This is a genomic window from Sphingomonas sp. (assembly GCF_041661885.1).
Lineage (GTDB): Bacteria > Pseudomonadota > Alphaproteobacteria > Sphingomonadales > Sphingomonadaceae > Sphingomonas.
Genome location: NZ_JBAZTL010000007.1, coordinates 55,713 through 170,156, shown reverse-complemented (window position 1 = coordinate 170,156; position 114,444 = coordinate 55,713). Strand labels below are relative to the sequence as shown.

Sequence of the window (114,444 nt, the reverse complement as noted above, 5' to 3'; positions counted from 1 at the left end):
TCGGGCTATAGCGACCGCCAAATCGAGGAAAACCGCTTCCAGGTCAGCTTCTCGGGCAATAGCTACACCTCGCGCGACACGGTCGAGAAATATCTGCTGTACCGCGCCGCCGAGCTGACGGTGCAGCGGGGCTATGACTATTTCATCTTCGCCGATCGTGATGTCGATCATCGCTCGCGCGTCTATTCGACGCCCAGCTTCAGTGGCGGTTATGGCTTTGGGGGCTATGGCTTCGGTGGCTATTGGGGCCCGAGCTGGCGCTATCGCGGTCGCGGCTTCGGCTGGCGCACCTGGGACCCGTTCTTCGGCGATCCCTTCTTCGACCGTGGCGTGGATATCGATACGATCGACAAATATGAGGCCAATGCCGAAATCATCGTCGGCAAGGGCCCCAAGCCCAAGGATAACATCAAGGCGTTCGACGCCCGCGAAGTGATCCACAATCTCGGGCCGAGCATCGTCACCCCCAAATAAGCACCCATGAAAAAGGCCCCCTTCCGATTACGGAAGGGGGCCTTTTTTTGTGCCTGCAATCAGCGCCGTGCGGCGGTCAGATCACACCGCGCCGTGGCAATGCTTGTACTTGCGCCCCGAACCGCATGGGCACGGTGCGTTGCGGCTGACCTTGCCCACCCATTCCGAAGGGTCTTGCCCAAAATCGCTGCCATCGGGCAGCGGGATCGAGAGCGGGGCCAGGCGCGTGGTGATATGCCCGCCGGTGCCGCCATCCTGGTCCATCGTGTCGTCCTCGCCCGTGAACGGGTCGAAATGCGAGGTGATGAAGTCGGGCAGCGTCGGCAGTTGCGGCGCCTCCTGGACCTGGAAATGCGCAAAGGCAAGCGTGCGGGTCACATCCTCGCGAATGTTGGCCAGCATCCGTTCGAACAGCGAAAATGCCTCCTGCTTATATTCGTTAATCGGCGTTTTCTGCGCATAGGCGCGCAAGTGGACAACCTGCCGCAACGCATCGAGCGTCGACAGATGTTCCTTCCAGTGATGGTCGAGATTTTGCAGCAGGATCGACTTCTCGACCCGCACCCAGGTTTCCGGATCGAGCGAGGCGGCCTTCTCGGCGATCATCTCGTCCGCCATCGCCTGTACGCGGCTCTCGATAATTTCCGGGTCGATCGCTTCCTCTTCCAGCCATGCCTCGATCTGCGGCTCGATGTTGAGCGTTTCGGCCAGCGCGGCCTTCATGCCGACGATATCCCATTGCTCGGGATAGGTGCCCGGGGGGCAGGCCCCGCCGACGATGGTGTTGACCGTTTCGGCGCGCATGTCAGCGACTACATCGCCCACCGTCTCGGCATCCATAATGTCGGCGCGCTGCTCGTAAATGACCTTGCGCTGGTCGTTCATCACGTCGTCATATTCGACGACCTGCTTGCGGATGTCGTAGTTGCGCGCTTCGACCTTCTTCTGCGCGGTCTCAATCGCCTTGGACAGCCACTTGCTGCCGATCGCCTCGCCATCGCCGATGTTGGAGCGCATCATTCGCGCGAACAGCGTGTCGGGTCCGAAAATGCGCAACAGATCGTCATCAAGGCTCAGATAGAAGCGGCTGAGCCCCGGATCGCCCTGGCGGCCCGAGCGGCCACGCAACTGGTTGTCGATGCGGCGGCTCTCATGCCGCTCGGTGCCGAGCACGAACAGCCCGCCCGCCGCCAGCACATTGGCCTTTTCATTCTCGATTTCGGCCTTGATCCGCTCGATCGCGGCATCGCGCTCGGGGCCTTCCTCGAGATCGGTCAGCTCGTCATTGACGCGAAATTCGAGATTGCCGCCAAGCTGAATATCGGTGCCGCGCCCGGCCATGTTGGTCGCGATGGTGACGGCGCTCTTGCGGCCCGCCTGCGCGACGATGTGCGCTTCCTGTTCGTGGAAGCGCGCGTTGAGCACCTTGTGCGCAACCCCTTCCTTGACCAGAAAATCGCTCAGCAGTTCCGACTTTTCGATCGAGACCGTGCCAACCAGTACCGGCTGGCCGAGATCGGCGTGATGCTTGATCTTCTTGGCGATCGCCGCGAACTTGTCGGCGGTGTCCTTGTAGAATTCGTCTTCCTCGTCGATCCGCTTGACCGGAACGTTGGTCGGGATCGTCACCACGTTCATCTTGTAGATGTCGTAAAATTCCGCCGCCTCGGTCGCCGCCGTGCCGGTCATGCCGGCGAGCTTTGGATACATGCGGAAATAATTCTGGAAGGTGATCGAGGCCATCGTCTGGTTCTCGGGCTCGATCTCGACGCCTTCCTTGGCCTCGACTGCCTGGTGCAGCCCGTCCGACCAGCGTCGGCCATCCATCATACGACCGGTAAATTCGTCGATGATGACGACCTTGCCATCCTTGACGATATAATCGGTGTCGGCCTTGAACATCACGTTCGCGCGCAACGCCTGGTTGAGATGGTGGACCACCTGGGTGTTTTCGAAATCGTAGAGGTTCGCGCCCTCCAGCAGCCCGGCGGCTTCGAGCATCCGCTCGACCTTTTCGGTGCCGTCCTCGGTCAGGATGATCGACTTCTGCTTCTCATCCTTCTCATAATCCTCGGTCGCCAATTGCCTCACAACCAGATCCACCGAGCGATACAGGTCGGACTTGTCGTCGGTTGGGCCGGAAATGATCAGCGGCGTGCGCGCTTCGTCGATCAGCACCGAATCGACCTCGTCGACGATCGCCATTGCGAATGGGCGCTGCACCATCGATTCGCGATCGTACTTCATGTTGTCGCGCAGATAATCGAAGCCGAACTCGTTATTGGTGCCGTAGGTGATGTCGGCGGCATAGGCTTCGCGGCGCTGTTCGTCGGAAAGGTTGGGTACGATCACGCCCACCGTCAGCCCCAGGAAATTATAGACCTGCGACATCCAGCCGGCGTCGCGCGCGGCGAGATAGTCGTTGACGGTGATGACATGCACGCCCTTTCCGGGCAGCGCGTTGAGATAGGTGGCGAGCGTCGCGACCAGCGTTTTGCCCTCACCCGTGCGCATCTCGGCGATTTCGCCGCGGTGAAGCACGATGCCGCCGATCATCTGCACATCGTAATGCCGTTGTCCGAGCGCGCGCTTGGCCGCTTCACGCACCGTGGCGAAGGCCTCGGGAAGCAGAGTGTCGAGCTTTTCACCCGCCGCCAGGCGTTCGCGGAACCGCGCGGTTTGGCCCGCCAAATCTTCGTCCGACATGGCCGAAATGGTGGGTTCGAAGCCGTTGATTTTGGCAACGATCGTGCCAAGCGATTTGACGTACCGGTCGTTGGACGACCCGAAAAGGGATTTGGCAATGCCGCCGAGCATGGAGAATTCCTGATAAGAAACGCATCCGCCGCAGAGCAAGCGGCGATGCTGAAGGTCGATGGAAAAACCGGTTCCGCACGCAAGCGGACCGCATCAGGACGCTATTCGCGACGGCGCCCTGCATAGAGCGGGCTGGCAGGCATCAGCGCGAAGGCAGCCAGATCCGGCGCGCGACACAGCGCCTTGAGCGCGGCTACCACATTGGCCGGCCGCAATATGCTGGAGCGAACCGGAGCGACTCGCGTCGCAGCCTGAACCACCGCCGCCGCCTGATGCAGTTGCGCCCCGGGCGCACGCGTACCGGTCGCCCCGGTCAGGGCGCCAAGCAGGGCGGAGAGGATCAGCAGCAGTTCCAAGGTCGCACGTCACCCGTCGGTGGAACCGAGGCGCTTAAGGCCAATTCCGCCGCGCGTCCAGCACCGCGCGGCAAAAGCCGAACGGTTGCAATATAGCGACGAGGCCCCATTTTATTGTGCAACGCAGCATAAACTGCGGTACACTCCCTCATGAAAGAAACCGCGTCCCGCAAGTCGGGCCGGATAGAGACGTCGTATGCCTGGTTTATCCGAAACGCTGTCCCGGCTTGCCGCTGCGCGCGCCAACGCCACCCAGATGCCGATTCCGGACTCGGACAGGCTGGCAGATATCGCGAATTTCGGCAGCGATCCCGGCAATTTGCGCGCGCGCCATTATATTCCGGCCGGGTTCAAGGCCGGGGCACCGCTGGTCGTGGTTTTGCACGGCTGTACGCAGAATGCGGCGGGATACGATCACGGCTCGGGCTGGTCCACGCTTGCAGACCGGCATGGCTTCGCGCTGCTTTACCCCGAACAGCGCCCGGCCAATAACCCCAACCGTTGTTTCAACTGGTTCGCCGCCGACGATATTGCGCGCGACCAGGGCGAGACGCTGTCGATCCGCCAGATGATCGCGCACATGATTGCCGATTATCACATCGATCCGACGCGCGTGTTCGTGAACGGGCTGTCGGCGGGCGGCGCAATGACAATGGTCATGCTCGCCACTTATCCCGAGCTGTTTGCCGGTGGCGCGGTGATCGCCGGGCTCCCTTATGGCACGGCCACATCGGTTGGCGCCGCCTTGCAACGGATGCGCGGCAGCGGCTTGCCGGAACAGGCAGCTCTCGCCCAATTGGCGCGGGACGCCGCGCCGACGCCGCTGCGATGGCCGCGTTTGTCGGTGTGGCACGGCACGACCGATCAGACCGTAGCCCCCGACAATATGGAGGCGATCGTCGCGCAATGGGCGGCGGTGCAGGGTATTTCCCTCGACGATGCGCAGCACGATCATGTGAACGGGCAGGAACGGCGTCGCTGGATCGGCCCGCGCGGTGCCGTACAGATCGAGGCTTATAGCATTGCCGGGCTTGGCCACGGCACGCCAATCGATCCGGTCGGCGAAGGTGCCTGCGGTGCGGCGATGCCCTTCATGTTGCCAGCCGGGATTTGCTCGACCCGCCACATCGCGGCTTCCTGGGGCATTGCCGATGGCGTGGGTCGCAACGTCGAGCCGCGCCGCGCACCGCCGCCGCCGCGCGTTGCCGCCCGCCCGACTGCCCATGTCAGCGTCGCGAAAACGATCAGCGATGCGCTGCGCGCCGCTGGGCTGATGCGTTGATTCTGCGGCTTGTCTCCCCCGTGCTGCCGGGTATGACGGCGGCATGACCCGTTCCCCGCTCGCCCGCCCCTTCCCCAATTTACCGGCAATTGCCGGGGTCACCCCGCATGTCGCCCGCGCGCAGTATAAGACGTGGGATCGCTGCGACCTGACCTTCATCACGCTCGATCCGGGTACAGTGGTCGCGGGTGTGCTGACGCAAAGCAAATGCCCCTCGCCCGAGGTCGAATGGTGCCGCGCCGCGCTTCCGCTCGGCCAGGCACGTGCGGTGGTGATCAATGCTGGCAACGCCAACGCCTTTACCGGCCAGCGCGGGCGCGCGGCGGTAGAAGCGATCGCCGCGCGCGCCGCCGGGCATCTGGGGTGCCAGCCCTCCGACATTTTTGTGGCCTCGACCGGGGTGATCGGCGTGCCGTTGCCGATCGACAAGGCCGAGGCCGGGCTCGACGCCGCCTTCGCCGCCACGCCCTGCACCTGGCAGGACGCCGCCAACACCATCGGCACCACCGACACCTTCGCCAAGGGCGCGATGACCACGGCGGTGGTCGATGGCCGCACCGTCACGCTCGTCGGCATCATCAAGGGATCGGGCATGATCGCGCCCGACATGGCGACGATGCTCGGCTTCCTGTTCACCGATGCCGCCGTCTCCCCCGCCTTCCTGCAACGCGCGCTCAGCGACGCCAACCGCGCCAGCTTCTCGTGCATCACCGTCGACAGCGACACCTCGACCAGCGACAGCGTGCTCGCCTTTGCGACTGGCAAAGCCGGCAACGCGCCGCTGACCAGCGATGAAGACGCCGGGGCCGACGCCTTCCGCGCCGCGCTCGCCGACCTCTGCCTGCAGCTCGCGCATCTGGTGGTGCGTGACGGCGAAGGCGCGTCCAAGTTCATCGAGATCGCCGTCACCGGTGCCGGGAGCGACGCCAGCGCACACACCGTCGCGCTCAGCATCGCCAACTCGCCCCTGGTCAAAACCGCCATCGCGGGCGAGGACGCCAATTGGGGCCGCGTGGTAATGGCGGTCGGCAAGGCCGGCGAACCCGCCGAGCGCGACTTGCTCAGCATCCGCTTCGGCGACACCCAGGTCGCCACCGGCGGCCTCGCCGTCACCGGCTATGACGAAGCCCCGGTCGCCGCGCACCTCAAGGGCCAGGACATTGAGATCGGCGTCGATCTCGGCCTCGGCGACGGCAAGGCCACGGTGTGGACCTGCGACCTCACCCACGGCTATATCTCGATCAACGCCGATTACCGGAGCTGACCACCCCATGCTCACCATCTGGGGTCGCCTCAATTCGCACAATGTGAAGAAGGTCGCGTGGTTCGCGGAGGAACTGGCGCTCCCTTATGTCCGCCACGATGTCGGCGGCCAGTTCGGCATGGGCGACGCCTATCTCGCGCTCAACCCGAATGCGCTGGTCCCCACGATCGAAGACGACGGCTTCGTCCTGTGGGAATCGAACGCAATCCTGCGCTATCTGGCGGCGCGCCATGGCGGCAAACGCTGGTGGCCCGAAGATCCGGTGCAGCGCGCGCAGGCCGATCGCTGGATGGACTGGCAATTCGAATATGGCGACGCGCAGCGCGGGGCCTTTCTCCACCTCATCCGCCGCCCGCTGGCGGAACGCGACCCCGCCGTGATCGCGGCGTCAGCGGCAGCCTGTGCCGCAAAGATGCAGATCCTCGACCACGCACTGGCGCAGACGCCATGGCTGTCGGGTACGGACTTTGGCATAGGCGATATCCCGATGGGCACCTACGCCCATAGCTGGTTCATTCTCGATATCGCGCGCCCATCGGTGCCGCATGTCGAGGCATGGTATGCCCGGCTGACCGAACGCCCGGGCTATGCCGCGCAGGTGATGATCCCGCTGACCTGATCCCGCGCGCGGGAGCGCTGTAGGTCTCGGAAAATCACAGTCCCGCGCCGCCGCAGGCCAACCCACCCCCAACCCCTCCCTTTCAGGGAGGGGAGACGCGGCCATTCCCTTCTACCTCCCCTCCCTGAAAGGGAGGGGCTGGGGGTAGGTCGCTCTCCGTATCGTGAAACAGCACGGCAACGCGGACCAAAAAGTCCCTCTCCCCTCGGGAGAGGGAGGGAGCGGCAAAGCCGCGGAAGGGTGAGGGCGAACCGACGGATAATGCCCATTACCCACACCCTTCCCTCTCCCGCTGGGAAAGAGAATCCGGTCGTGAATGCATCTACGCAAAGCCCCTCTAGCGGCCGAACCGAGGCCTCTGTAAATCAGCCAAAACCAGACATTTTAGGGCTCCTCACCTGTGCCATCGGAATACGAGATCTATTTGGTTCGACACGGTGAAACCGAGTGGAACGTCGCTGGCCGCTTCCAAGGCCATCTCGATTCTCGCCTGACCGAAAGGGGGCTAGCGCAGGCAGAGGGATACGGCAGGCAACTTGCCACACTCGAGGCCAAGATCGACGTGTTGGTGGCCAGCCCGTTGGGCCGCGTCCGCGAAACGACCTCCATTATTAGATCTTTTGGGAGATTTCCTGAAACAGAGTGGGAGCCTCGAATTGCCGAGGTTTCGGTCGGCTCCTGGGATGGGCTCACACACGTCGACATAGATGCTCAGTGGCCAAGCCGGTTGGACGGAACAACTCCCTTCGACTGGTTCTTCCGATCACCTGACGGCGAGAGTTACGATTCCGCGCTGGCACGCGTGACTGAATGGATGGATAGCTTGGACGGTAACGTACTTGCAGTTTCCCATGGACTGATAGGACGCCTTATTCGAGGCGTGTATCTCAATCTGAGCAGGGAGGAGACTCTCGCCTTACCCGTTCCGCAAGACGTAATATGGCGATTAGCCAAAGGGCGAGTAGAGCCGATCTACGTTCGCTGAACGCGCGCCCCCATGCCGCGCAGAAGATGAGCCCGCTCACCCCCGCGCGGCACAACCCGGCAATCTCAGCCCAGCGCACCCTCCAGCCAAGCCTTCAACCGCCCCTTGGGCTCGGCGCCAACCTTGGTTGCGGCGGGCACGCCGTCCTTGAACAGGATCATCGTCGGAATGCCGCGCACGCCATATTTGCCCGGCGCATCGGGGTTTTCGTCGATGTTGAGCTTGGCGATGGTAACCTGCTCGCCCAGTTCTTCCGAAATTTCCTCGAGGCTCGGCCCGATCATCTTGCACGGGCCGCACCATTCTGCCCAGAAATCGACCAGCACAGGGCCGGAGGCATTGGTGACGTCGGCGGCCCAGCTTGCGTCGGTGATTTTCTTGGTAGCCATTCTATTTCTCCTGATGTTGCAGCGAAGGTAGGATGTCGCGCCCGTCCACTCAAGCCGGTGCGTGCTAGCTTTGCTCCGCGCCGGCAAAGCCCGGCTTGTGCGCATCCAGCAGCGATGGCGGCAACCGGTGCAGCACCGGGGCGCTGGTGTAGAGCAACGCCGCCTCGATCAGCCGTCCGGGGAAGATCACCGCCAGTGCCGCGACATAGGCCGCCATCTGGCGCAGGTGATAAGGCGGAATGGCGTCGGGCGTGGCGGGCACGCTGCGCCCGGTCTTGAAATCGACCACGCGCACCAGATCAGGCGAGACCAGCAGCCGGTCGACCGTACCCGACACCACAAAGCCATCGGGCAGCACCGCTGCGATGGGTGCCTCCGCCAGCGCCTCCGGCCCGAACAGATCGGCAAAACCGGGATCATTCAGCACCGCCAGCACCGGTGCGGCAATCTCCGCGCACGTGGCCGGGTCGGCCACCGCCCCGGCGGTTGCCAGCCAGCGCGCGGCTGCCTCTGCCCGCGCCTCGGGCGCGACTGTCGGCAAGCGTTCGAACAGCGCGTGGATCAGCCGCCCGCGCTCCGCCGCCGCGCGCATCGCCGGGGTCGGCGGCGCGTCGGCGACCGCATCATCGCCGAGCGACGATGGCGCGAGCGGGCGCGGCGGGCGCGCTTCGACCGGGGCCGCGCGGCGCGCCCAGTCGGGCACGGGTTCGGCGGCCACCGCCGCCCGTGCCGCGCGGCGGTCTGGCGCGACCGGCTTTTGCGGCACGCGCCCGGCGAAGCTGCGCTCCTCGTGCTCCGGCACGTCCAGCGTGGCCATCGCGCGCGCGGCGGCGGCATACCAGCTTTGCGCGGGAGCCTCGCCCTGCGCGCGTGGGCCAACCGACCCGGCGATCACCAGCCGCTCCTCGGCGCGCGTCGCCGCGACGTAAAACAGCCGCCAATGCTCTTCCAGGTCGCGCGCGGCGGTTTCCTCGACCAGCGCGGCCAGCGGTCCCGTCGCCTCGCCCTTGCGCGGGCGGATCACCGGCAGTTCCGCCGCCATCTCGCCCGCGCGCCATTTGAGTGTCGAACGTGGCGCGCGCGTCGGATCGACGGCGGCATCGGCGAGGATCACCAGCGGTGCCTGCAAGCCCTTCGCACCGTGCGCGGTCATCACTCGCACCGCATCGAGCGGGGCGGAGGGATCGCGCTTGATCTCCACTTCGCCCCGATCGAACCAGTCGAGGAAGCGCTGCAAGGATGGCGTTCCGAGCGCTTCGAAATCGAGCGCTGCGCTCAGCAATTCCTCGATCGGGTCGCGCGCCTCCTGCCCCAGCCGCCGCACGAGGTTGCGCCGCCCGCCGAGCGGCCCCGACAGCAACTCTTCCAGAAATTGATAGGGCGTGGCGATGTCGGCGCGGTCGAGCATCGCGAACAGCGGCGCGATCTCCGCGCGCGGTTCGGCGCGGGCAATGTGCCGCCACAGGCTGACCGCGCGCTTGGGCGCGGCGTGCATCAGCCGCTCCTGGCTCCAGCCGATCAGCGGCGACACCAGCAGCGACGCCAGCGACAAATCGTCATCGGGCTGCAGCACGAAGCGGATCGCGGCGAGCAGATCCTGCACCGACAGCGGTGCATTCAGCCGCAAGCGATCGACCCCCGCCACCGGAACGCCTTCGGCATAGAGCCGCGCGACGATCAGCGAGGCCAGCTCGCCGCGCCGCTTGACCAGGATCATAATGTCCTCGGGCCGCAGCCTGCGCCCCTTGCTCTCGAGCATCAGCGTGCCGATCCAGCCCTTGATCGTCCGCGCGATCCGGCGAGCGAGTTCGCGGGTGGAATCGGAAATCCAGCTTTCCTCATCCTCCTCGCTGCCGCCCGCCACCACCAGCGGCCACAAAGTCACGGTGCCGGGCCCCGGTACTTCGCTGGCATGGATTTCGCGGTCGGCGATCACGCCAAGCCCCGGCTCGGGCAAAGCCTCGATCGCGGCGTCGACAAATTCGAGCACCGGGCGTGTCGAGCGGAACGATTGTGTCAGCGACAGCCGGTGCCACGGGCGCGCCCGCATCGTGCCGGTTTGGCGACGTTGTTCCTCATCCGCCGCCCACGCCTCGCGCGCGAGCGTGCCGAAGCGGTGTTCGGCGGCGGCGAAAAATTTGGGGTCGGTGCCCTGGAAGCCGAAGATCGCCTGCTTGAAATCGCCGACGGTGAACAACGTGCGGACGCGCTCGCCATGCGATCCTTCGCCCACGAAAAACTCCTCCACCAGCGCGCGGATGATCGCCCATTGGTCGGGGTTGGTGTCCTGCGCCTCGTCGATCAGCACATGTTCGGTCGCCTGATCGAGCTTGTAGCGCACCCATTCACCCATGCCCGGCTGGCCGAGCAACGCGATCGTCGCGCGGATGAGATCGTCGAAATCGACCGCGCCCAGCCGCCGCTTCGCCTGATCGTACGCTGCGGCATACTCCCGCCCGACCGCCAGCGCCGCCGCGAGCAAATCGGCATAGGCCGCGCGCTCGCGCAGGCCCAACAGATGCGCGCACGCCTCCCCCACCTCGATCGCCAGATCGGCATAATCGGGGTCGGTAGCGAGCAGCTTGGCCGAATATTTGCGCGGCTCGCGCTTGGCGGTGAAGGGTACACCGATCAGGTCCCCCAGCATCCGCGCGCGCATCTCGGGCGTCGCTTCGATCCAGCATTCGGCGATATCGGCATGGTTGCCGCCCGTCGCCGTGCCCCACGCCCGGTTCGCCGCCGCCAGCCGCGCGACCGCATCCACGTCGAACGCACTGTCGCCGCAAGCATAGGCGATCTCCGCCTCGATCTCGCCCACCGGCAGATCGAGCGCGCGGCGGATGAACGGGCCGACGCCCGCGCCCATCGGCAGTTCCGCCATCGCGGCGGGTGCCCGCGCGCACGCCAGCAGGAAGCGCTCGGCCTCGCCCTCGCCCAAGCGCAGGCTCAGCGCGCCAACAGTAGTGACGGTGGCATCGCGCCCTTCGGCCTCCGCCGTGACCAGCATTTCGGCCAGCGCATCGCGCGCCATTACCGCTTCTTCGCGCGCCTCGATCGGGCGGAAGCCCGGCACCAGCCCAGCCTCGACCGGGCAGGCGGCGAGCAGGCTCTGACAGAAGCCGTGGATCGTTTGAATGCGGATGCCGCCCCCCGGCGCATCGAGCACCTTGGCGAACAGCGTGCGCGCACGGGCGCGGAGTTGCGGCGAAGGGTCCTCGCCGAGCGCCACCAGATCGGCCACCAGATCGGGCTCGGGCATCCGCACCCACGCCGCCAGCCGCTCGCCGATCCGCCCCGCCATTTCCGCCGCGCCTGCCTTGGTAAAGGTCAGGCACAAGATCGCGCCGGGATCGACGCCACGCAGCAGCAAGCGATAGACGCGCGCGGTCAGCACCTGTGTCTTGCCCGTCCCGGCGGAGGCGGACAGCCAGACATGCCCGCCCGGATCGCTGGCGCGCGCCTGCGCGTCCTTCAGAACCGGGAGCGGTCGGCGGGTGTGGGATTCGGTCATGCGTTTCCTCCCCTCCCTGGAAGGGAGGGGATCGAGGGGTGGGTTGCTCGCAGGAGGAGCGTCGCGCCAGCCACGGGCCTACCCACCCCCAGCCCAGCGCCGGGTCGGTCAGGCTCCCAGCCTGACCTGAACAGCGCGGGGCGCTGTTCACCCGGCGCTCTTACAGGGAGGGGAGCAACAGGAGATGCCTCACTCACGGCCATACCATTCGTCCCGGCGCATCAACTGGTCATATTCGGCATAAGGCGCATAGTCCGGGTGCAGCTTCGCCTCGAACGCGCGCGCGCCGGTTAACCAGTCGGCCACGGCATCGCTGAAATGCCGCGCGGCGAGCGTAGTGAAATCTTCGGGCACGACCTTGTCGCCCTTGCCCTCGGCATCCACGGGCGAGGTGACATAGCCGAACGCATCGCCCTTTTTCGACAGCGACCAATATTCGAAGCCGCGCGCCTTGCCCGCAATCCCGGCATAGCCGCCGCGCTCGGCGATCAGCCCGAGCAACCCCAATTGCAGGCTGAACCCCTCACGCACCGCCGCCGGTGAGGGCGGCTTGCCGGTCTTGTAGTCGATCACCGCCAGCGCCCCATCGGGCAACCTATCGATCCGGTCGAATTTCCCCGTCAGCGTCACCCCCGCAATCGCGATCTCGCCCGATTGCTCGACCGCCAGCACGGTGCGCCCCGCGTCGATGTTCCTGCCCATCTGCGCGACGATCCAGTCGATCGCCTCCATCAGGCGTGGTCGCCACAGCGCGCGCTGCATCGGATGCACGCCGTCGAACCTCGCGCGCGCGCGGTCGTGCAGTTTGTCGAGCGCACAGGCATCTTCGCGCGCCCAGCGTTCGAGGATGTCATGCACCGCCGTGCCGCGCCACGCTGCGCTGGGATCGGCATCGACCGGGTCGAGCTGCGTTAGGCCAAGGATGCGCTTGGCGTAGAACGCATAAGGATCGGCCTTCAGGCGATCGACATCGGTCACGGCAATCGCCTTGGGGCGGCGTTCGGCGGGCGGCTCGGGCATCGGCTTGGCAGCGGGCAGATGCTCGCCCGGATCGTCGAGCGCGCGCGCCCAGCCTTCCAGCGCGGTCGCCCGCTCGAAACGGTCGCCCGCCAGCGCCTGCAAGCGCAGCCAGAAGCGCGAGGCGATCGCCGGTTGCGTACCGCCGCGTCGCGCCCGCGTCATCAGCGCAGCGGGCGCGCCGAGCGCCTGCGCCAGATCATGCGCCGCCATGCCGACACCACGGTCGAGCCCTGGTAACCCCAATTCGATGCGGATGCGCGGTGCCAGCCACGGGTCGGGAGCGGGCAAGCCGGGCCAGGTTCCTTCATTCAGCCCGCCCAGGATCATGACGTCAGCCGTCTGCAAACGCGCCTCGATCAGGCCGTAAATGGCCAGGCGCGGATGCCCGCCCTGCGGCGGCCGCACCGCGACTTCGTCCATCAACGTCTTGAGCAACGGGCCAAGGCTGGCCGGGTCAATCACCGCCGGACCATGCGCGGCATGGTCCTCGGCCTCACGCAGCAGCTCTGCCGCCGCGCGCCCGGCGGGGCCCGCCCACAAGGCATCGCCACACAAGGCCTGCGCTGCCTCGCGCAAGGCGCCCAGCAATTCGGCAATCGGTCGTGCGCCGCCATCGAACACGCGTTCGATCGGTTCGAGCAGCGCCCGCGCCTCGGGCCACCACGCCGCCGCCTCACCGCGCCGCGCGGTGCGCAGATGCAGGTCGATCCCCGCCAGACCCGCCGCCGGACGGGGCCCGCGCAACACACGATCCAGCGCCCGCACGCCATCGAGCCAGTCGCGCCGCGCATCACCAAAGCGCACCAGCGGATGCTTGAGCAAGGTCAACAACGCGAGCGGCGCAAAGCGCTGCGTCGCCGCCTCGGCCAGCGCGGTCAACAGCGTCCCCGACGGCAGGATCGACAGCGGACGCCCCGCCGAATCGTCGATCGCGATCCCCCAGCGCGCGCAATGCGCCGCCACCCGCCGGGCCAGGCTACGATCGGGCGTGATTAGCGCGCCAGTGCGCCCTGGCGTTTCCGCCACCTCGCGCAAGGCAAGCGCAATCGCTTGTGCCTCCTCCCCCGGCGTCGCCAGTTCAGCCGCCGCAATACCGCCCAGTCGGCGCTGCTCAGGGCCGAGCGTGGTCCATTTCGCGGTAAACTCCGCCGAAGCCAGCGCATTGGCGACCGCCTTGCCGCGCGCGACCGTGGCGTCATGGTCGCTGCCGTCGCGCCATTGCCGCACTTCGCCGCGGTTGACGCTCATCCGTTCGAGCAACAGCTTCAGATGGAATTGCGGGTGCGTCTCGATCGAGCGGCGCGTGAGCCCGGTCACTGGATCGGGCGCGTGCGGCCCGAGCGGCTGCCATTCGATCTCGTCCATCGCGGTCGCGAGATCGGCCAGCACCACCATCCCGCGCGGGCTGTCCGCTACGCAGCGCAGCAGCCGCGCGACGGCGGGGGCACTATCGGTGATGCCGGCTGCGCAGACGAAACCGGCGGGCGGAGTGCGATCCCAGCGCTCCGCCAGCCGCTGCAACAACACCCCGCGCCGTTCGGCGGCGTCGATCCGCCCGATCCGCTGCAATTCGGCGGGCCAGCGGTCGAGCACCACCGCGAACAGATCGAGCGCGCGTTGCCAATGCGCCGACATCGCCTCGCTCAGCTCAATCTCGCGCAACCGGCGCGGGGCGATTTCCTCGACCAGCAATTGATCGAGCGTGCGCGCCAATTCACCCGCCAGCCGCACCGCCTCCGCCGCGTCGATCGCTTGGCCCGCGCGCGCGCGTTCCTCGGACACCAGCCGCGCGAGCATCATCCGCCGCTGCAGCGGCGCGACCGCAGGCGGGACCGGCACCGGATCATCCGCCGGGTCGAGCGCCGCGCCCACCGCTTCGTCGAGCGCGGGATCGCCGAGCGCGACCATCCGCGGCAACAACAGGCCACCTGCGCTCGCGCGTACAAAGGCATCGGTCAGCGCGCGTTTGGCGCGATTGTTGGGCAGCAGCACCAGCCCGCGCGCAAGCCCGAGATCATCGCCGCCAAATTGCCGGATCAACCCGGCGGCCAAGGCATCAGAAAAGGCGCGATGCGCCGGAATGGTGAAGAGCGTGGGGCCCTTCGCCTCAACCATCGGCCAGCATCGCCTCCGTCAGCGGGATTGCCGCCGGCGTACCGACATCGAACCACAACCCCTGATGGACCAGGCCATAAGCCCGGCCCGCCGCGATCGCGCGTTGCCAGAACACCATCGTCGAGAACGGCCCCTCTGGCCAATCCGCGATCACGCGCGGTGACAGGATTTGCACGCCGGTATAGACGAACGGCGCAAGCCGCCCGGGTAACCGCCGCCCGAGAATACGGCCATCGGCGGCAAGCCGGAAGTCCCCCAACCCGCGATGATGATTGGCCCGCGCCAGCGGCACCATTAGCAGCAGCGCATCCATCGTCGCCTCGTCCCAGCGCGCCGCCAGCATCTTGATGGCATCGGACGGGCCATCGACCCACAGATTGTCACTGTTGACGACCAGGAAGGGCGCGTCGCCAATCAAATCGCGCGCCTGCACCAGGCCGCCGCCGGTTTCCATCAATTGGCCACGCTCGTCGGACACGGCGATATCGATCCCGGTAACCCGGTTTTGCAGATGCGCCTCCAGCGCGTCGGCAAGATAATGGACGTTGACCACCGCGCGTTCGACCCCGCTCGCGCGGAGCCGGTCGAAAACGTGATCGATCAGCGGTTTGCCCGCCACTTCGACCAGCGGCTTCGGTCGTGTCGCGGTCAGCGGACGCATTCGCTTGCCGAGCCCCGCCGCCATCACCATCGCGGTCTTGGGCACCATGCCGCCCGGCTCGGGCCGGATATTGAGGGTGCGCTTCGGCGTCATCATGCTGCCAATACCATTGGATCGCCGCGCAATTCGGCGGGGATCGTCGCGTCGAACCACGCCTTGACCGGGGCAAGTTCCGGATACGCCAGATCCCGGTTCAGATATCGCCATACGCGCGGGCACAAGGCGGCATACCGCGTCTTGCCGTCGCGCTGCCACAGCCGCGTGAAGATACCGATGATCTTGGCGTTCCGTTGCGTACCCAGCACATGATAGGCGACATCAAACGCATCGCCCGCGCCGGTCGCCGCCTTGTAGCGCGCGAGCATGGCCGTCTCCACGCGCTCGTCCACGTCGCGCCGTGCATCCTGCAGCAGCGATACGAGATCATAAGCGGGATGGCCCGCAAGCGCATCCTGGAAATCCAGCAACCCCAACGTATCGTCGCCGATCAACATCAGGTTTTCCGCGTGATAGTCCCGCAAAACCGTAACCACCGGCCCGGTAAACGCATGGTCGAACACCGCATTCCATGCGGCATCATAAGCGGCTTGATCGGCCTCAATCCCAAGCGCGGGGCAATACCATTCGGTCAGCAAATCCGCCTCGCGATGCAGCACCGCGCGATCATAAGAGGGGACCACCGCCGGCTCTTCCCGATGCAGGCGAACGAGCACATCAATCGCCGCTTCATAAAGCGCAAGCTCGCGCGACGCATCGTTATCGACGGTTTCGCGCATCCGAATGTCGCCGAAATCCTCGATCAGCACCAGGCCAAGGTCGAGGTCAATCCCGTGGATCGCCGGTGCCGCAAAACCGCGTTCGCCCAGCCAGCGCGCGATCTCGATAAACGGTCGCGGGTCCTCATGCGGCGGCGGCGCGTCCATCAGGATCGCACTACGCCCATCCTTCACCGCGCGGAAATAGCGCCGGAACGAGGCATCGCCCGCAACCGGCAAAATTGCCGCATCGGCCCACCCGTTTGCGGCCAGGAACGCGGCGGCCGCCGCCGGGGGTATCATATCTGCTGCCATCGATCCTTCCAGCCAGCGGGCACGTCGGCTGTCAAGCGGCGGGTGCCATCGGGCAGCATCTCCAATGTGAGCGCAAGCGCCTCCGGCCACCAGCCGGGCGCGCGTTCCGGCCATTCGACGAGCAGCACCGAATCGCCCGCGGCCTCGTCCAGCCCCAGTTCGCCAATCTCGTCAGGGCTCTCGATCCGGTACAAATCGACATGCTGCACGGGCAGGCGCACCTCAGGCGGGGCATAAGGCTGCACGATCGCAAAGCTGGGGCTCGGGGCTTCACCCTCCAGCCCCAACGCAGCGAGCAGCCCGCGCGCGATGCTGGTCTTGCCCGCCCCAAGCGGACCCGACAAGGTCACCACATCGCCCGGGACGACCAAATCGGCCAGGCGCACGCCAAAGCCCTCACTCGCTTCGGGATTCGAAAGAATCATCTCAACATCCCGTCAGCCGCACACCGAGCGTGCGCGAAACCGTGCAATGCTGCCCGGTCGGAGAATGGGCATAGGCCCCTGGTACATACGCATATCGCCCCCGCACCGACATCACCTGCGCGGCAGCGATACGGTGATGAGCGTCCCCTGCCCCGGCTCCGATACCAGATTGATCGTGCCGTCATGCGCCTCGACGAATTGCTTAGCGAGCGGCAAGCCCAGCCCCAGTGCGCGCTCGCCGTCGCGCGTAATACCGGGTTGCGCGAATCGATCGAAGGCGCGCGCCACCGCCTGCGCGCTCATCCCCGCACCATTGTCGGAAACCACGATCCGCACGGTCGCGTCGGTGCCATCGGTGTGGAGCAGGATCCGCCCTCCGGCGGGCGTGCCCGCTACGGCGTGGCGCAACAGATGTTCGATTACTTGCTGCAGGCGCTTCCCATCGCCCGTCGTCACTCCGGTGGATGGCTGGATTTCGACCGCGAAATCGAGCTTCCGTTTCAGCGCCAGTGGAGCAACCGCATCTGCCGCCGCCCGCGCCACCGGTGCCAGATCGATCTTGCGCATTTCCAGTTCGGGAGCCTTGCCCTCCGCCTGGGTCAGGTCAAGCACTTCATCGACCAGCATCCCGAGTCGTTCGACCGATTGCAGGATCGCCTCGACATACCCCGTGGCCGACGCACTCAGTTTCCCCGCATAGCCTTCGTTGAGCATCTCGGCGAAACCGCTGATCGACGTCAGCGGCGTGCGCAATTCATAGCTCATCGTCGCCACGAACGAGGTCTTGATCCGGTCCGCCACTTCGAGCGCTTCGTTACGGTCGCGCAGCGCGCGTTCGATCCGCCGACTGTCGGAAATGTCGAGCATCGTGAACAGGCCATTGCCATCGGGCAGGGGCACCGCCGCAAATTCGAAATGCCGCCCATCGGCAAAGGCCACCCGCCCGCCGCGCTGTTGCCGCTCGACCGTTGCCGCGCGGACAAGATCGGCGATCAGTGAGGCGCGCGCAGGGTTGGAAAGCTGGCGTGACGCGGCTTCGGCGAGCACATCGACACGCGGATGCGTGGCCAGAAATTCCTCTTCAAACCCCCATACCAGGCGGAACTTGTTGTTCCACAATTGCAATCTGCCATCGGCGGCAAATACGCCGAGTGCCTCATACAGATTTTCGAAGGTCGCGGTGCGCACGCGCAGCAGGGTGTCGCGCGCGCTCGCCAACTGCACCTGTTCGGTGCGATCTTCGAAGATCAGCAGCAGGCCGCCATCGGGCAGCGGCTGCGCGACAACGCGCAGATGGACGCCGCCCGGTAAATGCCACTCTTCCTCATGCCCGCCCCCCGCCGCCAGGAACCAGTCACGGCGCTCTGCTTTCCAGCCGGGAAAATCGCGAACTTCGGGGAGACGTTGGGTCTCGCGCATCCGTTCCAGTACGCGGTCAAATTCCGGGCGGTCGGCGAGCCACTCCGCCTTCATCGCAAACAGTCGCCGGAACGGTTGATTGCAAAACACCAGCGATCGGTCGGCGGCAAATTGCACCACGCCCGCCGAAAGACGGTCGAGCATCCCGCGTTGCGCGTCATCGAATCGTTTCAACCGTGCGCGTGCTTGCTCCAGATCCTCGATGTCGATCGCGAAACCCGCGACCCCACCAGTCGACAGCGGCGCATCATAGACGCGCAGCATTCGCCGCTCGCCGCGGATGGTCGCCGGCATCGCTTGCGATTGCACGGTGCGCGTGTCGCGCGCCTGCACCGCATTGGCGAGCGGCCCGCCAACGCCCGATCCCTCAACCAGTTCAAGCCCGCGCGCAATCACGTCTTCGGCGGACGCACCCTCGACCGCGCCGACATATTGCGAATTGACCATCGCCAACCGCAAATCCGCCCCGCGATACCACATTGGCATCGGCGCCGCCTGAATGACCCCGCTCAGATCTTCATACAGCGTGGTCGCATGACCGACCGCATCGCCCAACCGCGCGATTTCGGCTTCACTTTCGGTCGCATCGAACACCCAGAGGATGACGCAGCCCGGGGATTGAAACAATTGCGGAGCCCGCGCGCCGCGGATCATCAGTACGCGGGCGGACCCCCGTGCCTGCACCACGCGCGAAAACTCGCGACCCGATTTCTGCGCGGCAATAATGTCGACCCCCAAAGCGGCCAGATCCTTACCGTCGAGCCCGCCGTCACTCTCCGCAAGGTCGTCAAAATACCGCGGCGTGTTTGCAAGGCCGAGCCAGTCGGCCAACCGCTGTGGACATTCGATGCGCCCATCGGCCCGGATCACCATCGACAGCGCAGGCGCGGATGCGAGCATGGCCTCAAGCCGTGCGTTGTTGGCAAAAGCGTTCGCGGCTTCACGCTTGGCGCGCAGGCCCGAGAAGAGACTCCAAACGGTCCCTCCGATCAGCACCGCCAGCGCAACACCGATCCCCGTGACGCTTATCGCCGAAAGCTCGTTCACCACGCAGGGCCCTGATCCATGAACGACCCATAAGCTAGACAGGCTGCGCGCGGGAAGGCCTCATAAACAAAACGGCCGCCACGGATTTCCGTGACGGCCGATTCTTTTCCAGATTTTTTGGATTTCAATACCGGTAATGATCCGGCTTGAACGGCCCCTCGACCGGCACGCCGATGTAACCGGCCTGCTTCGGGGTCAGCTTCGACAGCTTCACGCCGAGCTTTTCCAGATGCAGCGCGGCCACCTTCTCATCGAGATGCTTCGGCAGGACGTACACTTCGTTCTTGTAATTCTCGCCCTTGGTCCACAGCTCGATCTGCGCCAGCGTCTGGTTGGTAAAGCTGGCCGACATCACGAAGGACGGGTGGCCCGTCGCGCAACCCAGGTTCACCAGGCGCCCCTTGGCAAGGATGATGATCTGCTTGCCATCGGGGAAAGTGACCAGATCGGTGCCGGGCTTCACTTCGTTCCACTCATAGTTCGACAAGGCGGCGATTTGAATCTCGCTGTCGAAATGGCCGATGTTGCAAACGATCGACATCGGCTTCATCGCCTTCATGTGATCGGCGGTGATGACGTCGGCATTGCCGGTCGCGGTGACGAAGATGTCGGCGCGCTTCACCGCGTCGTCCATCGTCACGACCTCGAAGCCCTCCATCGCCGCCTGCAGCGCGCAGATCGGATCGATTTCGGTGACCATCACGCGCGCGCCGCCGTTGCGCAGCGACTGGGCCGAGCCCTTGCCCACGTCACCGAAGCCAGCGACCGCCGCAACCTTGCCCGCCAGCATCACGTCGGTGGCGCGACGGATCGCATCGACCAGCGATTCCTTGCAACCGTAAAGGTTGTCGAACTTCGACTTGGTGACGCTGTCGTTGACGTTGATGGCCGGGAACGGCAGCTCGCCCTTCTTGGCGATTTCGTACAGGCGGTGCACGCCGGTGGTGGTCTCTTCCGAAACGCCCTTCAGGTTCTTGACGGTCTCGGTCAGGTAACCCGGATACTTGGCGACGAACGCCTTCAGCGCGCGCTGGAATTCGACTTCCTCGTCATTCTCCGGCTCGCCGAGCGTATGACCGGCTTCGAGCTTCGCGCCCCACAAAGCGAACATGGTCGCGTCGCCGCCATCGTCCAGGATGATGTTGGCGGTTTCGCCCGAGGTGCCTGCACCCCAGTTGAAGATGTCACCGACATAATCCCAATAATCGGCCAGGCTCTCACCCTTGATCGCGAACACCGGCACACCCGTCGCGGCGATCGCGGCAGCGGCATGGTCCTGCGTCGAGAAGATATTGCACGTCGCCCAGCGCACCTGCGCACCCAGCGCGGTCAGCGTTTCGATCAGCACTGCGGTCTGGATCGTCATGTGCAGCGAGCCGGTAATCCGCGCGCCCTTGAGCGGCTGCGATGCACCGAATTCCTCGCGCAGCGCCATCAGGCCGGGCATTTCGGTCTCGGCGATGTTGATCTCCTTGCGGCCGAAATCGGCAAGGGTGATGTCGGCGACGACATAGTCGGTCGGACGGTCGAGAACGGTGGCCACGCGGGAATCTCCGGATTGGTTGATGGCGCTGCCCGTAACGCGGGTTCGCGCCCAAATCAAATATAAAGATGTCTTTATATCTCCCCCTTGCCCACGTCGCCGTGTCAGGTTGCGGGCTCAGCCCTGGGTGGTTTGATCGCGGTGCGCAGATTGACGATCCGGTTGAGCAGGTCGAACCAGAAGGGCGCGCCCAACATCGCTGCCAATGCCGCGATCAGCCAGCCGCCGATACTCTTGGGCAGGCCATCACCGGCCTCGTAACAGCCGTTGTCGGTGGCGGCCGAAAGCGTAAAAATGTTCGCAACCTGGCATCGCGCACTCCATCCGACGGGAAGCCCGACATTCTGCAACTGGGTCGCCGTCACCGCGAGTGCGTCCTTGCTTTTGGCATCGGGCGACAGGATCAGCGGCGCGAAGGCGGCGACGTCGGCACGCACTTGCTGGTCGCGCGCAAGCCGATTGCCGATCAACACCGGATTGATGTTAATGATGGCAGCAGCAGCGAAGCCCAGTCCAAGCAACCACAATTGTGTCTGCCGCTTGTAACTGCCGCTGACGCGATCCATCGCGCTATCGAACCACGCCTCAAGATCGGCACGAGCCTTGTCGCCTTCGGCCCGCGCGGGATCAAGCGCAGGAGCAATTGCGGCCTTGACCGCCGCGGGCAGCGCTTCGGGTGCCTTGGCCAGCGCGATCACCGCCGCCGCGAAATTCGCGGAGGGGATGTACGAGGGCAAATGGCGACCTTTGCTGCGATACGCCCCGGGGAACAGCGCATAGATTGCGGGTTGTTCATAAAAACGTTCGATTGCCGCAGGATCGCCGCCGAGTAACTCACCGATCGTGCTCTCGAGCAGTTTGGCGCGTGTCTTGAAGATCGCTTCAACACCCTCGCGGACCGATGTCATGATAACACTAAAAAAGCTAAACGTGAGAACAAGACCCAACGCAACTTCAAGCACGACCGAGCCGAACATCGCCATCCCCCCACAGTTTCCCCCGGGTCTTATAGTATAAGCGGCGACGCAAAATACAATGGTGTCAAATACCGTGCCTGCTGAGCATAGTAACTTTAGGAGCCGTTACAGATAACATAATATAAGGTAACGCTTATACTGCGACATCTGCCTTCGCTCGCCGCCGCCTTATGCCCGCCCCGTTTCGTTCGCGAGCAACCGCGAATCGATGCCCGCACTGGCAAATCCGGCATCCCACCGGGCATCGGCGTCGCAGGCATAGAGCAGATCGAGGTTACCCGGCACGTTCAACCAACCGTGCCGGGTCATCTCGCCGTCAAGCTGCCCCTCACTCCACCCGGCATATCCCAGCGCAACCAGCCAGCGCGACGGGCCACGCCCCGCCGCAATCGCCTTCAACACGTCGGTCGTTCCCGAAAGTGCCCATAACGACCCTGCCTGACCGACCACTTCAATCGTATCCTGCCCGGCCCAATCGAGATCGTGCAGCACAAAGCCGCGTCGCGGTTCGACCGGGCCACCAAGATGCACCGCGACGTCGGGCGCTACGCCAGGATCGATCTCCAACTGGCGCAACACCGAATGCAGCCCGAGCCCATCGATCGTGGTGCCGACGCCGATACCGAGCGCACCTTCCGCATCGTGCGCGCACATCGCGATCACCGCACGATCGAAGCGCGGGTCGCCAATGCCGGGCATCGCCAGCAGAAACTGGCCAGTGAGGTTTCGCGCACACTCCATGCCGCCATTCATACGCGGTGACCGCGTTGCTCGCCACGCTTGAAATTCGCGCGCGCTTGCACGACGTACAGCGCGCCGCTCATCCCCCTTTTCCGGGCGGCCCCAATAGGAGAGTTTCCCATGACGATCAGCGTCGGCGACCGCATTCCCACAGTCACGCTTACCAAAGTCACCGCCGATGGCCCGAATCAGGTCAGCTCGGACGAATTCTTCAAGGGCCGCAAGGTCGCGCTGGTCGCGGTTCCCGGTGCCTTCACCCCGACCTGCTCGGCCCGTCACCTGCCGGGCTTCGTCGACAAGGCAGACGAAATCAAGGCCAAGGGCGTGGACGAAATTGCCTTCACCTCGGTGAACGATGCCTTCGTAATGGGCGCATGGGGCAAGGCGAGCAACGCCGGTGCCATCACCATGCTCGCCGACGGCAATGCCGATTTCGCCAAGGCGGTCGGTTTGACCTTCGACGGCTCCAAATTCGGCATGGGCGAGCGCAGCCAGCGTTATTCGATGCTGGTCAATGACGGCGTCGTGGAACAGCTCAATATCGAAGCACCCGGTGCCTTCGAAGTATCCTCGGCCGAACATCTGCTGAGCGAAATCTGATCGCTTCGCCCCGGTTTGCGCCGGGCCGACCGATAGGTACGTTTCGACGCCCACCATGCGGAACCGGGTGCCGCCCTCAAGGGTTGCGCAAAGGACGTTCCAGGAAAGGCCCATGCCATGACCGATACGACGACCGATTCGATCAAGACCCCCGCCAACGACACGATCATCGAACAGGCCGAAGGTCTGTTCGAGCAAGCCAAGGGCGCGCTGAGCGATGCGTTCGAGGCAACCGTGGACGCGGTGAAGGAACATCCGCTGGCTGCCGTGGGCATCGCCGCAGGGGCTGCTGCGGCGGTAGCCGGTGCCGCGTTTGGCGCGAGCAAGCTGCTCGCCAAGGATGACGAACCGGCTGGCTCCTCCAAACCGGCTGGTTCCTCCAAGAAGGCCTAACCTTGGCCAAGGGGCGTGTCGGCCAATACGCCCCTTGGTCTTGCGTACGTAACGATAGCGGCGTAGCGGCTATCCATGACGCACGCTTCCAACCCCGCCGCCACCATCGTCGCCGAACTCGACCGGCTCTATCGCGCCTCGGTCGATCGTCTCCAGGCGGCGCTCACCACCTATCTCACCACCGGCACCCCGCCCTCGCCCGAAAGTCGGCTCGACGGCAGTTTCGCCTATCCTGAAATCCATCTGCGCTATCGTGGTGGCAACCACCGGCCGACGCCGGTCCGGTCCTTCGGGCGGCTGGTGACCGAGGGCGATTACGCGATCAGCGTGACCAAGCCCGCGATCTTTGCCGACTATCTCACCGAACAGTTGACGCTGCTGATCGAAGATTATGACGTTACCGTCGAGGCGGTCGAGGGGCGGCAGGAAATCCCCTTCCCTTACGTGATCGATCCCGGCCATGCGCTGAGCCTGGACCAGGTTTCCGCGCTGGAACTGGCCCGCCACTTTCCGGCAACCGAACTGGCGCATATCGGCGATGAGATCGCCGACGGGCTCTATGCTGTGGCTGACGGGGCGCGCCCGCTGGCGCTGTTTGATGGGCTGCGCACCGACTTTTCGCTTGCGCGGCTGCGGCACTATACCGGCACGCCGCCCGAGCATGTCCAGCGTTATGTGCTGTTCACCAATTACCATCGCTATGTCGACGAATTCGTCCGCTGGGCGTGTGCGCAGCTCGACCCCGATGCCGACGGCAAGCCAAGCCGGTACACCGGCGTTTCCGGCGCGGGCGGCGTGGTGATGCGCGCGGGCGACGATGTCGAGGCGATGCTGGCCGATACGAGCGCGTGGCGGCGGCACCAGATGCCGGCCTATCACCTGATGGCCGAAGACGGCACCGGCATTACGCTCGTCAATATCGGCGTCGGCCCGGCCAATGCCAAGACGATTTGTGACCATCTCGCGGTGCTGCGGCCCGAAGCGTGGCTGATGATCGGGCATTGCGGCGGGCTGCGCCCGAGCCAGCGGATCGGCGACTATGTGCTGGCGCACGCTTATCTACGCGACGATCATGTGCTCGACGATGTGCTGCCCCCGGCGATCCCGGTGCCCGCGATTGCCGAGGTGCAATTGGCGCTCGCCCGCGCCGCCGAGACGATTTCGGGGCAGTCCGGCGACGAGTTGAAGCGCCGCCTGCGCACGGGCACGATCGTCACCACCGACGATCGCAACTGGGAATTGCAATATTCGCGCTCGGCGCTGCGGTTCTCGCTCAGCCGCGCGGTGGGGATCGATATGGAATCGGCGACAATCGCGGCGCAGGGCTATCGCTTCCGCGTGCCCTACGGCACCTTGCTGTGCGTATCGGACAAGCCGCTGCACGGCGAATTGAAGCTGCCGGGCCAGGCCAACCGCTTTTACGAACGCGCGATCAGCGAGCATATGCGGATCGGCATCGAGGCGTGCGAGGAGCTGCGCCGCGAAGGCAAAAAACTGCACAGTCGCAAGCTGCGCGCCTTCAACGAGCCACCGTTCCGCTGAGGCTATTGGAAACTGCGCGGCGCTCGCGCGTTACGGCTGCCTAGAGCATCGTGCCGTTAATCTGACCCATATCCTGCTGCCTTGAAGTAGTTTTGGCATTCGTTGGGAGGGTAGAGTTGGCAGATATCACCGATGGCGTCGATCAGGGCATCGAAGGTTCGGGCTGCGGCTTTTCGGAGCAGGGCTTTGAGTTTTGAGAAGGCCATCTCGATCGGGTTCAGATCGGGGGAGTATTGGGGCAGGAAGAGCATCCATGCGCCACGCTGTCGCACAACGGCCTGGGCATGTGCGCTTTTATGCACCGATAGGTTGTCGAGGATGACAACGTCGCCCGGCTGCAATGTCGGTGCGAGCTGGGTCTCGATGTAGGTGTTGAAGGCTTGGCGATCCATCGCGCCGGGGATCACCCAGGGCGCGGTCAGCCCATCATGACGAAGACCGGCAATGAAGGTCTGCGTACCCCATTTGCCGAACGGGGCGCTGGCCTTGAGACGCTTGCCCCGCCTGGCCCGCCCGCGCAGCCGGGTCATCTTGGTGTTGACCGAAGTTTCGTCGATGAACACCAGCCGCCCAGGCGCTTGCCGCATGGCAGGCTGACGCTCGTTGATCCAGATCCGGCGCCGCTCCGCGACGTCAGCGCGTGCGCATTCCGATGCCATCAACTGTTTTTTTATATGTGAAGCCCGCGCGGCAGAGGAGCCGCGAGATCGAGGCCTCGGCTGCCACCGCTCCGCGCTCGGCCAGGAGCCGGGCCGCCAATTCCGGCATCGTCAGGTCAGGTGTCGCTTCGACCGCTGCCACCAGATACTCCCGGTGATCCGATAACGGCCCTTTGCCCGCCGGACGACCCTGCCGACGCGCAGCAGGCGTTCCTTCACCAACTGCCCGCGCCGTCCAACGTATTGCAGAACTCACACTTACTGAAAACCGCGCCGCCGCCGCCCGCCGAGAACTCCCAGCCAATACTGCCGCAACCACCCGAACTCGTAAATCGTCCGATCGACATATCCCCATGATCCACCTCCTAAGAGGGTGAATCACAATCCAAAGGTCTTGGAAATCCCTTGATTCATAAATTCAATCCGATGCTCTAGTAACGATCCGATCGTAAACGAACACGCCCTCCGCCTCAGCCGCGTACCCGCTAGCTGCAAGCATACCGTCTGCCGTGGTGATCCCAACCCGAATGGCATCGCCATCCGCTTCTACTTGCGGGATATAGCCGTCAAGCAACGGCTGATGTGTCACCCGGCTTGCGCCTGCCGTCATCAGCCATGATGCAGGACATATTCTCCAGCGATTTGTTAAGAGATCTCTCAACACATTGTCTTCATGACAAAGCTTTATATAAATCCGTGGTATAGTGATTGTTTGCGCCAGATCGGCAATCGCCGGGATTGCATCGGCAAAGACATAGCGACACCATTCCTGGTCCGACCGTGTATCCACGCGCCAGCCGCCATGATCGGCCACCGGTATCGGCAATCTCCGTGCAAGCGAGCGGGCGTGGAGCCAGCCTGCGACCAGATCGCGATCGACGCGCTCAGCGCTGGCAGAAGCGCTCATAATCACGCTCGGCCATGCGGACTTCGTAGATCGCCTGTTCGCCCTCGATCGATTGTTCCAGCACCTCGCCATGCGCGTGGAGCCAGGCCGCGCCTGCACCATCGCCGGCATCGAGCAAGATGGTGTAGCGGCGATGGCTCGAGGTCAGCAGCGCGGCAACGGTATCGAGCAAGTCCGACACCCCTTCCCCGCTGAGCGCCGAAATCGCCGCCACGTCATCGCGCCGCGCGGCTTCGCCGAGCAGTTCGACGCGCTCATCGGCGTCCAACAGGTCGAGCTTGTTCCATGCCTCGATCCGCGGGACCGAGAGGTCGACGCCGATATCGCGCAGCACCGCCTCGACATCGTCCTTCTGCGCGATCGTATCGGGATGCGCGATGTCGCGGACATGGATCAGCAAATCGGCCGACACCACCTCCTCCAGCGTCGCCTTGAACGCGGCGACGAGTTGGGTCGGCAGTTCGGACACGAAACCGACGGTATCCGACAGGATTGCCTTGTCGATTCCCGGCAAGGCGATCTGGCGCAGCGTCGGATCGAGCGTTGCGAACAGCAAATCCTCCGCCATCACGTCAGCCCCGGTCATGCGGTTGAACAGCGTCGATTTTCCGGCGTTGGTGTAACCGACCAGCGCGATCACCGGCCACGGCGCGCGCTGCCGCCGGTCGCGGTGCAGCCCGCGCGTGCGCGAAACCTGGTCGAGCTCCTTCTTCAACCGCGCCATGCGATCGCGGATCAAGCGACGGTCGGCCTCGATCTGGGTTTCACCCGGGCCGCCAAGGAAGCCGAAGCCGCCGCGCTGGCGTTCAAGGTGGGTCCAGCTCCGCACGAGCCGCCCCGCCTGATAATCGAGATGGGCAAGTTCGACTTGTAAACGCCCCTCGGCGGTCGCCGCGCGCTCGCCGAAAATCTCAAGGATCAAGCCGGTGCGGTCGATCACCTTGGCCGACAGTGCTTTTTCCAGGTTGCGCTGCTGCACCGGGGTCAGGCTCGCGTCGAACACGACCAGCTCTGCTTCCACCATCCGCACGGTGGCGGCGAGCGCCTCGAGCTGTCCCTTGCCGATCAGCGTCGAGGGCTGCAGCGCGCGAACCTTGATCGCGACGCGATCGACCACTTCGACATGGATCGCCATCGCCAGCCCGGCGGTTTCGGCCAGCCGGGCATCGGCATCCCGCGACGAAATACCGGTGTCGGGATAGACGACAACGGCCTTGGCACCCCGCGCAACATCGTCGCGGTCCCGTTCAAAACCTGTGGTCAATCGTCGTCCGAACCTGCGGTTTCATCCGCCAGATTGAGGGGATGTGCGGGTTGAATGGTGGAGACCGCATGTTTGTACACAAGTTGTGCCATGCCGTCGCGCTGCAGCAACATGCAGAACAGGTCGAACGCCGCGATCTGGCCTTGCAACATCACGCCATTGACCAGGAACATCGTGACATTGTCTTCGGATTTGCGCACCGCATTGAGGAAGATCTCCTGCAATAGCGGATGCTTCTTCTGCGCCTCGCCGACGGCATTGACGATGGCATCGACATCAACGGTATTGGCCGGCATGATCGTCGAAATCGCGTGCTTGTAGATAAGCTGCGACTGCCCGTCGCGGCGCAGCAGCACCGAGAAATTGTCGAACCAGGTAACGATGCCCTGCAGCTTCACGCCCTTCACGAGGAACATCGTGATCGGGGTTTTGGTGCGCCGCAGCGCATTGAGAAACAGGTCTTGGAGAGAGGTGTGCTTGTCGGCCATCGGTCGATCCTTTGTTTTTGGCGGGAGGTTCCCGCGGTGCGCCGGTTCCGGCGTCAAATTAGGTGGCGTACCCGATAGCTATTCTAAGCATGTGCGAGCGGTTCGTCCACCGATCCGGTCGATTAATCGTCGCGTGCCTCGGTAATGCCGAGCAGCTTCAGCTTCCGGTGTAGCGCAGACCGTTCCATGCCGATAAAATTGGCGGTACGCGAAATGTTCCCCGAAAAACGGCGGATCTGGACGCGCAGATACTCCCGCTCAAAGGTTTCGCGGGCTTCGCGCAGTGGCGCACCCATGATCGCGGTCGCCCCGCCGCCCAGTTCTCCCGGGTCGCCGAGCACATCGGGTGGCAGCATATCGAGATCGATTTGCCCGATCCGGTCGCCCGGCGCCATGATGATGGTACGCTCCACGATGTTGCGAAGCTGGCGCACATTGCCGGGCCATTCATAGGATTGCAGCGCGACCATTGCGTCGGGTGCGACGGCGGGCGTGGGAACGCGTCGTTCGGAAGCATAATGCGCCATGAAATGATCGACCAGCGCGGGGATATCCTCGCGCCGCTCGGCCAGCCCCGGAATGGTGACGGGCACGACATTGAGCCGGTAGTACAGGTCCTCGCGGAAGCGCCCTTCGGCGATCTCATGCGTCAAATCGCGCGCGGTGGCGGACACCACGCGCACATCGACCTTGACCACGCGCTGCCCGCCAACGCGGCTGAAACTCTGGTCGGTGAGCACCCGCAGAATACGCCCTTGCGTCGCCAGCGGCATGTCGGCGATTTCATCGAGGAACAGCGTGCCGCCATGCGCCTGTTCGAGCAGCCCGGAGCGGACGAGTTGCCCTCCCTCCTCGATTCCGAACAATTCCTCCTCGACGCGCTCCGGGGTCATCCGTGCGGCGCTGACGACCACGAACGGCGCATCGGCTCGCTGACTCCAGCCGTGGAGCAACCGCGCGGCGACTTCCTTGCCGACGCCGGCTGCCCCCATGATGAGCACGCGGCTCCCGGTTGCGGCAACGCGCTTCAGCGTTGCGCGCACGCCGTTGATCGCGCCGGAATTGCCCGTCAAATCGGTATCACGGCCGACCACCGCGCGCAGGCTGGCGATCTCACGGCGCAGGCTTTCGGTTTCGGTCGCACGCGCGACCATCAGCAACAACCGCTCGGCCTCGAACGGTTTTTCGATGAAGTCTGCCGCACCACGCCGGATCGCGGCGACGGCGGTATCGAGGTTGCCATGCCCTGAAATCATCAACACCGGAATCGACGGGTCGCGCCGCTTGATCTCGTCGAGCAGTTCCAGCCCGTCGAGCCGCGAGCCCTGCAACCAAACGTCTAACAACACCAGCGACGGCCGCCGCACCGAAATCGCCTCCAGGGCGGAATCGCTGTCAGCCGCGACGCGCGCGCCATAGCCTTCGTCTTCGAGCACACCAGCGACCAGATCGCGAATATCGCGTTCGTCATCAACGACAAGGATGTCCAGGGGCATAAGTTCAGGTCCGGTTTTGCGAGAGTTGCAGGGGTGGCGTTTCGGCGATGCCCCCATCGCCTCCATCACCGGTGTCGAGATTGGCCAGCATCTTGGTGTCGAAACTGACCGTTACGATCGTGCCGCCGCCCGGTCGGTCGGCAAAGGTCATCGTACCGAAATGTTCCTCGACGATCTTCTTGACGATCGCGAGGCCAAGGCCCGTACCACGCGCGCGCGTCGTGACATAGGGCTCGACGATCCGATCGCGCGCGGCGGGCAGGCCGATGCCGGTGTCGGCGACGATAATGGTGGTACGCTCGGCGCTTTCCTCCAGCGTCATCGCGATGCTCGCCTCGGCGGCGCCGGGATTGGCCTCAACCGCCTCGACCGCGTTTTTGACGATGTTGGTCAACGCCTGCCCGATTTGGCGCCGGTCGCACACCAGCATCGGGCCGGGGTCATCGTGCGTCAGGCTGAAGACCACGCCGGGATGCGCGACTTCGTGCAAGAACAGCGTTTGCCGCGCAAGATCGACGAGCGATTCCTCGCGGAACACAGGTTTTGGCATCCGCGCGAACGAGGAGAATTCATCGACCATGCGCCGCAAGTCGCCCACCTGACGAACGATCGTATCGGTCAGCCGCGCAAAAGTGGTGTCCTCGGGGTCGATCTGCTTGCCATAACGGCGCTGGAGCCGTTCCGCAGCGAGCTGAATCGGGGTGAGCGGGTTCTTGATTTCGTGCGCAATGCGCCGCGCGACATCGGACCAGGCCGCACGGCGTTGATCGAGCAATTGGCCGGTAATGTCATCGAAAGTCAGGATCGGCCCTTCGACCGCGCGCGTGACCTTCACCGCCAGCGTGCGGGCCTCGTTCCCGGCACCGATTTCGATGATCGCCTCGCGCTCCGTCCCGTCGAGCAGATTTGCCAGTTCGGGTGAGATTACCTTCAACGGTTTCCCCACCGGCGCGTCCTCGGGCCCGTCGAGCAAGATGATCGCCGAGCGGTTGATGAGACGTATCGTCCCGTCCGGCGCGACCGAAATGACCCCGGCGGTGACGCCCGACATCACCGCCTCGATCAAAGCGCGACGGCTTTCGAGGGCCCCGGTTTGCGCCTGTAAACGCTCGGTCATCTGGTTGAAGGCGCTGGTCAGCGTGCCGATTTCGTCATCGGTTTTCGGTTCGGGAACGCGGGCGGTAAAATCGCCCGTCGACACCAGATCCGCAGCCGCAACCAGCGCGCCCAGCGGCCTAACGATGCGATCCGCCACCTCCAGCGCAATCCACACCGCAATCGCGATGATGAGCAGTGAGATGCCGAGCAGCGCGGCGTTGAATTTCAACTGCAGGGATCGTGAGCGCGCCAGAAAGTCGCGATAGCTCGAGAGCACTGCAGCGCTGCGCTTTGACTGCGCTTCCATCACCCGTACGTCCGATATGGCTACGGTTAGAAGATATACGTTTGTGGTTCCCGGCACGGCCACAAGCGTTTTAATTCTGTCAGCTTTTACCGTTGTAATGCTCGGAATGCGCTGCTGCACGTCTTCAATATCAGACCGGCTTATTTCCCTGGACAAGTCCATCTGGTCCGGGTTGACACCTATGATGATCTGAGGGCGATCTTTTGCATATACAAACAGAAATGCGTCGGAAAAACCTCTGTAATAAACCTGATATTTTCCAAAAGAATAAGGATAATCAGCCGCGCGAACCTGGTTATCCTGAAAATCCTTTCCGATATCTTGCGCTGCAATCACGGTTGCAACCTGCCAGCGCTGCAACATTTGCTGGTATGATGTTTTCGCGACTCCGGTAGCATTTTCGATCATGCTACGAGCCTGATCGGAGTACCAAAATTGCACACCATATTGAAACAGCAGCGACGCGAAGATCACCACAAAAAGCGTCGGCACGGCTGCGATGACCGAAAACAATCCGACCAATCGCACGTGCAGACGTCCACGTCCCCCGATCGGCAAACGCGACGCACGCCGCATTGCGATGCGGCGTCCAAGCAATACGAGCAGTGCGATGCCCGGCAGCAAATTTGCGAGCAACAGGGAGGCCACAAGTGCCGGGCTCAATAACGCGTCCGCATTGCTACCCCGCGCAATGAACAGATAGCTCGCTGCGGCAATCAGGATCGCAATGGCGAGGACGGTGAGTTCCAGGAAGCGCGCGACGTGGAACCGAGGCGACACGCCGTTCGTACCCGGAACCGAAAGCACAGACTCACTCATAGTGACATTCCTACAACGCTTGCGTTGCAAGGAAAACACACAAAAATGGGTTAGTCCCAAACCCGGACCGGATGAGCGCGCACGACCGTCCCGATCAGGGATCGATACCCAACAGGTCGAGCCGTTTGCGCAGCGTATTGCGGTTGATTCCCAATGCCCGCGCCGCGCGCAACTGGTTCTGGCCGTGGCGCGCGAGCAGCGCCTCGATCAACGGCCGTTCCACCTCGGCGATGATGCGGTCATACAGCGTGCCGTCATCAAGCGCCGCGGGTTCCTCGATTGCCAGCCGCTCGATCCGTGCGCGAATCGCGGCCTCGATCCCCGCATCCCCGATCATCGGCGTCGATGGCAGCGCACCACCCAGCATCGCGCGCATCTCATCCGCGTCGATTCGCTCGTCACGCGCCAGCACGGCGATGCGCCGCATCATATTTTCCAGCTCGCGGACGTTACCCGGCCAGTCATAGGCCTCGATCACGGCGACCGCGTCGGCATCGAGCTGCTTGCGCGGCAAGCCGTCTTCTGCCGCCCGGTCGAGAAAATGGCGGGCGAGCAGGGGAATGTCCTGCCGCCGCGCACGCAAGGCGGGCAGCAGCACCGGCACGACGTTCAGGCGATAAAACAGATCCTCGCGAAACTGCCCTACCGCCACCAATTGCGCGAGATCACGATTGGTCGCGGCGACGATACGCACGTCGGCGCGAATCGTGCGCGCGCCGCCAACGGTGGTGAACTCGCCCGATTGCAGCACGCGCAACAGCCGCGTTTGCGCCTCCATCGGCATGTCGCCGATTTCGTCGAGGAACAAGGTGCCGCCCGCCGCCTGTTCGAAGCGCCCCGCCGATCGCGCCTGCGCGCCGGTAAAGGCGCCGCGTTCATGGCCGAACAATTCCGCCTCGATCAACTCGCGCGGGATCGCGGCCATGTTGAGCGCGATGAAGGGCGAGCGGCGGCGCGGCCCCAAATCGTGGATCGCCCGCGCGACCAGTTCCTTGCCGGTGCCCGATTCACCCGAGACCAGCACGGTCAAATCGTTCGAAACCACCCGCGCGATGATGCGGTACACATCCTGCATCGCGGGCGAGCGGCCGATCAGCGGCAGCGCGCGATCCTCCGCCTCGATCGGCTCGGCCACTTCGCCCGATCCCCGCGCAAGCGCGCTCTGGACGGTGCGCGACAGCACATCGAGATCGAACGGTTTTGGAAGATAGTCGAACGCGCCGACTTCGGTGGAGCGCACCGCCGTGGTCAACGTGTTCTGCGCCGACAGCACGATCACCGGCAGCCCCGGATAGCCGCGAACGACGCGATCGACGAGATCGAGCCCATTGCCATCGGGCAGCACGACATCGGTAATCAGTACGTCGGGGGCTGCCGTGGCAAGGTGTATCTCGGCCTCGGCCACCGTCGCCACGACGACCACGCGGTGGCCGTCGCGCTTCAACGCCTGCCCCACCACCGTGCGGATGGCGGCATCATCGTCGACAACCAGGATGCGTCCGGTGCGGGTCATGCGCCCCCACGCGGCAGCATGATGCGAAATACGGTCATTGGCGGCGTTCCTTCACGCGCAAACTGGATGATCCCCCCCATATCGCGCACCAATTTGTCGACAAGCGCAAGGCCAAGCCCCTGCCCCTCGGGCTTGCCCGAGATGAACGGGTCGAACAGATGCTCGGCAATGTCGGCGGGCGGCCCCGGGCCATTGTCGATCACGCAAATCTCGATCGGCAGCGGTCGACGCGGTTTGCCGGGGGCGGGCGCGATCGCCATCCCGTGACGATAAGCGGTGGCCAGCGTGATCCGCGCATCGGCTTGGTCGCGCACCGCCTCGCTCGCATTCTTGAGCAAGTTGAGCACCACTTGCAGCGTCGCATCGCGATCTATCTGAACCGGTGGCAAGGACGGATCGAAGCGTTCGTCGATCACGACGTGTTGCCCGAAGCCGGCCAACGCCACGCGCCGTGCGTGATCGAGCAGGGGATAGATATTTTCAGGCGCGAGCTGCAAGGGCCGCGTGTCGGTGAAATCCTGCATCCGGTCGATCAACGCCGCAATCCGATCGACTTCGGTGGTGATGAGCGTGGTCAGTTCCGCCGCACCCTTGGCCTTGGACAGCAATTGCGCCGCACCGCGAATGCCCGATAGCGGGTTCTTGATTTCATGCGCCAGCATCGCCGCCGCGCCGATCGCCGCACGCGCAGCCGAAGCACGATCGGCATTGTGGCCCATCCGCCGTGAGGCGGCGGCGTGGTGCAGCGTGATCGTTTGCCAGCCGGGATGATCGGCAATGCGCGATACGCCATAATCGACGCGCACCTTGCCGCCACGCCGCAACACGATTTCGATATCGAACGCCGCGAAACCGTGATTGTCGCGCGGATTCTCGTCCTCGGGCGCCTTCAGGATTGACGCCAAGGGCTGGCCGAGCATCGCGCGCTCGGACAGATTGAGCAGCGCCTCGCACTCGGCATTGGCATGGGCGACGCGCGACTCTGGATCGACGACGAGCACCGCCACCGGCAGTGCGGCGAACAGTTCTGCGAAATCGGGGCCTTGGGGCGCGCTCACGCGGCGGCGCGGCTGCGCCAGGGAGCGTAAAATTCCGCAAGCATCGCCTGGACCACCTTGGGATCGGCAATCTGGTTCACGCGATTGCGGAACTCGGCAGACCCATGCAGCCCGCGCGTGTACCAGCCGATATGTTTGCGCGCCATATTGACGCCGGTCTCATTGCCATAATGGCTGAGCATTGCTTCGTAATGTTCTGCGATAACGGTATATTGTTCCTCGATCGACGGGTCTTCGACGCGGCGACCGCTGGCGAACCACTCCATCACCTGCCCCAGCAGCCACGGGCGACCATAGGACCCGCGCCCGATCATCACGCCATCCGCGCCCGACTGGTCGAGCGCTGCTTCGGCATCCTCGATCGAGCAGATGTCGCCATTGGCGATCACGGGAATCGTCACCGCGTCCTTCACCGAGCGGATGAACGCCCAATCGGCATTCCCTTTATACATCTGGTTGCGCGTGCGACCGTGAACGGTGACGAGCTTCACCCCCAGGTCTTGCGCGATGCGCGCGAGTTGGGGGGCGTTCAGGCTGTTATGATCCCAGCCCATCCGCATCTTCAGCGTGACGGGCACGCTCACCGCCTCGACCACGCCCTTGATGATCGCACCGGCATTGTCGAGATCGCGCATCAAGGCGGAACCCGCATCGCCATTGGTCACCTTGCGCACCGGGCAACCCATGTTGATATCGATGATCGCGGCGCCACGATCCTCGCTCAGCTTCGCCGCTTCGCCCATTTCATAGGACGTACAGCCGACGAGCTGCATCGACACCGGATCCTCGATCGGGTGCCACGCCGCCTTTTGCAGCGACTGGCGCGTTTCGCGAATCGCCGCCTGGCTCGCGACCATCTCGGTGACGTTGAGGCCCGAGCCATAGCGCCGCACCAAAGTGCGAAACGGCATGTCGGTGACGCCCGTCATCGGCGCGAGGATCACGGGGCTCGCAATCGTCACGGGGCCGACGCTCAGGGGGCGGAGAGTACGCGAAGTCACGGGATGGAATCTGCCTGAAAAACGGGCAGGCTATAGGCGAAAGCCCGTCTTGCAGCAAGGCGGGCTGGCGGGCGGTCGCGGCTTGGGCTAGGCGCGCGGCATGACCTCGACCAAGACCGCCGCCATCATCGTCGCCGCCGGCACCGGCGTCCGTTCGGGCAGCACCGTTCCAAAGCAATATGCCCGCGTTGGCGGCAAGGCGGTGCTGGCGCACAGCTATGCCGCCTTGCGCAACCACCCCGCGATCGACCGCGTCATCGTGGTAATCGGTGAGGGCCAGGAGCCTGCCTTATACGACACGATCGGCAGCGCTGAACATGTCACAGGCGGCGCAACCCGGCGTATGTCGGTGCTGGCTGGGCTCGAAGCGCTGACAAGCGCGCCCCCTGCCCGCGTGCTGATCCATGATGCTGCCCGCCCGTTCCTGAGCGCCGCCGTGATCGACCGGCTGATCGCGGCGCTCGACACGCATGACGGCGCTGTCCCCGCTTTGCCGGTGGCGGACACGCTTGCGCGCGGCGAGAGCGAGCTGGGCGAAACCGTTCCCCGCGACGCCTTGCACCGCATCCAGACGCCGCAAGCCTTTCACTTTGCCACCGCCCTTGCCGCGCATCGCGGCTGGACCGGCGACGAACCGACCGACGACGCGCAAATGCTGCGCGCCGCCGGTGGCCGAGTCGCGCTGGTCGAAGGAGATTCCATGCTCGAAAAAATTACCCATCCCGCCGATTTCGCGGCTGCCGAGGCGCGGCTTGCCGCCACGATGCGCTCCCGCACCGCCACCGGCTTCGACGTCCACCGTCTTGAGGTGGGCGAGGAATTGTGGCTGGGCGGCGTGCTGATCCCGCATGACAAGGGCCTGTCGGGGCATAGCGACGCCGATGTCGCGCTCCACGCCATTACCGATGCGCTGCTCGGCACGATCGCGGCGGGCGATATCGGCACGCATTTCCCGCCCAGCGACCCGCAATGGCGCGGCGCGGATTCGGCGCAGTTCCTGCAGCACGCTGCCTCGCTGATCGCGGCGCGCGGCGGCATTATCGACTTCATCGACCTGACGCTGATCTGCGAGGCCCCCAAGATCGGCCCGCACCGCATCGCGATGCGCGACCGTATCGCGGAACTCTTGCGGCTCGACGCGGATCAGGTCAGCATCAAGGCGACGACGACCGAGCGATTGGGCTTTACCGGGCGTGGCGAGGGGATCGCGGCGCAGGCCGCCGCCACCGTCCGGGTTCCAGGGGAGCGATAACGATGGATACCATCCTGCCCGCCGAACTGGTGGAGGCCGCCCGTAAGGTGGTTACCGCCAATCTCGCCGCCGGTCGCCGCGTGGCGCTCGCCGAAAGCTGCACCGGTGGCTTGGTCGCCGCCGCAATCACCGAAATCGCGGGGTCGTCCGAAATGTTCGAAAGCGGGTTCGTCACCTATTCCAACGACGCCAAGCTGGAGATGCTGGGGGTAAGTGCCGATGTGCTCGAAACCTTCGGTGCGGTATCGGTGGCAACGGCGTGGAGCATGGCGCAAGGCGCGCTGGAGGCGAGCGGTGCCGATGTCGCGGTCGCGATTACCGGCGTCGCAGGCCCCGGCGGAGGCACCGAGAAGAAGCCCGTCGGCACGGTCGTGTTTGCGCGCGCTGAACGTGGCGCCGACCCTGGGCATGTCGTTGCCGACCGCAAGGATTTCGGCGATCTCGGGCGTGGCGGCGTGCGGCTTCAGGCTGCGTTGTGCGCGCTCGAACTGCTGCTGCCATCCGAAGACGATACCGCCCCCGAAGTCGAGGAAGCCCCGTAAAGCACCGCAGCGCGATCCTCGAACGCGCCGATCATCTTGCGGAGCGCGGTGCCGAACACCTGGCCCGCGAGCATTTCGAACACGCGGTTCTTGAACGCAAAATCGACCGTGAAATCGACCGCGCAGCCGCTGCCGTCGGGCCGGAACACCCATTCGTTGCGCAGATATTTGAGTGGCCCGTCGAGATACTCGACCTCGATCCGGTCGGGCCGGTGCTTCTCGACCTTCGACGTGAAGGTTTCGCGCAGGCCCTTGAAGCCGACGATCATGTCGGCGACCATTTGCGTCTCGCTGTTCGAGCGCACCCGGATCGCCGATACCCACGGCAGGAACTCGGCATAGCGCGCGACATCGGCGACCAGATCGAACATTTGTTCGGGCGTGTAAGGCAGCCGCCGCGTTTCGGAATGGCGTGGCATCAGCGCTGGGCGAGCTTTGCCTCCCGCGCGGCGCGCAGGCGGGCGAAATCGTCACCGGCATGATAGCTCGACCGCGTCAGCGGCGAACTAGCGACCAGCAGGAACCCCTTGGCGCGCGCGATCGCGGCATAGGCGTCGAACACGGCGGGGGTGACGAAATCCATCACCTTGGCGTGGCGGGGAGTGGGTTGCAGATACTGCCCCATCGTCAGGAAGTCGATCTCGGCCGAGCGCATGTCGTCCATCACCTGATGCACTTCGAGCCGCTCTTCGCCCAGCCCCAGCATCACGCCCGATTTGGTGAAGATCGAGGGATCGTGGCGCTTCACGCTCTCCAGCAGACGCAACGAGGCATAATAACGCGCGCCGGGGCGGATCGTCGGATAGAGGCGCGGCACGGTTTCGAGGTTGTGATTGTACACGTCGGGCCGCGCCGCGACGATCGACTCGACCGCCGCCTGCGTCTTGTTGCGGAAATCGGGGGTGAGAATTTCGATCGTCGTGTTGGGCGTGGTGCGGCGCAGCGCCTCGATTACCTTGACGAATTGCGACGCACCGCCATCGGGCAGATCGTCACGGTCGACCGAGGTGATGACGATATGTTCGAGGCCCAGCTCGGCGGCGGCATCGGCGGTGTGCTGCGGCTCGAGCGCATCGACCGCGCGCGGCATACCCGTCTTCACGTTGCAGAAGGCGCAGGCGCGCGTGCAGGTGTCCCCCAGGATCATCACCGTCGCGTGCTTCTTGGTCCAGCACTCGCCGATATTGGGGCAAGCCGCTTCCTCGCACACGGTGTTGAGGTTGAGGCGGCGCATCATCGCCTTGGTTTCGCCAAAGACCGCGCCGCCGGGCGCCTTCACGCGGATCCAGTCGGGCTTGCGTTGACGCGGGCGGGCGAGCGGGGACATCTCGTTCATGGCGCAGCAGATAGCGACTGCCGCGCGCCCTTGCCACCCCCCCATGACGCCGGATACACGCCACGTATGACCGATTTTGCAGATCTGATTGGCGGATATCACCGCTTTCGCGACAGTGAATGGACCCGCCAGCGCGACCGTTGGGCCAAATTGTCCAGGGGCCAAAGCCCCAAGGTGATGGTGATCGCCTGTTCCGACAGCCGAGTCGATCCCGCGCAGGTGTTCGATACCTCGCCCGGTGAAATTTTCGTCGTCCGCAATGTCGCCAATCTCGTTCCGCCGTTCGAGTTGGACGGCAGGCGTCACGGTGTATCGGCCGCACTGGAATTTGCGGTAACGCAGTTGGAGGTTTCCGAGGTCGTGGTGATGGGCCACGGCCAATGCGGCGGCGTCCATGCGGCGATGACACAGGCCTTTGCCGGCAAGGCGCCGGGCGAAGGCGGCTTCATCGATCACTGGGTCGACATGCTCGACGACGCGCGCGAACGTGTCGTGGCGCAGCATGGCACCGGGCCCGACGCGATCCATGAACTCGAACTCGAAACGGTCCGCGTCAGCATCGCCAATTTGCGGACCTTTCCCTGCATTCCGGAGCGGGAGGCGGCTGGCACCTTGCGTCTGCGTGGCGCCTATTTCGCGATTCATGATGGCGTGCTGCATCTGATGGACGACGACGGTGCGTTTACGGCCGCGTGATCGCTTGATTGGGAAATACCATAGCGAATGCCGCCCAAAGCTGGTCGGCCAAACGTTGCCGGGGTGGCGCGGTTGCGCTAATCACGCGGCATGAAACCAAATACGCTTCGGCTGCTACGGCGCTATCACCATTATCTGGGTTTGTTCTTTGCCCCGATGATCCTGCTGTTCGCGATCAGCGGCGCGTTGCAGACGTTCCGCTTGCAGGAAGCCAAGGGGTATGGCGGCACCCCGCCCAACTGGATCGTTTGGCTGGCCAGCGTCCATAAAGATCAGGGCCCGCCGCGCGAACGCAAGGCGGAACAACCCAAGCCCCCTGCCGAAGTTGGACAGCCAGCCAAGCCGCGCCCGGAAGCCAGCGCCAGCAAGCGCCCGTCGCCGCTGCCGCTGAAGATTTTCGTGGTGTTGCTGTCAATCGCGCTGAGCCTGTCGACGATTACCGGCATCGTGATCGCGCTTGCCAGCCGCGCAATGCGCCGGATTTCGATCATCCTGCTCGCACTCGGCACCGTGGTGCCGATCGTTCTGCTCTGGGTTTAACGACGATCAGGTAGCGGGCGTCGGCGGTAGCCCCAGCGCCGCCCGCGCCACCTTTTCCGTTTCCGGATCAAGCGTCGGCGGGGTCATGTCGACCCCGGCCTCAAGTTGCGCGGCGATGGCGGTCAACGCCGCGATCCGCCCGGCTTTCTTGTCGTTACCGTCAAGGATCGTCCAGCGCGCCCAACGCGTGTCGGTGCGCTTGAACATGTCGTGCATCGCATCGAGATAATCGGCGCGTTTTGCCCGGTTGCGATAGTCCTCAAGGCCGGTTTTCCAACGTTTCCACGGATGGTCGAGCCGGTCCTTCAGGCGCATGTCCTGTTGTTCCTGGGTGATGTGGACGAACAGCTTGACGATCGTCGTGCCCGAATCCGCCTGCTGCGCCTCAAACTCGTTGATTTCGTCATAGCCGCGCTTCCACTCGGCTTCGCTCGCATACCCCTCGATTCGCTCGACCAGCACGCGCCCGTACCAGCTACGGTCGAACACCGCGATGTCGCCCTTGGCGGGGAGCTTTTGCCAAAAGCGCCACAGGAAATGCCGGTCCAGTTCGTCCTCGCTCGGCGCCTTGATCGGCCAGACCTCGAAATTGCGTGGGTCCCAATCGGCGCACAGCCGCTGGACGATCCCGCCCTTGCCCGCTGCGTCCCAACCCTCAAGCAAAACGATCGCGCGCTTGCGGTGGACGATATGCGCGACCTGAATGTGCGCAAGCCGGGTTTGCAGCGCGACGAGATCGGCTTCGTAGTCGCCCGCATAGGGCTTGCCCGCCTCATAATCGGACAAGGAAATCGTCATAGCGCGGAAACCTTCAACCGCAGGCGCAGCACGCGGTCATTCGCGGTCAAAAACAGCGTGCGACCGTCTTCGCCAAAGGCGCAATTGGGGATGGGCGCGCCGGTGGCGATCAGTCCGAGTGGTTCGGCATCGGGGGTGAGGATCATCATCCCGCCCGGCACACTGTTGAAATGCGTCCCGTCGCGCGCGATCTTCATGCCGTCAGGCAGGCCGGGTGCGGCGTTGGCGAGCATCTGCTTGGCATCGAGCCACAGCGTGCGCGCGGTCGGCATCCCGTGCGCGTCGAGCGCATAGGCCATGATCTGCGGCTCCCGCTCATCGGAAACCGACACGAACAACGTCTTGCCGTCGGGTGACAATGCAATGCCATTGGGCCGCGTGAGCGTGCCGTCGACCAGCACCGCCGCGCCGCCGGGTGTCCAGCGATAAACGCCGTTATGCGGCTGTTCCTTGAGCGGTGATTGGTCGCCACCGACCAGCCCATAAGGCGGATCGGTGAAATAGATCGCGCCGTCTGCGGCGACGCACAAATCGTTGACGCTGTTGAAGCGCTTGCCCTGATAGCGATCGACCAGCACCGTCCGGCGCTTGGTCTTGAGATCGAGCCGCACCACCGCGCGCGATCCGCTGCCCGCGATCAACAGGTTTCCGGCGTGATCGAGCGTCAGGCCATTCGAGCCGCCCTCACGGATCGTCGCTGGATCGGGCGCGGCCGCATCAGAGGGCAAAAGGAATACCGATGCCCCGGTGCTGCGCGACCAGCGCCGCATAATGTTTGCGGGCGGGTCCGAGAATAGCAGATAGTCCCCACGCGGCACCCATACCGGCCCTTCGGCCCAGCGGATGCCGGTGGCGATCGTCTCGATCGGCGCATTCGGATCAAGAATGCGGTCGAGCCCCGGTGCCAGCCGCAGAATATGCGGCGTGACTGCGGTGCCGGAAGCGATCTCGGCACCGAGCACCGGTGCCGCCAGTAAGCCGAGCCCCGCGCCGATGACGCCACGGCGGCTCCACTGCCCTGCTGTAGCGCTTCCGGGCATCCTCAGCCCTCTTGTGCCCGCGCGCCATCACCGGTCACGCGGATGTTGAGTTCCTTCAACTGTTTGGGCGTCGCGAAATTGGGCGCGCCCATCATCAGATCCTCGGCCTTCTGCGTCATCGGGAAGGTGATGACCTCGCGGATGTTGGGTTCATCCGCCAACAGCATGACGATGCGGTCCACGCCCGGCGCCGAGCCGCCATGCGGCGGTGCGCCGAACTTGAAGGCGTTTATCATGCCCGCAAAATTGGTGTCGACATCGGCCTGTGTGTACCCAGCAATCTCGAACGCCTTGTACATGATCTCCGGGCGATGGTTCCGGATCGCGCCTGACGACAGCTCGATGCCGTTGCAGACGATGTCATATTGATAGGCGAGGATGTCGAGCGGGTCCTTGGTTTCCAGCGCTTCCATCTCGCCCTGCGGCATCGAGAAGGGGTTGTGGCTGAAATCGACCTTCTTGGCGTCCTCATCATATTCGAACATCGGGAAATCGACGATCCAGCAGAATTCGAAACGCTTCTGGTCGAGCAGCTCGAGCTGCTCGGCGACGCGGGTGCGCGCGAGACCGGCAAGTTTGGCCGCTTGCGCTGCCTTTCCTGCCGCGAAGAAAATACCATCATTGGGCCCAAGGCCGAGCGCAGCGGCAATCGCCTGCATCCCTTCTTGCCCATGATTGTTGGCGATCGGCCCGCCGAACACGCCGTCCTTCTGCGTGGCATAGCCAAGGCCGGGGAAGCCCTCGCTCTGCGCCCAACTGTTCATTTCGTCGAAGAATTTGCGGCTCTTCTCGGCAGTGCCGGGCGCCGGGATCGCGCGCACGACATCGCCCGCATCGACCATCGACGCGAAGCGACCGAAGCCCGAGCCCTTGAACTGCTCCGACACGTCGCTGATGACGATCGGGTTGCGCAGATCGGGCTTGTCATTGCCGTATTTCAGCATCGACTCGCGGTACGGAATGCGCTTGAACGGCAGCGGCGAGACGGTGCGACCCTTGCCCTGCCAGTTTGCGAATTCCTCAAACACGCCGTGCAGCACCGGCTCGATCGCGGCGAAGACATCGTCCTGGGTGACATAGCTCATCTCGAAATCGAGCTGATAGAATTCACCTGGGCTGCGGTCGGCGCGGGCATCTTCGTCGCGGAAGCAGGGCGCGATCTGGAAATAGCGGTCGAAGCCCGCGACCATCAGCAACTGCTTGAACATCTGCGGCGCCTGCGGCAGCGCGTAGAACTTGCCCGGATGCACACGGCTCGGCACCAGATAATCGCGCGCACCCTCGGGCGACGACGCGGTCAGGATCGGCGTCTGGAATTCGGTGAAGCCCTGGCCGATCATGCGCTGGCGCAGCGAGGAAATCACGTTGGAGCGCAGCAGGACGTTCGCGTGCAGCCGCTCGCGCCGCAAATCGAGATAGCGGTATTTGAGGCGGATATCCTCGGGATATTCATTCTCGCCGAACACCGGCATCGGCAATTCCTGCGCCGCCGACTGCACCACGACGTCGCGCGCACGAATTTCGATTTCGCCCGAGGGAAGCGCCGCGTTCACCGTTTCGGGCGAACGCGCCACCACATCGCCGGTGATGGTGACGACCGACTCGGGCCGCAGCTTGTCGAGCACCGCATGGGTCGGGCTATCGCTGTCGGTAACGATCTGGGTGATGCCATAATGGTCGCGCAGATCGACGAACAGCAAATTGCCGTGGTCGCGCTTGCGATGGACCCAGCCGGAAAGCTTGACCGAGACCCCAACATCGGTGGCGCGAAGCTGGGCGCAGGTGTGCGTGCGATAGGCGTGCATGGCTCTTCTTCTCTTGGCATCACCCCGGCGGGAGCCGGGGCCACTGGCGATGGCGCCGTAACGCCGCCGCCGCGTGATCCCGGCGGATACCGGGATGACGGTGAAATGGATGCCCGCGCTTCCCTCCCTCACCCACCTTTGTCAACCCGCGCGGCGCTCGCTATGGGGACTGTATGCATATCCATCCGCTCATCACCGACAGTGCAACGCTCGCCAATCTCTGCACCCGATTGTCCCAGGCCGATTTCGTCTGCGTCGATACCGAGTTCATGCGAGAAAACACCTTCTGGCCGGAGCTCTGCCTGATCCAGATTGCCGATGTGAACGAAGCCGCCGCGATCGATCCGCTCGCCCCCGGGCTCGACATGACGCCGCTGCTGCAATTGCTGGTCAACAATGAGGATGTGCTGAAGGTCTTCCACGCGGGCGGGCAGGACCTCGAAATCGTTTATAATCTCACCGGCACCACCCCGCATCCGCTGTTCGACACCCAAGTCGCGGCGATGGCGCTGGGGCAAGGCGAACAGGTCGGCTATTCCAATCTGGTCGATGCGTATCTCGGCATCACCGTCGACAAGGGCGCGCGCTTCACCGACTGGAGCCGCCGCCCGCTCGACGCGCGGCAAATCGAATATGCGATCGGCGACGTGACGCATCTCGCCAAGATTTTCCCCAAAATGCTCGATCGCCTCCGCCGCACCGGGCGCGGCGCGTGGCTCGACCAGGAAATGGAGCGCCTCGGCGACCCCAAAAATTACGCCAACGACCCCGAGGAAGCCTGGCGCCGGATCAAGGTGCCAAGCCGCAAGCCCGAAGTGCTCGGCCGCCTGAAGGCGCTGGCACGCTGGCGCGAGATTGAGGCGCGCAGCAAGGATTTACCGCGCGGACGGATCGTCAAGGACGAAACCCTCGCCGATCTCGCGGGCCACGCCCCGCGCAAACAGGCCGATCTCGCCAAGGTCCGCGGGCTATCGGCCACCTGGGCGCAGAACGACATTGGCGCGCGGTTGATGACGGCGCTGGAACATGCGCAACCGATGTTACCCGACGAACTGCCCTCGCGTGACGACCGCAAGCCCGGCATGGGCAAGGATGGCGCGTTGGTCGCCGATTTGCTCAAGCTGCTGCTCAAGATCCGCTCGAAGGAAATCGACGTCGCCGCGCGGCTGCTCGCGCGCACTGATGATCTCGACGCGCTTGCCGCAGGGCAGCGCAGCGGGCTGTCGATCCTGGAGGGCTGGCGCTTCGATCAATTTGGCCGCGATGCGCTCGATCTGGTCGAGGGGCGGCTCGCTTTTGCCGTCGTCAACGGCAAATTGAAGATGACGCGCACCGAAAAAGTCGCCTGACCGTCAGGCGCATTTGTCGGGGGTTGACCCGGCAATAGCAATCGCGGCCATGCCGGTTTCGTCTCGGACGGAGGTCGGCGACGCGATGCCGCGCCGCCGACCCATGCCCTGAGTGGTTCAGAAGCGATCGGCGTTCATCACCTTGGTCCAGGCCGCGACGAAGTCCTTGGCGAACATTTCGCGTGCGTCATCGGACGCATAGACTTCAGACACCGCACGCAGTTCGGAATTGGACCCGAAGATCAAATCGACCGGCGTCGCGGTCCACTTTTGTGTGCCGCTTGCACGATCCCGACCGACATACAGGCCCGGCTCCTTGTCCGATTTCGACCATTGCATCGACATGTCGAGCAAGTTGACGAAGAAATCGTTGCTTAGCTGGCCCGGGTGGCTGGTGAACACGCCGTTGGCCGATTGGCCGGCATTGGCGTTCAGCGTGCGCAGGCCGCCAAGCAGCACCGTCATTTCCGGCACCGTCAGGTTGAGCGTATCGGCCTTGTCGATCAGCATCTCGGCGGGCGAGAGCCGGGCTTGCGGGCTGTACCAATTGCGGAAACCATCGGCCTTGGGTTCCAGATAGGAGAAGGAAACCACGTCGGTCTGCTCCTGCGTCGCATCGGTTCGACCGGGCTTGAACGGAACCGTAACCGGGGTGCCCGCCTTGGCAGCCGCCTGCTCGATCGCGGCATTCCCGCCGAGAACGATCAGGTCGGCTAGCGAGACCTGTTTGCCGCCCGCATTCGCCTTGTTGAAATCCTTCTGGATCGCTTCAAGCTTGCTCACCACCTTGGTGAGTTCCGCCGTGTCGTTGACGGCCCACGCCCGCTGCGGGGCAAGGCGAAGCCGCGCTCCGTTCGCGCCGCCGCGCATGTCCGTCCCCCGGAAGGTCGAAGCCGACGCCCATGCCGTGCGGACCAGTTCCGGGCCGGTCAGCCCCGAAGCCAGGATTTTCGTCTTCAACTGCGCGACATCGGCATCCGCGACCAGCGGATAGCTCGCCTTGGGCAACGGGTCCTGCCACAGGAAGGTCTGGGTCGGCACGTCCTTGCCAAGGTAGCGCGCCTGCGGGCCAAGGTCGCGGTGCGTGAGTTTGAACCAGGCGCGAGCAAAAGCCTGCGCAAACTCTTCCGGGTTGTTCTGGAAACGCTCGGCGATTTTGCGGAAACCGGGATCTTCCTTGATCGCGATGTCGGTGGTGAACATGATCGGCGCGTGGCGCAGGTTGGGAACGTGCGCATCGGGAACAAGTCGCGCCGCCGCCGGATCGGTCGGGGTCCATTGCGTCGCGCCTGCCGGGCTCTTGGTCTTCACCCAGGTATAGCCGAGCAAGTTTTCGAGATATTGCATGGTGAAGGCCGTCGGGCTGGCCGACCAGGCACCTTCCAGGCCGCTGGAAATCGTGTCCTCGGCATTGCCCTTGCCGCACATGTTTTCCCAGCCCAGGCCCTGCTTCTCGATTCCGGCGGCAGCGGGTTCTGCGCCCACGCACCCTTCGGGCTTATGCGCGCCATGCGCCTTGCCAAAGGTGTGTCCGCCCGCGATCAACGCCAGCGTTTCCTCGTCGTTCATCGCCATATGGCCAAAGGCGCGGCGGATGTCGGCGGCGGCGCCAATCGGGTCGCCATTGCCGTTGGGCCCTTCGGGGTTGACGTAGATCAGGCCCAACTGCGTCGCCGCCAGCGGCTCCTTAAGGTTGCCCTTTTCGTCGCGGCGCTTGTCGGTCAAAAACTTGGTTTCCGGGCCCCAGAAAACCAGGTCGGGCTGCCACGCATCGACGCGACCGCCGGCAAAGCCGATCGTCTTGAAGCCCATGTCCTCCAGCGCGACATTACCGCTCAGCACCATCAGGTCACCCCAGGACAGCTTGCGACCGTATTTCTGCTTGATCGGCCACACCAGCCGCCGCGCCTTGTCGAGGCTGACATTGTCCGGCCAGGAATTGAGCGGTTCGAAGCGCTGCTCGCCACCATCGGAGCCGCCGCGCCCGTCGCCAACGCGGTAGGTCCCCGCGCTATGCCACGCCAAACGAATGAAGAAGGGGCCATAATTCCCGTAATCGGCCGGCCACCACGGCTGGGAGGTTTTGAGAACCTTGCGGATATCGGCCTTGACCGCTTCGAGGTTGAGCGTGGCGAATTCGGCGGTGTAATTATAACCCGCGCCATAAGGATTGGACTGGGCTTCATGATGCCGCAGCACGGTCAAATCGAGGCTCTGCGGCCACCAATCCTTGTTCGACAGCCCCGCCTGCGGCGCAACGGGCCGAGCTGCCTCCTGTGCTTGCGCCGAGGCTGCGGAAAGCGTCGGCGACGCTGCCACCGCCAAAAGGGCGAAGATAGAGACATGTGATTTGAACATCGATGATTCCCCTGCGATTCTGTTGCTGAATGCAGGGCCGCTCTTATGGCGGCGTCGATGACCGTAAAAACCGATTGATCGGATTACAGTTAGTGAGAGCGGCAATCAGTATGGTGACCGATCCTCCGCGCAAGCATCCAGGCAGCTATGGCGCAATCAACGCCTTGCGCCCAAGTGCCGCCGCCAGCGCGTTATGCCGACGTTCCACCGTCTCACTGTAAAGCGCGCGATCACCCGGTGCGACGCTGAGCGTGAGCGTGGCGCCATCGTCGGCAAGCGACGAGCGTTGCAACGGCCCGGCCAGCCCACCGCTCATCCGCTGCCCGAGCCGCATCGCCAGCCCCCACAACACCGCGTGGCGCAAGTCCGTCGGCGTGGCGAGCACGCCCAGCGGCTCGGGCGTTTCGGTGCCACCGCCAAGGCTGGTATAGAGCGCCTGCGCCACCAACGCGCGGCCCCGCGCATCGATCGCCACCCAATTGCCGTGCAGCGCGATTTCGACCCCGCGTTCGGCGCGAAATTCCGGGTTGGCGCGCCAGCCGACATCAGCGAGCAAGCACGCCGCCAGCCGCAGCCGCGCCATGTCGGGCGTATCGTTCGTAAACAACGGCGCGATCCAGCCATCGAGCAAATCGCCATGTTCGGCAAAACGCCCATGCCGCCGCCCCTCGTCACGCGTCGCGACGATCAGCGGGTCCTGCGCGCGCACGCTGTCGTCGAGCGCGCCATAGAGCAATCCCTCACGCAAGCCGAAGGCGGAAACGATCGTCGTTTCGATCTGCAAATGCTTGAGCAGCACCACCAGCAGCGCCGTCGCATCGCCCAGCGTCGCCGCACGCCCCGCCGACAGGCCGGGGATTGCGCGTAACCATGCCTTGTTCACATGGCTGATCGTGCGCCCCATCCGCGCGACCGCCTCAGCCGACATCGCATATTCGTGGATCACGGGCAGCGAATAGCTGCTCAGATGCATGTCCAGCCGCGCCAGCGCGCGCCACGATCCACCCACCAGATACAGCGGCAGCCCTGCGCCCTTGCCGGTCCACCCGGCGGCATCGAGCAAGCGCGCGACTTGCCGTTGCAGCGCGCCCTGCCCTTTGTCCCGCAGCGCGCCAAGCCGCAGCACGCCAAGCGGGAAGGACACGCGCTCACGCACCGCTCCGCCTCCGATCCGGATCAGTTCCAGGCTGCCACCGCCCAGGTCCCCAACGATGCCATCGGCCTCCGGGATCGCCGACAACACGCCGTGCCCGGCTGCGGTGGCCTCCTGTTCGCCCGACAGGAGTTCGACTTCGAGCCCAAGGTCGCGCGCGGTATTGAGCAGAACCCTGCCATTGGACGCATCGCGGACGGCAGCGGTGGCGACGGTGCGCAGCCGCGTTACCTCCATCTCGCGCGCGACCGCCGCGAAACGCGCAAGCGCATCACTTGCCACCGCAAGCCCCGATTCGGCGATCGCGCCGGTCTCGGCCAAACCGCGCCCAAGACCGGCCATGACCTTTTCGTTGAACAGGATCGCGGGCAAGCGTTCCGGCCCCTGATAGACGACCAGCCGGATCGAGTTGGACCCGATATCGATGATGCCGGTGCGCGGTTCTCCCGTGACTTCGGGTTTTGCCTTGCGGAACAGGAGCGTCGCCATCGGGCGCTTAACGCCGGTTTCGCAGCGACAGCTTCGGCACCGACCCGTTTGCGGCGAGCGAAGCACCGCGACCCGACAGCGACGGATTGGTCATGAAATAACGGTGCAGGTTGAACGGACGCTCACCCGGCTGGACTCGAACATAACTGCCATCGGCTTGCAATTCCCAGCTTTGCTCATTGTCGATCAAATTGGCGACCATCACCTGATCGAGAATCTGCTTGTGGACGGTGCGGTTTTCGATCGGCAGCATATATTCGATCCGCCGATCGAAATTGCGCTGCATCCAGTCCGCCGAGGAAATGAACAGCTTGGCACCGTCATTGGGCAATGCCTTGCCATTGGCAAACGCCCAGATGCGGCTGTGTTCCAGAAAACGCCCGATCACTGATTTGACACGGATATTCTCGGACATGCCGGGGACGCCGGGTTTCAAACAGCAAATGCCGCGTACGATCAGGTCGATCTCGACCCCGGCATTGGAGGCTTCGTACAATTTCTCGATCACGGCGGGATCAACCACCGAGTTCATCTTGGCCCAGATTGCGGCGGGTTTGCCCTCGCGCGCATTGGCGATCTCGGCATCGATCAGCCGCATCAGGCGCGGCCGCAAATCGCGCGGCGACAGGCTGATGAGCGTCATATTCTCGGGTTCGACATAGCCGGTGATGTAGTTGAACATCTGCGCGGCATCGCGCCCGAGCCTGGGGTCGGCGGTGAAGAAGCTGAGGTCGGTATACACCTTCGCGGTGATCGGATGGTAATTGCCCGTGCCGAAATGGCAGTAGGTGCGATATTGCCCGTTCTCGCGGCGGACGACCATCGAGACCTTGGCGTGGGTCTTCCAGTCGATAAAGCCATAGACGACCTGCACCCCGGCGCGCTCCAGTGCGGAGGCCCACAGCAGATTCTGCTCCTCATCGAAGCGCGCCTTCAGCTCGACCACCGCAGTCACCGATTTGCCGGCTTCGGCGGCAGCAATCAGCGCGTTGATGACGGCGGGCTGCTTGCCGGCGCGATACAGTGTCTGCTTGATCGCGACCACATCCGGGTCGGCGGCGGCCTGTTTCAGGAAGGCCAGCACCACGTCGAAGGTTTCATACGGGTGGTGGACGACGATGTCCTTGGCGCTGATTGCGGCGAAACAATCCCCGCCATATTCACGAATACGCTCGGGAAAGCGCGGCGAAAAAGGCGTAAACTTCAGGTCCGGGCGATCCTCATCGACAATCGCCTCAAGGTCACCGACGCCAAGAAATGCGCCGCTTTCGGTGACGAACGCATCCGATCCGCCAAGCTCGTCGCGCAGCACCGCGCCCAGCCCCTCGGGCATCCCGCTTTCCAGCTCGAGCCGGATGACCCGGCCACGGCGGCGGCGCTTGATCGCGTTGGCGAAATAACGGACGAGATCCTCCGCTTCCTCCTCAATCTCGATATCGCTGTCGCGCAGCACGCGGAACTCGGCACCGCCGATGACGCGGTAGCCGGGGAACACCAACGGCGCGAAGCGCTTCACCAGCGATTCGACCGCGACATAGCGCGCCTTCTCACCCGGCAAGCGGATGAAGCGCGGCATCGGCGCCGGGATCATCACCAGTTCGCGGATCGGCTGCTCGTCCGAAATCCGCACCAGATCGAACATCACCGCCAGCCCTTTATTGGGCATGAACGGGAAGGGATGCGCCGGGTCGAGCGCTTGCGGCGTCAGGATCGGGAAGAGCTGTTCGCGGAATTGCGTCTCCAGCCAGTGGAGGTCCTCGGGCGACAGCGCTTCGTCGATCGTGCGCGAACTGAGCACCGCGATGCCGGTTTCGGCGAGCTGACGCCGCAGGTCACGCCACACGTCGCGCTGGCTCGTTACCAGTGCATCAGCTTCGGCCACAATCGCGGCAAGTTGCTGCCCGGAGGTGAGGCCATCGCTCGACAATCGGGCGACGTCCTGCATTTGCTGTCCCTTCAGGCCCGCCACGCGCACCATGAAGAACTCATCGAGGTTCGAGCCCGAAATCGACAAAAACCGCAACCGCTCCAGCAGCGGGTGCGCCGTGTTGCACGCTTCCTCCAGCACACGCCGGTTGAAGGCAAGCCACGACAGCTCGCGATTGAAATAGCGATCGCTGCCCTCGCTCCCGGCAAAAGGGTCGTCGTCGTGGTCCAGGCTCGCGATATGGGCGGGTCGGGTCATGGGTTTTCCATCGATTCGGGTGCGCGACCGGGGATCAACCCCGCGTCCTCCAATGTGGCCCGTGCGAGCGGAATCGACAAGCGTTTGTGGCTTTCCAGCACGACTTGATCGAGCACATCGACCGCGCGCAGCAGCGCAACATGCGTCCGCTCAACCCTGACGACCAGCCATTGAATCAGCTCGGGCCGGGCATCGAGCCCACGCCGCAGGAACTGGCGTTCAAACAGCGCGCGCATCAGCGCCTCGTCCGGATCGCCGATCCGGATCGTGGGGCTTGCGGTGAGCCGTGACCGCAAATCGGGGAGTTTGATCGACCAGTCCGGCGGCGGCGCATCGGCGACGATCACCACCGGGCGACGATCCTCCTGCGCGCGGTTCCAGGCGTGGAAAATCGCCGTCTCGTTCTGGCGTTCGGCATCGTCGATCAAGCCGCCACCAGTCTTCGCCGCGAAAATCCGCGCGAGCAAACTCCGCCCCGATTTTCGCGGACCGGTGACGACCACCGCCATTACCGGCCAGGTGCTCCAGCGTTCGAGCTGTTGCACGGCGCGTTGGTTGGAGGAGCCAATCAGGAATTCGTCGTCACGAGGATCGGCGGGCCAGTCGAGCGGCAACGCCATTTGGGCCGGCTGCATCACATCAGCCCGTCGCGTTGTCAGCCGGGGGCGGCGCTTGCCCGCCCGTCGATGGCTGCCCCGATCGCCGGATGCGCAGCGTCGAACCGCTGGCGACAACCGTCCAGCCGCGTGCCTCCAGCGCGGCGCGCAGCACAGCGGGATCGGCATCGAAGCCAACCCGCATCACCGACACGCCGCCAATGGCAAGGCTGGTGGTGATTGCCGAATGTACCCCAGGCACCGCTTGCAACGCCGCTTCGGTTGCGGAGACCGACCCGGCACTGGGCGTGTCGACCTGAACGGTGATGACACCCCCGCCCGCGCTCGGCTGGGCACCAATCGCCGAATCACTGGTGCCGACATCGCTTGGCGTATCGGTCGGGGTTGGTGCAGCAACCGGCGCAACGAAGGCCAGGCCAGGATCAACCCCGAGCAACCCTGCCCGAAGCGCCGCCTGATAGGCGTCGTCGATCCGCTTGATCCCGGCATCGAGCAGCACCGGCAGCGCATCGCCGCGATCGACACGCAACGAAAATTGGGTGAGCAGCCGGTTGTCCGGACCGTGCCGCGCCTCGAACATGCCGATGATCGGCCCACCCGGCCATTCGCGGCGCAGCGTAACCTTGGGGATGAGCACATCGCTCGCGCCATATTGATCGAGCACCACGCGCCACCAGCCGCGGCCGGGTCGCTCGACCTGCCCCAACGTCAGCAACAGTGCATCGCCGCCAGTGCCGCTTGGGCGAACATAATCCACCGTGCTGTTGCCGGTGCGATAGCGCCGCCACGCATCCTGCCAGGCGGTGCGTTGTTCAAAACCCGTGGCGACCCCGCCGCTGATCTCGATCGGGATGGTCAACATCGGCGCGGATCGTACCGTCCCGGGAGCGATCCCGAGGATCGCACCGGCCTTTGCACGGCTGAACAACACGCCGAGCCGCGCGACATAGCGGTTGGGGCCGATCTGCTCGTCCTCGACGACAATCCCCGAAACCATTGCGTCGAGCGCCCCGTCGGAAAGGACCCCGCCGCTTTGGCCCATGCGCTGCGCCAGCATCGCCCAGCCCTTGCGCTGCGCGATCCGCCAGCCTGCATAGCGCGCGGCATCGGCGGTCTTTCCGGTCACATCAACGTCGATTCCGCTCACTTCATAGCTGCCCGAACTGTCGGCGGAGGCAAGCCCCTGATCTGGGTCGTCGACCTGCGCGAGCACAAGCCCACCCGTTACCGCAAGGGCAAGCGCTGCGGCGAATTGCAGGGGGCGAGAAAGGCGGCGGATCGACATGTCGGCGCCCTTTTGGCGAAGGAGGCGTGGAAATCCAAGCAGGATATGGCTAGGCGGACATCATGAGCGATACGAACCCGGACGCGACGTCCTATACCTATGCCCAAGCGGGCGTCTCGATTGCGGCGGGCAATGCCCTGGTGCGGGCGATTGCGCCGCTCGCCAAGTCCACCCGACGATCCGGCGCGGACGCCGAACTCGGCGGCTTTGGCGGCTTTTTCGATCTCAAGGCGGCTGGCTTTGTCGATCCCTTGCTGGTCGCGGCGAACGATGGCGTCGGCACCAAGCTGAAACTGGCGATCGACCATAATGCCCATGACGGGGTGGGAATCGATCTCGTCGCAATGTGCGCCAACGATCTGATCGTGCAAGGCGCCGAACCGCTGTTCTTCCTTGATTATTATGCGACCGCCAAGATCGATCCGGCGGTGGCCGAGCGCGTGATCGCCTCGATCGCCGAAGGATGTCGGCAGGCGGGCTGCGCGCTGATCGGCGGCGAGACCGCTGAAATGCCCGGCATGTATGCCGCCGACGATTATGATCTCGCAGGCTTCTGCGTCGGCGCGGTCGAGCGGGACCGCGTGCTGACCGGGCAAGACATTGCGCCGGGCGACGTGCTGCTCGGCCTGGCGTCGTCGGGCGTCCACTCTAACGGCTTCTCGCTGGTGCGCCGCCTCGCCGCCGACAAGGGCTGGAAGCTCGATCGCCCGGCTCTGTTCGATGCCGATGTGCGGCTGATCGACGCGCTGATGGCGCCCACGCGCATCTACGTAAAGTCGCTGTTACCGTTGCTGGCCGAGCGCCGGATCAAGGGGCTCGCCCATATCACCGGCGGCGGCCTGCTCGAAAACGTGCCGCGCGTCCTGCCCGCAGGCGTCCACGCGCGGATCAACGCCGATGCCTGGCCGCAGCCGCGGCTGATGGCGTTCCTGCAGGCGCAGGGCAATATCGAGCCCGAGGAAATGGCACGCACCTTCAATTGCGGCATCGGCATGGTTGCGGTGGTGTCGTCGGATCAGGTCGAGGCCGTAACGACCGCGCTGACCGCTGCGGGCGAAACGGTGTTTACGATCGGCGGTGTCGAAGCGGGCGGGCGCGGTTGCACCGTGACGGGCTCGCTCGAAACCTGGGGCGGCCGCAGCGCCTGGACCGCGACGCACAATCATGGGTGAGACGCACCTGCTCCCGTCCCGTCCACGGGAGGGGCTGGGGGAGGGCCTGACCTCCAACAGCATCGTCTCGCGCGAAGACACGGCCCTCCCCCAACCCCTCCCGCACGCGAGAGGGGAGTCGTGAACCGCAAAGTCGGCATCCTGCTCTCAGGCCGTGGCTCCAACATGATGGCGCTGGTCGAGCGCGCGCGCGGCTATGACGTTACACTCGTCGCCTCCGACAAGCCCGATGCCGCCGGCATCGCCTGGGCGCGCGAGCGCGGCCTCGCCACTTTCACGCAATCGCCCAAGGGTGTGCCCAAGGCCGACTATGAAGCGGCGATCGACGCTGCCCTGCGCGCCGCCGGGGTCGAGGTCATCGCGCTCGCCGGGTACATGCGGCTGCTGTCCGACGCTTTCGTCGCGCGCTGGCGTGGGCGGATCATCAACATCCACCCCTCGCTGCTGCCCAAATATAAAGGCCTCGACACCCACGCCCGCGCCATTGCTGCGGGCGATGCGGTGGCGGGCTGCTCGGTCCATGTCGTGACCGAGGAACTCGATGGCGGCGACGTGTTGGGGCAGGCCGAGGTGTCGATCCTGCCCGGCGACACCGCCGACACGCTTGCGGCACGCGTGCTCGACGCCGAGCATCGCCTTTATCCTTCGGTTCTGGCAGACTTCGTTACGCGATGAGCCCCGATCCCGCCCTTCCGCTGGCCAAAGTCCGCGCGCTCGCACTGGCGTTGCCGCAAACGGTCGAGCGGATGTCGCATGGATCGCCCGGCTTTCTGATCGAAAAGGGCAAGTTCTTCGCCTATTTCTGGCATAACCATCACGGCGACGGCGAAACCGTGGTGATCGTCAAAACCAGCGGCCGCGACGAGCAAGCGACGCTGATCGAGCTCGACCCCGATTGCTATTACAGCCCGCCATATCTCGGGCCATCGGGCTGGGTCGCGATGCGGCTCGATCGCGCGGATGTCGACTGGGACCGCGTTGGCGACCGAATCGCGATCAGTTGGGAATTGGCGGCGCCACGGCGCTTGCTGGAAGCGGGTGGACGATGAGTGATGCTATGCCGGAAACCCCGTCTCCCCGCGACCCCGCGATCGACCTTGCCGCGACCGAAGCCGTCGCCAAGGCCGAGGCCGCCGCGACGCGGCGGCGCTGGATCAATTTGGGGGAATTCATTGCGGTCGCCGGGCTGCTGATCGCGGGCGGCAGCCTGTACCTCAATTGGTCGGATCACCGCGCCGACCAGGCCGACAAGCAAGCCAATGCCGCCAAGGCGGAGCGCGATTCGGCGCGCTTCGACGTGCGCGCGGTGCCGACGGCCAACGGCGCGGCCCTGCTCCTCCAGCATGACGACCGCCACGCCATCCGCGACGCGACCGTCACCTTTCCGAGCGCCCTCGCGGTCGGCAGCAAGGACACTGTCGGCGATACGATCGATCGTGAATGGTTCAAACATGCGTTGTTGAAATCGATCGAGGACTCGCCGGACAAGAAGTCCGGTCGCCTCCCCGTCCTGATCGTTCTGACCTATTGGGACGGCGATACCCCGCGAACGACGCGTGGCATTTATGACATTGGCTGGAAGAGCGAAGACGGCCCGATCCCCGTGCTCTCAGGCCGTTCGCTCAAACTCGAAAGCCTACACCTGCACGAGCTTGGCGGCACGCAAGCCCGCCTCGACGCGGTGTGGAACGGCGTCAAGCCAAAGGCGAAGGCATAGCCGAAAGATCCAGCGCGTAGATCGGGTCGATATGCACTTCGGTGCCGACCTGAAATTCGCGCGTGCCGATTACGCGGAAGCCGTGCCGTTCGTAAAAAGTGCGGGCGCGCGCATTCTGCTCCCACACGCCGAGCAGCAAGCGTTCAGCCCCCAACCGCGCAGCGTCCTCAATTGCGCGCGCCATCAGCGCTGGGCCGACACCAGTCCCATGCGCCTGCCGCAGCGAGTAGATACGGCGCAGCTCGATATCGGTTGGCTCCAGCGCAATCGGGAAATTGGGGCGCGTGAGAACCGCATATCCAAGCGGCGCATGGCCCGGCTCGATCTCGGCAACGGTCACGACGATCGCGGGGTCGGCGAGCCAGACCGCAAAGGCATCGGCGCGATTGTTCTTGAGACAATGCGCGAGCAAATCCGCGCCATCCAGGGACGGCGCATAGGTATCCAGAAAGGTTGCATTGGCGACGAGCGACAGCAGGTCGGCATCCGCCACCCCTGCCTGTCGCACGCGCCACTGCACGGCCAAGCTCAGCCGACGATTTCTTCGGGCTTGAAGAAGTATGCGATTTCGATCGCCGCATTCTCGTCCGAATCCGAACCGTGGACGGTGTTGGCTTCGATCGATTCGGCCAGTTCCTTGCGGATCGTGCCCGGTTCGGCATTGGCGGGGTTGGTCGCGCCCATGATGTCGCGGTTGCGCTGCATCGCATTCTCGCCTTCGAGCACTTGCACGACGACCGGGCCCGAAATCATGAACTCGACCAGTTCCCCAAAGAACGGGCGTTCCTTGTGGACGGCGTAGAAGCCCTCAGCCTGCTCGCGCGTCATCTGGATGCGCTTTGAAGCGACGACGCGCAGGCCGGCTTCCTCAAGCATCTTGGTGACGGCACCCGTCAGGTTGCGGCGCGTGGCGTCGGGCTTGATGATCGAAAACGTGCGGTTCGCGGCCATGACCGTGAAGCTCCTGTGTTGATGGTTGGGGGATTTTGGAAAGTCGCGTGTCCCTAGTCGCGGGGACGCGGCAAAGCAAGTCTCTGGGTAAGCCTCTGGACAAGCCTCAGGCCGCTTGCTCCCAGCGGCCATTGTCGTTCTGCTTCCAGTAACGGCGTTCGATTTCGGGACGATCGGCCAGCGCTTTCCACACCGCCCGCGCCGCGCCGATGCGGTCTTCATCGAAAAAATGGAAGGCGCGGTCGAACCCCAGCGCTTCCTCGCGCCAGATGCCGTCTGCCAGCGCGATGTTGCGGGCGGTGTTCGCCGCGACCGGCTGCTCGGCGATCAGGATAGGTTGCGCGGTATCGCCTTCGCCATCCGCCTGCGCGTGCGGCAGGAAACTGTCAGGGGCGTACGTCCACAACAGCCGGTCGAGCGCACCACGCTGATCCGGGCTTTCCGCCACCACCAGCAGCCGCCCGCCGCCCTCGACCACGCGCTCGGCAATGCGCGGGAGAACGCGATCGAGTGGTTGAAGCGTCAGGTGGTAGAAATCGACTTGCACTTCTTACTCACCTCCCCCAGCCCGGTTTCAAACTCCCCTCCCCTAGCCCCTCCCGCAAAGCGGGAGGGGAACTCAGCCTCAGCCCTCGAAATTGTCCGCCACGAACCGGTCGAGCAAGCGCACGCCATACCCGGTCGCGCCCTTGTCATAGGTCGCGCCTGGCTTGTCGGCCCACACCATGCCGGCGATGTCGAGATGCGCCCATTTCACGCCGGGTTCGACGAAACGCTGGATGAATTGCGCCGCCGTAATAGACCCTGCCCCGCGCGGGCCAACATTCTTCATGTCGGCAATCGGGCTGTCGATCAGCTTGTTATACGCATCCGACAACGGGAAGCGCCACAACAAGTCACCCGTGGCCTTGCCCGCCGCCAGTAATTGATCGGCCAGCGCATCGTCATTGGCAAAGCAGCCGGCATGTTCATTGCCGAGGCTAACGATCATCGCGCCGGTCAGCGTGGCGAGATCGACGATCGTCTTGGGGTGATGCGTGCGCTGCACCCAGGTGATGACGTCGCACAATACCAGCCGCCCTTCGGCATCGGTGTTGAGCACTTCGATCGTCTGGCCCGACATCGAGGTGAGCACATCGCCGGGGCGGATCGCATCGCCATCGGGCATGTTCTCGACCAGGCCGCACACGCCGATAACATTGGCCTTGGCCTTGCGCCCGGCGAGCGCCTTCATCGCGCCGACCACCGCGCCCGCACCGCCCATGTCCCACTTCATGTCTTCCATGCCGGGCCCGGGCTTCAGCGAAATACCGCCGGTATCGAAGGTAACCCCCTTGCCGACGAATGCGAGGGCCGGATCGCCCTCCCCCGCGCCATTCCATTTGAGCGCCAGCAATTGTGCTTGCTTGGCCGAACCCTGCGACACGCCGAGCAACGAGCCCATGCCCAGTTCGCGCATCTCCGCCTCGCCGAGCACGGTGATCTCCAGGCCCATCCCCGCGACTTCGGCGCGCACCTTGGCGACGAAGGTTTCGGGATAGATCACGTTGGGCGGCTCGGCCACCAGCGTGCGGGTCAATTCAAGGCCTTCGGTCAGCGCCTTCTGCTTGCTCCACGAAGCATCGGTGCCGTCGGGCGTGCCGTGCAGCACGATTGTCGTCAGCGTCGGCTTGGATTTCTCGGGCAGCTTGGTGCGATAAATGTCGTGCCGCCAGCCACGCTGCGCCGCCGCTGCCGCGAAGCGCGCGGCGGCCTTTGGCGTGGCTCCGGCGCTGGCAAAATCGACGCTGACCGACTGCACGCCCGAAGTGAGCAGCCGCGCGGTCAACGCGCCGCCTGCCCGTTCCAACTCGGGCTCACCCGCTGCCCCGGTCCCCAGCAGCAGGACACGACGCACGCCACCGGCACCATCGGCCACGAAGGTCTCGACCACACCAGCCGCTTCCCCCTCGAAACGGCTCGCCTGCGCTGCCGCCTTAACCAAATCGAGCGACGCTGCGTCGATCAGTGTCGTCGCGAGCCGGGTGAGCCCGTCTTTCTCGACAAGGAGGGCAATGGCGGCAGCGGGCGCTGGCGCGGCGCTGGAAAAATCGATCTGCATTACGGGGAGGCCTCGGTTACGAAAAATGCGATGAGTCGCGTGTTCTTAGGACAGCCACGCCGCGCTGGCAAAGCGGCTACGCCGAATTCACCGCAGCACGATTGCAGCAGAGCGGTGTCGATGCGATAGGGCGGGATCGATCAGCGGCAACCGGGGTACATCCGGGGCCTTCTCGCAACAGGGTGCTTGTTCCGACGTGAAGCGTGCCGTTCTCCTTGCCACTTGTGTGTTCCCCGCTGTGTTGCTCGCCGTTCCGGCGCGCGCGCAGGATTTGCAGGCCCGCCCGGTCGCGCCGCCGCCCCCGTCCGCCACGCCGAGCGCGAACGACAATCAGGTGCAGTTTACTGCGGGTAACCTGGAATATGACAGCAAGGACGACGTCGTCACCGCGATCGGCGATGTCCGCATGTATCGCGCTGGCAACCGTCTGCGCGCCGACAAGGTGGTGTGGAACCGCAAGACCGGCCAGGTCCAGGCCAGCGGAAACATCGCTGTCGTAAACCCGGGCGGCGACACTGCTTATGGCGATTCGATCGCCCTGACCGATGCGCTGAAGGACGGCGTCGTCGACAATATGTTGCTCGTGCTCGAAAAAGGCGGGCGGCTGGCGGCGCGCAAGGGCACGCGCTCGCTCGATGAAGTCGTGGTGCTGGAGGACGCGGCCTATACGCCGTGCGCGGTGACCGATTCGAGCAACTGCCCGAAGGAGCCGTCGTGGAAGATTACGGCGGTTCGCGTGCTGTATCGCCCCGATCGTGAACGGATTTATTACACCGGCGCGCGCATCAATCTGTTTGGCTTGCCCACGCTGCCTTTGCCCGCTTTCTCCAACCCGGTCGGGGGAGGCAATAATAGCGGCTTGCTCACCCCGGATTTCCGCTACGGTCGCGTCAACGGTTTCGAATTCGCGCAGCCTTATCATTTCGCGCTGGCCCCAAATCGCGGGCTGACGATCACGCCGCGCTTCTTCAGCGCGGTGCTACCGTTGCTCAAGGCAGAATATCGGGAACTCAACACGCTCGGCGCCTATACGATCACGGGCTATGCCACGGCGAGCCCGCGTAGCGTCGACCTGTTGACGCCAACCGCGCCCGGCACACCCAATTCGTTCCGCGGCTATCTCGATGGCGTCGGCCGCTTTCAGCTCAACGAGAATTGGAGCGTCAGCGGATCGCTGCGGCTGACCACCGATCGCACTTTCCTACGTCGCTATGACATTTCGCGTGACGATCGTTTGCGGACCACCGCCAACCTCGAACGCATCGACACCGACAGCTATTTCGCGATCACCGGCTGGTACGTACAGACATTGCGCGTCTCCGACCGGCAGGGCCTGCAACCGATTGCCCTGCCCGAAATCGACTATCGCCATCGGTTCGCCGAGCACCTGCTTGGCGGCACAATCGAGTTGCAGGCGAACAGCCTCGCCATTTCACGCCCGGCTGGCCAGGACACGCAACGCGCCTTTGCCAGCGCGCGCTGGGATCTGCGCAAGCTCACCCCCTGGGGCCAGGAAGTGACCTTTACCGCCTTCGGCCGGGGCGATGTGTATAATGCGCATGATACGCTGGCCACCACGGTCGCGAGCTATCGCGGCAATGAAGGGATCAGCGCCCGCGCAATCGGGGCGTTTGCGATCGACGTAAAATGGCCGTTCATCGGCACTTTCCTTGGCGGAACGCAGCGGCTTACCCCCCGTTTCCAGATCGTCGCCTCGCCACAAACCACCAATTTGGCGGTGCCGAATGAGGATGCCCGCTCGGTCGATCTGGAAGATTCGAACCTGTTCGCGCTCAATCGCTTTCCGGGTTATGACCGGTTCGAGGATTCGACGCGCTTCACTTATGGGGTGGATTGGGCGGCGAACCTGCCGGGTCTGTCGATTTCGACCAATATCGGCCAAAGCTATCGCTTGAACAATCGCGAGACGCTGTTCCCCGATGGGACAGGTCTTTCGGGGCGTGTGTCGGACATCGTTGGCCGCACCGAAATCCGTTATCACGATTTCGTGTCGATCACGCATCGCTACCGCCTCGACAAAGGCAATCTCGCGATTCGTCGCAACGAGGTCGATGCGACCGTTGGCACGCGGAGCACCTATGTGCTGGTCGGCTATCTCCGGCTCAACCGCAATATCGACCCGACGCTCGAAGATTTGCGCGATCGCGAAGAAGTGCGGTTGGGCGCGCGGGTGCAGCTTACCAAATTCTGGTCGGTATTCGGATCGACCGTGATCGACCTGACCGATCGGAACGAAGACCCGCTGTCGCTCGCCAACGGGTTCGATCCCGTGCGGCACCGGCTGGGTGTGCAATATGAGGATGACTGTCTGCGCCTGGGGGTGACGTGGAAACGCGATTATCAGGACACCGGCGACGCACGCAGCGGCAACAGCTTCCTGTTGACGCTGGCATTCAAAAATCTTGGCCGCTAAGCACTGGTTCAGGCGGCTGGTTGCACGGACTTTCAACGGGCTCCTTGGGTCAGGCAGAACTGCAGGCCGCACGGGATGGGATTTTAACTACGTGAAGACTGATATCACCAAGAAGACCGGCGCAACCACCACCGGCCTGGGGTCGTTTGGCCGCCGTTTGGCGCTGAGCGCGGCACTGGTCGCCCTTGTATCGACCAGCGGTGGTTCGATCGCGCAGACCGTGCCCGACGATGCAACGCCCGTCGTGGGGCTCGACATCCCGAAGAATCTGCAGATTTTCGGCAAGGTCGATCCCAACGTCCGCAAGCCGACCGCGATCGTCAACGGTGCTGTCATTACCGGCACGGATATCGACCAGCGCGTGGCGTTGCTGGTGGCCGCGCGCGACCTGAAGCTATCGCCCGAGGAAATGCAGCAATATAAACTGCTGACCGCGCGCCAATTGATCGACGAAACGTTGCAGATCCAGCAGGCCAAGACCGCCGAGGTCAAAGTCGCGCCGGATGAGGTGAGCAAGAGCTACGAAACCGTCGCGCGCAATTTTGGCAAATCGATCGCCGAAATGCGCATCTACCTTAGCGGTATCGGTTCGTCGGAGCGCTCACTCAAGCGCCAGATCGAAGCCGAACTGTCGTGGAACCGCTATCTGCGGCGCAAGGTTGACATCAATGTCGGCGACGAAGAGGTCAATGCCATCATCGAGAAGCTGAAGAAGCAGCAGGGTACGACCGAATATCACGTCCGCGAAATCTACCTGAAGGCTGATCCGGATCGCGCGCAGGAAGTGTTCAACCAGGCGCAACAGATCATCGTTTCGATCCAGAAGCGCGAAAAAGGCGACGATACGTTCGGTTATTATGCGCGCCTGTCCGACGCGACGACGCGCGCGACCGACGGCGATCTCGACTGGCTGAGCGAAACCCAATTGGCGCAATTGCCGCCGTCCTTGGTCGAAGCGATCAAATCGATGACGCCCGAGCATCTGGCTGGCCCGATCGAGGTGCCGGGGGGGTTCTCGATCGTCTATCTGGTGGATACCCGCAAGGTTGGCGTGGCTGATCCGCTTGATGCGAAATTGACGCTTAAGCAGCTCAGCGTCCTTTTTGCCGAGGGCACGACTGCGGCGCAGGCCGAGGCGCGTGTGGCCGAATTCGCCAAGCTGAGCCAGACGATCCACGGCTGTGGTGAAGTCGCCAAGGTTGCGACCGCGCTCGGTGCCGATGTGGTCGACAATGATTCGGTGCGGATCAAGGATTTGCCGGGGCCGCTGCGCGACATCATGCTCAAGCTTCAGGTCGGTGAATCGACCCCGCCCTTCGGGTCTGCCAAGGATGGCATTCGCTCGCTGGTGCTGTGCGGTCGCGACGAAGCGACCGGCCCGCGCATTCCTGGCGTCGAACAGGTACGAACCTCGATGGAAAATTCGCGGGTCAACTTGCGCGCGAACCAGTTGCTGCGCGATTTGCGGCGCGACGCGATCATCGAATATCGCTGACCGGGGGACAAACGCCATGCTCGCGCCGCTCGCCATATCGATGGGAGATCCGGCGGGGATCGGCCCCGAGATCATCGCCAAGGCCTGGGCGCAGCGCGTGGCGGCGGGTTTACCGGCCTTTTTTGCGACCGGGGATGCCCGCGCGGTTGCGGCGGTGTGGGATGGCCCGATCGAGCCGATTTCGCATCCAGAAGATGCCAATCGCGTGTTCGAAACGGCATTGCCGGTGCTGACGGTCGAGGATGGCGGCGAGATCGTCCCCGGGATTCCCGATGTCGAGGGCGCGCGCTGCGCACTGCGCGCGCTGGAGCTTGCCGCCGGGTTGGTGCGCTCGGGTGCCGCGCGCGCCTTGGTGACGGGGCCGGTGTCGAAGGCGCAACTCTATCAGATTGGTTTCAATCATCCCGGCCAGACCGAGTTCGTCGCCGAACGCTGCGGCATTGCGGGCGAAAATGCCGTGATGATGCTGGCCGGTCCTGATTTGCGCGTGGTGCCGATTACCACGCACGTTCCGCTTGCCGCCGTCAGCGATCTCTTGTCGGTCGATTTGCTCGTGTCGAAAGGGCGGGCGACCGCACGCGGACTGGCGCGCAATTTCGGTATTCTCAATCCGCGCATCGCCTTTGCCGGGTTCAACCCCCATGCGGGCGAGAGCGGCGCAATCGGTCGCGAGGAGATTGACCTGATCGCCCCCGCAATCGAGATTCTGCGTGCCGACGGCATCGATGCGACGGGTCCGTTTGCCGCCGACACGATGTTCCATGCCCGCGCCCGCGCGACTTATGACGCGGCGATGTGCTGTTATCACGATCAGGCGCTCATCCCGATCAAGACGCTGTATTTCGATTCGGGCGTAAACATCACGCTTGGGCTGCCGATTGTGCGGACATCGCCCGATCACGGGACGGCTTTCGATATTGCGGGCAAGAACATTGCCGAACCCGGTGCGACGATCGCCGCAATCCGGCTTGCGGGCGAGGCAGCCGAACGCCGCGCCGCCGCCGACGCGTGAGCCAGGCTGACGCGGCGCCACCGCGCCCTAACCTTCCGTCGCTGCGCGACATCATTGCGCGCTATGGCCTGAATGCGAGCAAGGCGTTGGGCCAGAATTTCCTGCTCGATGCGCAATTGCTGGCGCGGATTGCGCGTATTCCGGGGGATTTGCACGATGCTGAGGTGCTGGAAATCGGCCCCGGTCCCGGCGGCCTGACCCGCGCCTTGCTCGCAGCGGGCGCGCGGGTCACCGCTGTCGAGCGCGACCATCGCTGTATCCCCGCACTCGCTGAACTGGGCGAGGCGTTTCCGGGCAAGCTGCGCGTGATCGAAGGCGATGCACTGGAAATCGACGCCGCCGCGTTGTTCGAGGGCAAGCCGCACATCGCCTCCAACTTGCCGTATAATATCGGCACGGCGTTGCTGGTGCGCTGGCTGTCGGCGGAGTGGGCTCCGTGGTGGCAAAGCCTGACCTTGATGTTCCAGCGCGAAGTCGCCGACCGCATCGTCGCGCCGACCGATGGCGAGGCGTATGGGCGGCTTGCGGTGCTCGCGCAGTGGCGGTCACGCGCCACGCTGGCAATGCCGGTCCATCGCTCTGCCTTTACCCCGCCACCCAAGGTAATGTCAGCGGTGGTGCATATCGTGCCCTCAGACGCGCCCGAAGGCGTGCGCTTCGCGACGCTGGAGCGGCTGACGGCGGCGGGGTTCGGGCAGCGCCGCAAGATGCTCCGGCAAAGCCTGAAGGGCGTGGCAGGCGCACTCGAAGCACTGGAGCGGGTTGGTATTGACCCGACCCGCCGCGCCGAGACCGTCAGCGTTGCCGAGTTCGTCGCCCTGGCGCACGCGCTGGGTTAACTCGCTCCTCCCCGGCACGGGGAGGATTGGGCACCCCCGCTCAGTCTTTCTTTACGGTCGCCCCGGCGACGGTCGTAGCGGCGGTCACCACTGCCGGCCCCTTGGCGATGGACGCCGATAGCGCCGCTACCTCAGGACATGCGCGCTTGCTGCACACCGTCTTGATCCGCGCCAGATTTTCCCGCGCGCGCGCAACCGCACCCTTGGCGACCAAAGCCTCGCCCTGCCCGCTGAGCGCCACCACGTCATTGGGGTCGAGCGAGAGCGCCTCGCGATACAGCCGAATGGCCTTGCCCGGCAGGCCCCGGCTTTTGGCAACCTCCGCCAGCGCCACGAAAGCACCGCGATTGCGCGGATCAACCGCCAGTGCGCTTTCCAACGTGTCGGTCGCCGCGTCGAGATTGCCCGCCGCCTGCAGCGCACGCCCGCGCACGAGCAGCGCCATCGAGCGACCATCGATCGTATCCTCACCGCGTTGCCCCTGCACCGCGGTCGCAACGGTGAGCAGCGTCAGCGCAGCGGCGACGGCGACGGACGTATAACGCATGAGATACTCCAGCTTTGGCACGGCGACAGAGCTATCACGCGCGTTGCAATCGCGCGACAAAAAAGCCGTCGGTCGCATCATGTGCCGGTGTCAGCCGCGTACCCGCCCCCTGCGCACGCCCTGCCCCCAGATCAAGCGGCTGCGCCCGCCACCCCGGATTGGCCGCGAGGAAGGCCGAAACTTGCCCCGCGCCTTCCTCATCGAGCAGTGAACAGACGATGTAGACAAGGGCACCGCCGGGCTTGACCAGTGTCGCGCCGACTTCGAGGACATGGCGCTGTGTCTCGACCAGCCGCTCGATCCGGTCGGGGGTGAGCCGCCAGCGCGCCTCGGGATTGCGTCGCCACGTGCCAGTGCCCGAACAGGGCGCATCGATCAGCACACAATCGGCACTGCCCACCCAATCGTCGAGCATTTCGACCTCGCGGCCCGGATTGAGCAGCCGCGTTTCGATGATGCCAGCGCGCGCGCGTTCTGCGCGCGGGGCCAGGCGGGACAAGCGCGCACGGTCGGTATCGGTGGCGAGCACGGCGCCCTGCCCGTCCATCGCCGCCGCCAGCGCGAGCGTCTTGCCGCCAGCACCTGCACACAGATCGACGATACGCTGGCCCGGCTGCGCCCGCGCGGCGAGCGTCACGAACTGGCTGCCCGCATCTTGCACTTCGATCGCGCCGTGATTGTACGCCGGAAGCTGTTCGACTTGCGTGCCCGACGGCAAACGGAGCCCGTTGGGCAGGCCCGCAATCGGTTCCGCACCCGCAATGTCGATCGCTTCGTCGATGGCGCGGTTGATGCGCGCGTCGAGCGGAGCACGATCGATCAACGCCGGAAATTCGGCATTGTCGAGGCCCGACTGGCGCAAGCGATCGAGGATCCAATTGGGGGCAATGCCCGTCTTGGCGGGCGTTTCGCCTGTGCCAATCACCGCTGGGCCGTGGCCGACACCGTCAAAGGTCGCGGCAATGTCCGGGTCCTTTCTGGCCAGAGCGAGCATCGCCGCGCGCCCCGATGCCGGACGCTCGCCAAGCTCCCGGATCGCAGCATAGACGAGATCGCGAACCGCGCGGCGGTCCTTCGAACCGGCATACCGCCGCGTCGCGAAGTAGCGCGCGACCAGCGTATCCGCCGCCGCCCCCGAATCGCGCGCGCCGGCGATGATCTGGTCGAGCAGCTCGATTGCGGCTTGGGTACGGGCAGATGGGGTCATGGCATCTTTCTCCCTCTCCCCTTCAGGGGAGAGGGTCGGGGGAGAGGGGCTGCAATGGGAAGGCGGCGCGACACGACCCCTCTCCCCAGCCCTCTCCCCGCAAGCGGGGAGAGGGAGATGCACTTAGCGCGTCGGGTAATTCGGCGCTTCGCGCGTAATGTCGACGTCGTGCACATGGCTTTCCTTCAAGCCCGCGCCCGTAATCTGCACGAAGCGCGCGCGCGCCTGCAAATCCTCAAGCGTGGCCGAGCCGGTATAGCCCATCGCCGCGCGAATCCCGCCAACAAGCTGATGGATCACGTCCTTGGCCGGGCCCTTGAACGCGACCTGACCTTCAATGCCTTCGGGCACCAGCTTCATCTGATCCTTGATGTCGCCCTGAAAATAACGATCGGCAGAACCCCGCCCCATCGCGCCGACCGAGCCCATGCCGCGATACGATTTATAGGCGCGGCCCTGATACAGGAAGGTCTCGCCCGGCGCTTCCTCGGTGCCCGCCAGCAGCGATCCGATCATGCACGCAGAGGCACCCGCCGCGAGCGCCTTGGCAAGATCGCCCGAGGTACGCAGGCCGCCATCGGCGATCACCGGCACACCCGCTTTCCGGCCGATTTCGGCGCAATCCATCACCGCCGTCAATTGCGGCACGCCGACACCCGCGACAACGCGCGTGGTGCAAATCGAGCCCGGCCCGATGCCGACCTTGATCCCATCGGCCCCGGCATCGATCAGCGCGCGCGTCGCTTCGGCGGTGGCGACGTTGCCGGCGATCACCTGCACTGAATTGGACAGCTTCTTCACCCGCTCAACCGCGCGCGCCACGTCGCGATTATGGCCGTGCGCGGTATCGATCACGACGAGGTCGAGCTCGGCATCGACCAGTGCCTCGGTGCGCGCGAAGCCCTTGTCGCCCACCGTCGTCGCCGCGGCAACGCGCAAGCGCCCGGCGGCGTCCTTGGTGGCGTTGGGATAGGTGACGGCTTTTTCGATATCCTTGACCGTGATGAGGCCAACGCACCGATAGGCCTCGTCCACCACCAGCAATTTCTCGATGCGGCGCTGATGCAGCAAACGCCGCGCTTCTTCCTTGCCGACACCGGTCGAGACGGTCGCGAGGTTTTCGTGCGTCATCAGCTCGGACACCGGCTGATGCGGGTTTTCGGCAAAACGCACATCGCGGTTGGTGAGGATGCCGACGAGCTTGCCATCAGCCTCTACCACCGGGATGCCGCTGATGCGGTTACGCACCATCAACGCCTGCGCCTCGGCGAGCGTTGCGGAGGGCGTGATCGTGATCGGGTTGACGACCATGCCGCTTTCGAACCGCTTGACCGCGCGCACCGCGGCGACTTGTTCGTCAATCTCAAGATTGCGGTGCAGCACGCCGATGCCGCCCAATTGCGCCATCACGATCGCCATATCCGCCTCGGTCACCGTATCCATTGCCGAGGACAGGATCGGGATGTCGAGCGCGATACCCCTGGTCACGCGCGTCGCGGTGTTGGTCTGGCTGGGCACGATGTCGGATTCGGCCGGCACGAGCAGGACATCGTCGAAGGTTAAGCCGAGTCGAATGTCCATGAGATGCCGTGTCCTGCGCGTGGTGGGGAGCGAGTCGTGGCGGTCCATGTAAACGCCGCCCCGCCGATACGCTAGGGGTGTGGCAACAGAGTGCGAGCGGCCGGATACAGGATAGCTTTACGGTTGCAACGCACACGTCGCACGCGGCGGCTCGCAGAAAGCAATGCCGTGGGAAAAATTCGCGAAGCGCCTTAACACGCTCTTGCGAAATATGGTGGAGCCGAGGGGGATCGAACCCCTGACCTCTGCAATGCCATTGCAGCGCTCTCCCAGCTGAGCTACGGCCCCATCGCGTTTTCGAAGGTCCGTAAAACCGGACCTTCAGCGGGAAGGCGTCGCCCCTACCGAGGCGGCGCGCCCTTGGCAAGCGGCCAATGCGCCGCTTGCCAAAAAAATCATCGATTACGCCCGAAAATCAATGATCGTCGTCACTGGTCGGCGCTTCCACGCCGAGATCGTCGTCACCGCCGAGATCGACCTCGTCATCAGGCGAGGGCTCCTCGTCTTCACCGGTGTCCAGATCCTCGTCATCACCAGCGAGATCGTCGTCCTTCTTGATCAGCTCGGGCTTGGCTTGCTCGAACGGCAGCGGCTGCTTCGATTTCAGGATCGGCTCCGGCTCCCAATGCGCACCGCAATTGATGCACGTGACGGGATCGTCCTTGCCCAGATCATAAAAGCGAGTGGCGCATTTCGGGCAGGTACGTTTCGTGCCCCATTCCGGCTGGATCATATGCCGAGTTGACCTTCTTCAAGATGAAAATGAGATTTTGCGACCGCGACGCCGCAAAGTGGGGCGCGCCTTGCCATAGCGCAAGCGCACTGTCAAAGCGCGGGGCCGATGGCACATCCTACACCCGCTCCGCTTGAAATCAAACCCTCCGGTCCGCTCACCGGCCGCGTTCGCGTGCCGGGCGACAAATCGATCAGCCACCGTTCGCTGATGTTTTCGGCACTCGCGGTCGGCACCAGCCGGGTGACCGGCCTGCTGGAAGGCGAGGATGTCCTCGCCACCGCCGCCGCGCTGCGCGCGATGGGCGCAAGCATCGTCCGGGGTGATGATGGCGTGTGGACGATCGATGGCGTCGGTGTCGGGGGCCTGTTGCAGCCTGCGAACGCGATCGAGATGGGCAATTCGGGTACATCGACGCGGCTGTTGATGGGGCTGGTCGCCAGCCATCCGATCATCGCCACCTTTATTGGCGATGCCTCGCTGTCGAAGCGTCCGATGGGGCGCGTTATCACGCCGCTATCGCAAATGGGCGCGGAATTTACCGCGAGCCCGGGCGGACGTCTGCCGCTGATGCTGCGCGGGATCTGCCCCGCCATTCCGATCACCTACACGCTGCCTGTTGCCTCGGCGCAAGTGAAGTCGGCGGTGCTGCTGGCCGGGCTCAACACACCGGGCATCACCCGCGTGATCGAACCCGTGGCGACGCGCGACCATAGCGAGCGGATGCTGCGCGGCTTCGGCGCAAATGTAACGGTGGAACCATCGCCGCAGGGGCGCATCATCTCGATCACCGGGGAAGCCGAACTTGTCCCCCAACAGATCGTCGTGCCGGGCGACCCCTCCTCCGCCGCCTTCCTGGTCGTCGCGGCGACGATCGTGCCGGGCTCGGACATCGTCGTCGAAAATGTCGGCCTCAACCCCACCCGCGCCGGCCTGTTCACCGCGCTGCGCATGATGGGCGCCAGCATCGAGGAACGCGACCGGCGCGAGGTTGGCGGCGAGCCGGTCGCGGACCTGCGCGTGCGCCATGCCGCGCTTACCGGCATCGAAATCCCGCCCGATCTCGCGCCGAGCATGATCGACGAATATCCCGTGCTGTTCGTCGCTGCCGCTTTCGCCTCGGGGCGGACGATTGCGCGCGGGGCCGACGAATTGCGCGTCAAGGAATCGGACCGCATCGCCGCGATGGCGGCGGCGCTCTCCACGATCGGCGCGCGCGTCGAAGAGGTCGAGGATGGCATGATTATCGACGGCAGCGGCGGCGATCCGCTCCCCGGCGGCGGCACGGTGGCGACCGTGCTCGATCACCGCATCGCGATGAGCATGGCGGTGGCGGCGCTCAATTGCCGCACAGGCGTCACGCTAGACGATGCGAGCCCGGTCGCGACCAGCTACCCCGCCTTTTTCGCCCAGATCGCGCACTTGCAGGGCGGCGCGGAATGATCGATTCGCGTAGCGCCGATATCCTTGGTTTCGTGGGCGCGCTGACCATCCTTGCCGGTTTTGCCTATCAGACATTGCGCAATGCCGCGCCGAACCTGTTGTCGAACGGGTTGAACTTTCTCGGTGCATCGCTGCTGGCGGTGTCGCTGATGGTGAACTACAACCTCCCCGCGCTCGCCCTTGAACTGGCCTGGGCCGCGATAGCTCTTCTTGGATTGGTTCGTATTTTGAGTTTTCGCCGATGATTATTGCCGTCGATGGACCTGCCGCGTCCGGCAAGGGCACGATCGCACGCGCGCTGGCCCACCATTATGGCTTGCCGCATCTCGACACCGGGCTGCTGTATCGCGCGGTTGCGGCGAATGTCGCGCGGCTGGAACTCGACGGTTCGATCGAGGCCGATGCGGTCGCCGCGTGCGATTTCGACGATGCCCTGCTCGATGATCCGATCTTGCGCAGCGACGCGATCGGTTCGCTCGCTTCGATCGTGTCGGCGCATCCGCTGGTGCGTGCTGCGTTGTTCCACCGGCAAAAGCGCTTCGCCTATCAGCCCGGCGGCGCAGTGCTCGACGGGCGGGACATCGGCACGGTGATCGCCCCCGACGCCGACGCCAAGCTGTTCATCCGCGCCACCCCCAACATCCGCGCCAAGCGCCGCCATGCGGAACTGCGCGCGCACGGCTCGACGATCAGCCTCGACAAGGTGCTGGCGGACATTCGCGCACGCGACCTGCGCGATTCGACACGGTCCAACGCCCCGCTGGTTCCCGCCAACGATGCGGCCTTGCTCGACACCAGCTTCCTCTCGATCGAAGCCAGCGTGCAACGCGCGATCGCCATCGTTGAGGCGAGAACCTCGGAGAAAGGTTTAGCCTAAACGCTAAATCCGGACGCAGGCACCAAAACGACCTGCGCGCTTCACAATTCCGTCCCCTGGCCCGGCGGAAGATCCGGATAATAAGCGATGTAGTCGGCGATACAGTCCTTGTAGCTATCGTAACCTTTTAGGCTCCATTGGTTTCCATCACATGCTCGCGCGGCTGCAAGCTTGGCAGCATTTGTTTGTGCTGAAGCAATTTGGGATACCCCCAGCACCGAAACAGCGAGAACAGTAAATAATGTGACCTTGAGCTTCAGCATAGCGTCCACTTCCTTTTTGATCTTCACGACTCATTGCCGCGAGCGCGTAGAATGGAACACTGTATCGTTAGAGCAAGCTCAAAATGGTGCCCACACGCTGCCTTAAAACATTTATCCAGCAGCTCGGCTCCAAACGGACAAAATAATGAACCAAACCGATTCGGTTTATTGTTCATACCGTTTTCTAACTACCGGCTAAACCTCCCCTGGATTTAGCGGCCACCCAAAATAGGCCTACTGGCTTTGTGGGGTTTGATGACGATAGTGGCGAAACTGCGATTATTCCCGGGTTGAAGCGCCACCCGGAAACCTTCGGTGGAGCGGGTAAGCTGTGTGCGGCCCACCAAAACTTGAGTTGGGTGCACTCACCAATAGGCTTGCGTATTGCACCCCACCTCCGCTCGTGCTTACTGCACGACGGCAGGCTTGGTTTCCTTGGCCAACCTTTCGTCGACGATGCTTGTGTAGCTGGCACTCAGTTTTCGACAGGCTGCGGAATCGATAAACGGATTGGGCGTCGGGTGCTGCTCGAAGCGCGCAAAGGTAACGTCGCCACCCGCATTGTCAGGATGCGCGGTGAACAAAATATCGCAGGGCAACGCGCCGACCCGGGCAATCGTGCTCCGGAACGTGGTGACAATTGCATGGTGCGCCGGATCGGAGAAGCGATAGCCTTCGACCGAAACCGGATTGATGCTGGAGGCGAACACCATGTTCAGGCAGCGCCCGTTTTCGCAGGAGCGCCACCGCCAACTCATGCTCCCGGCGGTATGGCCGGGCGTCACCACTGCGGTTACGCTGACCTTGCCGAGCCGGATCACCTCGCCATCGCGCACAATGCGCAGCGGGCCGGTAACGGCAGGCAGATCGGGTAACTGGCCGAATTGCGGATCATCGGCATCGCTATGCCCTTGCCGAAGCGCTTTGGCGGCTGGCGCACTGGCCACAAGTGTCGCGCCACTGTCGCGCGCCAGCGCGGCCAATCCACCGGCATGGTCATAATGCGGCTCGGTGCTGAGGATGAACTTCACGTCGCGCAGCTTGAAACCGAGCGTGCGGATATTGGCCTCAACCGCGGCAACCGATTGTGGTAGCGCGGCATCGATCAGGATCAGCCCGGCGCCGGTATCGATCAGCGCGACGTTCATCTTGCGAAAGCCGACCAGATAGGTGTTGCCATAAATGCGCGCGGGCGGCTGCGGTGCCAGCCAACGCGCGGCATAGTCGGGGGCAATCGGCCGGGTCAGCGGGTCATCGGCGAGCTGCGCGACGGCGCTGCCACCGATCATTAGCAACGCGCCCATCCCAATCGCCAACCGGTAATTCCGCATCGCGTTCTTCCCTTGATCTTTCTAGCGTTGGTATAGACATTGGCACCGCGCCTTCAACGCCGCGCTACGGCTTGCCCGCAATGGCATCCTGCGCTATAGCGCGATCGTCCGGTGAGCGGTGTTCACGGAGGCTGGCGCGACAGGCATGTCCTCTCGCGCCCTTTTCGCATTCGCGCGACTTGTCCCTCCCTACCCTCCGATCGACGGATGTCGGGTTGCGCATACGGCCAGCCCGACACCATAGGCCAAGACCGCCGGAGACAACCGGCTGGCCGGAACATGATTTAGGAATACAACACTTTATGGCCACTCAGGCAAACCCAACTCGCGACGATTTCGCCGCCCTGCTCGAAATGACTCTCGGCGGTGCCGACAGCTTCGAAGGTCGCGTCGTCAAGGGCACCGTTACCGCGATCGAGAACGACCTCGCCGTCATCGATGTCGGCTTGAAGTCGGAGGGCCGCGTGCCGCTGCGCGAGTTCGCGATGCCGGGCCAGAAGGCTGACCTGAAGGTCGGCGATGAAGTCGAAGTGTTCGTTGACCGCGTCGAGAACGTCCACGGCGAAGCGATGCTGTCGCGCGACCGCGCCCGCCGCGAAGCCGCCTGGGACACGCTCGAAACCGAATTCGCCAAGACCGCCCGCGTTGAGGGTGTTATCTTCGGTCGCGTCAAGGGCGGTTTCACCGTTGACCTCAACGGTGCCGTGGCCTTCCTGCCGGGTTCGCAGGTCGACATCCGCCCCGTGCGCGATGTCACCCCGCTGATGGACATCCCGCAGCCGTTCCAGATCCTGAAGATGGACCGCAAGCGCGGCAACATCGTCGTGTCGCGTCGCGCGATCCTCGAAGAAACCCGCGCCGAGCAGCGTTCGGGCCTGATCCTCAGCCTCGCTGAAGGCCAGATCATCGACGGCGTCGTGAAGAACATCACCGATTACGGTGCGTTCGTTGACCTGGGCGGCATTGACGGCCTGCTGCACGTCACCGACCTCAGCTACAAGCGCGTCGGCCATCCGTCGGAAGTGCTGAACATCGGCGATACCGTCCGCGTTCAGATCATCCGCATCAACAAGGACACCCAGCGCATCTCGCTCGGCATGAAGCAGCTCGAGAGCGATCCGTGGGAAGGCGCCGCCGCCAAGTATCCGGTCGGCGCGAAGCTGTCGGGCCGCGTTACGAACATCACCGAATATGGTGCGTTCGTCGAGCTCGAGCCGGGCATCGAAGGCCTGGTCCACGTGTCCGAAATGTCCTGGACCAAGAAGAACGTCCATCCCGGCAAGATCGTTTCGACCTCGCAGGAAGTCGACGTTGTCGTCATCGAAGTCGATCCCGACAAGCGCCGTATTTCGCTTGGCCTCAAGCAGGCGATCAGCAACCCGTGGGAGGCCTTCGCCGAAGCGCATCCGATTGGTTCGACCGTTGAAGGCGAAGTCAAGAACGCGACCGAATTCGGCCTGTTCATCGGCCTCGACAACGATGTCGACGGCATGGTCCACATGTCGGACATCGCCTGGGGCGTGTCGGGCGAAGACGCGCTCAACCTGCATCGCAAGGGTGAGGTCGTTCAGGCGATCGTGCTCGACATCGATGCTGAGAAGGAGCGCATTTCGCTTGGCATGAAGCAGCTTGAGCGTGGTGCTCCGGCAGCCGGTGTAGCAGCAGCGGGCGGCAACGCTTCGTCGGGCCTGAGCAAGAACGCCATCGTCACGGTCACCGTGCTCGAAGTCCGCGATGCGGGCCTCGAAGTGCAGGTTGGCGACGACGGCGCGACCGGCTTCATCAAGCGCACCGATCTCGGCCGCGATCGCGACGAGCAGCGTCCGGAGCGGTTCCAGACCGGCCAGAAGTTCGATGCGATGGTGACCGGTTTCGATCGTTCGAAGAAGCCGACCTTCTCGATCAAGGCGATGCAGATCTCCGAAGAGAAGCAGGCCGTGGCGCAGTATGGCTCGTCCGACTCGGGTGCGTCGCTGGGCGACATCCTCGGCGCCGCGCTCAAGGCGCAAGGGGCCGACAGCAAGAAGTAAGGCCAAAGGACGGGGCTATTCATCCAAATGGAGTAGCCCCGTCCTGTCTTTTTACGTCGTTTCGTGTCTATCGTTTCCCATAGACTTACGATAAATAAAGTCCGAAGCGGCCACTTCATTCGATTGGAACCAGGCTGCGGCGGCAAGGAAACGACGCGATGATCCGATCAGAACTGGTACAAATATTGGCAGCCGAAAATCCCGATCTGTCGCTGCGCGACATCGAGGCGCTGGTTACTACCTTTTTCGATGAAATCACCAAACGGCTGGCCGTGGGAGGCCGTGTCGAATTGCGCGGTTTTGGTGCCTTTTCCACCCGCGCACGCGATGCGCGCACCGGGCGCAACCCACGTACCGGCGAATTGGTCGATGTGGACGCCAAGCGCGTCCCCTATTTCAAGCCGGGCAAGGAAATGCGCGCGCGCCTCAACGTCTAAGCGACTTGACGCAGCGGTCACGGTACGCTTGGAACGTCATTCAAGCGGACGTGGCGAAATTGGTAGACGCACGGGACTTAAAATCCCTCGCCCTCAGGGTGTGCGGGTTCGAGTCCCGCCGTCCGCACCATTTAATATCTAAAGACTCGCCCGAATCCGCAATCCAGCGCAAAGGAAGCGCATGAGCTGGGTGGCACCAGCGGCTGCGGGGTGGCACAATGGCAGGGATGACACACCGCCACCCGCACCGATCAATGCGCCGTATCATCGAGGTTGCCGCGCTAACCCTGCTTGCCGGTTGCGGCCCGCGTGCCGATGACGGGCCAGTCACCGTCAGCGCGATCGGAGGTGCCCCGGCGCTCGTCGATCCGGCGCGCGGGGTGCTCGACACACCCGCACGGGTGATGCTCGATTCGACCGCGCAAGGCCTGGTACGCTTCGATGCAAGCGGCCAGATCGAACCCGGCATCGCCGAGCGCTGGAGCGTGATCGACCAGGGTAAAAGCTATATCTTCCGCCTGCGCGACGGCGAGTGGAATGACGGCGAGCGCGTGGCCGCCGCAGACGTGGTCAAGGTGCTACGCCATCAAATCGCGAGCAATTCCCGCAACATCCTGCGTCCCTATTTGACCGCGATCGACGAGATCGTGGAAATGACGCCGGAAGTGATCGAAATCCGCCTGAAACGCCCACGTCCCGATCTGCTCAAGCTGTTCGCCCAGCCCGAACTCGCGATCTTTCGAGCGCGGCCTCCCAGTGGCAGCGGCCCGTTCCGCGCCACGGCCCAGCGCGGGCGCGGCATTCTGCTCCGCCCGGCGTTCGATCCAGCGCGCAGCCCCGACGACGAAGTGGTCGAACCGCCCGCCGCTGCCAATATCCATCTGATTGGGGAACGGGCGGCGCGCGCGATCGTCCGCTTCGAACGGCGTGAGGCACAACTCGTCACGGGGGGAACCTTTACCGATTGGCCCTTGGTGGCGCTCAGCCAGGTGGCACCGCTCAACCGCCGCATGGATCCGGCTGCCGGGCTGTTCGGGCTTGCGATCGTAAATCGCGACGGCGTCCTTGCCGACCCCGCCAATCGCGCGGTGATCGCCCGCGCGATCGACCGCGCCGCCTTCACCACGGCCATTTCATCCGATTGGGCGGTGATCTCGCAATTGCTGCCCGAGCAGCTCGATTCCGCCGCGCCGCCTGCGGTCCCGGATTGGGCCCAACCCGCCGCCGACACAGACCCGAGTCCCACGGCCCGCATCGCGCAGTGGAAAGGCGCGCATCCAGGCGAGGTCCGGCTGCGGATCGCCTTGCCCGATGGTCCGGGCGCTACGTTGCTCTACGGTTATGTCGGCGCGGCGTTGGTCTCGCTTGGCATCGTGCCCGAACGGGTTGCCGCCAATGCCCCGGCGGACCTGCGCCTGATCGACGAGGTCGCGCCCTATGACAGCGGTCGCTGGTACGTCGCAACCGCTTGCCAGCCTTGCAGCGAAGCCGCGCAAACCGCCATCGACGCCGCCCGCGATGCGGACTCGCCACGGATGCGCGCGCAACAAATCGCGGCGGCTGACGCGGCACTCGCCAACGATGTCGCCTTCATCCCGATCGCCCGTCCGCTACGCTGGTCGCTGGTCAGCGTGCGATTGAAGGCGTGGACCGGGAACTCGCGGGCGTGGCACCCGTTGAATCATCTCCGCAGCGACACCAATTGAGATGACATGGCCAACACCACCACGCGCATGAGCCCCCCGCCCCTCGGCGCCCTCGCCTCCAGCTATGCCGGGCGCGATCCGGCGGCGGTGCGCAAGCGGATCGAGGCGATGGAGCATTTGCTCGAAGGGCTGTTCACGGTCCCGCTGCTCAACCGCAAGATCGGGCTCGACGTGATTCTTGACCTGATCCCGATCGGTGGTGACGCGATCGGTGCCGCGATGGGCGCGTGGATGGTGTGGGAGGCGCGCAACCTCGGCATGTCCAAGCTGCAGATGGCGCGGATGTTCGGCAATGTCGGGATCGATTTTCTGCTGGGGCTGATCCCCGTGGTAGGCGCGGTTCCCGATTTCCTGTTTCGTTCGAACACGCGCAACCTGAAAATCATCAAGCGCCACCTGGACAAGCACCATCCATCGACTGCCGTTATCAACGGCTGATGGTGCTTCTCCGGGGTAGTGCTCAGCGCTTTCCCCGCCAGATTTTCACCGTCGCATTGTCGGCGACGCCGCCAGAGCCCGCCTCACAGCGCGTATAGGCAAAGCGTTTGTCGAGACACAGCCACAGCTCGTCCAGCCATCCCCGGTCATTGACGGTGACGCGTACGGCCTTGGCCGGAACGCCGGGATTGGCCGCCGCAATCGCCTCGGCCAACTGCCCGGCGTTGAGCGGAGTGCGCGACAGCGCATCCATATCGGGGTAACGCAGCTTGGCATAAAGGCCGGTCGATTTGCTGAAATAGGCATCGGGCGTGGTGCCCATGCAGGTGCCGTGCTTGGCCCATTCATGCTGAAGCAATTGCGGCGAGGGAGTCGAGCAGACATGCTGCTTGATGAGCGTCGTCGGCAACAACGCGGTGGCGGTGCAATATTGCGGCCACTCCTTGCCCACCCCGTCCGGCCACAGGCCGTGCAGCGTAAAGCCGAAGCGATTGCCGCTTTGGCACTGGAACTTGGCGGAGGGATCGCGGAAATTCTTGTGGCAATATTCCGGGGCCCAGGTCAGCGCGAGCGTGTAGCCGGTAATCGGACGCAACCGTTGCGGCTGACTGGCTGAAGCGACATCGGGGTGTGGACGCGGCAACGTTGCGGGAACGGTGCATTGCAGGCTTTGCGCATTCGCCGCGACCGGCAGCATCGCCAGCGCCCCGCATCCGATCGCCAGGTAAATCCGCATCGTCCGCCCTTTATGCTGCTGTAAAATCCAGCCCGATATCGGCTGCCGGAGCCGATTGCGTCAAGCGCCCGACGCTGACATAGGTCACGCCGGTTTCCGCAATCGCGCGGATCGTGTCGAGCCGCACCCCACCCGAAGCTTCGGTCGGTACGCGCGCCGCAACCTGCGTTACCGCCGTGCGCAGCGTCGGCACGTCCATATTATCGAGCAACAGATGCGTCGCCCCTGCTGCCAACGCCGGTTCGATCTGGTCGAGCGCATCCACCTCGACGATGATCCGCACGATTCCCGCCGCTTTCGCGCGTGCGACTGCCGGGCCGACCCCGCCCGCCACCGCAACGTGATTGTCCTTTATCATCGCGGCATCCCACAGGCCCATGCGATGATTGGTCGCCCCACCCATCCGCGTCGCATATTTCTCCAGCGCGCGCAGGCCGGGAATGGTCTTGCGCGTGTCGAGCAGCGTGGCGCCAGTGCCCGCAATCGCATCGACATAAGCGCGCGTCATCGTCGCGATGCCCGAGAGATGCTGCACCGTGTTGAGCGCCGATCGTTCCGCCGTCAGCATCGCGCGGGCGAACCCGTGCAACCGCAGCACATCGGTCCCAGCCGGCACGCTCTGCCCGTCCTCGACCAGCCGCTCGATCTCCACATCGGGGTCAAGCGCTCGGAAGAAGGCCTCGGCGATCGGCAGCCCGGCGACGACGATGGCATCACGGCTGTCCATCACCCCGGTAAAACGCGCATCCGCCGGGATGACGGCGGCAGAGGTAATGTCCCCGCCCGGCCCCAAATCCTCGGCGAGCGTGGCTTGCACGAAGCCCGCAAGGTCGAAACGGTCGAGCTGAAAGGTCATGCCTTGATCGGACCAAGATCGCCCTGCCCGACCGTCCCGCTGGCCATCGCGAGCATCGCATCGAGGCTCTTCTTGGCCCGGAGCCGCAGCCCCTCCTCGATTTCCACGCGCGGGGTCAGGTCGCGCAACGCGAGATAGAGTTTTTCCAGCGTGTTCAGCGCCATGTACGGGCAGACATTGCAGTTGCAATTGCCGTCTGCGCCCGGCGCGCCGATAAAGGTCTTGAGCGGCGCCGCTTTCTCCATCTGGTGAATGATGTGCGGCTCGGTCGCGACGATCAGCGTGTCGCCCGCCATCGCATCGGCAAAGGCAAGAATGCCGCTGGTCGACCCGACATAATCGGCATGATCGAGAATGTAGGGCGGGCATTCGGGGTGCGCCGCGACCGGCGCGCCGGGGTGCTGCAATTGCAGCTTGAGCAATTCGGTTTCGCTGAACGCCTCGTGCACGATGCACACGCCCGGCCACAACAGCATTTCGCGCCCGGTCTTGCGCGCCAGATACCCACCAAGGTTCTTGTCGGGCCCGAAGATGATCTTCTGGTCGAGCGGGATCTGGCTCAGGATCTTCTCCGCCGATGAAGACGTGACGATCACGTCGCTCAGCGCCTTCACCTCGGTCGAGCAATTGATGTAGGTCAGCGCGATATGATCGGGGTGTGCGGCGCGGAAGGCGGCGAACTGATCGGGCGGGCAGCTATCCTCAAGACTGCACCCGGCATCCATGTCGGGCAGCACGACGATCTTGTCGGGGCTGAGGATTTTGGCGGTTTCCGCCATGAAGCGCACGCCGCAAAAGGCGATAACATCGGCATCGGTGGCAGTAGCCTTCTTGGACAGATCGAGGCTGTCGCCGACGAAATCGGCCAGATCCTGAATTTCGGGTTTTTGGTAATAATGCGCGAGGATTACGGCGTTGCGGTCCTTGCGCAGTCGGTCGATCTCGGCTCTCAAATCGAGACCCGTCAGGCTTCCGCCGATACCACCACGTGCGTCCATCACCATGCTCCCGCGTTTACCGGCTTCACATGGACGCGCGGGGCCGCCCGATCAAGAGAGTGGCGGGAATGGCGGATAGGCAAGCGGGGCGACTGACGCCCCCGGAGAACCCGCCGTCGCCGCGTGATACAGCGCGGTGCCGACGGGACTGTAGGCGATCGCTTCGACCAGCAATGTCGATCCAACGATCGTGCCGAGGCCCCACCACCAGGCGGGATGCACTTTGCCGCTACGGCGCAGATCAGCGATGATACCGATGACGGGGAAGATCAACACCGCCAGAAAATCAACCTCATAGGCATAAGGGATCAGAAACGGCATCGGCAGCAACCGCCCGTATGCCGGGCCCAGCAACAGCGCCATCCCCGAGAAATGGAGCCGTCGGTGCCACTCCGTCTGCCGCCGCCGCACGATCGCCGCCGCCGTCAAACCGGCGAAAGTCAGGATCGATACGGGATTCAGCACCAGGAACAGAGCCGGCGGGAAGAAGAAGGGCGCATGGCCCAGCCGCACGAGGCGCACCGTCACCACCGTGCCGAGCACGACCATCGCGACGATCCAGCCCGCACCGATCCATCCCAGCCGCCGATGCAGCGTGATCGAGCCTCGCGCGACCAGCGCATTCTGCGTCACGTACAACACCACCCAGCCCATGAAAACCACGGCATGGGCATGGACAATCGGCGGCGAGGCGAAGCTGGAGCGCCCGGTAACGATCATCAACGAAAACCCCGCGACGACAATCGCCGCCATAATCAGCGAGGTGACGAAAAAGAACCGATCGTCTTTTGCAACAATCGGATGTGGTTCCGCTAAAGATGCCATGCCCGCCCCCCGACGAAACCGAATCGCTACGGTATCATACCATTGAAGGAGCGATTAAGGAACCGCGCGACGCGCTATTGCCGGTTTGCCAGCACCTCGGCGATGGATTTGGTTGTATCCCACACTTCGCTCGCGTCGCGCCCTTCGTCGGCAAAGCGCACCTTTACGATCGCATCAACACCGGCCGCCTTGAGCGGCAGCGCGAAGCTCCGCTCCACCGCGCGGCGCGTGGCATCACGGGCAAGGCGAATGGGCACCGCTTCATGCGCCTGACGAACCAGCTCGCTTTGCCCGGCGGCGCGGTCCGCGGCTTCAAGCCGGGCGTCGGCATCGGTGATCTTCGACAAAATCCCGCCTTCGCCATATTCACGGATCTGGGTGAGATCGATTTGCGGCGCCGATGCCTCCACCGCAGGCAAGACGACGCCGAGCGTCCGCGTCCTGGCGTCCCAGGTTACGTCCCGGGCGGACAATTTTGCCATATCGACGTGATATTCAACCGTCCCCGGCATGATGAGCGTCTTCTTGGCCTGCAAGCCGAATTGCGTCTGCGTCGATGTCGACACCGCGACGAACCGCGCCGCGAAGGCCGACAGGCGGTTCTGCTCGCGCAGCCCCTGCAGCGACCCGCTGGCGATGGTTACGGGATCGGGGCCCGCGAGCTTGTGCTCGACCATCGCGCCGATGCCCCACACCAATCCCAGAATGAACACCGCAATCAGCGCCAGCGCTGCTGCAAATTTGCCGACAAAGGTCATCCCGTCACGCTCCACACATCCCCCTCGGCAGAGACTTCACCGCGCTGCGCCAGATCGATCAAATGCGCCAGGACCGAACGCTCGGCGGCGGGAAACAAGCGACGGTCGATCCCGACATACATCCGCTCGACCATCGTGCTGATCGTGGCGGGGCCGGTGCGGAGCAACCGCAGGATTTGCCCCTCGCGTTGCTTACGATGCCCGAGCATTCCCCGCACCAGCCGCTGCGGATTGACAACGGGATCGCCATGCGCGGGGTAATAGATGCGGTCGTCGCGGTGCATCAGTTTCTCGAGGCTCGCCATATAGGCGGCCATGTCGCCATCGGGCGGCGAGACGATGCTGGTCGACCAACCCATGACATGATCGCCGGTGAACAGCGCCCGGCTCTCGGGCAGCGCGAAGGCAAGGTGATTGGAGGTGTGGCCGGGTGTGGCAAGCGCCGTCAGCGTCCAGCCATCCCCCGCCACGAAATCGCCCTCCGCCAGGATACGGTCTGCCACATAATCCCGGTCAAACGAAGCATCGCTACGAATGCCCTCATCATCAAGCGCGAGTGGTGCGCATCCCACAATCGGCGCACCGGTCACCGCCGCGAGCGGGCGCGAACCGGGGCTATGATCGCGGTGCGTGTGCGTCAGAAGGATCGCCCGTAGCGGGCGCCCGTCGATCGCCCGCATGATCGCGTCGATATGGTCGGGCGTATCGGGGCCAGGATCAATCACCGCGACGTCGGCGGTACCGACCAAATGCACCTGCGTGCCGGTGTGGGTGAAGGGCGACGGATTGGGGGCGAGCAAACGCGCGACAAGGGGCTCGAGTTGCTCGGGCACACCGGGAGATTGCTCGCTCATCCTATGGAGATGGCGGGTCGCGCGGGCGGACGCAAGCCCGCGCGACCCGGCGTGGTTATTGCACTTTGGCGATGTCCGCTTCGATCTCAGCGATGGCGGTGTCGATCCCTGCCACGGCTTGCGCGCGTGCCTCGGCCCCCATTTCGGGCGACCGCAGCATCTTTTCGCGCGCCGCGCGCAAGCCGGTCAGCGCCCCGGCATAGGCCTTGCGCTCGATATCCTTGCTGTTGGCCGCGATTGCCGCGCCCTCGGCAGCGACCTTTTCAATACGGTTCGAGCAAATGATGATGATTTTCTTGCCGTCTTTTTCACGGTGCAGAACCATTTGCCGTTGGTCGCCCTCAGGTTTGCAATCCGTGGTGGAGATTTCGGGAATGGTTTCCAGCCCGGAGATATTGTCCAGCGTCACCTTGCCGTCCTTGTCGCGCCGGATGACCCGAATGACCTTGTGATGGGTCTTGCCGTCATCGGAGATGGTCGTCGTCGTATCGGTGGTGGCCGTCGTGGTGGTGCGCGGCGGAGCCGGGGCCACGGGCGGCGCAGGAATAGCGACGGGTGATGGTTGCTCGGGAGCGGCAGCCGGAGCGGGCGGTGCCGATGATTGGTCGAGGCGTGCTAGATCGACACCGGTCGCGCTTTCAACCGAAGCGCGCACCTTGGCGGCGGCAGCGGTGCCCGACGCGGTCAGCCCCAGCCCTGCGGCCAGCAGCAGCGACAGCGCACCTGCGCCGCTTATCACGCGAACCGGCGAAATCTTGTTGGTCGTCAACATCCTCAATCTCCCTTTCAAATCATCGATGGTGTTAAGGTGGCACGTCGCCGAAACCGCACCGCCCAAAAAGGTCGGGTGCGCGGCCTTCAGGATCGCGCAAGCATAAGTGTGGCGGCGCATCGGGCTCATGCCGGCAAGCACCCGCGCGTCGTTGGCAATTTCCTGGTCGGCACGAAACGCGCGGAAGGCGCGCCAGGCGATGGGATTGAACCAGTGCAGCGCGAGCACCACCAATGCGACCCAATTGGCGATCAAGTCGCCGCGTGCATGGTGGCCAAGCTCATGCGCCAGCGCGAGATCACGCTCCTCGGGTTCGTAGCGCTCCGCGAAATCGCGCGGGAAGGCGACGTAGCGCCGCACGATCCCGAAGGCGAGCGGACCGCTCGCCGCCGCGGTTTCGATCACGCGTACCCCGCCGACATCCTCCGCGGCGGCAGTTTGATCGAGCAGGTGACGGCAGAAGCGAAAGTGCCGCAAACCGTTCCAGACCAGAAATCCGATCGCGCCTGCGATCCAAATGGCAGCCAGCAGCGGCGGCAGGAGCGATCCCCAAAAAGCCGATGCGGGGGCGGCCGCGCTTTCGCCGATCGGATCAACGAACAGGATGGTCACTTGCTCGCTTGCGCGCAGGATGGGGGCAACCGCCGCTTCGTGCCATGCGGCAGGAAGCGGCGGCAAAACCAGCCGGAGCGCCGGCAACAGCCACAAGGCATAAGCGATATCGGCGCCGAACAGCTTGCGCACCGGCGCGCGCAGCAGCAGCACCGCCACCATCAAAACGGTCGATGCGATCAACCCCTCGATGAGCCAGCCGATCATGCCTTCAGCTCCTTCAGCAACGCCTCGATCTCGGCAATGTCCTGTGCGGTGAGTTGGTCGCGTTCGGCGAGGTGCGCGACCAGCGGGCTCAGTTTGCCGCCGAACAGGCGGTCCATCAGCTTGCGCGATTCGCCCGCGACATAATCTTCGCGTTGCACCAGCGGACGATAGCGATAGCGCCTGCCATCTTCCTCATGCGCAATGATATTCTTGGCGAGCAATCGCCCGAGCAGGGTCTTGACGGTATTGGCGGTCCAGTCCCGCGTGGTCGGAATGCGCTCCGCCACGTCCTGCGCGGTAAGCGGGCTTTCGTCCCACAACACTTCCATCACCGCGTGTTCGGCATCGCTGATCCGCTCGGCCATTCGACTCGACTCCGTATTGACTACAACCGTAATCGTATCGTTTACGTTCGTAGTCAACACCCAATTCTGCCCTACCGGATCGGGATTGCCGCTGGCGCGCCGCGTCGCGCCGGGCTAGGCCCCGGAGCATGATTAGGCACGGCGAAAGACATGTGGTTCAGCGGATCGGCTGGCTGCGCGCGGCGGTTCTCGGCGCGAATGACGGCTTGCTGTCGACCGCGAGCTTGATCGTCGGCGTCGCCGCCGCCGCCGTGCAAAGCCAGAGCGCGATCCTCGCCACCGGTATCGCCGGGCTGGTGGCGGGTGCGATGTCGATGGCGGCGGGCGAATATGTATCGGTCAGCTCGCAGGCCGATACCGAAGCGGCCGACCGCGCGCGCGAAGCGGCGGAATTGCAGGACGACCCCAAAGCCGAAACCAACGAATTGGCGGCAATCTATCGCCAACGCGGGCTCGACAAGGCGCTGGCGATGCAGGTCGCCGAACAATTGATGGCGCACGATGCCCTGGGTGCGCACATGCGCGACGAACTCGGCATTCACGAAGCGATCGAAGCACGCCCGGTACAGGCTGCGCTTGCTTCCGCCGCAAGTTTTGCGGTCGGCGCGATTTTCCCGGTGCTGATGGCCTTCCTGTTCCGCGGCACCGCGCTGATCGAGGCGGTGGTCGTCGCGACGTTGTTCCTGCTGGCCGCGCTCGGGGCAGCGGGCGCCCATGTCGGCGGGGCGAGCCTGTGGAAGGGCGCGCTGCGCGTCCTGTTCTGGGGTGCGCTCGCAATGGCGGTTACGGCCGGGATCGGGCATGTCTTCGGAGCGCAGATCTAGGCCGCGTCGCCGGTCACTTGACCGCTTGGCCTCGCCAGCCCTAATCGACCCGAAAAAATTGAAAGGCCCCGCCGATGCGCAAGCTTTACCCCGACGCCGCCGCTGCCCTGGAGGGGGTACTTCACGATGGAATGACGATCTGCGCAGGCGGATTCGGCCTGTGCGGCATTCCCGAGCGGTTGATCGACGCGATCCGCGATGCCGGAACCAAGGACCTGACGATTGCCAGCAACAATGCCGGTATCGACGGCGAGGGCCTCGGCAAATTGCTGCGCACGCGCCAGGTGAAGAAGATGATCTCGTCTTATGTCGGCGAGAATAAGGAGTTTGAGCGGCAATATCTGTCGGGCGAGCTGGAGGTGGAATTCTGCCCGCAAGGCACGCTGGCCGAGCGGTGCCGCGCTGGCGGTGCGGGCATTCCCGGCTTCTACACCAAGACCGGCGTCGGCACGCTTGTCGCCGAAGGCAAGGAAGTGAAGAGCTTCGACGGCGAAGACTATATCCTCGAACGCGGTATCCGCGCCGACCTTGCCATCATCAAGGGCTGGAAGGCCGATGAAAGCGGCAATTTGATTTTCCGTAAGACCGCGCGCAACTTCAATCAGCCAATGGCGACGGCAGGCAAGGTGTGTGTCGCCGAGGTCGAGGAAATCGTACCCGTAGGCACGCTCGACCCCGATGGCATTCATTTGCCGGGAATTTACGTCCAGCGGCTTATCCTTGGCGCGCCATACGACAAGAAGATCGAATTCCGCACCGTCCGCGAGGCGGCGTGACCGTTTTGGCGGAGGCCGCTTCCACCAGCCGACGAGGCATACCGGTAGCGCTTGCCGTGGCGCTTGCGGGCTGCGCGACGGTGCCGCGTGGCGCGCCGACGCCACCGGTCGCTTCGGTCCCCCCGGCCATGCAATATCTTTACGGCTCGGGTGAAGCGGCGGCACAAGCGGCGCAAGCGTGGCGCGGGCTGGTTTCGTTCGTCGCGCAACAAGTCGCGGCGCCCCCCACCGACTCTGCCGTTCTCGCCGCCGATGCCACGCTGGCCGATCCCAAATGGGTCCCATGCGGCACCAAACCCAAGGCTGCGGTGTTCGACGTGGATGAAACCGTGCTGCTCAACCTTGGCTTCGAGGCCAACGATGCGTTGCACCCCGCGCCGTACAGCGCGAAACTCTGGGATGCCTGGGAACGCACTGGCGGCAGCAAGGTCGCCGCGCAGCCGGGGGCAATAACCGCGCTCGCGGCGCTGCGGAAGCTGGGCGTGACGGTGATCTTCAATACCAACCGCGCCGCCGCCAATGCCGATGCGACCCGGATGACGATCGAAGGGGCCGGCCTTGGCCCCGCGCTTCACGGCGAAACGCTGTATCTTTCGGGCGACGACGCGGCGGGTAGCCGCAAGGACGGCCGCCGCGCCACGATCGCGGCGCGCTATTGCGTCCTCGCAATGGGTGGCGATCAGCTTGGCGATTTCAGCGATTTGTTCAACAGCGGCCTGTCGCCCGCCGCCCGTCGCGCAGCCGTATTGGACGGGCGCATCGCCGCCAAATTCGGCGCGGGCTGGTTCGCTTTTCCCAACCCCGTTTACGGCACCGCGCTGAAGGGGGGATTTGACGATGTCTTCCCCGCCGACACGCGTTGGACGCCGCCTGCTACTGGAGAGAAATAATGGCCTGGACTCGGGATGAAATGGCGGCGCGCGCCGCACGCGAATTGCAGGACGGGTTTTACGTCAACCTCGGCATCGGAATCCCGACCCTGGTCGCCAATCACATTCCTGCTGGAGTCGAGGTTACGCTCCAATCCGAAAACGGTATGCTGGGCATCGGCCCCTTCCCGCTTGCCGGTGAAGAGGATGCAGACCTTATCAATGCCGGAAAGCAAACCATCAGCGAATTGCCCCAAAGCGCCTATTTCAGTTCATCCGACAGCTTCGCGATGATCCGTGGCGGCCATATCGACCTGACCGTGCTCGGCGCGATGGAAGTCGCGGAAAATGGCGACATCGCCAACTGGATGATCCCGGGCAAGATGATAAAAGGCATGGGCGGCGCGATGGACCTGGTCGCGGGCGTCAAGAAGATCATCGTGGTGATGGAGCACACCTCCAAAAATGGCGATCCGAAATTCATCCCCGCCTGCACTTTGCCGCTGACGGGCAAGAATGTCGTCGATATGATTATCACCGATCTCGCCGTGTTCCAGCGACCCGACCATCAATCGCCGTTCAAACTGATCGAGATGGCCCCCGGCGTTTCCGCCGACGACATCGCCGCGAAAACCACCGCCCGGTATGTAGGGTGAAACGCTGGCTGCTCGGCGCGGTGTTGGCAATCGGCGCGGTCGCCGCGGCGGTTGCCATATTCGTGTCCCCGCCGGGCATCCTCAGCCTGCTCGATGCGTTGGCGGGTGGCGGGCGCGGCGTTTCGCGCCCCGGCACGGCGATTCCCTTCGGAAGCCACGGCCAGACGCTCGACATATGGCGACCGACCGAGGGCGGTGCGGGCCCGCGCCCCGTCGTGATCTTCTGGTATGGCGGTGGCTGGGTTGATGGCAACCGCGCCGCTTATGCCTTTGCCGCACGCGCCTTTGCGCGCGCCGGGTTCGTCGTGGTCGTGCCCGATTATCGCAAGGTTCCCGCAATCCGCTTCCCCGCAATGCTGCAGGACGGCGCGCAGGCGGTGCAATGGACGCGCGACCATATCGCCGATTTTGGCGGGGACCCGGCGCGTATCGCGCTGTCGGGGCATTCGGCGGGGGCCTATACCGTTGCGATGCTGACGCTCGATCGCCGCTGGCTGGCCGCCGAAGGCGTTGACCCGGCGATCGTGCGCGCGGCGGTTCCGCTATGTGGCCCCTATGATTTTTATCCGTGGACCTCGGACCGGGCGCGCGCGGCGTTCAAGGGGGTTGCAAACCCGGCGATGACACAGCCGATCCATTTCGCCCGCGCCGACGCGCCACCGATGTTGCTGGTCACGGGCACAGCCGACACGACGGTACGGCCCCGCAACGCGCTCCGTCTGGCGGCGGCATTGCGGGCGCTTCATGCCCCCGTTGCCGTCCGCAATTACCCCGATCAAACGCACGAAGCGATCGTCATGGCGCTGTCTTTGCCGTTTCGAGCGCGCTCGCCGGTCTTGAGCGACGCCGTTGCCTTCCTGCACGACATGCTTCCTGCGCAGGGGAGCGCTTCACCTCGAAATGGCGCACACGAACGGTCGGCTGCGCAATAAACAGCGCGTAAAACTTGCAGCGACGCAGTTTTCGGTTAAAGCCCGCGCATGGCTAGCCGTCCCCTCACCTTGTACGAAAAGATCTGGGCCGATCACGTCGTGGAACGCCGCGACGATGGCACGTGCCTGATCTATATCGATCGCCACCTCGTCCATGAGGTGACCAGTCCCCAGGCTTTTTCGGGCCTTCGCGCCAATGGGCGCACGGTGCGGCGCCCGGACCTTACGCTGGCGGTGCCTGACCACAATTTGCCGACGACGGCACGGCGCGATGCAACCGGCGCGCGCCTGCCGATTGCCGACCCCGAAAGCGCCGCGCAACTCGACGCGCTGGAGCGCAACACCGCCGATTTCGGCATCGACTATATCGATGCGACCGCGCCCGAACAAGGCATTGTCCATGTCGTCGGCCCCGAACAGGGCTTTACGCTGCCCGGCACGACATTGGTATGCGGCGATAGCCACACTTCGGCGCATGGCGCGATGGGCGCGCTCGCCTTCGGGATCGGCACGAGCGAGGTCGAGCACGTGCTCGCCACCCAGACCTTGCTGCTCAGCCAGTCGAGGACAATGGAAATTCGCGTCGACGGCACGCTCGGCTTCGGCATCACCCCCAAGGACGTGATCCTTGCGATCATCGGCAAGATTGGCGCGGCGGGTGGCACCGGCCATGTGCTGGAATATACCGGATCGATTATCCGTGACATGTCGATCGAGGGACGTCTGACGATCGCCAATATGTCGATCGAGGCGGGTGCGCGGTCCGGCCTGGTTGCGCCCGACGAAACCACCTTTGCCTATCTCAAAGGGCGCCCGCTGGCCCCGGCTGGCAACGATTGGGACAAGGCCATCGCCTATTGGCGCACATTGCCGAGCGACGCTGGCGCACGCTATGACCGCACCGTCACGCTCGACGCGACCGACATTGCTCCCTTGTTGACCTGGGGCACCAGCCCCGAGGACGTTGTCGCGATCACCGGCATCGTGCCCGATCCGGACAGTTTCGAAGACCCGGCCAAGCGCGATGCCGCGCGCAAGTCGCTCGCCTATATGGGCCTGGCCCCCGGAACCGCGATGCAGGATGTCGGGATCGATTATGTGTTTATCGGCAGTTGCACCAACAGCCGGATCGAGGACCTGCGCGCCGCCGCCGCCGTCGCCAACGGTCGCCACGTGGCCGACGGTGTCCACGCCCTCGTCGTGCCGGGCTCCGGGCTGGTAAAGCGGCAAGCCGAAGCCGAGGGGCTCGATCGCATCTTCCTTGCCGCCGGTTTCGAATGGCGCGAACCCGGCTGTTCGATGTGTCTCGCGATGAACCCCGACAAGGTGCCCGCCGGGCAACGCTGCGCTTCCACTTCCAATCGCAATTTCGTAGGGCGGCAGGGTCCGGGGGCGCGAACGCATCTCTTGTCCCCGGCAATGGCGGCGGCAGCGGCGGTTACGGGCAAATTGTCCGACGTACGCGACCTGGTGAAATATCCCGTGGGAGGGGGTTGAATATGAAGCGTGTTCTGGTTGTGCTCATCATGGGCACCGTGTTGAGCGGTCTCGCCGCTTATGCCGCCACTGCAAGGACCAGCGCGATTGGCGTGTCGGTCACCAAATAGCGACCGGAAGGCGGCACCGACGCTTGTGCCTTGCCTGATCGGTCGGCAGACTGGGAAAGTGCCATGACGAAAATGTTCCGCAGCGCCTCGGGCGGATGTGCTCAGGCGAGCGCGCGGTGATGCAGCCGGTAACCCGCGTATCGGGCACGGCCTACCCCTGGGGCCAGAAGAACGTCGATACCGACGTCATCATCCCCGCACACTGGCTCAAGACCGTTACGCGCGAAGGGCTTGGCCGGGGCGCCTTCGAAACCGTGCGCGCACAGACAGACAACGTGTTCGACGATCCACGCTATGCCGGCGCACCGATCCTGATCGCAGGCGACAATTTCGGCTGCGGATCGAGCCGCGAACATGCCGCCTGGGCGCTGGCCGATATGGGCATCACCGCCGTTATCGCGCCAAGCTTCTCCGACATTTTTTCCGGCAACGCCTTCAAGAACGGCATCGTCACCGTCGTACTGCCGCAGGATGCGATCGACCGGCTGATCGAGGTCGCGCAGGACCAGCCGATCACCGTCGATCTTGAAACGATGACGGTTACCACCCCCTATCAGGACCGTTTTCCGTTCGAACTGGATGCCTTCCGCCGCCAATGCCTGATGGAGGGGCTGGACGAAGTCGGCCTCACACTGGCAAGAGATACCCAGATTTCGAAATACGAAGCCGGGGTAGCAGAACACCGGCCGTGGATGAACGGAGAACGGGCACATGCGGGCATTGTTGTCGAAGGCACCGGGCGGACCTGAAACACTAGTTATCGACGATCTGCCGGATCCCGTCGCCGGCCCCGGCCAGGTGGTGGTCGCGGTCAAGGCCTGCTCGATCAACTATCCCGACGTCCTCATCATCGAGGACAAATATCAGTTCAAACCGCCCCGCCCGTTCGCGCCGGGTAGCGAAATCGCCGGGGTTATCGACAGCGTCGGCGCAGACGTCACCGACTGGAAGCCCGGCGATCGCGTGATCGCGATGACCGGATCGGGTGGCCTGGTTGAAAAGATCGCCCTGCCCGTCGCCAGCCTGTACCGTTTGCCGGAAGGCCGCAGCTTCGCCGAAGGTGCGTCGCTGTTGCTGACCTATGGCACCACGATCCACGCCCTGCTCGACCGCGGGCATCTGGCCGAGGGGCAGACGTTGCTCGTGCTGGGCGCAGCAGGTGGCGTTGGGCTGGCTGCGGTAGAGCTTGGCAAGGCCTTCGGCGCGCGCGTGGTCGCGGCGGTGTCGTCCGAGGAAAAGGCCGAGGCCGCCCGGCAAGCCGGCGCCGACGACACCATCGTCTATGCCCGCGCGCCGTTCGACAAGGACCAATCCAAGGCCCTGGCCGAGCAGTTCAAGGCGGCTGGCGGCAAGGGCGGCTATAACGTGATCTACGATCCCGTTGGCGGCGACTATGCCGAGCCTGCGCTGCGGTCTATCGGCTGGGAGGGGCGGTATCTGGTGGTCGGCTTTCCCGCCGGCATCCCCAAATTGCCGCTCAACCTCACCCTGCTCAAAAGCTGCGACGTGTGCGGCGTGTTCTGGGGTGCGTTCGCGGCGCGCGACCCGGAGGCCAATCGCGCGCATATCGAGCGGCTGTTCTTGCTGTGGCAAGACGGCCAGATCGCGCCGCGCGTCACCGAAACCTTCGCCTTTGCGGATGGTGGCAAAGCCATCGCCAAGATGGCCGCACGCGCGGCCATCGGCAAGCTCGTGGTGACGGTGTCGGAGTAGTTTGGGTTTCGATGCCTACCCTTCCCAGGCGGGCGCCCGGGAAGGGCTGAGGAAGCGGACATATCCCGCAAATCCAACAAAAGCCCCCGCCATCGCGCCAACCCAGACCGCGCCGATCGTCTGCCACAAAAGATAGACGTTCAACGCCGCGATCACCGTGCAGATTGCGTAGCCAATCACCTTGACCCAAAGGGGATTGGCGTACTCCCCCATCCGCGCGCGGCTGCTCGTCACCATCATCAATGGGAAGATCGCGAAGGGCAATTGCATCGACAGCACGACCTGGCTGATGACCAGCAATGCAACGGTATCTTTGCCGCCCGTCGCCGAAATCACGATCAGCGCCGGGATGATCGCGAGCGAGCGCGTCACCAGCCGCCGCAACCACGGCGCGATGCGAATGTGGAGGAAGCCCTCCATCACGATTTGCCCGGCAAGCGTTCCTGTAATGGTGCTCGACTGGCCCGACGCGAGCAACGCCACCGCGAACGCCGTCGCCGCAGCTCCGCCCAGCGCCGGACGCAGCAACTGGTGCGCGTCCTGCAATTCCGTCACCACGACGCCGCTGCGCCAGAACACCGCCGCCGCGAGTACAAGAATCGCTGCGTTGACGAAAAACGCGGCCCCCAGCGCCAGCACCGTATCAATCGTGTTGAACGCCAGCGCCGCCCTGACGTCGCGCACACCCTTGCCGAACGCCCGCGTCTGCACGATCGCCGAGTGCAGATACAGGTTATGCGGCATGACGGTCGCGCCCAATATGCCCAGTGCAACGACCAAAGCCGCTTGATTCGGGATCGATGGCGTGACCGCGCCGAGCGCAACCGCGCCCCAATCGGGCTTCGCAAGATAGATCGTATAGGCAAAGCACAACGCGATGGTGGACACGAGCGCGATCACCACCGCCTCGATCTTGCGGAATCCCCAATTGATCAGCAGCAGCAACAACAACACATCAAACCCGGTGACCAGCACGCCCCATAACAACGGCAAGCCCAGCAACAGGTTCAGGGCAACCGCCGAGCCAACCACCTCCGCCAGATCACAAGCGATGATGGCGATCTCGCACAGCAGCCACAGGGCGATCACCACCGGCTTTGGATAATAATCGCGGCACGATTGCGCCAGGTCGCGCCCGGTTACGATGCCGAGCCGCGCGCACAACACTTGCAGGAAAATCGCCATCAGGTTGGAGGCGAGGATCACCCACAACAGCGCATAACCGAACTGGCTGCCCCCGGCGAGATCGGTGCCCCAATTGCCGGGGTCCATATACCCCACCGAAACCATGAAGCCCGGCCCGGCAAAGCCAAGCCATTGCCGCCAGCGCGGACGCCGGGCATCGCCGGTTTCCCACACCTTCAGCGTGCGATGCGCCTCGGGGAGCGACGGCATGAATGCGTTCTGATCGATAGGAGGCGGCGCAACCGCGCGCAGTAATCGTCCGGGAAAGATGGGCATCGGCAGTATGCAGTTCCCGATTAAGGCACAAGCGAACGGGCGTACTTATACCGCGCGCGACCGATTCAACCACCGTGAAGCCGCGCACGCAAGCCCGCTGTGCGACATTCGTACACGCTGGCATGGCGGACGTTGCGCACGGCCCGCGTCGCGCTTATCTCGGGGGAGATATTCGACAGGCCCAAGGGACCATCCACATGACCACTTTCGACGATCGCGAGCGCGCTTTTGAGACCCAATATGCCCGCGAAGAGGAAGTTGCCTTCCGCATCGTGGCACGGCGCAACCGTTTGCTCGGGCAATGGGCGGCAGCGCAAATGGGGCTGACGAAGGAAGAATCAGAGGCCTATGCCACCGCCGTCGTCCAGGCCGATTTCGAGGAAGCCGGCGACGAGGACGTGATTCGCAAGCTCGTCAGCGATCTGACCGCAGCCAATGTCGCGATCGACGAAGCCGCGATCCGGCGCACGATCGAGGAAAAGACGGTCGAGGCGCGCCGTCAGTTGATGGGTTCCGAATAATGCCGATGGCGGCGGACGAAATCGAGGCGTTGATCGTCGCGGGTATTCCCGATGCGCGCGTCGAAATGACCGATCTGGCGGGTGATGGCGACCATTGGGCGGCCCGTGTCACCGCCGAAAGTTTTCGCGGGCTACCCCGGCTGAAACAACAACGCGCGGTCTATGCCGCGCTTGGCGACCGCATGGGCGGGGTGTTGCACGCGCTGCAACTCACCACCGCCGTGCCTGTACAGGAGTGAAACGATGAGCACCGATCCAGACCAGACCCGTATCGCCGACCTTGTCGGCAAAAATGATGTCCTGCTGTTCATGAAGGGCAGCCCGCTGTTCCCGCAGTGCGGCTTTTCCAGCCGCGCGGTTGCGATCCTCAATCACCTCGGCGCCGAATTCGACAGCGTCGACGTGCTGCAGGATCAAGGCATCCGTCAGGGCATCAAGCAATTTTCGGATTGGCCGACGATTCCCCAGCTTTACGTAAAGGGCGAGTTTATCGGCGGCTCCGACATCATGATGGAAATGTACGAAAGCGGCGAACTCGCGACGCTGCTGGAGGAGCAGGGCCTGGTGAAGGCCGATTGATTGCCGGGTCGGGCGGGCCGCGCTGATGCGCCGGCCCGCCCTGCTGAAGCGATTACCGCTCGGCATAGTTTAGGTGTAGCAGGCTGCGTGCCAGATTCCCCAAAGCCCTGATTTTCTACAACTTTGGTAGTTAACGAATCCTTTGCACGACGCAGCCCTGTCAAAATTTCCGACATTCGCGGCTGCCCGGCCTGCTCCTTCTGCGCAAGTATGTGCTGCTCGTGAGCGCCCTACCCAAATCGTTACTTCGTCGCTAAAAACCGGCGATGACCCTCGCCCCTCTCCCCCGCACCGGCGGCCGTATCCTGGTCGATCAACTCGTCGCGCAAGGTTGCGACCGTATCTTCACCGTTCCCGGCGAGAGTTTCCTCGCGGTGCTCGATGCGCTGCACGACACGCCCGAAATCGATCTGGTGGTGTGCCGACAGGAAGGTGGCGTCGCCTTCATGGCCTGTGCCGATGGCGTGCTCACCGGGCGGCCGGGCGTCGCCTTCGTCACGCGCGGCCCGGGTGCGACCAATGCCTCCATCGGGGTGCATGTCGCCTGCCAAGACTCGCAGCCGATGGTGTTGTTCATCGGCGATGTCGATCGCGGGACCAAGGACCGCGAGGCGTTTCAGGAAATCGATTTTCCCGCGATGTTCGGCCCCATCGCCAAATGGGCCGCCAAGATCGACGATGCGCGCCGCATCCCCGAATATGTCGCGCGGGCCTGGAATGTGGCGATGAGCGGGCGGCCGGGGCCGGTGGTACTGGCGCTGCCCGAGGATATGCTGCTCGATCAGGTCGTGGCGGTGGATCGACCGAGGGTGGAGCGGGTGGATTCGATGCCCGATCCCGATCTGGTCGCGCGTGCGCTCGACGCCATCGGGCAGGCCAAGGCCCCGATGGCGATCGTCGGGGGTGCCGGTTGGGATTTGGCCGCCGGTGCCGCGTTCGGCCACTTCGCCCAGCTATGGGGCATTCCCGTCGCCGCAGCTTTCCGACGGCAGGATGCCATCCACAATACCCATAAGGTGTGGGCCGGCAACCTCGGTTATGGTCCAAACCCCAAACTGGTCGCGCGGATCAAGCAAGCCGACGTGCTTTTGGCGGTCGGTCCCCGCCTGGGAGAAGCGACCACCGACGGCTATACGCTCCTCACGCCCGATCATCCCGGCCAGACGCTCATTCACGTCCACCCCGATCCCAACGAATTGAACCGCACCTATCGCGCCGACATCGCAATCTGTGCGGGCATGTGGCCGATCGCCGACGCTCTGGTCAGCGCAGAGGAGCCGCCCGAGCCGCGCGCCGATGCACGAGAAGCCCATGCCGACTATCTCGCCTGGTCTACCCCTGCCCCGCGCGAAGGCGTGAAACTCGATCTCGGTCCGTGCGTCGCGGCGATGCGCGAACAGCTTCCGGCGGACAGCATCATTTGCAATGGCGCGGGCAATTATTCGGGCTGGTGGCACCGCTACTGGCGCTATGAGCGCAACAGCCAACTCGCCCCCACCGCAGGCGCGATGGGCTATGGCGTCCCCGCCGCCACCGCCGCCGCGCTGCGCCATCCGGACCGCACCGTCGTCGCGCTGGCGGGCGATGGTTGCTTCCTGATGAACGGCCAGGAACTCGCCACCGCAGTGGCGCACGGCGCGAATATGCTCGTCCTGGTGATCGACAATGGCGCTTACGGTACGATCCGAATGCACCAGGAGCGCGAATTTCCCGGTCGCGTGAGCGGCACTGTGCTCGCCAACCCCGACTTTGCGGCACTTGGCCGCGCTTATGGGTGCTGGGCCGAAACGGTCGAAACGACGGCGGAGTTCGCCCCGGCGCTTGCCCGCGCGATGGCACAGGACGGGGTGCGCCTGCTCCATCTCAAAACCGACGTCGAAACCATCACCGCCGGCACGACGCTGACCGCCATGAAAAAGGCCGCCTCGCGCTAGCGAAGCGGCCTCCTTTCACCAAGTTGGTCGGGCTTAGATATCGTCGCCGAGCGCGCCCTTGATCTTGCCTGCGGTCTGCTGGGCCTTGCCCTTCAGCTCCTGCGCGGCACCTTCGGCCTGCGTATCAGGATTGTCGCTATGCTGCTTGGCCTTGCCAATGGCTTCGTTGACGTTGCCTTTGATCTTGTCGATGAGTTCGCCCATGAGAGCTTCCTTTCCGTCCTACGCCGCGAAGTGGCGATGTCGGTGAGGCGACATCAGCGGCTTCTGGAAGTAAAACGGCTTGGAATCGAACAGGTTCCCAAGAACCTTATCGGCGCGAGCGTAGCGCTCACGCGTAGCTCCTATGGCGCCACCTTCTTAAGAAAGGCGAGCACAGGCTGCCAATTGCTCTCGGCACCCTTCGGATCCCGTTTTGCGATCAGCGTGGACGAACCATGTACGCCGTCTTTGGGTACATAGCGTGTTGCCAAGCCGGGCCGCATTGCACCGGCAATTCCCTTGGCCGCCGCAACCTCGTCCGAACTTGGCGACGATGTGATATAAGCCGGCACGGCTACCTTCGCCGCAGCCGCCCTTACCAGCGCCTTGTCGTCAAAATACTCTCCGGGAGAAAAGGCCAACACCGCCTTGATCTTGCCTGAATTTTTTACGGCAAGCGGGAATACGAGCGACGACGAATAGCTGCTGCCCCACACCACGACCGGCACGTGTTGCGCCACGCCCCAATCGACCGCCGCCTGCAAATCCTGCGCGGCATCGAGATAGCCCGGCTGGCCCGCGACATGCGCTGCGGTTTCATTCGCGCCGTATAGCGTGCCACCCGACCGTTGATCGATCGCCAAAGCGCTATACCCCGCCGCGACCAAACGCGGCGCAATCGTCGCATATTCTCCCTTGCCCGACCCCGCCTGATGAAACAGCAGAATGACGGCCTTGGGATGTGCTGCCGGATAATAGCTGCCGAAGACGGTGACGCCGTCCGCCGCCTTCAGATGCACCGCTTTCGCTTCCGCTGCAAAGGGTGCCGCGACAGCTTTTTCACCCGACGCCTCACAGGCCGTAACCGCGCTGACCGCGAACAGAATGGCGAAAATGCGGACCACGATCATTCCTCAACAAACAGGGGAGCAAAAGGGCGCCGGACACCATGTCCGACGCCCCGTCGATTTTACATGCTCATGCCATCGCAGCACGACATCCCGCAACACACGCCGAGCGCGCAACAGGCGCTGGACACCGCCGTTACGACTGCGGCGGGCGCCGCGGCATAAGCCGAGCTTGCGGTGAAGATGAGGCTGACAGCCGCGATTTTTGCCAAACGAATCATGATATTTTCCTTTGAGAACAGAATTTTATTGAAAACTATATTCTCAGGCGCTTCGCGGCACGGGGGGTTCTGGTCCATATCGGAATGCTCGGGGTTTGGGGCTTGCCCTATTATGCAAGACGTTCGCCGCATCGAACCGGAGCGGGAGCGCAACCACTGCGGGTAAGGTCGCCACGCAACGATCCGCGCACGCGGCGACGCACGGCGCGCCCGTATCGCAACATCCCGGCGCCATCGTACAATCCGGCATGGTCGGCACGCTTTGGCGAACTGGTGCCGCAACCGCTGCAACCCCAAGCAACCCCATCGCGACGACGAGGATTGCGAACAGCAAGTGGAGCAAGGGGCGCAGCATCATATACAGATACGTTTCCCGCAGCACTTTGGTTACGCCAGCCGCATCAAAGCCTTAAATCAGCCCTGCCAGCGGGCTCGACGGATCAGCATAGCGCCGCTTGCCCATCCGCCCGGCAAGATATGCCAGCCGCCCTGCCTCGACCCCCGCCTTCATCGCCGCCGCCATCAGGATTGGGTCCTTCGCCTCGGCGATGGCGGTGTTCATCAGCACGCCGTCGCACCCGAGTTCCATCGCCAACGCCGCATCCGACGCCGTGCCGACGCCCGCATCGACAATGACCGGCACCGACGCGCCCTCGACAATCAGGCGAATCGTCACCTGATTCTGGATACCGAGCCCCGATCCAATCGGTGCGCCCAGCGGCATCACCGCCACCGCGCCGGCATTTTCCAGCCGTTTCGCCGCAATCGGATCATCGACGCAATACACCATCGGCAGGAAGCCTTCCTTGGCCAGCACTTCGGTGGCGCGGAGTGTCTCGACCATGTCGGGATAGAGCGTCTTGGCCTCGCCCAGCACTTCCAGCTTCACCAAATCCCAACCGCCCGCCTCGCGCGCCAGGCGCAGCGTGCGAATCGCCGATTCGGCATCGAAGCACCCGGCGGTGTTGGGCAGATAGGTCACCTTTTTGGGGTCGATGAAATCGGTCAGCATCGGGGCGTTGCGATCGGACACGTTGACGCGCCGTACCGCCACCGTGACGATTTCCGCTCCCGATGCCTCCAACGCCGCCGCGTTCTGCGCGAAATCCTTATATTTGCCGGTGCCGACGATCAGGCGCGAGCGGAAGGTGCGCCCGGCGACCGTCCAGGTATCAGCCTTCACCGCAGGCGTGTGATCGCCGCCGCCGACGAAATGGACGATCTCGAGTTCATCGCCATCCTCGACCATCACCTGCGCAAGCGTCGAACGCGGCACCACCGCCAGATTGCGCTCCACCGCAACCTTCTCCGGCGACAACCCAAGATCAGCGGCAAGATCGGCAAGGCTCAGCCCGGCGCGCACACGGCGATGTTCGCCATTGAGCTGAATGGTCAGGGTTCCGTCGGTATGGGGCATATCTGATCGGGGGACTGTCCCCGCCTCCGTTCGGGCTGCGCGTGTCGAAGCCCTGCTCCGCCCTCACGCGGGAGAGGACGAAGAGCCCTTCGACAAGCTCAGGGCGAACGGGCTATGGCTGCGCATCACCTAGGCGTCTGCCCTGCGTCATTCAACCGTCAGCGTCATTCAACCGGAAGACTCACATGCGCGAAACCATCTTCGTCCTCAACGGCCCCAATCTGAACCTGCTCGGCACGCGCGAGCCGGACATTTACGGCCATGATACGCTCGATGACATTGCCGGGCAGTTGGAGGATCGCGCACGCGAGCTCGGGTTCGACATCGATCTGCGCCAGTCCAATCATGAGGGACATTTGATCGACTGGCTGCATGAGGCGCAGGCGCTGCCCGCCAAGGCGGTGCTGCTCAACGCCGCCGCCTTCACCCACACCTCGATCGCGCTGTATGACGCGATCAAGGCGATCCACACGCCGGTGATCGAGGTCCACCTTTCCAACCCGCACGCGCGCGAAGCTTTTCGGCACGTCAGCCGTATCTCCCCTGTCGCAAAGGGCACGATCTGCGGCTTTGGCGCGCTTTCGTATCTGCTGGCGCTTGAAGCGGCGGCGCGTCTCTGACAGGACGCGTCCCCAATAAGGGAGATTAGGGTCGTATGGCCGAAGACAAACACAATGACGCAATGCGGATCGATGTCGATCTGGTGCGTCAGCTCGCACAGTTGCTGGATGACACGCAGCTAACCGAAATCGAAGTCGAGGATGGCGGTCGCAAGATTCGCATCGCGCGCAAGGCGGCTGCCGTGGCGGCAGCGGTGCAATATGCCCCCGCGCCCACAGCCGCCCCGACGGCCTCGACCACCGCACCGACGGAAATCGTCGCAGCGCCGCAAGCCGCGTTCAATGCGGTCAAATCGCCGATGGTCGGCACCGCCTATCTGGCACCCAATCCCGAGGCGAAGCCCTTCGTCAGCGTTGGTGACAAGGTTGCCGCAGGCGATACGCTGCTCATCGTCGAGGCGATGAAGGTGATGAACCCGATTCTCGCCCCCAGCGCCGGCACGGTGAAGGCCATTTTGGTCGAAAGCGGCCAGCCGGTCGAATTCGACCAACCCCTCGTCGTGGTGGAATGATCGCCACCACCCCGTTCGGGCTGAGCTTGTCGAAGCCCTGCCCTCCTCTCGCGCCCGCTCGCCTGAGCCGGGCAGCCCTTCGACAGGCTCAGGGCGAACGGTGCCTCGGGTCTGCGGATTGGACAATTACGAATGCCTGAAATCAAGAAGCTGCTGATCGCCAATCGCGGCGAGATCGCGCTGCGCATCCACCGGGCGTGCCACGAAATGGGCATCCAGACCGTCGCCGTGCATTCGACCGCCGACAGCGATGCGATGCATGTGCGACTCGCCGATCAGGCGATCTGCATCGGGCCGCCAAGTGCTGCCGAGAGCTATCTCAACATCCCCAACATCATTTCCGCCGCCGAAATTTCGGGCGCGGACGCGATCCATCCGGGCTACGGTTTCTTAAGCGAAAACGCCAAGTTCGCCGAGATCGTCGAGGCGCACGACATCATCTTCGTCGGCCCCAAGCCCGAACATATCCGCACGATGGGCGACAAGATCGAGGCCAAGCGCACCGCAGGCGCGCTCGGCCTGCCGCTCGTGCCGGGTTCGGCCGGGCCGATCAGCGATCTGGCCGAGGCCAAGGAAATCGCGGCAGCCGCGGGCTATCCGGTCATCATCAAGGCGGCGTCGGGCGGCGGTGGGCGCGGCATGAAGGTCTGCACCTCCGAGGATCAGCTCGAAACGCTGATGCAGCAGGCGGGCAGCGAGGCGAAGGCCGCGTTCGGCGATGCCACCGTCTATCTCGAAAAATATCTCGGCAACCCGCGCCATATCGAATTTCAGGTGTTCGGCGATGGTAATGGCAACGCCATCCATCTGGGCGAGCGCGACTGCTCGCTTCAGCGCCGCCACCAGAAGGTGCTCGAAGAAGCCCCCTCGCCCGTGCTCGGCGAAGAGGACCGCGCACGCATGGGCGGCATCTGCGCCAGGGCGATGGCCGATATGGGCTATCGCGGCGCGGGTACGATCGAATTTCTGTGGGAAAATGGCGAGTTCTATTTCATCGAAATGAACACGCGCCTGCAGGTCGAGCACCCGGTCACCGAGGCGATTACCGGGCTTGATCTGGTGCGCGAGCAGATCCGCATTGCCGAGGGGCACGGCCTGACGCTGCGGCAGGAAGACGTGCAGTTCCGTGGCCACGCGATCGAATGCCGCATCAACGCCGAAGACCCACGCACCTTCGCGCCGTCGCCGGGGCTGGTAAAGCAATTCCACGCGCCGGGCGGGATGAACGTGCGCGTCGATAGCGGGCTTTATGCCGGGTATCGCGTGCCACCTTATTACGATTCGATGATCGCCAAGCTGATCGTGTACGGCACCACCCGCGCCGGGGCGATCCGTCGCTTGCGTCGCGCGCTCGAGGAGTTCGTGATCGATGGCCCGACCACGACCATCCCACTGCACCAGGCCCTGATCGAAGACCCCGAGTTCCAGGCCGGAAACTATACAATCAAGTGGCTGGAAGAATGGCTCGCGCGGCAGGATGTGTGAACCTTTGTCGCGCTGGCGGGTGTCGTAGCCTTGCCAGCGCGACACAAAAAGAAGAACCTCCCCTTGGCGATCAGACACGCATGACGCGTGCAGCCCAATCGCCACCGCCTTCCCTAAAACGGGAACCAGGGGAGGAAAGCAATGCGTTGGCAACGTCTCGGTTACACCGCACTCGGCGTATTTGCGCTTTTGCTGCTCGCCTTCCTGTATTTCCGAACGCCCGACACGGACCCTGCCGCGATGCGCGCCAAATACGGCGCACCGCCGTCGCAATTCGTCGATCTTGGCGGTGGGTTGACGGTTCATTTGCGCGACACCGGCCCGCGCGACGCTCAAGCGCTGATGCTGATCCACGGTGCCAATGCGTCGCTCCACACTTGGGAACCATGGGCCGCGCGACTTGGCGACCGCTACCGTGTCATCCGTATAGACTTGCCCGGTCATGGCCTCACCGGTGCAAGCCCGACGGGCGACTATAGCCCCAAAGCCCTCGCCAGCGTTATAGAGCGTGTTCGGGTCCGCTTGAACGTGGACCGCTTGATCGTGGTGGGCAGTTCCATGGGCGGTGGCGTGGCGTGGCACTATGCGCTTCTAAACCCGGGTCATGTCCGCGCGCTCGTGCTTGCGGATTCGGTCGGCCAGCCAAATCGGGCCGCAGGCAACCCGTCGCTCGTCTTTCAGGTTATGCGAGTCCCACTCCTGCGCGATCTGGCGCTTGCCATCACGCCGCGCGACATGGTCGCCGATGGGCTGCGGAGCGCATTTCATGATCGGCGCCAAATCAGCGATGCGATGGTTGACCGCAGTTGGGAACTCTTGCGCTATCCCGGCAACCGCAGCGCGATGCTGGATCGGTTTACCCAGCCCTCGGATGTCGCGAGCGTCGCCGACCTGCGGCAGTTGGCGATGCCGACGCTGATCCTGTGGGGTGCCGATGATCGAATGATCCCCGTTTCTTCGGCACAGTGGCTTCACGCACACATCCCCGGCAGCAAGATCATAATCTATCCAAATACCGGCCATGCGCTGATGGAAGAGCGTTCCGACCAAAGCGCCAGCGATCTCGCCCGATTCATCGAGGCGCTACCCGCAGATAGCGCAGCAGGCCGCGACCTAGGAGGGTGACGGACACGAACCACCTCGCTAAAGGCTCTGCCATGACCGACATCACCCCAGAGATCGTCGCCCAGCACGGGCTGTCCCCTGAAGAATATGACCGTGTGCTGCACGCGATGGGGCGGGAGCCCAATCTGACCGAGCTTGGCATTTTCTCGGTCATGTGGTCCGAGCATTGCTCGTACAAATCCAGTCGTATCCATTTGAAGAAGCTGCCGACCACCGGCCCGCAAGTGATTTGCGGCCCTGGCGAGAATGCCGGCGTGGTCGACATTGGCGATGGTCAGGCGGCGATCTTCAAGATGGAGAGCCACAACCACCCGTCCTATATCGAGCCGTATCAGGGTGCGGCGACCGGCGTCGGGGGCATTTTGCGCGATGTCTTTACGATGGGTGCGCGGCCGATCGCCAACCTCAACGCCTTGCGGTTCGGGCGACCCGATCATCCCAAGATGCGCCACCTTATTTCGGGCGTGGTGCATGGCATTGGTGGCTACGGCAATTGCGTGGGCGTGCCGACGGTTGGCGGTGAAGTGAACTTCCACCCCGCCTATGACGGCAACATCCTCGTCAACGCGATGACGGTCGGCGTCGCCGAAACCAACAAGATCTTCTATTCTGCCGCCTCGGGCATTGGCAATTCGATCGTTTACGTCGGTTCCAAGACCGGCCGCGACGGCATCCACGGCGCGACGATGGCGTCGGCCGATTTCGGCGAAGATTCGGACTCCAAACGCCCGACGGTGCAGGTCGGCGACCCTTTCACCGAGAAGCTGTTGATCGAGGCGTGCCTCGAATTGATGGCGTCGGACGCGATCGTGGCGATTCAGGACATGGGTGCCGCCGGCCTCACCTCCTCCTCGGTCGAAATGGCGTCCAAGGGCGGCGTCGGCATCGAACTCGACATGAACGCGGTGCCGCAGCGCGAAACCGGCATGACGCCCTATGAGATGATGCTGAGCGAAAGCCAGGAGCGGATGCTCATGGTGCTCAAACCCGGGCGCGAGGATTTCGCCGAAGCCATCTTCCGCAAATGGGAGCTGGATTTCGCGGTGATCGGCCATGTCACCGACACCGGCCATATGGTGCTGAAGTTCAACGGTGAGACGGTCGCGGACATCCCGCTCGCCCCGCTTGCCGACGAAGCGCCGCTCTACGACCGCCCCGCCGCTTCGAAGGAAGACTATCAGGCTTGGGCCAAGGTTAAGCCGCTTGGGCATATCCCCGAATCGACCGACATTGCCGCCGATCTGCTGACGCTGATGGGGTCGCCCGACATCGCCTCGCGCCGGTGGATCTACGAGCAATATGATACGCAAGTCGGCGCCGATACCGTGCAGCGCCCCGGTGGCGACGCCGCCGTCGTCCGGGTCCACGGCACGCAAAAGGGCTTGGCGATGAGCACCGATTGCACGCCGCGTTATTGCTATGCCGACCCTTATGAAGGCGGCAAGCAGGCGATCGCCGAATGCTATCGCAATCTCTCGGCGGTGGGCGCGACCCCGCTTGCGGTGACCAACTGCCTCAACTTCGCCAACCCGCAGCGCCCCGAGATCATGGCGCAGTTCGTCGGTTGCCTCGATGGCATGGGCGATGCCTGCCGCGCGCTCGACTTCCCGATCGTGTCGGGCAACGTGTCGCTGTATAACGAAAGCAAGGCGACCGGCGGCGGCTCGGCGATCCTGCCAACCCCCGCCATCGGCGCGATCGGGCTGCTCGCTGACTGGTCGAAATCCGCCACCATTGCGTTCAAGGGCACGGGCGATGTCATCGTGTTGATCGGCGAACGCTCGGGCCATCTCGGGCAGTCGCTATGGCTGCGTGAAGTCCACGGTCGTGAGGAAGGGGCACCGCCCCCGGTCGACCTGGACGCCGAGCGTCGCAACGGCGCGTTCGTCCGCGCGCATATCGCGAATGGTGCACTCACGGCGGTGCATGACGTGTCCGACGGCGGCATCGCGGTGACGGTCGCGGAAATGGCGTTGGCCGGCAATGTCGGCGCGATGCTGCACGCCCCGCTGCCATGCGGGGTCGCCTGTGCCCTGTTCGGCGAGGATCAGGGTTTGTACGTCGCGACCATCGCCGACCATCTGCTACTCGACACGCTCACCGCCGCCGATGCGGCTGGCGTCGCGATCGAGCGAATCGGGCGCACCATCGCCAACCGGTTGATCTTCGAACTGCCCGACGACGATTATGTCGTCACGCTTGCGGACCTGCGCGCGGCGCATGAAGGCTTCTTCCCGAAGCTGATGGGCGATGTGGCCCCCGTCGAAAGCTGATAAAATCGATGCGAATGGATCGCAACAATCTTGCAATCCATTCGCATTAGCGTTACATCCGACTCTCCGAAGGGAGAGCCAATGGTTGTCTGCATCTGCAATGCCATCCGTGAACGCGATGTCCGCGCCGCCGCCCGCAACGGGTCGCGCACGGCGTGCCAAGCCTATCGGGCGATGGGGTGCCAGGCAAAATGCGGCCAATGCGTGCCCGTTGCTCGCGCGATTATCGACGAAGAGCGCGCCGTCGCCTAAGATCGTCCGCGAACCGCAAAAAGGGCGAATACATGCAGGGCGATATCAAGGTCATCGAGTATCTTAACGAGGCACTCAAGAACGAACTGACCGCGATCAATCAGTATTGGCTGCACTATCGGCTGTTCGATCATTGGGGCGTGCGCCGGCTTGCGGCGTTCGAACGCCATGAGTCGATCGACGAGATGAAACATGCCGACTGGCTGTCGGAGCGCATCCTGTTTCTCGATGGTTTGCCCAATTTCCAGATGCTCGGACGGCTCCGCATCGGCGAGACGGTCGAGGAAGTGCTCAAGGCCGATCTCGCGCTCGAAATGGACGCGCTGCCGCTATTGCGCGACGCGATCGAGCATTGCGAAAAGGTGCGTGATTATGTCAGCCGCGACCTGTTCCGCCGCATCCTCGACAGCGAGGAAGAGCATGTCGACACGCTCGAACGCCAGTTCGAAATGATCGCGCGCATGGGCATCGAAAATTACGTGCAATTGCAGAGCAAGCCTGCCGACGACGAGGGGTAAACCCTCGCTCGCTTTACCCCCTCCCGCGCGGGAGGGGTTTTACTCGACCCCGTTCCCAACCCCATTCCACGCGCCGAACACGTCGATCATTTGCGGCGTCAGCCAGCCGAAATGGTAGTTCAGCATATAGAGCGACCACAGCACAGTCGCGACGATGGTTACGCGGATCGCGACCTTGCGCGGGTGGAACTCATGCGGGGCGCTCTCGGCCTGGCCGGGGACACGCTCGACCCCGGCCTCATCGCTGGTCTTGACCCCGAAGGGCAAGACGAAGAACACCGAGAACGCCCAGAACAGGAAATAAATCGCCAGCGCCGAGGTCCACCGCATGTCGATCAGGCCTCGATCAGCAGCACGTCGACATTGGGCTTCTTGCCGGTCCAGCGCGTCGCGACTTTCCGCGCGGCGAGCCGGATGCTTTCGCGCAGTTTCTCGCGGTCGCGCCCGTTTTGCTTGGCGGCGACGATGACGGCATCGACCGTCTCCTCCAGGAACGGATCGCGGTCTTCCTCGACCGGGATACCCTGAATGCGCACTTGCGGTGTGCCAATCAACCCGCGCGACCCGATCGCCACCGCGACCGAAATCTGCCCGTTGATCGCCAGTTTGCGGCGTTCGTTGATCGTCTGGCCGTCACCCGGCAGAATCACGTCGCCGTCGAGGACCAAACGCCCAACCGGCGCATTGCCGATCTTGGTCGGCGCGCCAGGAGCCAGCCGCACGATGTCGCCATTGGTTTGCACCAACGCGCGCGGTACGCCCTCGGACAGGCCAAAGCGCGCTTGTTCCATCAGGTGACGCATTTCGCCATGCACCGGCATCAGCAGCTCCGGCCTCATCCAGCGATACATTTGCAGCAGCTCGGGGCGGCCCGGATGGCCCGACACATGGACGTGCGCCTGGCGATCGGTAATCATAATCACGCCCTTCGCGGCGAGCTGATTCTGGATGCGACCGATCGCGACTTCATTGCCCGGAATCTGCTTGGACGAGAACACAACCATATCGCCGCTATCGAGCGAAATCGGATGCTGGCCATTGGCGACGCGCGCCAACGCCGCGCGATCCTCGCCTTGCCCACCGGTCGCCACCACCAACACCTTGTCACGCGGCAGTCGCATGGCGGCTTCGGCGTCGATCGTCTCAGGGAAATCCTTCAGATAGCCGGTCGCGCGCGCGACCTTCAGGATGCGGTCGAGCGAGCGCCCCTGTACGCTGAGCTGACGTCCCGTCTCCCGTGCGACCTGGCCAAGCGTGTGCAACCGCGCCGCGTTCGACGCGAACGACGTTACCATCACACGACCCTTGGCCTGGCTGATTACGCCCATCAGGCCCGACAGCACATCGCTTTCGGAACCCGATGCTTCGGGATTGAACACATTGGTCGAATCGCACACCAGCGCGAGAATGCCGCCATCGCCAATCGCTTCGAGCTGCGCGGGCGACGTTGGGTGGCCGATCACCGGGGCGGCATCGAGCTTCCAGTCGCCAGTGTGGAACACCCGGCCATAAGGGGTATCGATCAGCAATGCGCTCGCCTCGGGAATCGAGTGCGATAGCGGCACGAAGGTCACGCCGAATGGCCCAAGGTCGACCTTGGTATCGGGCTTGATGACCTTCAGCTTGACGCGGCTCGCATTGCCCTCCTCCTCGAGCTTGCCGCGGATCAGGCCAGCGGTGAAGGCGGTTGCATAAAGCGGTACGCCAAGGTCTTCGGCCAGATAGGGCAATGCGCCGATATGGTCCTCGTGGCCGTGCGTCAGCACGATGCCGACCAGATCATCGAGGCGTTCCTCGATGAATTGCAGATCGGGCAGGATCACGTCGATGCCAGGATATTGCGGATCGGCAAAGGTGATGCCGCAATCGACCATCAACCACTTGCCGTTGCAGCCGTAGAGATTGACGTTCATGCCGATTTCGCCCGACCCGCCAAGGGCCAGGAACAGGAGTTCTTTCTTTGGTGTCGTCACGGAGGGGTCTGTTCTTTCAAAGATGGCCGCGCGAACGCGAACCGGGGGATGTGCGCGGTCAGGCGCGGAATTTCGTAGAGATCGGGGAAGCGGGGCACCGCACACCCACAGGGTTCTGGCGGAGGCGCGCGCACGCTGACTCTAGGATGCTATATGGGCGCGATCCCACAGAATCGCCAGCCCCTGAATTGTCAGGTCGGGTTCGACCACATCGAACATCGTGGTATGCTGTTCGAACAGGATCGCGAGGCCCCCGGTCGCGATGACCCGCACGGGCCTGCCCACCTCGGCCTTCATCCGCGCGACCAGCCCCTCGATCATCGCGACATAGCCCCAGAAGATGCCGATCTGCATCTGGCTGACGGTGTCGCGCCCGATCACGCTGGTTGAGGCCGGTGCCTCGATCGCGATGCGCGGCAGCTTGGCCGCCGCCGTTACCAGGGCGTCGAGCGACAGGTTGATGCCCGGCGCGATGATACCGCCTTTATAGGCACCGCTATAATCGACCAGGTCGAGCGTGGTCGCGGTGCCGAAATCGATCACGATCAGGTCGCCGCTGTGTAACGCGTGCGCCGCGATCATGGTAACGGCGCGGTCTGCCCCAACGCTGCGCGGCTCATCGACATCGAGCGCCATGCCCCATTCGACCGGCGGCTCGCCTGCAATCAGCGGTTCGCCGCCGAAATATTTGCGCGCGAGCGTCTGCAAATTGTGCAGCGCGCGCGGGACGACGGTCGCGATGATGACACCGGTCACTTCGCTCCGGTCATAGCCTTCCAGCGTCAGCAACTGGCTCAGCCACACCGCATATTCGTCGGCGGTGCGGCGCGGGTCGGTGGCGATGCGCCAACGCGCCTTGATCGTGCGGCCTTGCACCAGCGCGAAGACGACATTGGTGTTACCGGCATCGATTGCGAGCAGCATTCGGTTACCCTTCCGTTCGTGTCGAGCGAAGTCGAGACACAGGGATATGAAGTTCCGCGCCGGTTTCTCGACTGCGCTCGAAACGAACGGAAGCGGAGATCACAGCAGGAAAACGTCGCCGGCGTGAATGACACGGCTCGTGCCATCCGCCAAGCGCAGGATGAGGGCACCATCGGGATCAAGCCCGCCGAACAGCCCATCGGTTGCGCTGCCATCGGGGAGGCGTGTGGTCAGCGCGGTGCCGATCGGATGCGCCCGCTCTGTCCAGCGCGCGCGGACTGGTGCAATCCCCTGCCCGCGCCATATGCCAAGCCACCGCGCGAACGCTGCCGCGAGCGTCTCGGCGAAATCCGCCGCATCCGGCCGCACGCCATGCGCGGCAAGGCTGGTCGCCAGGCGGTCGGTGTCATCGGGGTGATGAGCGAGGTTTACGCCGATGCCGACAATCACCGCATCGCCCGCACGTTCGAGCAGGATGCCGGACAGCTTCGCGCCATCGAGGAGGAGGTCGTTGGGCCATTTGATTACGACCCTTCCCCGGCCTTCGTCGGGGAAGGGCGAGAGATAGGCGCGCACCACCTCTTCCAACGCGACCGCCGCCACCAGCGCCAGCGTGGCAGCAGCCGGATCGCCGCCACGCACCCGTACCAGCGTTGACCCGTAGAAATTGCCGAGCGGAGACATCCACGCCCGCCCCTGCCGCCCGCGCCCGCCAAGCTGCCGCTCGGCACGCAACCACAGCCCCTCGCCCACCCCGGAGCGGGCAAGCTGCAGCATGTCGGCGTTGGTCGAACCCGTCTCGGCAACGGTGCGGATCGTAACCGTCAGAACAGCGCCTTGGCAGCGGTGGTGGTCCACACACCGAGCGTGCCCAATGTCAGCCATCCAATCGGCGAGACGAACAGCGCCGCCAGCGTGACCAACAGGCTCTCCACCGGCGTCGCACGGCCGCTATAGGCCTCGCCCGGCGCATCGAAGTACATCACCTTGACCACGCGCAAATAATAATAGGCGCCGATCACCGAGGCGACGAAGCCTGCAACCGCCAACGGATACAATCCGCCATGCACCGCCGCGTTGAACACCGCCAGCTTGGCGTTGAAGCCCAGCAGCGGTGGAATCCCCGCCAGCGAGAACATGAAAGTCGCCATCGCAAGCGCAAGCGCCGGGCGCGACCGCGACAGACCAGCGAGGCTGGCGATCGTCTCGACCGGTTGCCCCTCGCTGTCCTTCATCTGCAGCACCACGATGAAGCTGCCGAGCGTCATGACGACATAGACCGTCAGGTAGAACAACACCGCCGCCACGCCTTCCTGCGTCCCCGCGGCAAGACCGATCAGCACGAAGCCGACATTATTGATCGACGAATACGCAAGCAGGCGCTTGACGTTGCTCTGCCCGATTGCCGCCACGGCCCCGAAAATGATAGACGCGAGCGCCGCAAAGATCACGATTTGCCGCCACTGCTCGGTCGCGGGGCCCATCGCTTCGACCGCAACGCGCACCGCCAGACCAATCGCCGCTACCTTGGGTGCTGAGGCGAAGAACGCCGTCACCGGGGTCGGCGCGCCTTCGTACACATCCGGCGTCCACATGTGGAACGGCACCGCGCTCATCTTGAACGCCAGCCCTGCAAACACGAACACCAGCCCGAAGGTCAGCCCAAGCGACTGCCCGGCACCATAAGCGGTGGCGATCGACGAGAACAATGTGGTCCCGCTGAAGCCGTAAACCAGGCTGATGCCGTAGAGCAGAATGCCGCTCGCCAGCGCGCCCAGCACGAAATACTTCAGCCCCGCTTCGGCTGAGCGCACATCGCGCCGCATGAAGCTTGCCAGCACATAGGCCGCAAGGCTCTGCAGTTCGAGCCCGACATACAGCGTCAGCAAATCGCCTGCCGACACCATCATGCCCATGCCCGCAGCCGAGAGCAGGATCAGCACCGGATATTCCGGGCGCAGATCATCGCCGCGGCCAATCGCGAAGAAGCGTGGGGCGAGGATGATGGCAACTGCCGACGCGCCGTAGATCAACACCTTGGCAAAGGCGGCAAAAGCGTCAGCCCGGTACAGGCCGCCAAAAGCCGATCCGCCCGACGAGGCCGGGCCCATCAGCGCAACGCCAGCACCAATCAGCACCGCGACCGATGCCCACGACACCAGCCGCGTGGACGCCTGTCCACCCCAGGCCGACACCAGCATCAAGGCGATCGCGCCAACCGACAACACCAGTTCCGGCAAGGTCATCAACAGCGAAGCGTTCATGGCCGTGCCTCCGCATGTTCGACGGGTGTCGCCAGCGCCTTGCCTGCGGTCGGCAGCGAATCGCCAGCCGGCGCTGCCCGCGCGATCCGCGCCTGCAAGGTCGCCACATCGCCACGCATCGGGGCGAGGAAACTCTCAGGGTACACCCCCATCCACAACACAACGGCGGCAATCGGGGCCAGCAACGCAATCTCCCGCAGGCTCAAATCCGGCATGGCGCGGACATCGTCATGGACGATCTCGCCAAACACCACGCGGCGATACAGATACAGCATATAGGCAGCCCCCAGGATAATCCCGGTGGTGCAGAGCAAGGTCGCAAGCGTCGATACGCGATACGTCCCCGCCAGCGACAGAAATTCGCCAACGAAACCGCTCGTGCCCGGCAAGCCGACCGATGCCATCGTGAAAATCATGAACAGCAAGGCATAGCGCGGCATATTGATTGCCAGGCCACCGTAACGGCTGATTTCGCGGGTGTGCAGCCGATCGTAAATCACACCGACGCACAGGAACAACGCCGCCGACACCAGACCGTGGCTGAGCATGACGACCATCGCACCTTCGATGCCCTGCCGGTTGAAGGCGAACAGACCAATCGTCACGATCGCCATGTGTGCCACCGACGAATACGCGATCAGTTTCTTCATGTCGGACTGAACCAACGCGACGAGCGAGGTGTAGATCACCGCCACTGCCGACAGCGACAGGATCAGCCAGCCGAACTGCGCTGAGGCTTCCGGGAACATCGGCAGCGAGAAGCGCAGGAAACCGTATCCGCCGAGCTTCAGCAACACGCCCGCAAGGATCACCGAGCCAGCGGTCGGCGCCTGCACGTGCGCATCGGGCAACCAGGTGTGGAACGGCCACATCGGCATCTTCACCGCGAACGAGGCGAAGAAGGCAAGCCACAACCACGGCTGCACCCGCACCGGGAAATCGGTGCCCAGCAGCGTCGGGATGTCACTCGTCCCCGCAAAACCGACCATCCACAGCATTGCCACCAGCATCAACACCGAGCCGAGCAGCGTGTAGAGGAAGAATTTGTACGACGCGTAGATCCGGTTCGCCCCGCCCCAGATGCCGATGATGAGGTACATCGGGATCAGGCCGGCCTCGAAGAAGATATAGAACAGGAACATGTCCTGCGCGGTGAACGTACCGATCATCAGCACTTCGGTGATGAGGAACGCGGCCATATATTCCTGCACGCGCTCGGTGACGGCCACCCAACTCGCGCCGATGCAAATCGGCATCAGGAACACGCTGAGCATCACCAGCATCAACGCGAAGCCGTCGATGCCGAGCTTCCAGCTAAATACGCCCAGGCTGCCGGCATTTTCGACGAACTGCCACTGCGGCCCGCCAATGTCGAAATGGGCCCACAGCCCGATCCCGAGCACGAGATCAACCAACGTGGCGATCAGCGCGATCCAGCGCGCGCCCTGCGCACTGGTAAAAAGACAGGCAATAGCTGCGATCGCCGGGATCGCGAGCATGATCGATAGCATGGGAAGGCCGCTCACTTGCTCGTCGCCCAAATGTTAATCGCCCAGGTCACCGCCCCGGTTAGCCCCAGCAGCATGACGAACGCATAAGTGTATACATATCCCGATTGGACCCTGCCCGCGACGCGCGCGCTCCGCTCGACCACCCACGCGGCACCATCCGGCCCCAGGCGATTGATCGTCTTCTCGTCACCGCGGTGCCAGAAGAAACGGCCGAGCGCGAAGGCAGGCTTCACGAACAGCAGGTTATAAAGCTCGTCGAAATACCATTTGTTCAACAAGAACAGGTAGATCGGGCGATAGGTCGCCGCCAGCTTGCCCGGTGCTTCCGGTGCGCGGATGTAGAAGATGTACGCGCCCAGCAGGCCAAGCAGCATCGCCACCGAGGCCGACAGCTTCACCCCCAGCGGCACCTCGTGCATCGCGTGCATCAAATGCTCACGGAACGCGATCGCCCCACGCCAATAGGCCTCGCCCGCGCTCGGCTCGATGAAATAGCCGTGGAAGACGAACCCGGCAAACACCGCGCCCAACGACAGCAACACCAGCGGAATCAGGATCGGCAACGGGCTTTCATGCGGATGATAGCCGCCCGTCCCGTCGCTGTGCGACGCATGTCCGTGATGGGCATGAGCGTGGGCATGGTCGTCGTGCGCATGATCGTCATGCCCGTGGTCGTGCGCATCGTGCAGCGCGTGCTGGATATGCTCGGACTGCTCCCAGCGTGGCTTGCCCCAGAAGGTGAGGAACATCAGGCGCCACGAATAGAAGCTCGTCAGCAATGCGACGATGATGCCGACGATCGATGCGCCATGCTGGCCAGCGGCCCATGCCCCCTCAATGATCGCGTCCTTCGAATGGAAACCCGCAAAGCCAAAGGCGATCGGATTGCCGAACACCGCCGGAATGCCAACGCCGGTAATCGCCAGCGTGCCCATCATCATCCCCCAAAAGGTCCAGGGGATGTGTTTCCGCAGGCCGCCATAATAGCGCATGTCCTGCTCGTGATGCATCGCATGGATCACCGAACCCGCACCCAGGAACAGCAGCGCCTTGAAGAAAGCGTGCGTGAACAGGTGGAACATCGCCGCGCCATATGCACCGCAGCCAGCCGCGAAGAACATATACCCGAGCTGCGAACAGGTCGAATAGGCGATTACGCGCTTGATGTCGGTCTGCACCAGCCCGACCGTCGCCGCGAACAGGCAGGTCGCCGCACCGATCGTCATCACAACATGCAGCGCGAAGGGCGATGTTTCGAACATCGGCGACAGGCGGCACACCATGAACACACCGGCGGTGACCATCGTCGCCGCGTGGATCAGCGCCGACACCGGGGTCGGGCCTTCCATCGCGTCGGGCAACCAGGTGTGCAGGCCGAGCTGCGCCGACTTGCCCATCGCACCGACGAACAGCAGCAGGCACAGCAGTGTCATCGTATCGATGCGATAGCCGACGAAGCCGATCGTCGAACCCGCCATCCCCGGCGCGAGCCGCAGGATTTCGGGGATCGAAATGGTGTGGAACACCAGATAGGTGCCGAAGATGCCAAGCATGAAGCCAAGGTCGCCGACCCGGTTGACGACGAACGCCTTGATCGCGGCGGCATTGGCGCTGGGCTTGCGGAACCAGAAGCCGATTAGCAGGTACGATGCCAGACCCACGCCTTCCCAGCCGAAGAACATCTGGACCAGATTATCGGCGGTCACCAGCATCAGCATCGCGAAGGTGAACAGCGACAGATAGGCGAAGAAGCGCGGCTGGTCTGG

At 64.1% G+C, this 114,444-nt stretch carries 108 protein-coding genes and 2 tRNA genes (2 of these 110 running past the window's edge); 48 read left to right on the top strand and 62 right to left on the bottom strand.

Annotated elements, in window-relative coordinates; translation table 11 throughout:
* Window positions 1-474, top strand: the 3' portion of a protein-coding gene (locus tag WC704_RS14445) for a hypothetical protein (protein ID WP_372891050.1). Its footprint begins 126 nt before the window's first position; only the last 474 of its 600 coding nucleotides appear in the window; its start codon lies off the left edge, out of view; the stop codon is at window positions 472-474.
* A gap of 81 nt (window positions 475-555) precedes the next feature.
* Here the strand turns inward: WC704_RS14445 and secA are convergent, their stop codons facing one another.
* Window positions 556-3,291: a preprotein translocase subunit SecA gene (gene secA / locus WC704_RS14440; protein WP_372891048.1), complete on the bottom strand. Its 2,736-nt coding sequence runs from the start codon at window positions 3,289-3,291 to the stop codon at window positions 556-558.
* Between the two features lie 101 nt (window positions 3,292-3,392).
* Window positions 3,393-3,647: a hypothetical protein gene (locus WC704_RS14435; protein WP_372891046.1), complete on the bottom strand. Its 255-nt coding sequence runs from the start codon at window positions 3,645-3,647 to the stop codon at window positions 3,393-3,395.
* Window positions 3,648-3,843: 196 nt separating this feature from the next.
* Between WC704_RS14435 and WC704_RS14430 the strand changes: the two genes are divergently transcribed.
* From WC704_RS14430 to WC704_RS14415, 4 genes are all read left to right on the top strand, one after another.
* On the top strand, window positions 3,844-4,929 hold the full coding sequence (locus tag WC704_RS14430; RefSeq protein ID WP_372891044.1) for a PHB depolymerase family esterase: 1,086 nt from the start codon (window positions 3,844-3,846) through the stop codon (window positions 4,927-4,929).
* Between the two features lie 43 nt (window positions 4,930-4,972).
* Window positions 4,973-6,193, top strand: coding sequence for a bifunctional glutamate N-acetyltransferase/amino-acid acetyltransferase ArgJ (gene argJ, locus WC704_RS14425; protein WP_372891042.1), 1,221 nt, complete (start codon window positions 4,973-4,975; stop codon window positions 6,191-6,193).
* 7 nt (window positions 6,194-6,200) lie between these two features.
* Window positions 6,201-6,812 carry a glutathione S-transferase family protein gene (locus tag WC704_RS14420; protein WP_372891040.1) on the top strand — a complete coding sequence of 204 codons (612 nt, stop codon included), beginning with the start codon at window positions 6,201-6,203 and terminating at the stop codon, window positions 6,810-6,812.
* A gap of 400 nt (window positions 6,813-7,212) precedes the next feature.
* The gene (locus WC704_RS14415) at window positions 7,213-7,797 is read left to right on the top strand and encodes a histidine phosphatase family protein (protein ID WP_372891038.1); all 585 of its coding nucleotides are present in this window, start codon (window positions 7,213-7,215) and stop codon (window positions 7,795-7,797) included.
* A 65-nt stretch (window positions 7,798-7,862) separates the two neighbouring features.
* Here the strand turns inward: WC704_RS14415 and trxA are convergent, their stop codons facing one another.
* The 10 genes from trxA to WC704_RS14365 all read right to left on the bottom strand — a co-directional run bounded on the left by trxA (window position 7,863) and on the right by WC704_RS14365 (window position 22,715).
* Window positions 7,863-8,186 (bottom strand): thioredoxin, encoded by a 324-nt coding sequence (gene trxA, locus WC704_RS14410; protein WP_010402847.1) that lies wholly within the window; start codon window positions 8,184-8,186, stop codon window positions 7,863-7,865.
* Between the two features lie 64 nt (window positions 8,187-8,250).
* Window positions 8,251-11,697 (bottom strand): double-strand break repair helicase AddA, encoded by a 3,447-nt coding sequence (addA, locus tag WC704_RS14405; RefSeq protein ID WP_372891035.1) that lies wholly within the window; start codon window positions 11,695-11,697, stop codon window positions 8,251-8,253.
* A gap of 189 nt (window positions 11,698-11,886) precedes the next feature.
* Window positions 11,887-14,832 carry a double-strand break repair protein AddB gene (addB, locus tag WC704_RS14400; protein WP_372891032.1) on the bottom strand — a complete coding sequence of 982 codons (2,946 nt, stop codon included), beginning with the start codon at window positions 14,830-14,832 and terminating at the stop codon, window positions 11,887-11,889.
* On the bottom strand, window positions 14,825-15,589 hold the full coding sequence (locus tag WC704_RS14395; protein ID WP_372891030.1) for a nucleotidyltransferase family protein: 765 nt from the start codon (window positions 15,587-15,589) through the stop codon (window positions 14,825-14,827). The genes addB and WC704_RS14395 overlap by 8 nt, the downstream gene beginning before the upstream one ends.
* Entirely contained in the window at window positions 15,586-16,551 is a 966-nt protein-coding gene (locus tag WC704_RS14390; RefSeq protein WP_372891294.1) for an aminoglycoside phosphotransferase family protein, read from the bottom strand. The genes WC704_RS14395 and WC704_RS14390 overlap by 4 nt, the downstream gene beginning before the upstream one ends.
* Window positions 16,548-16,988 carry a tRNA (adenosine(37)-N6)-threonylcarbamoyltransferase complex ATPase subunit type 1 TsaE gene (tsaE, locus tag WC704_RS14385; RefSeq protein WP_372891028.1) on the bottom strand — a complete coding sequence of 147 codons (441 nt, stop codon included), beginning with the start codon at window positions 16,986-16,988 and terminating at the stop codon, window positions 16,548-16,550. Before tsaE ends, WC704_RS14390 begins: the two co-directional genes overlap by 4 nt.
* Window positions 16,989-17,099: 111 nt before the next feature.
* A complete protein-coding gene (locus tag WC704_RS14380) occupies window positions 17,100-19,454 on the bottom strand; it encodes a PAS-domain containing protein (protein WP_372891026.1) in 2,355 nt (784 codons plus the stop codon).
* 124 nt (window positions 19,455-19,578) lie between these two features.
* Window positions 19,579-20,997 carry an adenosylhomocysteinase gene (ahcY, locus tag WC704_RS14375; RefSeq protein WP_372891024.1) on the bottom strand — a complete coding sequence of 473 codons (1,419 nt, stop codon included), beginning with the start codon at window positions 20,995-20,997 and terminating at the stop codon, window positions 19,579-19,581.
* A gap of 104 nt (window positions 20,998-21,101) precedes the next feature.
* Window positions 21,102-21,905, bottom strand: coding sequence for a hypothetical protein (locus WC704_RS14370; RefSeq protein WP_372891022.1), 804 nt, complete (start codon window positions 21,903-21,905; stop codon window positions 21,102-21,104).
* Between the two features lie 237 nt (window positions 21,906-22,142).
* On the bottom strand, window positions 22,143-22,715 hold the full coding sequence (locus WC704_RS14365) for a YqgE/AlgH family protein (RefSeq protein ID WP_372891020.1): 573 nt from the start codon (window positions 22,713-22,715) through the stop codon (window positions 22,143-22,145).
* A 120-nt stretch (window positions 22,716-22,835) separates the two neighbouring features.
* Here WC704_RS14365 and WC704_RS14360 point away from each other — a divergent pair, with 120 nt between their 5' ends.
* The 3 genes from WC704_RS14360 (at window position 22,836) to WC704_RS14350 (ending at window position 25,250) form a co-directional block, all read left to right on the top strand.
* Window positions 22,836-23,315, top strand: a complete 480-nt coding sequence (locus tag WC704_RS14360; protein WP_372891018.1) for a peroxiredoxin — start codon at window positions 22,836-22,838, stop codon at window positions 23,313-23,315.
* Window positions 23,316-23,432: 117 nt separating this feature from the next.
* The gene (locus WC704_RS14355; protein WP_372891016.1) at window positions 23,433-23,708 is read left to right on the top strand and encodes a hypothetical protein; all 276 of its coding nucleotides are present in this window, start codon (window positions 23,433-23,435) and stop codon (window positions 23,706-23,708) included.
* 75 nt (window positions 23,709-23,783) lie between these two features.
* Window positions 23,784-25,250: an AMP nucleosidase gene (locus WC704_RS14350; RefSeq protein ID WP_372891014.1), complete on the top strand. Its 1,467-nt coding sequence runs from the start codon at window positions 23,784-23,786 to the stop codon at window positions 25,248-25,250.
* A gap of 56 nt (window positions 25,251-25,306) precedes the next feature.
* Here WC704_RS14350 and WC704_RS14345 read toward each other — a convergent pair.
* The 9 genes from WC704_RS14345 to dusB form a co-directional block, all read right to left on the bottom strand.
* A protein-coding gene (locus WC704_RS14345) for an IS630 family transposase (RefSeq protein WP_372891012.1) occupies window positions 25,307-26,264 on the bottom strand; the annotation gives its coding sequence in 2 pieces (ribosomal slippage) (window positions 25,307-25,910 and window positions 25,909-26,264; 960 coding nt in all).
* A 63-nt stretch (window positions 26,265-26,327) separates the two neighbouring features.
* Window positions 26,328-26,816: an N-acetyltransferase gene (locus WC704_RS14340; protein ID WP_372891010.1), complete on the bottom strand. Its 489-nt coding sequence runs from the start codon at window positions 26,814-26,816 to the stop codon at window positions 26,328-26,330.
* Window positions 26,794-28,080 carry a GTPase HflX gene (hflX, locus tag WC704_RS14335; RefSeq protein ID WP_372891008.1) on the bottom strand — a complete coding sequence of 429 codons (1,287 nt, stop codon included), beginning with the start codon at window positions 28,078-28,080 and terminating at the stop codon, window positions 26,794-26,796. Before hflX ends, WC704_RS14340 begins: the two co-directional genes overlap by 23 nt.
* Entirely contained in the window at window positions 28,077-28,625 is a 549-nt protein-coding gene (gene hfq / locus WC704_RS14330) for an RNA chaperone Hfq (protein WP_372891006.1), read from the bottom strand. The genes hflX and hfq overlap by 4 nt, the downstream gene beginning before the upstream one ends.
* A 65-nt stretch (window positions 28,626-28,690) precedes the next feature.
* Window positions 28,691-30,064: a sigma-54-dependent transcriptional regulator gene (locus tag WC704_RS14325; protein WP_372891004.1), complete on the bottom strand. Its 1,374-nt coding sequence runs from the start codon at window positions 30,062-30,064 to the stop codon at window positions 28,691-28,693.
* A gap of 4 nt (window positions 30,065-30,068) precedes the next feature.
* Window positions 30,069-32,288: an ATP-binding protein gene (locus tag WC704_RS14320; protein ID WP_372891002.1), complete on the bottom strand. Its 2,220-nt coding sequence runs from the start codon at window positions 32,286-32,288 to the stop codon at window positions 30,069-30,071.
* A gap of 94 nt (window positions 32,289-32,382) precedes the next feature.
* Complete coding sequence (ntrC, locus tag WC704_RS14315; protein ID WP_372891000.1) at window positions 32,383-33,801, bottom strand: nitrogen regulation protein NR(I); 1,419 nt, start codon at window positions 33,799-33,801, stop codon at window positions 32,383-32,385.
* Window positions 33,798-34,880 (bottom strand): nitrogen regulation protein NR(II), encoded by a 1,083-nt coding sequence (locus WC704_RS14310; RefSeq protein ID WP_372891292.1) that lies wholly within the window; start codon window positions 34,878-34,880, stop codon window positions 33,798-33,800. The genes ntrC and WC704_RS14310 overlap by 4 nt, the downstream gene beginning before the upstream one ends.
* The gene (gene dusB, locus WC704_RS14305) at window positions 34,856-35,788 is read right to left on the bottom strand and encodes a tRNA dihydrouridine synthase DusB (RefSeq protein ID WP_372891290.1); all 933 of its coding nucleotides are present in this window, start codon (window positions 35,786-35,788) and stop codon (window positions 34,856-34,858) included. Before dusB ends, WC704_RS14310 begins: the two co-directional genes overlap by 25 nt.
* A 172-nt stretch (window positions 35,789-35,960) precedes the next feature.
* Between dusB and WC704_RS14300 the strand changes: the two genes are divergently transcribed.
* Both WC704_RS14300 and WC704_RS14295 read left to right on the top strand, forming a co-directional pair.
* The gene (locus WC704_RS14300) at window positions 35,961-37,112 is read left to right on the top strand and encodes a bifunctional 2-C-methyl-D-erythritol 4-phosphate cytidylyltransferase/2-C-methyl-D-erythritol 2,4-cyclodiphosphate synthase (protein ID WP_372890998.1); all 1,152 of its coding nucleotides are present in this window, start codon (window positions 35,961-35,963) and stop codon (window positions 37,110-37,112) included.
* A gap of 2 nt (window positions 37,113-37,114) precedes the next feature.
* A complete protein-coding gene (locus tag WC704_RS14295) occupies window positions 37,115-37,654 on the top strand; it encodes a CinA family protein (RefSeq protein ID WP_372890996.1) in 540 nt (179 codons plus the stop codon).
* Here WC704_RS14295 and WC704_RS14290 read toward each other — a convergent pair.
* Entirely contained in the window at window positions 37,576-38,073 is a 498-nt protein-coding gene (locus WC704_RS14290) for a type II toxin-antitoxin system RatA family toxin (protein WP_372890994.1), read from the bottom strand. The genes WC704_RS14295 and WC704_RS14290 overlap by 79 nt on opposite strands.
* Window positions 38,073-38,990 (bottom strand): lipoyl synthase, encoded by a 918-nt coding sequence (gene lipA, locus WC704_RS14285; RefSeq protein ID WP_372890992.1) that lies wholly within the window; start codon window positions 38,988-38,990, stop codon window positions 38,073-38,075. Before lipA ends, WC704_RS14290 begins: the two co-directional genes overlap by 1 nt.
* Window positions 38,991-39,056: 66 nt before the next feature.
* Here lipA and WC704_RS14280 point away from each other — a divergent pair, with 66 nt between their 5' ends.
* Window positions 39,057-39,686: a carbonic anhydrase gene (locus tag WC704_RS14280; RefSeq protein ID WP_372890990.1), complete on the top strand. Its 630-nt coding sequence runs from the start codon at window positions 39,057-39,059 to the stop codon at window positions 39,684-39,686.
* Window positions 39,687-39,776: 90 nt separating this feature from the next.
* Window positions 39,777-40,226, top strand: a complete 450-nt coding sequence (locus WC704_RS14275) for a hypothetical protein (protein ID WP_372890988.1) — start codon at window positions 39,777-39,779, stop codon at window positions 40,224-40,226.
* A gap of 6 nt (window positions 40,227-40,232) precedes the next feature.
* Here the strand turns inward: WC704_RS14275 and WC704_RS14270 are convergent, their stop codons facing one another.
* The 3 genes from WC704_RS14270 to aspS are packed head-to-tail and all read right to left on the bottom strand — an operon-like array spanning window position 40,233 to window position 43,869.
* Window positions 40,233-41,024 (bottom strand): polyphosphate kinase 2 family protein, encoded by a 792-nt coding sequence (locus WC704_RS14270; protein ID WP_372890986.1) that lies wholly within the window; start codon window positions 41,022-41,024, stop codon window positions 40,233-40,235.
* Window positions 41,021-42,064, bottom strand: coding sequence for an SMP-30/gluconolactonase/LRE family protein (locus tag WC704_RS14265; RefSeq protein WP_372890984.1), 1,044 nt, complete (start codon window positions 42,062-42,064; stop codon window positions 41,021-41,023). Before WC704_RS14265 ends, WC704_RS14270 begins: the two co-directional genes overlap by 4 nt.
* A gap of 2 nt (window positions 42,065-42,066) precedes the next feature.
* Window positions 42,067-43,869, bottom strand: coding sequence for an aspartate--tRNA ligase (aspS, locus tag WC704_RS14260; RefSeq protein ID WP_372890982.1), 1,803 nt, complete (start codon window positions 43,867-43,869; stop codon window positions 42,067-42,069).
* Between the two features lie 173 nt (window positions 43,870-44,042).
* Between aspS and rnd the strand changes: the two genes are divergently transcribed.
* Window positions 44,043-45,218, top strand: a complete 1,176-nt coding sequence (rnd, locus tag WC704_RS14255; RefSeq protein ID WP_372890980.1) for a ribonuclease D — start codon at window positions 44,043-44,045, stop codon at window positions 45,216-45,218.
* 117 nt (window positions 45,219-45,335) lie between these two features.
* Here the strand turns inward: rnd and katG are convergent, their stop codons facing one another.
* The 5 genes from katG to WC704_RS14230 form a co-directional block, all read right to left on the bottom strand.
* Window positions 45,336-47,576, bottom strand: coding sequence for a catalase/peroxidase HPI (gene katG, locus WC704_RS14250; protein ID WP_372890978.1), 2,241 nt, complete (start codon window positions 47,574-47,576; stop codon window positions 45,336-45,338).
* Window positions 47,577-47,721: 145 nt separating this feature from the next.
* A complete protein-coding gene (locus tag WC704_RS14245; protein WP_372890976.1) occupies window positions 47,722-49,218 on the bottom strand; it encodes a Ppx/GppA family phosphatase in 1,497 nt (498 codons plus the stop codon).
* Window positions 49,219-49,225: 7 nt separating this feature from the next.
* On the bottom strand, window positions 49,226-51,403 hold the full coding sequence (locus WC704_RS14240) for an RNA degradosome polyphosphate kinase (protein ID WP_372890974.1): 2,178 nt from the start codon (window positions 51,401-51,403) through the stop codon (window positions 49,226-49,228).
* A complete protein-coding gene (locus tag WC704_RS14235) occupies window positions 51,400-52,023 on the bottom strand; it encodes a chromosomal replication initiator DnaA (protein WP_372891288.1) in 624 nt (207 codons plus the stop codon). The genes WC704_RS14240 and WC704_RS14235 overlap by 4 nt, the downstream gene beginning before the upstream one ends.
* A 19-nt stretch (window positions 52,024-52,042) precedes the next feature.
* Window positions 52,043-53,305: a heavy-metal-associated domain-containing protein gene (locus WC704_RS14230; protein ID WP_372890972.1), complete on the bottom strand. Its 1,263-nt coding sequence runs from the start codon at window positions 53,303-53,305 to the stop codon at window positions 52,043-52,045.
* A 62-nt stretch (window positions 53,306-53,367) separates the two neighbouring features.
* On the opposite strand from WC704_RS14230, the gene purM reads away from it, so the two are divergent.
* The 4 genes from purM (at window position 53,368) to WC704_RS14210 (ending at window position 56,194) form a co-directional block, all read left to right on the top strand.
* Window positions 53,368-54,477, top strand: a complete 1,110-nt coding sequence (purM, locus tag WC704_RS14225; protein WP_372890970.1) for a phosphoribosylformylglycinamidine cyclo-ligase — start codon at window positions 53,368-53,370, stop codon at window positions 54,475-54,477.
* 165 nt (window positions 54,478-54,642) lie between these two features.
* Window positions 54,643-55,152 (top strand): phosphoribosylglycinamide formyltransferase, encoded by a 510-nt coding sequence (gene purN, locus WC704_RS14220; protein WP_372891286.1) that lies wholly within the window; start codon window positions 54,643-54,645, stop codon window positions 55,150-55,152.
* Window positions 55,149-55,526 carry an MmcQ/YjbR family DNA-binding protein gene (locus tag WC704_RS14215; RefSeq protein ID WP_372890968.1) on the top strand — a complete coding sequence of 126 codons (378 nt, stop codon included), beginning with the start codon at window positions 55,149-55,151 and terminating at the stop codon, window positions 55,524-55,526. The genes purN and WC704_RS14215 overlap by 4 nt, the downstream gene beginning before the upstream one ends.
* Window positions 55,523-56,194 (top strand): hypothetical protein, encoded by a 672-nt coding sequence (locus tag WC704_RS14210; RefSeq protein WP_372890966.1) that lies wholly within the window; start codon window positions 55,523-55,525, stop codon window positions 56,192-56,194. The genes WC704_RS14215 and WC704_RS14210 overlap by 4 nt, the downstream gene beginning before the upstream one ends.
* Here the strand turns inward: WC704_RS14210 and WC704_RS14205 are convergent.
* The 4 genes from WC704_RS14205 to WC704_RS14190 all read right to left on the bottom strand — a co-directional run bounded on the left by WC704_RS14205 (window position 56,172) and on the right by WC704_RS14190 (window position 59,246).
* On the bottom strand, window positions 56,172-56,714 hold the full coding sequence (locus WC704_RS14205; RefSeq protein ID WP_372891284.1) for a GNAT family N-acetyltransferase: 543 nt from the start codon (window positions 56,712-56,714) through the stop codon (window positions 56,172-56,174). The two genes, WC704_RS14210 and WC704_RS14205, sit on opposite strands and share 23 nt — an antisense overlap.
* Window positions 56,715-56,722: 8 nt before the next feature.
* The gene (ndk, locus tag WC704_RS14200; protein ID WP_033967186.1) at window positions 56,723-57,145 is read right to left on the bottom strand and encodes a nucleoside-diphosphate kinase; all 423 of its coding nucleotides are present in this window, start codon (window positions 57,143-57,145) and stop codon (window positions 56,723-56,725) included.
* Between the two features lie 106 nt (window positions 57,146-57,251).
* Entirely contained in the window at window positions 57,252-57,692 is a 441-nt protein-coding gene (locus WC704_RS14195; RefSeq protein WP_372890963.1) for a DNA polymerase III subunit chi, read from the bottom strand.
* 78 nt (window positions 57,693-57,770) lie between these two features.
* Window positions 57,771-59,246: a leucyl aminopeptidase gene (locus WC704_RS14190; protein WP_372890961.1), complete on the bottom strand. Its 1,476-nt coding sequence runs from the start codon at window positions 59,244-59,246 to the stop codon at window positions 57,771-57,773.
* A 196-nt stretch (window positions 59,247-59,442) separates the two neighbouring features.
* Here WC704_RS14190 and WC704_RS14185 point away from each other — a divergent pair, with 196 nt between their 5' ends.
* The 4 genes from WC704_RS14185 to rsmA all read left to right on the top strand — a co-directional run bounded on the left by WC704_RS14185 (window position 59,443) and on the right by rsmA (window position 65,026).
* Window positions 59,443-61,680 carry an LPS-assembly protein LptD gene (locus tag WC704_RS14185; RefSeq protein WP_372890959.1) on the top strand — a complete coding sequence of 746 codons (2,238 nt, stop codon included), beginning with the start codon at window positions 59,443-59,445 and terminating at the stop codon, window positions 61,678-61,680.
* Between the two features lie 91 nt (window positions 61,681-61,771).
* Entirely contained in the window at window positions 61,772-63,175 is a 1,404-nt protein-coding gene (locus tag WC704_RS14180; protein ID WP_372890957.1) for a peptidylprolyl isomerase, read from the top strand.
* Window positions 63,176-63,191: 16 nt separating this feature from the next.
* Window positions 63,192-64,187 (top strand): 4-hydroxythreonine-4-phosphate dehydrogenase PdxA, encoded by a 996-nt coding sequence (gene pdxA / locus WC704_RS14175; protein WP_372890955.1) that lies wholly within the window; start codon window positions 63,192-63,194, stop codon window positions 64,185-64,187.
* A complete protein-coding gene (rsmA, locus tag WC704_RS14170) occupies window positions 64,184-65,026 on the top strand; it encodes a 16S rRNA (adenine(1518)-N(6)/adenine(1519)-N(6))-dimethyltransferase RsmA (RefSeq protein ID WP_372890953.1) in 843 nt (280 codons plus the stop codon). Before pdxA ends, rsmA begins: the two co-directional genes overlap by 4 nt.
* A gap of 40 nt (window positions 65,027-65,066) precedes the next feature.
* Here the strand turns inward: rsmA and WC704_RS14165 are convergent, their stop codons facing one another.
* From WC704_RS14165 to WC704_RS14145, 5 genes are all read right to left on the bottom strand, one after another.
* Window positions 65,067-65,573: a tetratricopeptide repeat protein gene (locus tag WC704_RS14165; RefSeq protein WP_372890951.1), complete on the bottom strand. Its 507-nt coding sequence runs from the start codon at window positions 65,571-65,573 to the stop codon at window positions 65,067-65,069.
* A gap of 34 nt (window positions 65,574-65,607) precedes the next feature.
* The gene (locus WC704_RS14160) at window positions 65,608-66,780 is read right to left on the bottom strand and encodes an RsmB/NOP family class I SAM-dependent RNA methyltransferase (protein ID WP_372890949.1); all 1,173 of its coding nucleotides are present in this window, start codon (window positions 66,778-66,780) and stop codon (window positions 65,608-65,610) included.
* Between the two features lie 123 nt (window positions 66,781-66,903).
* Window positions 66,904-68,361: an IMP dehydrogenase gene (gene guaB, locus WC704_RS14155; protein WP_372890947.1), complete on the bottom strand. Its 1,458-nt coding sequence runs from the start codon at window positions 68,359-68,361 to the stop codon at window positions 66,904-66,906.
* 212 nt (window positions 68,362-68,573) lie between these two features.
* Window positions 68,574-68,649: transfer RNA gene (locus WC704_RS14150), tRNA-Ala, on the bottom strand.
* Between the two features lie 127 nt (window positions 68,650-68,776).
* Complete coding sequence (locus tag WC704_RS14145; protein ID WP_126847345.1) at window positions 68,777-69,094, bottom strand: TIGR02300 family protein; 318 nt, start codon at window positions 69,092-69,094, stop codon at window positions 68,777-68,779.
* Between the two features lie 108 nt (window positions 69,095-69,202).
* Here WC704_RS14145 and aroA point away from each other — a divergent pair, with 108 nt between their 5' ends.
* The 3 genes from aroA to cmk are packed head-to-tail and all read left to right on the top strand — an operon-like array spanning window position 69,203 to window position 71,414.
* Window positions 69,203-70,537, top strand: a complete 1,335-nt coding sequence (gene aroA / locus WC704_RS14140) for a 3-phosphoshikimate 1-carboxyvinyltransferase (protein ID WP_372890945.1) — start codon at window positions 69,203-69,205, stop codon at window positions 70,535-70,537.
* Window positions 70,534-70,782, top strand: coding sequence for a hypothetical protein (locus WC704_RS14135; RefSeq protein ID WP_372890943.1), 249 nt, complete (start codon window positions 70,534-70,536; stop codon window positions 70,780-70,782). The genes aroA and WC704_RS14135 overlap by 4 nt, the downstream gene beginning before the upstream one ends.
* A complete protein-coding gene (cmk, locus tag WC704_RS14130) occupies window positions 70,779-71,414 on the top strand; it encodes a (d)CMP kinase (protein WP_372890941.1) in 636 nt (211 codons plus the stop codon). The genes WC704_RS14135 and cmk overlap by 4 nt, the downstream gene beginning before the upstream one ends.
* A gap of 41 nt (window positions 71,415-71,455) precedes the next feature.
* On the opposite strand, the gene WC704_RS14125 is transcribed toward cmk, so the two are convergent.
* Both WC704_RS14125 and bla read right to left on the bottom strand, forming a co-directional pair.
* Window positions 71,456-71,704: a hypothetical protein gene (locus WC704_RS14125; RefSeq protein WP_372890939.1), complete on the bottom strand. Its 249-nt coding sequence runs from the start codon at window positions 71,702-71,704 to the stop codon at window positions 71,456-71,458.
* 380 nt (window positions 71,705-72,084) lie between these two features.
* On the bottom strand, window positions 72,085-72,981 hold the full coding sequence (bla, locus tag WC704_RS14120) for a subclass B3 metallo-beta-lactamase (RefSeq protein ID WP_372890937.1): 897 nt from the start codon (window positions 72,979-72,981) through the stop codon (window positions 72,085-72,087).
* A gap of 329 nt (window positions 72,982-73,310) precedes the next feature.
* Here bla and rpsA point away from each other — a divergent pair, with 329 nt between their 5' ends.
* From rpsA to WC704_RS14095, 5 genes are all read left to right on the top strand, one after another.
* Entirely contained in the window at window positions 73,311-75,038 is a 1,728-nt protein-coding gene (gene rpsA / locus WC704_RS14115; RefSeq protein ID WP_372890935.1) for a 30S ribosomal protein S1, read from the top strand.
* Between the two features lie 158 nt (window positions 75,039-75,196).
* A complete protein-coding gene (locus tag WC704_RS14110; RefSeq protein WP_372890933.1) occupies window positions 75,197-75,475 on the top strand; it encodes an integration host factor subunit beta in 279 nt (92 codons plus the stop codon).
* A 44-nt stretch (window positions 75,476-75,519) separates the two neighbouring features.
* Window positions 75,520-75,605: transfer RNA gene (locus tag WC704_RS14105), tRNA-Leu, on the top strand.
* Between the two features lie 124 nt (window positions 75,606-75,729).
* A complete protein-coding gene (locus WC704_RS14100) occupies window positions 75,730-77,181 on the top strand; it encodes an ABC transporter substrate-binding protein (RefSeq protein WP_372890931.1) in 1,452 nt (483 codons plus the stop codon).
* A gap of 27 nt (window positions 77,182-77,208) precedes the next feature.
* Window positions 77,209-77,619 carry a DUF4112 domain-containing protein gene (locus tag WC704_RS14095; RefSeq protein WP_372891282.1) on the top strand — a complete coding sequence of 137 codons (411 nt, stop codon included), beginning with the start codon at window positions 77,209-77,211 and terminating at the stop codon, window positions 77,617-77,619.
* 22 nt (window positions 77,620-77,641) lie between these two features.
* Here the strand turns inward: WC704_RS14095 and WC704_RS14090 are convergent, their stop codons facing one another.
* The 8 genes from WC704_RS14090 to WC704_RS14055 all read right to left on the bottom strand — a co-directional run bounded on the left by WC704_RS14090 (window position 77,642) and on the right by WC704_RS14055 (window position 84,602).
* The gene (locus WC704_RS14090) at window positions 77,642-78,355 is read right to left on the bottom strand and encodes a ribonuclease T (protein WP_372890929.1); all 714 of its coding nucleotides are present in this window, start codon (window positions 78,353-78,355) and stop codon (window positions 77,642-77,644) included.
* Between the two features lie 10 nt (window positions 78,356-78,365).
* On the bottom strand, window positions 78,366-79,211 hold the full coding sequence (gene nadC / locus WC704_RS14085; RefSeq protein WP_372890927.1) for a carboxylating nicotinate-nucleotide diphosphorylase: 846 nt from the start codon (window positions 79,209-79,211) through the stop codon (window positions 78,366-78,368).
* Entirely contained in the window at window positions 79,208-80,209 is a 1,002-nt protein-coding gene (gene nadA, locus WC704_RS14080) for a quinolinate synthase NadA (protein ID WP_372890925.1), read from the bottom strand. The genes nadC and nadA overlap by 4 nt, the downstream gene beginning before the upstream one ends.
* A 51-nt stretch (window positions 80,210-80,260) precedes the next feature.
* Entirely contained in the window at window positions 80,261-81,034 is a 774-nt protein-coding gene (locus WC704_RS14075) for a hypothetical protein (RefSeq protein ID WP_372890923.1), read from the bottom strand.
* Between the two features lie 74 nt (window positions 81,035-81,108).
* Window positions 81,109-81,792 (bottom strand): DUF4230 domain-containing protein, encoded by a 684-nt coding sequence (locus WC704_RS14070; protein ID WP_372890921.1) that lies wholly within the window; start codon window positions 81,790-81,792, stop codon window positions 81,109-81,111.
* On the bottom strand, window positions 81,789-82,646 hold the full coding sequence (locus WC704_RS14065; protein WP_372890919.1) for an MBL fold metallo-hydrolase: 858 nt from the start codon (window positions 82,644-82,646) through the stop codon (window positions 81,789-81,791). Before WC704_RS14065 ends, WC704_RS14070 begins: the two co-directional genes overlap by 4 nt.
* A 55-nt stretch (window positions 82,647-82,701) precedes the next feature.
* Window positions 82,702-84,237: a M56 family metallopeptidase gene (locus WC704_RS14060; RefSeq protein WP_372890917.1), complete on the bottom strand. Its 1,536-nt coding sequence runs from the start codon at window positions 84,235-84,237 to the stop codon at window positions 82,702-82,704.
* Window positions 84,234-84,602: a BlaI/MecI/CopY family transcriptional regulator gene (locus WC704_RS14055; RefSeq protein ID WP_372890915.1), complete on the bottom strand. Its 369-nt coding sequence runs from the start codon at window positions 84,600-84,602 to the stop codon at window positions 84,234-84,236. The genes WC704_RS14060 and WC704_RS14055 overlap by 4 nt, the downstream gene beginning before the upstream one ends.
* Before the next feature lie 128 nt (window positions 84,603-84,730).
* On the opposite strand from WC704_RS14055, the gene WC704_RS14050 reads away from it, so the two are divergent.
* From WC704_RS14050 to WC704_RS14015, 8 genes are all read left to right on the top strand, one after another.
* The gene (locus WC704_RS14050; RefSeq protein ID WP_372890913.1) at window positions 84,731-85,426 is read left to right on the top strand and encodes a VIT family protein; all 696 of its coding nucleotides are present in this window, start codon (window positions 84,731-84,733) and stop codon (window positions 85,424-85,426) included.
* 74 nt (window positions 85,427-85,500) lie between these two features.
* A complete protein-coding gene (locus WC704_RS14045; protein ID WP_372890911.1) occupies window positions 85,501-86,202 on the top strand; it encodes a CoA transferase subunit A in 702 nt (233 codons plus the stop codon).
* Window positions 86,199-87,092, top strand: a complete 894-nt coding sequence (locus WC704_RS14040) for an HAD family acid phosphatase (protein WP_372890909.1) — start codon at window positions 86,199-86,201, stop codon at window positions 87,090-87,092. The genes WC704_RS14045 and WC704_RS14040 overlap by 4 nt, the downstream gene beginning before the upstream one ends.
* Window positions 87,092-87,727, top strand: a complete 636-nt coding sequence (locus WC704_RS14035; protein ID WP_372890907.1) for a CoA transferase subunit B — start codon at window positions 87,092-87,094, stop codon at window positions 87,725-87,727. Before WC704_RS14040 ends, WC704_RS14035 begins: the two co-directional genes overlap by 1 nt.
* Window positions 87,724-88,659, top strand: coding sequence for an alpha/beta hydrolase (locus WC704_RS14030; protein WP_372890905.1), 936 nt, complete (start codon window positions 87,724-87,726; stop codon window positions 88,657-88,659). The genes WC704_RS14035 and WC704_RS14030 overlap by 4 nt, the downstream gene beginning before the upstream one ends.
* A 48-nt stretch (window positions 88,660-88,707) precedes the next feature.
* Window positions 88,708-90,156, top strand: a complete 1,449-nt coding sequence (gene leuC / locus WC704_RS14025; RefSeq protein ID WP_372890903.1) for a 3-isopropylmalate dehydratase large subunit — start codon at window positions 88,708-88,710, stop codon at window positions 90,154-90,156.
* Between the two features lie 229 nt (window positions 90,157-90,385).
* Entirely contained in the window at window positions 90,386-91,015 is a 630-nt protein-coding gene (leuD, locus tag WC704_RS14020) for a 3-isopropylmalate dehydratase small subunit (protein ID WP_372891280.1), read from the top strand.
* The gene (locus WC704_RS14015) at window positions 90,978-91,979 is read left to right on the top strand and encodes an NADPH:quinone oxidoreductase family protein (RefSeq protein ID WP_372890901.1); all 1,002 of its coding nucleotides are present in this window, start codon (window positions 90,978-90,980) and stop codon (window positions 91,977-91,979) included. The genes leuD and WC704_RS14015 overlap by 38 nt, the downstream gene beginning before the upstream one ends.
* Window positions 91,980-91,994: 15 nt before the next feature.
* Here the strand turns inward: WC704_RS14015 and WC704_RS14010 are convergent, their stop codons facing one another.
* Entirely contained in the window at window positions 91,995-93,374 is a 1,380-nt protein-coding gene (locus tag WC704_RS14010) for an Nramp family divalent metal transporter (RefSeq protein ID WP_372890899.1), read from the bottom strand.
* Window positions 93,375-93,637: 263 nt separating this feature from the next.
* Here WC704_RS14010 and WC704_RS14005 point away from each other — a divergent pair, with 263 nt between their 5' ends.
* The 4 genes from WC704_RS14005 to WC704_RS13990 all read left to right on the top strand — a co-directional run bounded on the left by WC704_RS14005 (window position 93,638) and on the right by WC704_RS13990 (window position 96,474).
* Complete coding sequence (locus tag WC704_RS14005) at window positions 93,638-93,961, top strand: DUF1476 domain-containing protein (RefSeq protein WP_372890897.1); 324 nt, start codon at window positions 93,638-93,640, stop codon at window positions 93,959-93,961.
* Window positions 93,961-94,200, top strand: coding sequence for a BolA/IbaG family iron-sulfur metabolism protein (locus WC704_RS14000; RefSeq protein ID WP_010402646.1), 240 nt, complete (start codon window positions 93,961-93,963; stop codon window positions 94,198-94,200). Before WC704_RS14005 ends, WC704_RS14000 begins: the two co-directional genes overlap by 1 nt.
* A gap of 4 nt (window positions 94,201-94,204) precedes the next feature.
* A complete protein-coding gene (gene grxD / locus WC704_RS13995; RefSeq protein WP_372890895.1) occupies window positions 94,205-94,540 on the top strand; it encodes a Grx4 family monothiol glutaredoxin in 336 nt (111 codons plus the stop codon).
* A 266-nt stretch (window positions 94,541-94,806) separates the two neighbouring features.
* Window positions 94,807-96,474 (top strand): thiamine pyrophosphate-binding protein, encoded by a 1,668-nt coding sequence (locus WC704_RS13990; protein ID WP_372890893.1) that lies wholly within the window; start codon window positions 94,807-94,809, stop codon window positions 96,472-96,474.
* A gap of 33 nt (window positions 96,475-96,507) precedes the next feature.
* Here the strand turns inward: WC704_RS13990 and WC704_RS13985 are convergent, their stop codons facing one another.
* The 4 genes from WC704_RS13985 to thiS all read right to left on the bottom strand — a co-directional run bounded on the left by WC704_RS13985 (window position 96,508) and on the right by thiS (window position 99,221).
* On the bottom strand, window positions 96,508-96,678 hold the full coding sequence (locus tag WC704_RS13985; RefSeq protein ID WP_029622322.1) for a CsbD family protein: 171 nt from the start codon (window positions 96,676-96,678) through the stop codon (window positions 96,508-96,510).
* Window positions 96,679-96,818: 140 nt separating this feature from the next.
* On the bottom strand, window positions 96,819-97,580 hold the full coding sequence (locus WC704_RS13980) for an alpha/beta hydrolase (protein WP_372890890.1): 762 nt from the start codon (window positions 97,578-97,580) through the stop codon (window positions 96,819-96,821).
* Between the two features lie 65 nt (window positions 97,581-97,645).
* Window positions 97,646-97,804 carry a hypothetical protein gene (locus tag WC704_RS13975; RefSeq protein WP_372890888.1) on the bottom strand — a complete coding sequence of 53 codons (159 nt, stop codon included), beginning with the start codon at window positions 97,802-97,804 and terminating at the stop codon, window positions 97,646-97,648.
* Window positions 97,805-98,213: 409 nt separating this feature from the next.
* Window positions 98,214-99,221, bottom strand: a complete 1,008-nt coding sequence (gene thiS, locus WC704_RS13970) for a sulfur carrier protein ThiS (RefSeq protein ID WP_372890886.1) — start codon at window positions 99,219-99,221, stop codon at window positions 98,214-98,216.
* A gap of 185 nt (window positions 99,222-99,406) precedes the next feature.
* Between thiS and aroQ the strand changes: the two genes are divergently transcribed.
* The 7 genes from aroQ to bfr all read left to right on the top strand — a co-directional run bounded on the left by aroQ (window position 99,407) and on the right by bfr (window position 106,006).
* Window positions 99,407-99,841 carry a type II 3-dehydroquinate dehydratase gene (gene aroQ, locus WC704_RS13965; protein ID WP_372890884.1) on the top strand — a complete coding sequence of 145 codons (435 nt, stop codon included), beginning with the start codon at window positions 99,407-99,409 and terminating at the stop codon, window positions 99,839-99,841.
* Window positions 99,842-99,876: 35 nt separating this feature from the next.
* Window positions 99,877-100,353 (top strand): acetyl-CoA carboxylase biotin carboxyl carrier protein, encoded by a 477-nt coding sequence (gene accB / locus WC704_RS13960; RefSeq protein ID WP_372890882.1) that lies wholly within the window; start codon window positions 99,877-99,879, stop codon window positions 100,351-100,353.
* A 132-nt stretch (window positions 100,354-100,485) separates the two neighbouring features.
* Window positions 100,486-101,838 carry an acetyl-CoA carboxylase biotin carboxylase subunit gene (accC, locus tag WC704_RS13955; protein ID WP_372890880.1) on the top strand — a complete coding sequence of 451 codons (1,353 nt, stop codon included), beginning with the start codon at window positions 100,486-100,488 and terminating at the stop codon, window positions 101,836-101,838.
* 141 nt (window positions 101,839-101,979) lie between these two features.
* Window positions 101,980-102,963, top strand: a complete 984-nt coding sequence (locus WC704_RS13950) for an alpha/beta fold hydrolase (RefSeq protein ID WP_372890878.1) — start codon at window positions 101,980-101,982, stop codon at window positions 102,961-102,963.
* A gap of 32 nt (window positions 102,964-102,995) precedes the next feature.
* The gene (gene purL, locus WC704_RS13945; protein WP_372890876.1) at window positions 102,996-105,236 is read left to right on the top strand and encodes a phosphoribosylformylglycinamidine synthase subunit PurL; all 2,241 of its coding nucleotides are present in this window, start codon (window positions 102,996-102,998) and stop codon (window positions 105,234-105,236) included.
* An 81-nt stretch (window positions 105,237-105,317) separates the two neighbouring features.
* On the top strand, window positions 105,318-105,488 hold the full coding sequence (locus WC704_RS13940; RefSeq protein WP_010402626.1) for a bacterioferritin-associated ferredoxin: 171 nt from the start codon (window positions 105,318-105,320) through the stop codon (window positions 105,486-105,488).
* Window positions 105,489-105,520: 32 nt separating this feature from the next.
* The gene (gene bfr, locus WC704_RS13935; RefSeq protein WP_372890873.1) at window positions 105,521-106,006 is read left to right on the top strand and encodes a bacterioferritin; all 486 of its coding nucleotides are present in this window, start codon (window positions 105,521-105,523) and stop codon (window positions 106,004-106,006) included.
* A 39-nt stretch (window positions 106,007-106,045) separates the two neighbouring features.
* On the opposite strand, the gene WC704_RS13930 is transcribed toward bfr, so the two are convergent.
* From WC704_RS13930 to nuoL, 7 genes are all read right to left on the bottom strand, one after another.
* Window positions 106,046-106,336, bottom strand: a complete 291-nt coding sequence (locus WC704_RS13930; protein ID WP_372890871.1) for a DUF1467 family protein — start codon at window positions 106,334-106,336, stop codon at window positions 106,046-106,048.
* Window positions 106,337-106,341: 5 nt separating this feature from the next.
* A complete protein-coding gene (locus tag WC704_RS13925) occupies window positions 106,342-107,919 on the bottom strand; it encodes a ribonuclease J (protein ID WP_372891278.1) in 1,578 nt (525 codons plus the stop codon).
* A 201-nt stretch (window positions 107,920-108,120) separates the two neighbouring features.
* Complete coding sequence (locus tag WC704_RS13920; RefSeq protein WP_341204496.1) at window positions 108,121-108,903, bottom strand: type III pantothenate kinase; 783 nt, start codon at window positions 108,901-108,903, stop codon at window positions 108,121-108,123.
* A gap of 99 nt (window positions 108,904-109,002) precedes the next feature.
* Window positions 109,003-109,761, bottom strand: coding sequence for a biotin--[acetyl-CoA-carboxylase] ligase (locus WC704_RS13915; RefSeq protein ID WP_372890869.1), 759 nt, complete (start codon window positions 109,759-109,761; stop codon window positions 109,003-109,005).
* A complete protein-coding gene (gene nuoN / locus WC704_RS13910) occupies window positions 109,728-111,167 on the bottom strand; it encodes an NADH-quinone oxidoreductase subunit NuoN (RefSeq protein ID WP_372890867.1) in 1,440 nt (479 codons plus the stop codon). Before nuoN ends, WC704_RS13915 begins: the two co-directional genes overlap by 34 nt.
* A complete protein-coding gene (locus tag WC704_RS13905) occupies window positions 111,164-112,693 on the bottom strand; it encodes an NADH-quinone oxidoreductase subunit M (protein ID WP_372890865.1) in 1,530 nt (509 codons plus the stop codon). Before WC704_RS13905 ends, nuoN begins: the two co-directional genes overlap by 4 nt.
* A protein-coding gene (nuoL, locus tag WC704_RS13900) for an NADH-quinone oxidoreductase subunit L (RefSeq protein WP_372890864.1) crosses the window boundary here: on the bottom strand, window positions 112,690-114,444 show its 3' portion. Its footprint extends 327 nt past the window's final position; only the last 1,755 of its 2,082 coding nucleotides appear in the window; its start codon lies off the right edge, out of view — the gene reads right to left on this strand; the stop codon is at window positions 112,690-112,692. The genes WC704_RS13905 and nuoL overlap by 4 nt, the downstream gene beginning before the upstream one ends.

Excerpts from the sequence above, each read along its gene's own strand:
- trxA (WP_010402847.1), bottom strand. The coding sequence starts at position 8,186 with ATGGCTACCAAGAAAATCACCGACGCAAGCTGGGCCGCCGACGTCACC.
- aspS (WP_372890982.1), bottom strand. The coding sequence starts at position 43,869 with ATGCACGCCTATCGCACGCACACCTGCGCCCAGCTTCGCGCCACCGAT.
- WC704_RS13925 (WP_372891278.1), bottom strand. The coding sequence starts at position 107,919 with ATGAACGTCAATCTCTACGGCTGCAACGGCAAGTGGTTGATGGTCGAT.
- ndk (WP_033967186.1), bottom strand. The coding sequence starts at position 57,145 with ATGGCCGCGAACCGCACGTTTTCGATCATCAAGCCCGACGCCACGCGC.
- dusB (WP_372891290.1), bottom strand. The coding sequence starts at position 35,788 with ATGACGGGCGTCACCGACATGCCGTTTCGCACTTTGGTGCGGCGCTAT.
- argJ (WP_372891042.1), top strand. The coding sequence starts at position 4,973 with ATGACCCGTTCCCCGCTCGCCCGCCCCTTCCCCAATTTACCGGCAATT.
- purL (WP_372890876.1), top strand. The coding sequence starts at position 102,996 with ATGACCGACATCACCCCAGAGATCGTCGCCCAGCACGGGCTGTCCCCT.
- WC704_RS13930 (WP_372890871.1), bottom strand. The coding sequence starts at position 106,336 with ATGCGGTGGACCTCGGCGCTGGCGATTTATTTCCTGTTCTGGGCGTTC.
- WC704_RS14370 (WP_372891022.1), bottom strand. The coding sequence starts at position 21,905 with ATGACATCGGTCCGCGAGGGTGTTGAAGCGATCTTCAAGACACGCGCC.
- WC704_RS14240 (WP_372890974.1), bottom strand. The coding sequence starts at position 51,403 with ATGACCCGACCCGCCCATATCGCGAGCCTGGACCACGACGACGACCCT.
- WC704_RS14060 (WP_372890917.1), bottom strand. The coding sequence starts at position 84,237 with ATGATCGGCTGGCTCATCGAGGGGTTGATCGCATCGACCGTTTTGATG.
- WC704_RS14100 (WP_372890931.1), top strand. The coding sequence starts at position 75,730 with ATGCGCCGTATCATCGAGGTTGCCGCGCTAACCCTGCTTGCCGGTTGC.
- purN (WP_372891286.1), top strand. The coding sequence starts at position 54,643 with ATGATGGCGCTGGTCGAGCGCGCGCGCGGCTATGACGTTACACTCGTC.
- addA (WP_372891035.1), bottom strand. The coding sequence starts at position 11,697 with ATGACCGAATCCCACACCCGCCGACCGCTCCCGGTTCTGAAGGACGCG.
- WC704_RS14300 (WP_372890998.1), top strand. The coding sequence starts at position 35,961 with ATGACCTCGACCAAGACCGCCGCCATCATCGTCGCCGCCGGCACCGGC.
- WC704_RS14360 (WP_372891018.1), top strand. The coding sequence starts at position 22,836 with ATGACGATCAGCGTCGGCGACCGCATTCCCACAGTCACGCTTACCAAA.
- WC704_RS13940 (WP_010402626.1), top strand. The coding sequence starts at position 105,318 with ATGGTTGTCTGCATCTGCAATGCCATCCGTGAACGCGATGTCCGCGCC.
- WC704_RS14050 (WP_372890913.1), top strand. The coding sequence starts at position 84,731 with ATGATTAGGCACGGCGAAAGACATGTGGTTCAGCGGATCGGCTGGCTG.
- rnd (WP_372890980.1), top strand. The coding sequence starts at position 44,043 with ATGCATATCCATCCGCTCATCACCGACAGTGCAACGCTCGCCAATCTC.
- accC (WP_372890880.1), top strand. The coding sequence starts at position 100,486 with ATGCCTGAAATCAAGAAGCTGCTGATCGCCAATCGCGGCGAGATCGCG.
- WC704_RS14340 (WP_372891010.1), bottom strand. The coding sequence starts at position 26,816 with ATGAGCGCTTCTGCCAGCGCTGAGCGCGTCGATCGCGATCTGGTCGCA.
- WC704_RS14275 (WP_372890988.1), top strand. The coding sequence starts at position 39,777 with ATGAAACCAAATACGCTTCGGCTGCTACGGCGCTATCACCATTATCTG.
- leuC (WP_372890903.1), top strand. The coding sequence starts at position 88,708 with ATGGCTAGCCGTCCCCTCACCTTGTACGAAAAGATCTGGGCCGATCAC.
- WC704_RS14420 (WP_372891040.1), top strand. The coding sequence starts at position 6,201 with ATGCTCACCATCTGGGGTCGCCTCAATTCGCACAATGTGAAGAAGGTC.
- WC704_RS14010 (WP_372890899.1), bottom strand. The coding sequence starts at position 93,374 with ATGCCGTCGCTCCCCGAGGCGCATCGCACGCTGAAGGTGTGGGAAACC.
- WC704_RS14015 (WP_372890901.1), top strand. The coding sequence starts at position 90,978 with ATGCGGGCATTGTTGTCGAAGGCACCGGGCGGACCTGAAACACTAGTT.
- WC704_RS14095 (WP_372891282.1), top strand. The coding sequence starts at position 77,209 with ATGAGCCCCCCGCCCCTCGGCGCCCTCGCCTCCAGCTATGCCGGGCGC.
- WC704_RS14320 (WP_372891002.1), bottom strand. The coding sequence starts at position 32,288 with ATGAGTGAGTCTGTGCTTTCGGTTCCGGGTACGAACGGCGTGTCGCCT.
- WC704_RS14290 (WP_372890994.1), bottom strand. The coding sequence starts at position 38,073 with ATGCCACGCCATTCCGAAACGCGGCGGCTGCCTTACACGCCCGAACAA.
- grxD (WP_372890895.1), top strand. The coding sequence starts at position 94,205 with ATGAGCACCGATCCAGACCAGACCCGTATCGCCGACCTTGTCGGCAAA.
- rpsA (WP_372890935.1), top strand. The coding sequence starts at position 73,311 with ATGGCCACTCAGGCAAACCCAACTCGCGACGATTTCGCCGCCCTGCTC.
- leuD (WP_372891280.1), top strand. The coding sequence starts at position 90,386 with ATGCAGCCGGTAACCCGCGTATCGGGCACGGCCTACCCCTGGGGCCAG.
- WC704_RS14190 (WP_372890961.1), bottom strand. The coding sequence starts at position 59,246 with ATGCAGATCGATTTTTCCAGCGCCGCGCCAGCGCCCGCTGCCGCCATT.
- aroA (WP_372890945.1), top strand. The coding sequence starts at position 69,203 with ATGGCACATCCTACACCCGCTCCGCTTGAAATCAAACCCTCCGGTCCG.
- WC704_RS14110 (WP_372890933.1), top strand. The coding sequence starts at position 75,197 with ATGATCCGATCAGAACTGGTACAAATATTGGCAGCCGAAAATCCCGAT.
- WC704_RS13985 (WP_029622322.1), bottom strand. The coding sequence starts at position 96,678 with ATGGGCGAACTCATCGACAAGATCAAAGGCAACGTCAACGAAGCCATT.
- WC704_RS14135 (WP_372890943.1), top strand. The coding sequence starts at position 70,534 with ATGATCGATTCGCGTAGCGCCGATATCCTTGGTTTCGTGGGCGCGCTG.
- WC704_RS14390 (WP_372891294.1), bottom strand. The coding sequence starts at position 16,551 with ATGATACCCCCGGCGGCGGCCGCCGCGTTCCTGGCCGCAAACGGGTGG.
- cmk (WP_372890941.1), top strand. The coding sequence starts at position 70,779 with ATGATTATTGCCGTCGATGGACCTGCCGCGTCCGGCAAGGGCACGATC.
- katG (WP_372890978.1), bottom strand. The coding sequence starts at position 47,576 with ATGTTCAAATCACATGTCTCTATCTTCGCCCTTTTGGCGGTGGCAGCG.
- WC704_RS13950 (WP_372890878.1), top strand. The coding sequence starts at position 101,980 with ATGCGTTGGCAACGTCTCGGTTACACCGCACTCGGCGTATTTGCGCTT.
- WC704_RS14000 (WP_010402646.1), top strand. The coding sequence starts at position 93,961 with ATGCCGATGGCGGCGGACGAAATCGAGGCGTTGATCGTCGCGGGTATT.
- secA (WP_372891048.1), bottom strand. The coding sequence starts at position 3,291 with ATGCTCGGCGGCATTGCCAAATCCCTTTTCGGGTCGTCCAACGACCGG.
- WC704_RS14235 (WP_372891288.1), bottom strand. The coding sequence starts at position 52,023 with ATGGCGTTGCCGCTCGACTGGCCCGCCGATCCTCGTGACGACGAATTC.
- addB (WP_372891032.1), bottom strand. The coding sequence starts at position 14,832 with ATGGTTGAGGCGAAGGGCCCCACGCTCTTCACCATTCCGGCGCATCGC.
- WC704_RS14065 (WP_372890919.1), bottom strand. The coding sequence starts at position 82,646 with ATGAGCGAGCAATCTCCCGGTGTGCCCGAGCAACTCGAGCCCCTTGTC.
- WC704_RS14265 (WP_372890984.1), bottom strand. The coding sequence starts at position 42,064 with ATGCCCGGAAGCGCTACAGCAGGGCAGTGGAGCCGCCGTGGCGTCATC.
- WC704_RS14280 (WP_372890990.1), top strand. The coding sequence starts at position 39,057 with ATGACCGATTTTGCAGATCTGATTGGCGGATATCACCGCTTTCGCGAC.
- purM (WP_372890970.1), top strand. The coding sequence starts at position 53,368 with ATGAGCGATACGAACCCGGACGCGACGTCCTATACCTATGCCCAAGCG.
- WC704_RS14165 (WP_372890951.1), bottom strand. The coding sequence starts at position 65,573 with ATGCGTTATACGTCCGTCGCCGTCGCCGCTGCGCTGACGCTGCTCACC.
- WC704_RS14145 (WP_126847345.1), bottom strand. The coding sequence starts at position 69,094 with ATGATCCAGCCGGAATGGGGCACGAAACGTACCTGCCCGAAATGCGCC.
- WC704_RS14325 (WP_372891004.1), bottom strand. The coding sequence starts at position 30,064 with ATGCCCCTGGACATCCTTGTCGTTGATGACGAACGCGATATTCGCGAT.
- aroQ (WP_372890884.1), top strand. The coding sequence starts at position 99,407 with ATGCGCGAAACCATCTTCGTCCTCAACGGCCCCAATCTGAACCTGCTC.
- WC704_RS14395 (WP_372891030.1), bottom strand. The coding sequence starts at position 15,589 with ATGATGACGCCGAAGCGCACCCTCAATATCCGGCCCGAGCCGGGCGGC.
- WC704_RS14070 (WP_372890921.1), bottom strand. The coding sequence starts at position 81,792 with ATGACCTTTGTCGGCAAATTTGCAGCAGCGCTGGCGCTGATTGCGGTG.
- WC704_RS14270 (WP_372890986.1), bottom strand. The coding sequence starts at position 41,024 with ATGACGATTTCCTTGTCCGATTATGAGGCGGGCAAGCCCTATGCGGGC.
- WC704_RS14045 (WP_372890911.1), top strand. The coding sequence starts at position 85,501 with ATGCGCAAGCTTTACCCCGACGCCGCCGCTGCCCTGGAGGGGGTACTT.
- WC704_RS14230 (WP_372890972.1), bottom strand. The coding sequence starts at position 53,305 with ATGTCGATCCGCCGCCTTTCTCGCCCCCTGCAATTCGCCGCAGCGCTT.
- nadA (WP_372890925.1), bottom strand. The coding sequence starts at position 80,209 with ATGGACGCACGTGGTGGTATCGGCGGAAGCCTGACGGGTCTCGATTTG.
- WC704_RS14430 (WP_372891044.1), top strand. The coding sequence starts at position 3,844 with ATGCCTGGTTTATCCGAAACGCTGTCCCGGCTTGCCGCTGCGCGCGCC.
- WC704_RS14245 (WP_372890976.1), bottom strand. The coding sequence starts at position 49,218 with ATGGCGACGCTCCTGTTCCGCAAGGCAAAACCCGAAGTCACGGGAGAA.
- WC704_RS13990 (WP_372890893.1), top strand. The coding sequence starts at position 94,807 with ATGACCCTCGCCCCTCTCCCCCGCACCGGCGGCCGTATCCTGGTCGAT.
- accB (WP_372890882.1), top strand. The coding sequence starts at position 99,877 with ATGGCCGAAGACAAACACAATGACGCAATGCGGATCGATGTCGATCTG.
- ntrC (WP_372891000.1), bottom strand. The coding sequence starts at position 33,801 with ATGACCCGCACCGGACGCATCCTGGTTGTCGACGATGATGCCGCCATC.
- WC704_RS14210 (WP_372890966.1), top strand. The coding sequence starts at position 55,523 with ATGAGTGATGCTATGCCGGAAACCCCGTCTCCCCGCGACCCCGCGATC.
- bfr (WP_372890873.1), top strand. The coding sequence starts at position 105,521 with ATGCAGGGCGATATCAAGGTCATCGAGTATCTTAACGAGGCACTCAAG.
- pdxA (WP_372890955.1), top strand. The coding sequence starts at position 63,192 with ATGCTCGCGCCGCTCGCCATATCGATGGGAGATCCGGCGGGGATCGGC.
- nadC (WP_372890927.1), bottom strand. The coding sequence starts at position 79,211 with ATGACCTTTCAGCTCGACCGTTTCGACCTTGCGGGCTTCGTGCAAGCC.
- WC704_RS14350 (WP_372891014.1), top strand. The coding sequence starts at position 23,784 with ATGACGCACGCTTCCAACCCCGCCGCCACCATCGTCGCCGAACTCGAC.
- WC704_RS14005 (WP_372890897.1), top strand. The coding sequence starts at position 93,638 with ATGACCACTTTCGACGATCGCGAGCGCGCTTTTGAGACCCAATATGCC.
- thiS (WP_372890886.1), bottom strand. The coding sequence starts at position 99,221 with ATGCCCCATACCGACGGAACCCTGACCATTCAGCTCAATGGCGAACAT.
- WC704_RS14355 (WP_372891016.1), top strand. The coding sequence starts at position 23,433 with ATGACCGATACGACGACCGATTCGATCAAGACCCCCGCCAACGACACG.
- WC704_RS13975 (WP_372890888.1), bottom strand. The coding sequence starts at position 97,804 with ATGATTCGTTTGGCAAAAATCGCGGCTGTCAGCCTCATCTTCACCGCA.
- WC704_RS14090 (WP_372890929.1), bottom strand. The coding sequence starts at position 78,355 with ATGCGGATTTACCTGGCGATCGGATGCGGGGCGCTGGCGATGCTGCCG.
- WC704_RS14295 (WP_372890996.1), top strand. The coding sequence starts at position 37,115 with ATGGATACCATCCTGCCCGCCGAACTGGTGGAGGCCGCCCGTAAGGTG.
- WC704_RS14215 (WP_372890968.1), top strand. The coding sequence starts at position 55,149 with ATGAGCCCCGATCCCGCCCTTCCGCTGGCCAAAGTCCGCGCGCTCGCA.
- nuoN (WP_372890867.1), bottom strand. The coding sequence starts at position 111,167 with ATGAACGCTTCGCTGTTGATGACCTTGCCGGAACTGGTGTTGTCGGTT.
- guaB (WP_372890947.1), bottom strand. The coding sequence starts at position 68,361 with ATGGACATTCGACTCGGCTTAACCTTCGACGATGTCCTGCTCGTGCCG.
- tsaE (WP_372891028.1), bottom strand. The coding sequence starts at position 16,988 with ATGATTCTTTCGAATCCCGAAGCGAGTGAGGGCTTTGGCGTGCGCCTG.
- WC704_RS14365 (WP_372891020.1), bottom strand. The coding sequence starts at position 22,715 with ATGGAGTGTGCGCGAAACCTCACTGGCCAGTTTCTGCTGGCGATGCCC.
- WC704_RS13920 (WP_341204496.1), bottom strand. The coding sequence starts at position 108,903 with ATGCTGCTCGCAATCGATGCCGGTAACACCAATGTCGTCTTCGCGCTG.
- bla (WP_372890937.1), bottom strand. The coding sequence starts at position 72,981 with ATGGGCGCGTTGCTAATGATCGGTGGCAGCGCCGTCGCGCAGCTCGCC.
- WC704_RS14075 (WP_372890923.1), bottom strand. The coding sequence starts at position 81,034 with ATGGCATCTTTAGCGGAACCACATCCGATTGTTGCAAAAGACGATCGG.
- WC704_RS14035 (WP_372890907.1), top strand. The coding sequence starts at position 87,092 with ATGGCCTGGACTCGGGATGAAATGGCGGCGCGCGCCGCACGCGAATTG.
- lipA (WP_372890992.1), bottom strand. The coding sequence starts at position 38,990 with ATGAACGAGATGTCCCCGCTCGCCCGCCCGCGTCAACGCAAGCCCGAC.
- WC704_RS14160 (WP_372890949.1), bottom strand. The coding sequence starts at position 66,780 with ATGACCCCATCTGCCCGTACCCAAGCCGCAATCGAGCTGCTCGACCAG.
- WC704_RS14055 (WP_372890915.1), bottom strand. The coding sequence starts at position 84,602 with ATGGCCGAGCGGATCAGCGATGCCGAACACGCGGTGATGGAAGTGTTG.